This window comes from Lichenicola sp. GTC18331 (genome assembly GCF_055386855.1).
The window spans coordinates 733,853-847,913 of sequence record NZ_AP045015.1 but is presented as its reverse complement, the minus strand read 5'-3'; the positions used below and the strand labels follow the sequence as shown (position 1 = coordinate 847,913).

Sequence of the window (114,061 nt, the reverse complement as noted above, 5' to 3'; positions counted from 1 at the left end):
CCCAACCTCATCATCGCACCAGGAGATGCACCATGGCGATCGAGCGTACTCTGTCGATTCTGAAGCCGGACGCGACCCGTCGCAACCTCACCGGCAAGATCAACGCCCTGTTCGAAGACGCGGGCCTCCGCATCGTCGCCCAGAAGCGCATCCAGCTCACCGAAGCGACCGCCGGCCAGTTCTATGCCGTGCACAAGGAGCGCCCGTTCTACGGCAGCCTCGTCGCGTCGATGATCTCCGCGCCGGTGGTGGTGCAGGTTCTCGAAGGCGAGAACGCCGTTCTGGCGCATCGCGGCGTGATGGGCGCGACCGACCCGAAGAAGGCCGAGCCGCACACCGTGCGCGCGCAGTTCGCGGAAAGCATCGAGGCGAACTCGGTGCACGGGTCGGACAGCCTGGAGAATGCCGCGACCGAGATCGCGTTCTTCTTCGCCGGCACCGAGATCCTGCCCTGATCCCGGAGGCGCCCGCATCCGGTCTCGCGGCCGATGCGGGCGCCGTTCCCCGTTTGGGGGCCACCTCAGTCGCCGCCGCCGTGTTCGGCAACCTGCTGGAGGTGTTCGACTTCATCGCCTACGGCACCTTCGCCGTGGCGATCGGACGATGCTTCTTTCCGTCCAAAGACGCCTATCTCAGCCTGCTCCTGTCCGTCGCCACATTCGGCGTCGGCTTCGTCACCAGACCGCTTGGCGCGCTGCTGATCGGCATCCTGGCCGATCGCCAAGGCCGGCGCGCAGGCATGATCGCATCGCTCGGCCTGATGGGCCTGGGCAGCCTCACCATCGCCGTCCTTCCGGGCTACGCCACGCTGGGCGTCGCAGCCCCCGTGCTGCTGCTGATCGCGCGCATGATCCAGGGCATCGCATGGGGCGCGGAAGCCGGCCCCGCCACCGCCTTCCTGATGGAAAACGCTCCACCGGACCGGCGCGGCTACTACGCCTCCTGGCAGTCCGCCAGCCAGATGCTGGCGGTGCTGCTCGCCGGTTCGATCGGCTTCCTCAGCATCCTTCTGGGCGGCGAAGCCACCATGAACGACTGGGGCTGGCGCATTCCGTTCGCCCTGGGCGTCCTGGTGGTCCCGGTCGGCATGATGCTGCGTCGTGGCATGGAGGAAGCGCCGCATCCGCCGGAAACCGCTTTGTCCGACGCATCCCTGTTCCAGTCCGGCGGACTCGCGCTCGCCTGCGCCACCATGCTGGTGATCGCCGGAACCGTCAGCCAGTATTTTATCAACTACGTCACCACCTACGCCCTCACGTCGCTGCACCTGCCGGAAACCATCTCCTTTCTCGGCACGGTGATCGCGGGCGTGGTCGGCACCGCAGCAGCCCTCGGCGGAGGCGCGCTGTCGGACAGGATCGGCCTGTTCCCGATCGTCGTGCTGCCGCGAATCCTGCTCGGCCTGCTGATCGCGCCGATGCTGGCGCTGCTGCAATTCGCTCCCGCCTGGTGGAGCTTTGCTCTGGTCACGGCGACGATCACGCTGCTTCAGGTCGGCAGCTTCGCGGCAAGCCTGCGCCTGCTGCTGGAACTGTTCCCGGCCCAGAAACGCAGCACAGGGTTCGGCCTCCTCTACGCGCTGGGCATCTCCGTGTTCGGCGGCACGGCGCAGATCGTGTTCACCTTCCTGATCCACTGGACCGGCGATCCGGCTTCGCCGTCCTGGTATCTGGCCTTGGTGAATCTCCTCTGTGCCGCCGCGGGCATGGTGTTGATCAGGGCGCGACGGTAATCTTGGCGTCCGGCCGCCTGCGTTTATGACGATGCGCGGGACAGAGGAGGGGGCTCAGCGATGATCGCTCAGCGGCGGGTCGCCGTCGTGCTGCCGGCCTACAACGCCGCGCTGACCCTGGAACGCACATGCGCCGAAATCCCGCGCGACGTCGTCGACGACGTGATCCTGTGCGACGACGCCAGCCGCGACGACACGGTGCGCATCGCCGAAACCCTCGGCCTGCATGTCATCCGTCACGACCATAATCGCGGCTACGGCGGCAACCAGAAGACCTGCTACGCAGCCGCTCTCGATCGCGGCGCCGATATCGTCGTCATGCTGCATCCAGACTACCAGTATACGCCGACCCTAGTGCCGGCGATGGCCGCGATGCTGTCATCCGGACAGTACGACGGCGTTCTCGCCTCGCGCATCCTGGGCAAGGGCGCGCTGGCCGGCGGAATGCCGCGCTACAAATACGTCGCGAACCGCGCTTTGACCCTCACGCAGAACCTGCTGATGGGCGCCAAGCTCTCCGAATATCACACCGGCTATCGCGCCTGGAGCCGCACGGTGCTCGAACGCCTGCCGCTCGATCGTTGTTCGGATGATTTCGTGTTCGACAACCAGATGCTGGCCCAGGCCCTCGCCCTCGGCTTCCGGATCGGCGAAATCTCGTGCCCAACAAAATACTTTCCGGAAGCGTCCTCGATCGATCTTAAGCGATCGGTTGTCTATGGATTTGGAGTTTTGCAGACATCGATCAATTACCGCCTGCATGCGTCGAGATTGCGGTCGGTACGGCTATTCAGTGATGAATGTTCATGAACAATGTGTCGTCACGTAGTCAGGGCAGGATCGTGGCCCGACCAAACAGGCAATTGCGGTTCTCCTCATGAGACAGTCAGCACTGCCAGTATTCCAATGATCGACCTCCTTTCTGGCTTGCAGAGTCGGCTGCTTTTGTCTCCGCGTCGCCTTGCAACGGTGTTTGCCTTGCAGGCGTCGCTTGTGGTCCTGCTGTTGGCGATTCTGGTTCCTCCTTTCGAGAACTCGGACGAGTACAACCATTTCGAACGCGCCGATCAGATTTCCCGGTTTGGATTGATTGCCACCCGTTTCGCAGGTCCATCATCGTCCGGCGGTATGACCGATCCGGGTATTAATGCGGTCGATGACATCATCGGCGCCGTGCGCTTCCATCCGGAACGCAAAGTCAGTGAAACCATGCTCCGCGATGCGAACGCGATCGCATGGCATGGTGGCGAACGGCTGAACTTTCTCAACACAGCGGTCTATGCGCCCCTGCTTTATCTGCCGTCGGTCATCGGGATTTGGACCGGAAAGCTGCTACACCTTTCGATCGTCCGAACGTTGGTGCTGTCGCGCATGGCGACAGGTATGTCTTGCGTCCTGCTCGGTAGCCTCGCCATTGCGGCAGCCGGCGAGACGGCCCTGTTCCTGTTGCTGGTCCTCAGCCTGCCGATGGTGCTGTCCCTTTTCGCGTCGGTGTCGCAGGATGGTTGGATGCTGACGGCAGCAGCCGGTTGCGTCGGTCTGGTGAACCGGATCGGTGCAATGTCCGAGCGTGCAAAGCGAGTCGCGTTCGTCTGTTTCTGTTTGTGCCTACTGATGCTGGGTCTCGGCCGCCCGGCCTATGCGCCCTTCGCGGTGTTGCCGCTGCTGTTGCCCGGGTTTTCGCGTCGTGCGCGGGCGGCAGGCAGCCTGTTCATCCTCTGTGGGATCGGCGGCTGGTCGCTGCTCACCATGATGGTCACCATAACCAATGGTTCGGCAGCGCGCGGCGTAGCGCCGGGTACGCAACTGGCCGCGCTGCTCACCCACCCGGGCCGCCTCGCACCGCTCGCATGGAACACCTTCGCCGGGCGTCAGGGCATGGAAGGAGAGAGCTATCTGCATGAGATGATCGGCGTGCTGGGCTGGATCGATACCCGCATGCCGCCCTGGTTCTACGCGCTTTCGACCACCATGCTCGTTTCGGCGCTCGTCGTGACGTCGGCGGTTACGCGCCCGTTGCTGCGCCCGAGAGCCCAGGGGATCGTCGCGCTCGCGGCATCAATCGCGGTTATTCTGATTTTTCTGCTACTATATCTAACTTGGACGCCGGTCGGCTTCCCATTCGTGGACGGCGTGCAGGGCCGGTATTTCCTGCCAATCCTGATCTTGGTGCCCTTGTTTCTTCCCCGTATCGGCTCGCATCGCCTGGACGCGTGCCTTCAACCGCTCCGGCTTCTGCTGCTGGCCTATCCGACGGTATCGATGGTGCTGACGATCGTGGCCGTGGTGCGGCGCTACTACGTCTGACCCCCAATGAACCCGATCAGCCGAGGCCGTATCGGATGACAATGGCCCTCGCCGTGAGAGCGACCGTCAGGCAGGGATAAAGCGCTATGCCGGCCAGAGCGATACGGGGCGTTTTCCATCCGACGGCAGGCAAAACGAACACGAGAAACGGGGCAAGGGGCAGGAAGTACCGCCCCTGTACCCCGTCGATGAAGGCGCTGCCGATGCCGCTCCAGCTCAGGTATTGCGCGGCGTAGATGCAGACGATGCTGCCAAGAACGATCAGGGCCGCGCCGGTTGCGGTCCAGACATTGCGACGGGTCCCGGACACTGCGGCCGCAACGAGCAGAACGCACCCGGTCAGCGCGTAGTACGGGTTGGGAAAGGTCGTATCGAGCCACCCCAGCACGCCGATGAACTCGCGCCCGGATGGAAAACCCTCCACCAGTTCCCTGTTCAGGCTGGTATGGGCCAGCAGGATGGGCAGATGCGGATCGGCGCGGATCGCCGCGATCTGCGCCGCGATATGGTGCGACGCAGGGAGCGGCATCACCCACGCTCTCATCATCATCGCCCAAATCGCCGCAGCGCCTGCGATCATGCCGCCGCCAAGCGCCCGCAGCCACCAACGCTGCCCGGTCGCGAATAACGGGACGAGGCAGAGCGGCAGATAAGCCGGCCGCGCCATCGCCACCAGCGCAACAAGCACGGAGCCTGTCCAGAAGGTTCGAACGGTTCCGGGGCGGCGGCTCAGTATGACGCTGCCCAGAGCGGCGGATGCGATCATCGGTCCGTCCTGCGAGACGGCGGCGAACAACGCCAGGCTCATTGGCAGGCAGGATAAGGTGAACAGCAACGGAGCGAACCGGCCGGAAAGGACGATCGCGATCCCCACCAGCAGCACGCTGGCCAACCCGTTCGTGAGACGTCCCAGGATCAACGCGTGCCACACGGACAGGTGCAGCCATCGACCGGCTGAAAGGCCCACGCTAGCGGGAAGATAGAAAAACGGTGGGTAGATCGCCGTGTTGGAAAATTCCCGCAGCGAAAGGCCGCCCCACGGCGTGGCCAGGGCGGCGTTCATGGCCGCCGTCACCTTGGTTCTTGGATGAAACCGAACCGGATCGAACGGCGCGGACAACAGGCTCGGACCGACATGAACCGGACCGCCTGCGGACACGCCGTCCGCGCTCCGTTTGGCGATGAGGGTCCCGAGCGCGACTTGGTCGGCGCGTTCGGCATGGTTCAGCTCGTCGGCCGCCTGGAAGGGTGGCATCAACACGGCGATCAGCGGTATCGCAACGGATGCGTAGACCAGAAACAGAAGCGCCAGGATCCCCGGCACGGTGATCGCACGGGACCGAAGTAGACCAACGTCCTCGCCGAACATGAATATCAGGGCCCGGTCGTCGGGATCAGCGGCAGACCGCGAAACCGGCCGGCTGTCGGGCCATCGCCGACCGGGCCGACACCAAACGCACAATATCGTTTGACATCAAACGGCCTCCGGCCGCGCACCCATCACATGCCGCGCCAGCATCGCCGGATACAGCCGATGCTCCTCCGCCAGCACACGCGCGGCCAGAATCTCCGGCGTGTCGCCGTCCAGCACCGGCACCGCCGCCTGTCCCAGTATCGGCCCCTCGTCCATCACCTCCGTCACCAGATGCACGGTGCAGCCATGCTGCGTCTCGCCCGCTTTCAGCACGCGCTCATGCGTGTGCAGCCCGGGATAGGCCGGCAGCAGGCTCGGATGGATGTTCAGCATCCGCCCGGCCCAGCGTCCGCACAGGAACGGCGTCAGCAGGCGCATGTAGCCGGCAAGGCAGACGCATTCGATCCCGGCCGCTTCCAGCACCGCATCGATCGCCCGCTCATGCGCCTCGCGGTTGCCCCTGAATGGCCGGTGGTCGATCGCCGCTGTCGCGATCCCGGCCGCGCGTGCCGTTTCCAGCCCCGCCGCATCCGGCTTGTTGCTCAACACCAGGGCGATCTCGGCCGGAAACGCCGGATCGCGCGCGGCCTCGATCAGGGCTTCCATGTTGGAGCCGCGGCCGCTGATCAGCACCGCGACCCGCATCCGGGTACTCATGCCGGGTTCAGCCGCGAAAGCGCGGCTGCTTCGTGAAGCGCAGGGCAGGGGCCGCCTCCGGATCGCTCGCCGCCTCGATCCGCCCGATCAAGGAGAACGGAATCCCCAGCTCGCTCAACAAGGACGAGCTGGTCTGCACATCCGACACCACCAGACACATGCCGACGCCGCAATTGAACACGCGCAGCATCTCCTCGTCCGCAACGTTGCCGGTCTCCGCCAGCCAGCGGAACACGGGCGGCAGGGTCCAGCTCTCGCCGTCCAGCACCGCCACCACGCCCTGCGGCAGAACGCGCGGCAGATTGCCCGGCAGACCGCCGCCGGTGATGTGGGCAGCACCGCGCAGCAGCCCGGCACGATGCAGCTCCAGCGTTTCCTTCACGTAGAGCCGCGTCGGCTCCATCAGCGCTTCGCCCAGCGTGCAACCGGTTGCAAAAGGCGCCGGCGCCGACCAGTCCAGCCCGGACGCCGACACGATCGCCCGCACCAAGGAGAAGCCGTTGGAATGCACGCCGCTCGACGGCAGAGCGAGGATCGAATCGCCCGCCGAGATCCGTCCCGGCAGCAGCGCGTCGCGTTCGGCCGCACCCACGGAGAAGCCGGCCAGATCGTAATGCCCCGGCGCATACATGCCAGGCATCTCCGCCGTCTCGCCGCCCACCAGGGCGCAACCGGACAGGCGGCAACCCTCGGCGATGCCGGCCACCACCTTGGCGGCGTCGGCCACGGCCAGCTTCCCGGTCGCGAAATAATCCAGAAAGAACAAAGGCTCCGCGCCCTGCACCACCAGATCGTTCACGCACATCGCCACGAGGTCGATGCCCACCGTCGCGTGCTGCCCGGTCTCGATCGCCAGCATCAGCTTGGTGCCGACGCCGTCGGTGCAGGACACCAGCACAGGATCGCGGAACCCGGCCGCCTTCAGGTCGAACAGCGCGCCGAATCCGCCCAGCCCGCCCATGGTGCCGGGCCGGTTGGTCGCCTTCGCCGCAGGCTTGATCGCATCCACCAGCGCATCGCCCGCCTCGATGTCGACGCCCGCGTCGCGATAGGAAACGCCCGGCTTGGATTCGGTGGTCATGACGAGCTCCCGCAACGATTGGAACGGCTGGGCGGAAGGGGATCGAAGCGCCGGCCCGTATCCGCTAATAGTCAGCGCTCACTTAAGGCAGACGGGGCGGCGCGCAAAGCGGTGCGGCGGCGGGACGAACAGCACGGCGCACAACAAGGCGGCTCACAGGCCTCCGTTTGCGGCAGCCACAGAAGCGGGCAGGGAGCCCAGGGGGACCGTTCGGGCACGCGTCCGGCCGGGCGCCAGCTCGCGCTGCCGTTCGCGCATAAACCGCGATTCGAACGCGCCGACTTCCTGCGCGCACCCTCCAACGCCGCCGCCCTGGCCTGGCTCGACCCCGCCGGCGCCACGGGCTGGCCGCAGAACCGGCTGGCACTCTGGGGCGAAGCCGGCAGCGGCAAGACCCATCTGCTCCATGTCTGGGCGGCCGAACACGACGCACTGCTTTTGCCCGGCACCGCCCTGCGCGGCCTGGCGCTTCCGTCCCGGACCGCGCGCCCGCGACGCTGGCGCGCGATAGCGGTCGACGATGCCGACGAGGCCACGGACGAGGCCGCGCTGCTGCATCTGCTGAACGCCGCCACGGAAGCCGGGCTGCCGGTACTGCTGACCGCGCGCGCGGCCCCCTCGCGCTGGAGCACCGGGCTGGCCGACCTCGCCAGCCGGCTGCGCGCCATCCATTCGGTGCCGATTGGCCAGCCGGACGAGGCCATGCTGCGCATCCTGCTGCTGCGCTTGCTGGTGGAGCGGCAATTGGTGGTGGCACCCTCGGTGGTGGACTGGCTGCTGGCGCGCCTGCCGCGCACTGCGGGCGCCATGCGCGACGCCGCCCGCGCGCTGGACGAGGCCGCGCTCGCTTCCGGCCGGCGCGTGACGCGCGCGCTGGCCGCCGCCGTGCTGGAGGATCCGCCGGACTGGTTCTCGGAAGACGATAATCCGCAGGATCGGGACGTGCAGAACGGGGCGCGCCTGCTCTAGCCGAAATGCGCCGCGCCGCGTCGCTCGGTGCCGAAACGGAATGGCTTCATGAAGCTTATGTGTAACCTTCCGTTGCGTGATTGACGCATCGTCGGCGCGCGACCCATAGGTGCTCCCGTGCAATTCAAGCGGCATCGTTGATGATCCGACGGCCCGGCGGCACGCCATCGTGCAGCAAGCCGTGCGCCGATCATCCGGCCAGACAGGAACGGGTGTAGCCATGAAACGAGCTAGTTGGCGTCAGCATCTTTTGCGGAACACCGCGGCAATCGGCATGCTGGCGGCGGCGATCGCGCCCGCCGCTGCCGCGCCGGTCCCGGCGGATCAGGCGTCCACCGCGACGCCGATCAAGCATATCGTCGTGATCTACGGCGAGAATGTCTCGTTCGACCATTATTTCGCCACCTATCCGAACGCCGCGAATCCGCACGGCGAACCGGAGTTCAACGCGTGGCCGGTTCCGGCCGTCAATACGCTCGCCACCGCGGGACTCCTCGACAACAACCCGAACCTGGACCCGCGCAACGGCACGGGGGCATCCCTGCCGTTCCGGCTCGACCGTACCCAGGCTGCCACCGCCGACCAGAATCATGCCTACACCGCCGAGCAACAGGCCTACGACGCCGGCAAGATGGATCTGTTTCCGCGCTACACCGGTCGCGGCAGTCCGGGCGGTGCCGGGTCGTTCGGCACCAACGGCCAGGTGATGGGCTACTACGACGGCAACACCGTCACCGCGCTATGGCACTACGCCCAGCTCTACGCCATGAGCGACAATGCCTACACCGATACGTTCGGTCCCTCGACACCCGGTGCGCTGGAAATCGCGTCCGGCCAGAACAACGGCATGAAACTGGTGCATTCGAGCAAGAGCTCGTACTACGTTCCCGACAGTGCCGGCGGGCTGACGATGATCAACGATGTCGATCCGGCCGGCGATGTCTGCTCGTCAACGACAGACGCCGTCTACATGTCGGGCCAGAACATCGGCGATCTTCTGAACGGCCACCACATCAGCTGGGGCGGGTTCATGGGCGGCTTCGATCTCACCGCCACCAACGGCAACGGCACCACAGGCTGCAAGCGCAGCACGCTGTCCAACGTGGTCGGTGGCACGATCACCGACTATATTCCTCACCATAACTGGTTCCAGTATTACCCCTCCACCGCCAATCCGAGCCATGCGCGTCCGAGCTCGATCGCGGCAATCGGTTCCAGCGTGGAGGCCGATGGCCGCACGACCGAGCCGGCCAATCACGAGTACGACCTGAACGACTTCTACGCCGCGCTGCAGGCCGGCAACTTCCCCTCCGTGTCGTATATCAAGATGCCGGCCTACCAGGACGGGCACGCCGGCTATTCCAATCCGCTCGACGAGCAGCAGGGCGTCGTCGCCCTGATCAATACCATCGAGCAGAGCCCGGAATGGCCGAGCACGGCGATCATCGTCACCTATGACGATTCCGACGGCTGGTACGACCACCAGTACGCCACCCCCACTTCCGCATCCTATTCCAGCGCCGACCAGCTGAACGGCTGGGGTAACTGCGCCTCTGCCAACGGTCGCCCGCTCGGCGTCGAGGGCCGTCAGGTGGATGGACGCTGCGGTCCGGGCACGCGTATCCCATTCCTGGTGATCTCGCCCTGGGCGCGTAACGACTACGTCGACCATACCCGGATCACGCAGGCTTCCGTGGTGAAGTTCATCGAGGACAACTGGCTCGGCGGCGAGCGGATCAAGGGCGGTTCGTTCGACGACAGCGCTGGATCCATCAACAGCCTGTTCGACTTCGACAGCTCCCATCACCTTCCGGCGCTCGATTTCCCCCTCGATCCGGTCACCGGCGAATGGGCCAAGCCGTCCTGGCTGAACAGTTTCCCGCAGACGGAGCCGGCCTGGGTGGAGCCGCTCGTGGCGCAATGGAAATATACCGGCCTGCCGCCCCTGTCCCATTTCGTGACGGCGCTGCCGTCACAGTCCCAGTGGCCGAACTGGCTGCCGCCGGTTCAGGTCTGGCCGCGCTGGTTCACCAACGTGTTCGTCAACAATTGAAACGGTCCGGCGCGGTGAATAGCCTGAGACCCACACGCGCCGCTGTCGGCACCGCCATGGTTTCCATGGCGGTGCTGCTGCTTGCCGGGACACCCGCGTGGGCGGGAGTGCCCGTTCCGGACGCCGATGGCGCCAATCCGGCGCCCGTACACCTGGTTCGCGCTCCGGCCGCGCCGCTCTCCGCGGTGGCGGAGGTGGGCCGGGCGATCTTTTTCGACAAGAGCCTGTCCGTTTCCGGAACCATGTCCTGCGCGAGTTGCCACGATCCGGCGCACGCGTTTGCCCCGACCGGAACCATGGCGGTGATGAAGGGCGGCGCGCACGGCGACCTGTTCGGCGTCCGTGCGGTTCCGTCGCTGATGTATCTGGAACGGCAGCCGAACTTCTCGGTCGGGCCGGACCAGGGCGAGGCCGAAGGCCCTCCGGCGCAGATGCTGGCGCAGAGCATCGCCGCCAGCGCCAGCGCCAGCCGCTCCACCAAGATCGCGGGCAGCTCTGCCGCCACCACCAACATGGTGCCGCAGGGCGGGCTGTTCTGGGACGGGCGCGCGGACACGCTGCAGATCCAGGCGATGGGCCCGCTCACCAACCGGCTCGAGATGGCCAACGAGAATGCCGATGCGGTGACGGAGCGGCTGAAGCGCGCGCCGTATGCGCAGCAGCTGGTGCAGATCTTCGGCCCCACCGTGATGAAACAGCCCGGACTTCTCGCGGCTGAGGCGATGTTCGCCGTGGCCCGCTACCAGATCGAGGAGCCGGCGTTCCACCCTTACTCCAGCAAGTTCGACGCCTGGCTCGAAGGCCGCGCCCGCTTCACCCCTGCGGAAGCGCGCGGCTGGCGGTTGTTCAACGATTCGGCCAGGGCCAATTGCGCCGGCTGCCATGTGGATCAGGTGCAGGACAATCGGCCGCCGGTGTTCACCGATCACCAGTTCGAGGCCCTGGGCGCGCCGCGCAACCCGGACATCGTGTTCAACCGCGATCCGGCCTATTTCGATCTCGGCGTGTGCGGCCCGATCCGCACCGACATGCGCGACCAGAAGCAGTATTGCGGCATGTTCCTGACGCCGACGCTTCGCAATGTCGCAACCCGTTCCGTGTTCTTCCACAACGGCGTGTTCCGTTCGCTGCGCCAGGTGATGGATTTCTACAACTACCGCGACGTGGCGCCGGCGCGTGCGTTCCCGCATGCGCCCGACGGCAAGCCGGTCGGGTCGAACGACATTCCGGCCGCTTATCGCGCCAACATCGACGTACAGGACCCGCCCTTCGACCGGCATCCGGGGGACCTGCCGGCCATGAGCGACCAGGACGAAGCGGATATCATCACTTTCCTTGGCACGCTGACCGACGGCTATAAGCCAGCTTCCAGGACGCCCTGATCCGATCGAAGAAGAAAGGGGGGGCGAACCAGGGCGCCCCCCTTCTCAGTCCTCGTCGTTTTCCACGACGGTCATCCCGCGCCCCTGCGCGAATGTGCCGTCGCGCAGCGCCTGCTCGATCTCCTCGAGCGACCGGTTGCCGGTTTCCGGCACGAAACGGCGCACGAAGGCCCAGGCCAGCAGGTTCACCGCCCCGAACAGGCAGAACGTCCCCGCCGTGCCCAGCGCCTCGACGATATGCAGCGTGGTCAGCGACACCAGCAGATCGCACACCCAGACGGTGACGCTCGCCAGACCCATGCCGGTGCCGCGCACCGCCATCGGAAACACCTCGGACGCGATCAGCCACACCGTCACCGAGAGCGAGCCGCAGTTGAACACGATGTAGCCCATCAGCCCGGCCAGCATCAGCCACATGCGCAAGCCGGACGGATCGCCGCCGAGCAGGCACAGCCCAGACACCGCCAGACAGACGGCCGCCACCGGAAGCATCAACAGCAGCAGACGACGCCGCCCGGTGCGATCCACCATCGCCATGCCCGCGGCCGTGCCGAGCGCCGAGGCCACGCCCACGCCCACCGTCGCCAGCAGCGCGCCGCCATGGCCGAGCCCGGCATGGGACAGGATGATCGGGGCGTAGTAGATCACCACGTTCGGCCCGGTGAGCTGCGACAGGGCCGCCACGCCGAGACCGGCGATCAGCGCCGGACGGCACCAGCGGCTCTTCAGCTCGCTCCAGCCGCTTTCCTGCTGCGACACCGCCTTGCGGATGCGCTTCATCTCGCGCTGCGCCGAAGCCCGGTTCGGCCTAACCCGCTCCAGCGCCGCCAGCGCCTCGTCGCCGCGTCCGCGCAGAAACAGCCAGCGCGGGCTTTCCGGCAGGGCGATCATCCCGAAACCCAGCAGAACCGCCGGGATCACGCCGATCAGGAACATGGTGCGCCACGCCTCGTGCGACCCGGACACGCCGTAGCCGACCAGGAACGCCAGCAGGATCCCGCCCACCACGGCGAGCTGGAACAACACCACCAGTACGCCGCGATGCCGCGACGGCGCCAGCTCGGCCACATACACGGGAATGATCTGCGTCGCCGCACCCACCGATACGCCCAGCAGCAGACGTGCCAGCAGAAGCCCGGTCAGGCTCGGCGTCATCCCGCTCCCGGCCGCGCCGAGCGCGAACAGGACCGCGCCGATCATGATCGTCCGGCGCCGCCCGATCCGGTCCGAGATCGGCCCGCTCAGCGCCGCACCCGCCACGGCGCCAAGATTCAGCGCCGCCACCACCAGCTCCTGTCCGCCGGTGCTCAGCGTGTAGCTCTTGGTGATGCTCAACAGGGCCGCGGAGATGATCCCGGTGTCGTAGCCGAACAGAAGCCCGCCCAACGCGCCCACGGCCGCGCACAGGATGACGAACCCGCCCATCCTGTCGCTGCCGGGCGCCGTCTGCGCGGTGCTCGCCCGCGCATCCGCCACCATCATTCCGGGATCGCTCCCAGCACGCCCTTTTCGCGGATGCGCGTCTGCGCATCGCGGATCGCCTGTTTGAACTCAGGCGTCGTCGCCTTCTGCCATCCGGCGAATGGCGCGATCTGCAGCGCCGCGTCCAGATCGTCGCCGGTCGCCGCCGCGCGATCGGCCTCGCTCAGCGTCGGCTCCTCGAACGGGATCGGCTCGCCTTTCTGATCCCGGCCGCGCAGCGCCTCCAGATAGGCGGCGATCAGGAAGGCCGGCCGGCTCATGTCGTAGCCGTGTTCCAGCAACAGCCGGATCGTCGTGGTCATGAACACCGGGATCTTGGAGGCCCCGTCGCTGCCCACGCGCAGCAGCCCGTCCATCATCGCCGCGTTGGAGAAGCGCGCCAGCACCTCGCGGCGATAGGCGTCGAGATCGACCCCTTCCGGCGGCGTCAGCAGCGGAATCACGTCCTTGCTCATGAACGCGTCCAGCAGCCCGGCAATCTTCGTGTCCGTCATCGCGTCGTGCACGAAACGGAACCCGGCCAGCAGGCCCGGATAGACCAGCATCATGTGCGAGGCGTTCAGCATCCGCTGCTTCACCGCTTCCCACTCGTGCACGGCGTCGGAGAACTGCACGCCCTCACGCTCCCAGCCTGGCCGGCCGGCGCAGAATCTGTCCTCGACCACCCATTGCGAGAACGCTTCCGCCAGAACCGGGCTGCGATCGTCGATGCCGCTCTGCGCGTTCAGATCAGCGGCCAACTCCTTGCTCACGGTCGGCGCGATGCGGTCCACCATCGCGTTGGGGAAGGAGACGTTCGCCTCCATCCAGTCCGCCAGCGCCGGGTCGCGCAGACGGGCGAAGCCGGTGAACGCCGCGCGCGCCGCATCGCCGTTGGAGCGCAGATTGTCGCAGGACAGAACGGTGAACGGACCGGCCCCGGTGTCGCAACGGCGGCGCAGCGCCTCCGCCACGAAGCCGAACACGGTGCGCGGCTGTTCCGGATGGGCGAGATCGTGCTGCACGTCGGGATGGTCGGCGTCGAACCGGTTCTCCTCGTCCAGCAGATAGCCGCCTTCGGTGATGGTCATGCTGACGATGCGGATGGCGGGATCGGCCATGCGCCGCAGCACCGCTTCCGGATCGGCCGGCGCAAGCAGGCTGTCGATCATCGCGCCGATCACCCGCACCGAGCGGGTACCGTCCGGCGCCATCTCCGTCAGCGAGTACAGCCCATCCTGGTCGCGGAACAAAGCCGCCTTGGCTTCCGAACGCGCGCCGCCGGACAGGCCGACGCCGACGATGCCCCAATGCTGCTGCCCGGAATGCGACAGGCAGCGTTCCGTGTAGGCGGCAAGATGAGAACGGAAGAAATTGCCGATGCCGAAATGAACGATGCCTGCGCTGATCGAGCGCCTGCCGTAATCGAGGGCCGGAACATCAAAGGATTGGCTTTCGAGTGCGGCATTGTTCAAAGGCAAGCAACTTCTCCTATCGCTGTGGTCCTCTTTGGTGACCACAATTCAGCCATGATTGCAAACTGAAACGACGAACGCCTTGGCGGCATTGTCGTTTTATTTGTCGGACTTCACCGCAATGACAGCTCCGCACACAGGCGTTCCGTCCGACGCGTTCGTTTCGTTGACATCATGTCGGTGCCCATGACGCCCCAGCCCGGCCAGGGTTGCTCCGGACGGCCCGCCCGGCAGGCGGACATGATTTGCCACACGCGGCCCGCGCCGGCGGACGCGGGAGTCGCCGCCATACCGTCAACAAACCTTCCCCGGTTGGCCGGTTCCGGTGGCGGGGGTTTCGCTCTAGGCTCCCCCACCGTCATTCTGAGGAGAGATACGGTGGACGAGGCGGGCGCAGGCGTGACACGGAAGAGCGACGGCGCGAGGCAGCCGGCCCGTCGGCCGCGCACGGCGGCCAGAGCCGTTTCGGCGACGCCCGTCCGGCGCACACGCGCGGTTCCGGGCGAACACGCCCAGCCCGCGGCGCCGTCCCCCGCCGCGATCGACGGCACCGCGCCGGAACGATTCATCAACCGCGAACTCTCCTGGCTCGACTTCAACCAGCGCGTGGTCGAGGAGGCCGACAACAAACGCAATCCGCTGCTGGAGCGGGTGCGCTTCCTGTCGATCTCGGCCGGCAATCTGGACGAATTCTATTCCGTGCGCGTCGCGGGCCTGGTCGGACAGGTGCGCGAGGCCCTCACGCAGCGCTCGCCGGACGGGCGCACGCCCGCGCAGCAGCTCGCCGCGGTCGGCGAACGCGCCCGGATCCTGCTGGCCGAACAGCAGCGCATCTGGAAGGAGCTGTGCCACGCGCTCGACGAGAACGGCATCACCGTGCTCGAACCCGCCGCGCTGGAAGACGAGGACCACGCCTGGCTCGAGAACCTGTTCATGGACCGGGTGTTCCCGATCCTGACCCCGCTGGCGATCGACCCCGCGCACCCGTTCCCGTTCATCCCCAACATGGGCCTCGGCCTCGTGTTCCGCTTGTTCGGGGACGAAGACAGACGCCACGCCATGAGCGGACTGATCATGCTGCCGGGGCAGGTGGAGCGCTTCATCCGACTGCCGGCGCGCGCCGGCGAGAAAGGGCCGCCCCGCACACGGTTCCTGATCCTCGAAGACCTGATCGGCATGTTTCTCAACCGCCTGTTTCCCGGATTCCATGCCGAGGGCAAGGGCGTGTTCCGCGTGATCCGCGACACCGACGTCGAATTCGAGGACGAGGCCGAGGATCTGGTCCGCTCCTACGAGACCGCGCTGAAGCGCCGTCGCCGCGGCGTGGTGATCCATCTCGACATCGACGGCTCCATGCCCGCCGAACTCGCCGAGCTGGTCGCCGACGAGTTCGAGGTCGAGGCCTCCGAGGTGCAGCGCCATGACGGCCTCGTCGGCGTCGTCGACGTGAAGCAGATCATCGTCGACGATCGCGCCGATCTGCTGTTCGTGCCCTACGTGCCCCGCTTCCCCGAGCGCATCCGCGATTTCGGCGGCGATTGCTTCGCCGCGATCCGCGCCAAGGACATCGTGGTGCATCACCCGTTCGAGAGTTTCGACGTGGTGGTGCAGTTCCTCCGTCAGGCCGCGCTTGATCCGGCCGTGGTCGCCATCAAGCAGACCCTGTATCGCACCTCGCGCGACAGCCCGATCGTCAAGGCGCTGATCGAGGCCGCCGAAGCCGGCAAATCCGTCACCGCCATGGTGGAGCTGCGCGCGCGCTTCGACGAGGAGGCCAATATCCGCCTGGCCCGCACGCTGGAAGCGGCCGGCGTGCAGGTGGTGTTCGGCTTCGCCGAGCTGAAGACCCATGCCAAGCTTAGCCTGGTGGTGCGCCGCGAAGGCGGCACGGTGCGCTCCTACGCGCATTTCGGCACGGGCAACTACCACCCGATCACCGCGCGCATCTACACCGACCTCTCCTTCTTCACCGCGGACCCGGCGCTGACGCGGGATTCCGCGCGCCTGTTCAACTACATGACCGGCTACGCCAAGCCGGACTCCATGGACGCGATCGCCTTCAGCCCGCTCACCATACGCAGCACCCTGGTCTCCCTGATCGAGAAGGAGATCGCGCTTGCCGAGGCCGGTCGCCCGGCACAGATCTGGCTCAAGATGAACTCCATGGTCGATCACGAGCTGATCGACCATCTCTACCGCGCCTCCCAGGCCGGGGTGCGGGTGCTCGTCGTCGTGCGCGGCATCTGCTGCCTGCGTCCCGGCGTGCCGGGCCTGTCGGAGAACATCCAGGTCAAGTCGATCGTCGGACGTTTCCTGGAACACAGCCGCATCTTCGTGTTCGGCAACGGCAACCGCATCCCGTCCCGCGACGCGCTGGTCTATATCAGCAGCGCGGACTGGATGGCGCGCAACATGGACTGGCGCGTGGAAAGCATGGTGCCGATCCGCAACGCCACCGTGCACGCCCAGGTGCTCGACCAGATCATGGTCATGGAGCTGAAGGACAATCTGCAATCCTGGACGCTGGGCGCGGACGGAACCTGGACCCGTCTCGATCCGGGCGCCAAGCCGTTCTCGGCGCACGAATACTTCATGACCAACCCCTCTCTTTCCGGACGCGGTTCGGCAGGGCAGAAAGTGGCGCTTCCGGTGCTGCGGCCGCTGCCGCGCCGGCCCGACCGCATCCTGGAGGACTGAGTCCTGTCTGTTTCACACACGCCCGGCCCGCAGGAACGCGCCAAACGCGCCGCCGTGATCGACCTCGGATCGAACTCGATCCGTCTGGTCGTGTTCGAAGGCACGGCGCGCAACCCGGTCACCATCTTCAACGAGAAGGCGGTGGTCAGGCTCGGGCGCGGGTTGGACAGCTCGGGCAAGCTCAACGCCGACGGCATGCGTCAGGCCCTGCTCGCCATGCAGCGCTTCCACGCCGTCGCGCGCTCGCTCGGCGCCGATCCGTTCGAGGTGCTGGCCACGGCGGCGGTGCGCGACGCCTCCAACGGCCCGGCCTTCGTGGAGGAACTGCACGCCCTCATGCCCGGCGTGCCGATCCGCATCCTGTCCGGCGAGGAAGAAGCCGATTACGCCGCGACCGGCGTGCGCTGCGGCCTGCCGCGCGCCGACGGCATCGTCGCCGATATTGGCGGCGGCTCGCTGGAGCTGGTCAGGCTGGACGCGGGCGAGAAGCGCTCGGCCCTCACGCTCCGCCTCGGCGTGATCCGTCTGTCGGACCGCGCCGGCGGCGATCTCGACCGCGCGCGCAGCATCGTCGAACAGGATCTCGCTTCGGTGGAGTGGCTGCGCGACGTTCCGGGCCCCACCCTGTTCCTGGTCGGCGGCGCCTTCCGCGCCCTGGCGCGCCTCCAGATCGCGCGCACCTTCTACCCGCTCAACATCGTCCACCAGTATGAGATGCGTCTCGACGAGGCGCGCGAGATGACCGGCTGGATCATCGGCTCCTCCAAGCGCACGCTGGAACGCCTGCCGGGCGCGCCGCGCAAGCGCCTCGACGATCTTCCTTACGCCGCCATCGTTCTCCGCCGCCTGCTTCGCCGCATCGCGCCGTCGCGCGTGGTGTTCTGCGTCGATGGCGTGCGCGAAGGCTGGTATATGCGCCATGTCGCGGCGGAATCGCTCGACGAGGAGCCGATGCTGGCCGCGGCGCAGGGTCTGTGCCGCAGGCTCGGACGCAACCAGCTTCTGCCGCCCGCCCTGCTGAAATGGACCGACGCCGCCTTCGCCGGGCCGGACGGCGTTCTCGGCGGTGAAACCGAACAGGATCGCCGTCTGCGCGAGGCCGCCTGCTGGATGTCCGATACCGGCGCGTTCGATCACCCGGAATACCGCTCCGAGCAAACCTTCCTGCGCGTGCTGCGACAGCAGGGCGTCGCCTTCGACCACCCCACACGCGCCTTTCTCGGCCTGACCCTGGCGATCCGCTACGAGGCGGAGCCCGATCTGCCGTTCTTGCAACCGGCACGCCGTCTGCTCGACGTGGACGGGTTCCGCCGCGCCGAGGTGCTGGGCCTCGCCCTGCGTCTCGCCTACGCACTGTGTGCGGGCGTCCCGGAATTGCTCGAAGGCACCAGCCTCGCCCCGGAAAACGGCGCGCTGGTGCTGCGTCTCGGCGCCGAGCGCGGCATGTTCAACGGCGAAAGCGTCAGCCGCCGTCTGGATCGTTTGGCACAGGCGCTCGGCATGCAGCCGGAACTGGTCACGGCGTGAGCTGGACGAAGAAGGGGAGGCGGTCGCGCCTCCCACTGACCGGCCTCGTTCTCGCGCTGCTGTTCCCGCTCGGCATCACCCAGGCCACGGCAGCTGATCCGGACGCGCTCTGGAAGATCGTCAGCGAGCGCTGCGTGCCGGGCGAACGCGACCGTCACGATCCCGCCCCCTGCGTGTCGGTGGACGAGACCGGCGGCGATGCGGTGCTCAAGGACATCACCGGCCGCACCCAGTATCTGCTGATCCCAACGGCAAAGATCACCGGCATCGAATCCCCCGCCATTCTCGCCGAGGGCGCGCCGAACTTCTTCGCCGAAGCCTGGGCCGTCACGAAGCTGTCTCGCGACCGCTCCGGTCACGCTCTCACGCGTCGCGATTTCGCCCTGGCGATCAACTCTGAGCGCGGCCGCAGCCAGAACCAGTTGCATATCCATGTGGACTGCATCCGTCCCGATATCCGCGCAGCGCTTGATCGCATGTCGTCGCGCCTCTCCCGCCACTGGCAACCGCTCGGCGAACGCCTCCGCCTGCATCGCTATTGCGCCCTCTGGATCGACGGCGACACGTTGGGCGACACCAATCCGTTCCGCCTGCTATCAGCATCCTTGAAGATTCCATCCGAAGAGATGGGCCGTCACACCCTGGTCCTGGTCGGCGACACCAGACACGGCCGCCCCGGCTTCATCCTGCTCGACGGCAAATCCGGCGTGCTTACCACCACGCTCACGGACGCGCGCGACATCACGCGACTGCGTCTTGGTCCTGGCTCCGGCGAGGAACTCGAAGATCATTCCTGCGCCATCGCCGATCGCGAACCGCTCCTGCCGGAAACGCACTGATCGCGGCAAGGCGGCGTCGGAACGAACCGGTCGAACGGTCCGTCCCGACACGATCCGCGACGATCAGCCCGCTTTGTGCGGCTCCGCGGTCGCCGCCGCCGGCTGCGTCGTGCTGGCCGAATTCTTCGGCGTCCCGTTGAAGCTCGCCACGTCGAAGCGCGCGCCATCCTCCAGCGACTTCAGTGTCTGGTTGGCCTCGTAGTAGTGACCGTCCTTCAGCAGGTTCAGCGCATCCTGCGTCTTGCCGATCGAGCGCTCCAGCGGCACCACCTCCATGTCGAACGTCACGTTGATCCCGGCCAGACGCAGCGTGTCCATCGCGCCCTTCCTGTCGCCGGCCTTGATCTGGTGATCGGCCTTGGACAGGCTCGCCTGCTTGTCCGGCGTCGCGGTGTAGTTCTCGTCCAGCGTCATCGCGCCATCCACCGGCAGCCATTTCACCTTGCCGGTCAGGCCGTCATCCCCGCCCGTCTTCTGCGTCACGCCCGGCGGCGGAGTCAGGTCGGATTCCGCCTCGTTATAGGCGGCGACATCGGATCTGGCCTTCTGGAAGGCGGTCTCGGCGCTGCTCACGAGCTGCCGCGCCACGCCGGTCTTTCCATCGAAAATGGCGAGCCGGGCCAGGCGCACGTCGTGGAACGCGACCGCACCTTGCGTCGACAACATGCCGAAATCCTCGTTCGCCGCCGACTGCGCGGGCGACACGACCGGCGTCTGTTCGGCCGCGAAGGAAGCGGACGCCGTCAGGCACAAGGCAGCGGCAATCAACGCGATACGTTTCTGAGAGAGCATTGTCTCGTCCTTTCATGTGAAGAACGAACAATCAACGTGTCGATACGCCGCCGGTTACATTAAAACGGCCTCACGAGCAGGCAACGGAACAGTCATCGTATCGTGGAGACTGTATCCGTCCCTGACCGGTGCTCCTGTGATCCCGCCCGGCGACCACGGAATACACCCGTTATCGTGGTGTCCGTTCGTCGGATGGGCAGGCCTCTCAATCCGGACGGTCGGCCGCGAACAGCCCGGTCAGCTCGTCGTTCATCTGCTTCGCCGTCTGGATCAGCCGCTTCTCATCGTCATGGTAGGGCAGCGTCTCGCGCAGCGCCCGCTCGTCGTGCTCGCGGAAGGTCTCGACGATCTGCTTGCGCGCATTCTCGCCGATGCCCAGCTCCTCCAGCACGGTGTCCGTCATCAACAGCGCGGAATGGAACGTCTCGCGCACCAGAGGCACGTTCCGCTTCATCAGCAGATGCGCGTGCTTGCGGTTGCGCGCCCGCGCCAGGATGCGCAGCCCGGGAAAATGCCGCTGCGCCACGTCCACCACGCGCAGAACGTCGTCCGGCTCGGCCAGCGTCACCACCAGCAGCTTCGCCGTCTCCGCCCCAGCGGCACGCAGCATCTCCGGACGCGCCGGGTCGCCATAGAACACACGGGCACCGAACCGGCGCACCACCTCCACCTGGCTCGCATCCTGGTCCAGTGCGGTGAACGGGATGTTCTGCGTGCGCAGGATGCGGCCGACGATCTGCCCCATGCGGCCGAACCCGCAAATGATCACCGGCGCGTTCTGCAACGGCACCTCGTCGTAGACCGGCGCCTGACGCGCGGCGGCATCGAGGCGCGGCATCAGGAAACGCTCGCTGGCAGCGAACAGGATCGGCGTCGCGGCCATCGACAGCGCCACCGCCAGCGTCGCCTCCGCCGCCACGCTGCCGGGCAGGGTGCCCGCCGCCACGGCCGCCCCGAACAGAACGAACGAGAACTCGCTCCCCTGCGGCAGCGCCAGAGCGAACCGCACGGCATTCCGGTTGTCCTGCCGCCCGATCCGGGCCAGCACGAAACAGATCAGGATCTTGATGCCGAGCAGCAGCAGAACGTCGCGCCCGATCCGCAGCGGATCGGCCACCAGCAGCCCCAGATGCGCGCTCATGCCCACCGACATGAAGAAGAAACCGAGCAGAAGCCCCTCGAACGGCGCGATGTCGGCCTCCAGTTCGTGCCGGTATTCCGAGTTCGACAGCAGAACACCGGCCAGAAACGCCCCCAGCGACATCGAAAGGCCCGCCGCCTCCGCCAGCCACGCCGTCAACGCCACCGTCAGCAGCGCCACGGCGGTGAAGGATTCCGGCGTCCGCGCCCCGCCGATCAACCGGAACAGGCGCGGCAGAAGCACCAGCCCGCCGAGCAGGATCGCCCCGATCGCGGCGATCCCGGTCCCGACCGCACGCCAGGGCAGGGCGCTCGCTTCCAGCGCATGCAGATCATGCGGATGCGACAATCCGAGCAGCGGCACCAGCGCCACCAGCGGAATGAAGCTCAGATCCTGGAACAGAAGCACGGCGAACCCGTCCCGCCCGGCCCGCCCTTCCAGCAATTGCCGCTCGCCCAGCATCGGCAGAACGATGGCGGTGGACGATAAGGCGAGCCCGAGCCCCAGCGCGATCGCGGCCGGCCAGCCCAGGGTGAGGTCGGACACGCTGGCCGCGGACCCGGCATGGATCGCCACCGCCAGCGCGGCGGCACAGCCGAACACCTGCGCGGCGCCCAGACCGAACACCGAACGCCGCAGCGTCCAGAGCCGGATCGGGCGCAGCTCCAGACCGATCAGGAACAAGAGCATCACCACGCCGAGTTCCGATACGGCCTGGATCTGGTCGATCCCAGACACCAGCCCCAGCACGTTCGGCCCGATCAGCGCCCCGCCCACCAGATAACCGAGCACGCTGCCGAAACCGAGCCGGCGCGAGACCGGCACGGCGATCACGGAAGCCAGCAGAAGGGCGACCAGGGTGGACAGCATTCGGCTCGGTGCTCCGTGGCGATTCCGGACGCCCTTTGCGCCGCCCCTCAGGATCACACACGATGCCGGAATGATGAACCCATCGCCGTCGATCGTGGCCGTGCTCGCCCTGCTGGCCGCCAGTCCCGTCTGCGCGCAAGGGATCCCGGGCGAACCGGACCCGAAACAGGTCGAAGCGCTCTGCCAGCGTTATGCCGACACGGAACCTCCGGCGGCGGACCTGCCGACGCCGGCGCAGCAGGCATCCCTCGCGCATTGCGACAGCGAGACCCTGCTCTACGGCATCGGGCGTCCCGCCGATCCGGCGCGGGCCCGGCTGTGCGCGTTCGTGGAAGCGGACAGCCTGGAGCAGGGTCACGAAGCCCCCTTGTTCGGCGGAACGTCGATCCTGACGACGATCTACGCCAACGGCATGGGCGTGCCCCGCAACAAGGCGCTCGCGGTGAAATACGCCTGCATGTCCCAAGACTCCATCGCCGCGCGGCAATCGCGTGTCATGCACGTGGCCGGTCTCCTGCATGAGAGCTGGTATAAGCCGACCTTCTCGCCCTGCGACGACGCCACCAGCGGCGAAGCGGGCGGCGAATGCGCCGAACACGACGCCCGCTTCAAGGCGGTCGCTTTCGAAGCCGTGGTCGCGGCGTTCGCATCCAGGGTGCCGCCACGGGCACAGGCCGCTTTCGCCGGTCTCCGTGCTGCGCAGAAGCACTGGGCCGAGCTGCGTTCACAAAACGAGATCGACCTCAGCGGCACCCTGCGCAACGCCTTCGTGACCGAGGAGGAGCAACTCCAGAACGCCGATTTCGCCGCCATGTTCGAGCGTCTCGAGCGCGGCGCCCCGCCGAAGCTCGGCCGCGCCCAGCGCGATGCGGCGCAGAAACGGATCGACGCCGCCCTGCGCAAACTCCCTGCCGGCAAGGACGCCAAGCTCGGCGACACGACGATCGCCGCGAGCGATGTTCAGGCGACGCAGGCAGGCTGGATCGCCTATCGCGATGCCTGGGGCCGCTTCGCCGCTGCGGCCTACCCCGGCTGGGGCGCGGACGGCGCGGAGGCCTGGGTTTCCATCAAGCGGGCCGACATGCTGGAGCACCTGTTGGCGCAATGATCGATCGCAGGCGTCGCCCGGCCTGGCTGCGCGAGAACGGCTCGGCTGCCTTTGCCGGCATGCGCCCCAAGACGCTCCTGTCGTCGACCCTCCGATCGTCCCGGTCCGGCCTCAAAGCCCTGGCTGCCACGCCATGACGCCGCCGCCCCCGGCCCGTTTCACGGCATAGGATGCGGCGTCCGCATCGCGCAGCATCGCATCGACATCCGCATTCTCCGCCCGGTCCACGGCAAAACCGAGACTGCAGCCGATGCTGACCGTTTCCCGGCCGAGAACGAAGGGGTGCGACAGGGCCTCCACGATCCGGTCGGCGAGGCCGGAGGCATCCTCCGTTCGGCGCAGTCCGGTCTGCAGGACCGCGAATTCGTCTCCGCCCAACCGGCCGACGACGATGCCGTCCGCCAGCGTCTGGATCCGGCACGCGACCTGAACGAGAAGGTCGTCGCCCGCGGCATGTCCGAGCCGATCGTTCACGGCCTTGAAACCATCGAGATCGAGACAGTGGATCACCAGCAGGCCGGAGCTCCGGCTGGACCGCGAGCGCAGCGCTTCGCGAAAGCCCAGACGATTGAACAGGCCCGTCAGCGCGTCCTTTCGCGCCAACGTCGCCATGTCCAGCTCGGTCGTGATGTGCCGGACCGCACGCCGGTGCAGATGACGGACGGTTTCGAAACTGCCCATGACGAAAACGACGAAGATCCCCGACGACAGACGATGGGCAGTGTCGTCGTACATCGCACAGGCGACGATACCCGGAACGCTCGCCAGGATCAGGGCCGGAATGGCCAGGGTCGGAAGAATGCTCAGCCGCCCGACCACACCCGAGCCGTAGGCGAACAGGAGCGTGGCCGCCAGCATGTGCCATTCTGTCGAAAGATGCAGGAATATCCAGGCCGATGTCCCGGCGACGCAGGCGGCGGTCAGAAACGTCGCGATGCGATGCTGGACGGCGAACCTGCGTGCCAGCGCGAAGGTGATCGTGTCGTCCCGCATCAGGCGCCGCTGCCACGCCATCAGAACGAGTTTGCCCGTCATGCCGGCGGCAGAGCCGCAGGCGGTGACGAGAAGAAACCGGTTGCCGTTCATGCCGCCTGCGACGAGGCAGACGAGAACCAGCGTCGCGCCCATGATCGTGGTGGGAACCGTGCTGAAGGCGAGATCGCCGACCAGGACCTTGTAGATGTCCGAGCTGACCCGAAGCCCTTGTCTGGGTGAAGCGACCGTCATGAGAAGCGATCCGAAGGCGGCTGGAAAGCCGATAATGAGATTGGGCTCGTTAAGAAAACGTGATTGTCTAATGTCTGCCGCTTTCGAATGCGGACGAGGCTGTCGGACATGGCCAGCGCCGCCGCCGCGCGATCGTCGCGCGCCGGTCAGACCGGCTGCCGCACCGGAAACTCTCGTCTCCACGACAGAGAAGATCATAAGACATCCGACAGGCCGCTCCTAGCCGTTCCATCGGTCGCTGCGAACGATGTGAGCCGGCGCGAACGGTCGTCATTCCCGGCTGCAACCGCCGGATACGGCCTGTGTCCATGCCGGTCCGGGTTGGTCGTTTCGGCAGGACACCGATACAACGCTTTGCACGATGACCGGCAAAAGCAGGGAGCGACGGAACGGTGCAAACACGGCGATCGACGGAACGGCTGGACAGATCCGACATCCGCACCCTGGCGCTCGCGTCGCTCGGCGGTGCGCTCGAGTTCTACGATTTCGTCGTCTTCGTGTTCTTCGCCGCCACCATCGGCCATCTGTTCTTTCCCGCCGGCCTGCCCGAGTGGCTGCGTCAGACGCAGACCTTCGGCCTGTTCGCCGCCGGCTATCTGGCGCGGCCGCTCGGCGGGATCGTCATGGCGCATCACGGCGACAAGAGCGGCCGCAAGCGCATGTTCACCTTGTCCGTGCTGCTGATGGCGGTCCCGACGCTGTTGATCGGCCTCCTGCCGACCTATGCGGCGATCGGCCCCCTCGCGCCGCTGCTTCTGCTCGCCATGCGCATCATGCAGGGGGCGGCGATCGGCGGCGAAGCGCCCGGCGGCTGGGTGTTCGTGGCCGAACACGCGCCGCCAGGCCGCTCCGGTCTGGCGATCGGGCTGCTGACGGGCGGCCTGACCGGCGGCATCCTGCTCGGCTCCCTGGTCGCGACGCTCCTCGACCTCGCGGTGCCGCCCGAGCGGATCGCGGCCGGCTTCTGGCGGCTGCCTTTCCTGCTCGGCGGGGCGTTCGGCTTCGGCGCCATGGTGCTGCGACGCTGGCTGCGGGAAACCCCCGTGTTCCTGCGCCTGCGCGCCGAGCGTGACGCCGCGGCGCTGCCCGCCGCCGCCGTGCTGCGTCACCACCGCCCGGCGGTGCTCGCCTCCATGGCCAGCACCTGGATGCTCACCGCCGCCATCGTCGTGGTGATCCTGATGGCGCCGACCCTGCTGCAGAAGCAGTTCGGAATCGCGCCGGCGCGGGCGCAGGCGGCCAATCTGCTCGCCACCGTCACGCTGACGATCGGCGCCGTCCTGGTGGGCATCGCGACCGACCGGTTCGGCTTCCGGCGCACGGCGATCGCCTCCATCCTGCTGCTGGCCGCCTCCGCCCTGCTGCTGTTCGTGGGCGCCGCTTCCGATCCGGCGGCGATCGTGCCGCTCTACGCCCTGGCCGGGCTGGGTGCCGGCGTCGTCGCCATTCCCCCGGTTCTGATGGTGCGGGCCTTCCCGCCGGAGGTCGCGTTCACCGGCCTGTCCCTGTCCTACAACGTCGCCTACGCGTTGTTCGGCGGGCTGACGCCCCTGCTGGTCGCGGTGCTGGCGCACGAGAACCGTTTGGCGCCCGGTTTCTATGTGGCCGCCGTCGCCGCGATCGGCCTCCTCGCCGCCCTGCTGGCCCCGGTCGCCCCGTCTCGACCGGCCACCGGCGGCATGGCAGAACCCGCCGCATAAGAAAACGGGAGAACGCCGAACGATGTCCGCCACGATCCAGCACGGCCGCGCCGACACGGCGTCCATCGTGTCCTTCGGCAGCATCAATGCCGATCTCGCCGCCTATTGCCGCAGCCTGCCGCGTCCGGGCGAGACCATCCATGCCGAACGCTATGTGATCGGCCTGGGCGGCAAGGGCGCCAATCAGGCCGCCTGCGCCGCGCGCCTGGCGGGGTCGCTCGGCATAGGCGTGTCCATGGTCGGGCGCGTCGGCAACGATCCGTTCGGCGTGCTGGTGCGCGACCGTCTGGCCGGGTTCGGCGCCTCGCTCGAACACGTGCGCACGGACGAGCGCAACCCCACAGGCATCGCCCTGATCGGCATAGAGAACAGCGGCGAGAACAGCATCACCGTGGTCGGCGCCGCCAACATGGCGATCGACGCCGGCGACGTGGAGCAGGCCAGGCCGCTTCTCTCGGCGGCGCGCGTGCTGCTGCTGCAGCTCGAAACGCCGGTCGCCGCCAGCCTCGACGCCGCGCGTCTGGCCCGTGCCGGCGGCGGCATCGTGATCCTCGATCCGGCTCCGGCCCCCGAGCACGGCCTGCCGGACGAATTCTGGGCGCTGGCCGACCTGCTCACGCCCAACGAGACCGAGGCCGAAGCCCTGGTCGGCGTCCGGCCGGTGGACCCGGTCTCCGCCTCGGCCTGCGCCGATCGCATGCAGGAGCGCGGGTTGAAGCGCTGCATCGTCAAGCTGGGCGCGCGCGGCGTGTATTTCCGCGACGAGACCGGCGACGGCTTCGTGCCGCCCTTCGCGGTGAAGGCGATCGACAGCGTGGCCGCGGGCGATTGCTTCAATGCCGGTCTGGCGGTGGCGCTGGCACAGGGCAAGGCGCTCGGCGAGGCGGCCCGGTTCGCGGCCGCCTGCGGCGCCCTCGCCACCACCCGCGCGGGGGCGGCGGAAGCCGCGCCGAGCCTGGACGAGGTGCTGGCCCTGCTCGGCTGATCCTGCCGGGCGGCACGAAACGCAGGCCGCGGACCCGGCAAGTCCTGCCGGGTCGGACGCGGCATCGTTTCCGGTTTGCTTGCCGGAACAAGCCCTTACGCCGGGTCGCGTTCCTGGCCCGGCGATTGCAACGTCCCGATCACCGTTCAAACCAGGTGATCGAGATGGCCGATATTTCCTCCCTGTCCTCGCTCCAGGGCGCCGGCAGCGGCGTCAAGGCGCATAAACATGCCCACCATGCCGCCGCCGGGCAGTTCCAGAGCCTGATGTCCAACCTGACCGGCACGGGCGCGCAGAGCAGCGCCGCCAGCACGTCCTCGGTCGGCACCCAGTCCGCCGTCACGGCCAAATCCTCGTCGACCGCATCGGTGTCCGGCGCGCTCGGCGGGTTGCAGCACGTGCTCGATCTGCTGCAAGGCGTGTCCGCCTGAGCCGTTCCGGCCGGGCCGGCAGCGGACAGGGGTGACGATGGGCGGTGTGCGACGGGCGTTCGGTCTGGGGCTCGCCGTTCTGTTCTCGCTTCCGTCGCTGCAGGCCGTCGGCGCGACCGTTCCGGCGCCGCATCCGGTTCTGGTGCGGACCGCCGAAGGGCCGGTGCGCGGCACGACGGTTCCGGGCGGGTCGATCCGCGTCTTTCGCGGCATTCCCTACGCCGCGCCGCCGGTCGGTCCCCTGCGCTGGCGCGCGCCGCAACCGGTGACGCCCTGGACGGCCGCGCTCGATGCCACCCGGTTCGGGCCGCCCTGCATGCAGCGCGTACCGGCCGACCAGCTCGTGCAGCCGAGCGAGGACTGCCTCACACTGAACGTCTGGGCGCCCCCACGGCGCGGCAAGGCGCCACCCCTGCCGGTGATGGTGTTCATCCATGGCGGCGGCTTCGTGTTCGGCGCGGGCTCGGAGCCGGTCTATGACGGCGCCGCCCTGGCCGCGCATGGCGTGGTGGTGGTGACGCTGAACTACCGGTTGGGCGTGTTCGGCTTTCTGGCCCATCCGGGCCTGACCGCCGAAGGCTCGCCGTCCGGCAATGCCGGTCTGCTGGACCAGATCGCGGCGCTGCATTGGGTCCAGCGCAATGCCGCGGCGTTCGGCGGCGACGCGTCGCGCGTGACCCTGTTCGGAGAATCTGCGGGCGGCACCTCGGTGATGGCGCTGCTGGCCTCGCCCGAGGCGCGCGGGCTGTTCTCGCGCGCCATTCTGCAAAGCGCCGCGATGGGCTGGAAGCTGCGCACGCGCGCCGAGGCGGAACGCACCGGCCTGGTTCTGGGCGACGATCTCGCCAGACTGCGCGCGACCCCGGCGCGCGACCTGCTCGGCAACGCCACCCGGATCCAGGCGCTCGCCCCGCTGATGGCCCCGGTGCCGCTGCCGTTCCCGGTCGTGGGGGATGCGGTGCTGCCCGACCAGCCCTTCACCGCCCCGCTGCCGCCGATCCCCATCCTGATCGGCGACAACCAGGCGGAGGGCATGAGCTTCGCCACCCCCTGGTCGCTCTACGACAGGCAAGGCTATCTGCGCGCGCTCCACACCGTGTTCGGGCCGCTCTGGAAGGAGGCCGCGCGCGTCTATCCGGTGAACACGGACGCCGATATTCCCGCCGCCAGCGCGGCCCTGGTGGGGGACGGCATGTTCTTTGCCGGAGCCAGGACCTTCGCGCGCCGCGCCGCGGCGAACGGCTCGCCCGTCTTCGCCTATCTGTTCGACGAGCCGGTCAACGATCACCCGCCGCGCCACGCCGCGGAACTGCGCAGCGTGTTCGGCACCCTACCGCCGAAGGCGACGCCGCAGCAGAATGCCCTGTCGGAACTGATGATGACCGCCTGGACCCGCTTCGCCGCGACGGGCGATCCGAACGGCCCCGGCGTGCCGGAATGGCCGCGCTTCGCCGGGCCGGACGACCCGTACCTGACGCTGGGGCTGGTGGTCGATCCGGCGACCCGGTTCCATGCCGCGCGGCTGGATTTCATGCAGCGGGCGCTCGACGCCGGTCCGTAGGCGAGCGACCGGGGGCGATTATCATGCACGATGCATGTTAATCGCCTCCGCGCCGGTCAGAACGCGCGCAGCAGCCGGTCCAGATAGTCCAGCTCGCCTTGCGGACGGGTGCGGTCGCTGTCCCGCCGGCGGATCTCGTTCTCGATCTGCCGCGACCGCGCGGCGCTGTCGCCGTCCGGCACATGGGTCTCGCTGCCGTCGCCGGCGCGGCCATTGTTGTCGCCGGTCGGGCGTCCGAGCGGATCGCGCGGACCCTTGCTGTCGTCGCTGCCCAGCTCCGCCGCCTCGCCGGGCGTGCCGTCGCCGTCCTGGCCGGATTCCGCCTGTCCGCTCTCGTCGCCGGGCTCGTCCGCGCCGTCCCCGCTGCCGTTGCCGGGCAGCAGCGCCAGACCGCTGCCGCCGGAGCGGCCGCCGCGCATGGCGGCGCTCATCTGGTTGCGGCCTTTCTGCAGGGCGGCCAGCGCCTTGGCTTCCGCCTGGGCGGCGGCGGCGTCGTCCTTGTTGCCGAGCGCGTCGCGGGCGGCGCGCATGTTCTTCTCGGCGTCGGCGAGACCGTCGGCTTTCTTGCCGGTGAGGCCTGTGAATTCCTGTTGAAGCTCGCCCAGGGCGCGGGCCAGCACGTTCTGGGCGTGGCCGTCGCGCGTGCGCGCCGCATCCTGGTCCGGCGGCGGCGCGGCCTGTTTCTGCGCACCGGAAGGCGGCGTCGGCGCATCCTGTGCGGGCGAACCGGAAGCGCCGTTATCGTCCAGCGGAATGCCGAGCTGTTGCAGCAGCGCGCGTGTGGCGGCGTCCGGCGCGCCGCCCTGTTCGGCGCCGGCATCCTCGCCGTCCGTCTCGAGACGGCGCTGCTGATCCTGCCGGGCGCGGTCGGCGGCGCCCTGCCGGTTCTGGGTGCTGTCGAGCAGGGCCGTCTGGCGCTTCACGAGGTCCTGCACCGCCTGCATCTGGTCGCGCGCCTCGGCGGTCGCCTGCGCCTGTTCTGCGGCGCTGCGCAGGTCCTGCGGCGTGGCCAGGCGCATATGGTCCAGCATCTGCTGCATGCGTGACAGGTCCTGCATGGCCTGATCGCCATGGCCGTTCGCGGCCTGCTCCTGCATCTGCTTCAGCATGCGGTCGAGCGCGTCTCCGCCGGACGTCATGCTGTCGGGCAGGGCCGGCATCGGCCTGTGCTCGCGTGCGGCCTGCTGCGCCAGCGCCTGCATCTTGCGCCGGATCGCCTGGGCCAGCTCGGCGATGCGCTTGTGCAGCTCGTCCTGCTCGCCGGCGTTCTGTCCGGCCTGTCCGAGCTGGCGCATGTGCTCGATCTGCGCCGACAAACGCTCCTGCGCGCGCCGGATCTCGGCGGTGGCGCGGGCGCCGGCACGGTCGTTGTGCAGCCCGTCTTCCAGCGCGAGGGCCAGGTTCCAGAGGCGGTCGGAGGCTTCGGCGACGGTGCCGGGCTGATCGCCGTAACGCTGGAGGAGCGAGGCGATCGCGCTGAGGTTCAGGAACAGGCCGCTATCCTGAGCGATCTGGCCGGGCGTGTCGCCCAGCGCGGCGAGATCGCCGCCCGCGTCGGCGGGGGTTTCGGCGCCCGTGCCGAGGCGCCGGCGCAGGTCGAGCACGGCGCGGGCCAGCGGGTTGCGGAACGGGCGCGCGGGCAGGGTGAAGGCAGCGTCGGCGCTGCTGGCGGTTTGTCCGGCGGTGTCGGTGGCGACCAGACGGGCGACCACCTTGGCGCCGGCCCAGGGATCGGCGCTCAGATCCTCCAGCGCCACGCCTTTCGCCTTGTCGGGCGTGCCGCCGAGCGGGATCTGCACATGCAGCACGCGGCCGGTCTTGTTGTCCGCCAGCCGGATCTCGGCCTGGAGCGACCGGATGCCGTAGCGCTGCGACGCGGACCAGGGCAGGCGCAGACGCCAGGGCACGGTCTTGTCCGCGCCCGGCGGGGCGGTCCAGGCGACCACCGGGGCGCCGGCCGGCTGCGAGACGATGTGCCACGCGGCGAGCCTGTAGCCGGACTCGCGCACATGCACCGTGATTCCGTCCGCATCGCTGGCGGGAACAGCGCCGCTGAACGACCAGGAGCGTTCGGAAAGCTTGGCGAACCGGCCCGATACGCCGTCCAGGGAGGGCATGGCGGGGGAGCCGGACAGCGAGACGGTGAGGGTGGAGCCGGCCGGGACCGCATAGCGCCCGTGCGGGTCGGACAGGAACACGGGCGCGCCGCCGGCGAAGGGGGGCGGGGTGATCCAGGCCTGCAGCACGGGTCGCGGGCCGAGCGGCAGGGCGATGCCCGGCCAGAAACCGCTGGCGAGGCGGAGCGGCGCATCGGCGCCGGAAAGAAGGGCGGCCACCAGCAGGCCCGCCAGCAGAGCCGCGCCGAAGCCGCGCCGGTCATGCGCGCGGAAGGGCAGGTGCGGGCGTCCGGCGTGGAGCGTGCGGAGTTCGGCGCGCGTGCGCTCCAGATGCGCGGCCCAGAGTCCGTCCGCGCCCGGAGCGGACGCGACCGGCCGATCCAGCAGGGTGCTCAACGGGCGGTGGGACAGGCGGGAGGCGCGCTCGATGCGGCGGTCGCGCTCCTCGACCGTGGGGGTGCGGAGACCGCGGAGGGCGGCGCGGACCAGGGCGCCGGCGCCGGCCAGGACGGCCAGGACCGCGAGCCCGTGCAGGATGGGAGGCAGGCGCTGCGGGATCGTCAGCAGGCTCAGCAGCGCGAAGCAGCCGAGCAGAAACAAGGCGGGCAGCAGCGACGGCCAGAGCCGCTCGATCGAGAGCGCCAGACCGGCCTTGCGCCGGGTCCGGTGCAGCAGATCGGTGCGGTCGGTCATTCCGTGGGTGCGACCGGGGCGACCGGGGCGGCGTGGCCGATCCAGCCCGGCACGCGCTCGTCGCGCCACAGCGCTTCGACGGGCTGGCGTTCGCGGATCAGCGCCCAGCGCTCGCCATCCACCATCACCTGCGCCGCCAAAGGACGGGCGTTGTAGGTCGAGCTCATCACCGCACCGTAGGCGCCCGTATCGAGGATCGCCACGGTGGCGCCGTCGCCCAGGGCCGGCAGGAGGCGGTCGCGGGCCAGGGTGTCGCCGGTCTCGCAGACCGGGCCGACCAGATGGGCCGGCGCCAGCGGGGCGGCGGCATCGTCGGCGGCGAGCGGCACCACGCCGTGCCACGCTTCGTAGAGGCTGGGGCGGATGAGGTCGTTCATGGCGCTGTCGAGCACCACGAAAGGCGGCGCATCGCCGTCCCGTTTCACCCGGATCACCCGCGCCAGCAGCACGCCGGCCGGTCCGACCAGCCAGCGGCCGGGTTCGATCGCCAGCTCCAGATCGAGCCCGCCGAGCGTGGCGGCGATGGCGCCGGCAAAGGCGCGCGGAGAGCCTTCCGCCTCGTCGCGATAGGTGATGCCGAGGCCGCCGCCGCAATCCACCATCCGCACGGCATGGCCGGCCGCGCGCACCTGCGCGACCAGGGCGGCGATGCGCTCGAACGCGGCGCGGAACGGGGCCGGCGTGGCGATCTGGCTGCCGATATGCACCGCGAAGCCGAGCGGCACGATGCCGGGCAGGGCGGCGGCGCGCGCGTAAAGGGCGGCGGCCTCCGCATAGGCGACGCCGAACTTGTCGCCGGCCTTGCCGGTGCTGATCTTGGCGTGGGTGAGGGCGTCGACGTCCGGGTTCACGCGCAGGGCGATGCGGGCTTCCGCGCCCATCCCGGCGGCGACGGCGGAGAGCAGCGCGAGTTCTTCCGCGCTTTCCAGATTGAGCTGGCCGATGCCGAGACGCAAAGCGAGACGCATCTCGTCGGCCGTCTTGCCGACGCCGGAGAACACGATCCGCTCCGGGGCGATGCCGGCCTCGACCGCGCGCAGCAACTCGCCGCCGCTGACCACGTCGGCGCCGGCCCCTTCGGCGGCGAGGACGCGCAGCACGGCGAGATGGTCGTTGGCCTTGATCGCGTAGTGGATGCGCGCGCCAATCCCGGACTCGCGCATCGCCTCGGCCAGACGGCGATAGCGCGCGCGCAGCGTGCCGGCGCCCGTGACCCAGACCGGGGTTCCGACGTCTTGTGCGATCAGCCGCAGCGGAACGCCTTCGAACAGCAGCCCGTCGAACGCGTCCATGCGCAGATGCGGGCGCGCCGCGAGCAGCGAGGCGGTGTCGGGGTCGATCGTGTCGCGATGAAGCAGGGCGGGCTGGTCGGGCATGAGAACAGAGTAGAGAAGCGGGACGTTCCCTCCAAGCGTTCCGGTCCCTTCTGGCGTTCCGTTCCGCTCAAGTGTTCTGGGCGGAATGCTCTTCGCATCGGCGCTGCGACCTGGGATACGGGCGGCGGTCCACGACAAGCGGGAGAAGCGGGATGGCGGATGCGATGATCGAGGCGGCGCTGAAGGCGCGAGAGAACAGCTACGCCGCCTATTCCCGGTTCCGCGTCGGCGCCGCGATCCGTTGCGAGCGCGGCGTGGTGCATCCGGGCTGCAACGTCGAGAACGCGGCCTATCCGGAAGGCGTGTGCGCGGAAGCCGGCGCGATCTCGGCGATGGTCCTGTCCGGCAGCCGCCGCATCGAGGAGGTGGTGGTCGCTGGGGGCGGCAGCACGCCGTGCATGCCGTGCGGGGGGTGCCGCCAGAAGCTGCGCGAATTCGCCGGGCCGGATGTGGCGATCCGGGTGGTGGACGAGCATGGCACGCTGTTGCTGGTGCGGACGCTGGCGGAGTTGCTGCCGGATTCGTTCGGGCCGGAATCGTTGGTGTAGAAGGAAGACCTTCTTTTTCTAAAGAAAAAGAAGCAAAAAGACTTCTGTCCGTTTGGGTTCGCGGACCCTGCATGGCCCAGTGCCAAACGGACAGAAGTTCTTTGGTTCTTTCTGGATGAACGTCGGCGGCTATTTACGACCAATGCCGAGCGACGAAGTCCGCCACCTTGTCCAGGGCTCGACCTGCGGTGTCCAGGTGCCCAACATCCCGTTGAAAGACATGGTGCATACCGTCGAACAGTTGCAGTTCGACCTTGCCTCCCTGGACTGCGGCGCCATCCGCGTAGCGACGGGCGTCGTCCAAGAGGACCTCGTCCGTTCCGACCTGTAGCAGGAGCGGCGGGGGGGCTTCCGGGATACCGTACAGGGGCGATGCGCGCGGATCGCGTGGGTCGGCGCCATTCAGGTAGGATTTGGCCAGACCCGCCAAAACCTCCGGCTTGAACACCGGGTCGAACGTCGATGGGTCGTTAAAGGATCGTCCCGATAGTGCGAGGTCGGTCCAGGGCGAGAACACCGCCACGCACGCGGGACGACAGGCCGTGCGGACGTCGGCAAGAAGAGCGAGCGCCAGCCCTCCGCCCGCCGAGTCCCCCATCAGGGCGTAGGCTGCGACATCTCTCGTCGTGAACCATTCGAAGGCGCGCTGAACGGCATCATAGGCCGACGGAAAGCGCTGCTCCGGGGCGAGCGGATAGTCGACGGCGAAGACCGCACACCCCATGCGAGCCGCGATCTGGCTCGCGAAACCGCGGTAGGAGGTTGCGTCGCCGAGGTGGTAGCCGCCGCCATGCACGAAGAAGATGGCATGCGAGCGATCCGCAGTGGGTGGCGTGACCCACCATCCGTCGATGCCTTGCTCGGAAACACGCGCGAGGTCGATCCCGTTAGCCAACGGCGTCAGCGAACACATCGCAGAATAGTTGCCGCGACGATCGTCACCGAACTGGGCGACGAGCGCGCTGTTTCGTTCGAAGATCGCGCGCTGTTGCGCGCGATCGGCATCGGAGGAGGCAAAAGTGGCTACGCGAGGGGTTCGCGTTGTGGTCCCATGGTTCGGCATGGCAAACTCCTTGCGGCTTGTCGTCAATGGTCGAGACCGCTTCTTACGTTGCTGAAGCCTGTCGGCTGCCCGTGGTTCGGGTGATCTGCTCGATCTCCCGAACCAGATCGTGCAGGCTTCGGACAGCGCGAAACTGCGATTGATCGGCGCGACGATCTCGCCTCCGGCTTCGATCGGGGACATCGAAGTGCCGGAGGACGTCAGGTTCGTCTGGGTGGTCATAAACGCCTGCCTGCATGTCCGTCTCCGACGTTTGAGAACAGTGACGTGCTGCGCGCAGACGGGCATGGATGCCTGATGGTCGGCACGCGCCTCGAGCCAGCATGTCTGCCGCAGACGAAGACGAGACATCACTTGCAAGCCTTGGACAGAACGCTCTGTCGTCGTTTCCCGATCACACCGGAACGACGGCCGGTGCCATGTTCGGAAACCGCGCGAGGGCGGCGGGATCGATGTTGAGATGCTGCTGCACGAGCTGCGGCGGAAGGTGTGTCAGCCAGTCGGACAACGACACGTCCATGTAGGTGTCCGTCTTGAAGATTTCGAGAAATTGCAGCTCGGTATTACCGGTATTCTCGATGTAGTGACCGAGGCTCTTCTTGATGTAGCCGACATCGCCGGGGCGGAAATCGGCGGTGGCGGCCTTCGGCCCGGTGTTGAACACCGTCATGCGGGCCTGGCCCTTGATGTAGTATTGCCACTCGTCCGCGTTCGGATGCCAGTGCAGTTCGCGCATGCCGCCGGGTTCCACCGTCACCAAGGCCGCAGCCACATTCTTGGCGATCGGGAAGTTGCGGCTGTCCTGAATCTGCACCTGTCCGCCACGGGTCTTCTTGGTGGGCTTCATCGCGCCCAGGCGGAAGATCACCGGTTCCGTGTTCGGCACGCAGTTCATCGCGCGGCGATCGTCTTCGAGCGGACCGGGCTCCTTGCCTTCGAAGATCCACAGATTGTTCAGCGGGATGTTCTTGAAAGTGTCGGCGGGAACGTTGAAGTTCTTGGACAGCACCTCCGGCGGCGTGTGCGCCATCCAGTCGGTCAGCATCAGCGTGTTGAATTCCGATGCGCGTCCGTTGTCGAAGGCGAGCAGGAATTCGGCACCGTCCGGTCCGAGTCCTTGCAGCGAATGCGGCAGGCCGGGCGGGAAATACCAGAGATCGCCGGGGCCCACGTCGTCCACGCTGGGTCGGCCCTGCGCGTCGAGCGTGGTGATGCGGCACTTTCCGGTGAGCATGAAGGCCCATTCCGCCTGCTGGTGCCAGTGAAGTTCGCGAATGCCGCCGGCGGCGAGACGCATGTTCACGCCGGAGATGGTTTCGGAGATCGCGAAGTCGTCCTGCGTGACCTCGCGCGCCCAGCCGCCGTTCTGGATCCGTTTGTGGGCGTTGTTGAACGACGCCCAGAACAGCGGCATCCCGTTCACGTCCGTCGCCGGCGGATCCTGGAAGGACGGGAACTGCGCCATCAGGGCCGGGTTCTGCGGGCCGGGATCGGTCAGGCCGGTCGGCGTGCCGCGCGCGTTGATCGCGCCTTCTGCCGGATCGTCCGGGTTGCCGAAGCTGGGGGCGGCACGGGCGATGCCGGCGGCGCCGAGGGAGCCTGCGGCGGCGAGCAGGCCGCGGCGATGGAACGGTTTCATGGCGTGTTCCTTTGTCGGAGTTTCGTTGCGCGCACCCTGACTCCCACCGGGATAGATGCAAAGACATGACAAATTAATTCAAGTTGATAAATTGCGATTCATGATGAATGAGCTCGAGCCGGTGCTGTTGCGCTCCTTTCTCGCCGTTCTCGACACGCTCAGCGTGACGGAGGCGGCGGACCGTCTTGGGCTGGGCCAGCCGACGGTGAGCCAGCATCTCCGCCGCCTGGAGAACGCGGTGGGGCGCACCCTGCTCCGGCGCACCACGCGCTCGGTGCGGCCCACGGCGGACGGGACGGCGATGGCGGTGTTCGCGCGCGACATCCTGGCGGCCCAGGCGCGGGCGCTGAACCATTTCGCGCCGGGGCGTCTGCGCGGCACGCTGCGTCTGGGCGTGACGGAGGATCTGACCCTGACGCGTCTACCGGAGATCCTGCGCCGCTTCCGCGCGGCCCATCCAGACGTCGAATTGCGGTTGGAGGTCGGGTTGTCATCGCCGCTGAACAACCGTTTGAACGCGGGCGAGCTGGATTTCCTGTTCGCCAAGCGGCTGGAGCGGCATGCGCCGGGCATCGCGGTGTGGAGCGAGACGCTGGTTTGGCTCGCGAGCCCGGATTGGCGCCCGGTTCAGGGCGAGCCGGTGCCGCTGGTGTGTTTCCCAAACGCGTCCATCACCCGCGATGCGGCGGTGTCGGCGCTGGAGAATGCGGCCATGCCGTGGCGGCAGAGCGTGGCCAGCCCGAGCCTGCCCGCGCTTCTGGCGGCGTTGCGGGCCGGGTTCGGCGTGTCGGCCCAGGTGGCGCTTCTGGTGGGGGAGGGGTTGGCGATCGTGCCGGATGCGGCCGGGCTGCCGGCCCTGCCGCCGGTGGATTTCGTTCTGCTGGAGCGGCCCGGCACGATCGCGTCTGAGCCGGCGAAACGGCTGATGCGGATGATCCTGGATGCACAAGACGGGATCGCGGCCCGGCCGGGTCCGGGCTGAAAGGGTGGAACCACCGCTCGGGCGGGTTCGTTCCAGTGGTTATCACTGGTTCGGGAGCTCTCTCATGGCCTTTCTGCGCACCGCCGATGGCGTCGAGCTGTTCTACAAGGACTGGGGCAGCGGCAAGCCCGTGGTGTTCGTGCATGGCTGGCCGCTGAACGCCGACATGTGGGACTACCAGATGGAGCCGCTGTCGCGCGAAGGGCTGCGGACGATCGCCTACGACCGGCGCGGCTTCGGGCGTTCGGGTCAGCCGGGCGGGCGCTACGATTACGACGTGCTGGCCGACGATCTGGCGGCGCTGCTGGACGAACTCGATCTGCGCGACGTGACGCTGGTGGGGTTTTCCATGGGCGGCGGCGAGGTGGCGCGCTACGTGGCGCGCCACGGCACCGGACGGGTCGCCCGCATTGCCCTGGTGGCGGCGGTGACGCCCTTTCTGTTGAAGACGGCGGACAATCCGAACGGCGTGGATCGCTCCGTGTTCGATGGCATGGTGGCGCCGATCGAGCAGGACCGGCCCGCCTTTCTGGCCGAGTTCGGCAAGGCGTTCTACGGCACCGGCCTTCTGCACCATACCGTCTCGGCGCCGTTCCTGGACTGGTCGCTCGGGCTGGCGCTGCAGGGCTCGCACAAGGCGACGCTGGACTGCATCCGGTTATTCTCGGAGACCGATTTCCGCGCCGATCTGGCCCGGTTCGATCGGCCGACCCTGGTGATCCATGGCACGGCCGACTCGACGGTTCCGGTCGAGGTGTCCGGCGCGAAGGCGGCGCGTCTGATCCCGGGTGCGTCCCTGCACGAGATCGAGGGCGCGCCGCATGGGCTGTTCTATACCCATCGCGACGCGCTGAACGCCGCCTTGCTGGCTTTTATCCTGTCCTGAGCGGGGTTCAGTCGGCGGTTTCGATCAGCACGGCTTCCTGGAGACGCCAGCTCTGACCGGCCCGGCGCAGCGCTTCGATCTCGGCCGGATCCTCGACGAAGGCGGCTTCCGGATACTGGCCGAACGCATGCTGCACGATCACGCCGTGGCGTTCATGAGTAGGTGTTTGAGCCATCGCGGGGCGATCCTCCCTGAACCGGAAACATCCGGTCGTATAGCCTGTCCTTCGCGGCCTGCGACCGATAGGCCGTGTCGCCGCGGCGGACCGTTTCGCGCAGAGCAAGGCTTGTGGGCAACGCACAATCGACAAGCGCCGACGCGTCCCTGCCGGGCATGCGGTGCATGGCGAAATTCCTTGCGTCCATGGAACATGTTCCCTTTCTGCCGTTCGGGAGTGTTTTTCCGGACCGTGGCGGCTTCATGGCATTTGGTTGCCCGAAACAGCATTGTTGGCGGTTATGCGTGAAAGATTCGTAAACAAACTGCTGATCTGCGCGGTTTTGCTGACCGGCGTTGCACAAGCGCCACTACCGGGCGTCGGTGCGGGCGACCATCGCGTCGCCGTTCCGCTCGATACGGTGCCGTTTCGTTCTCTGCTGCGCGTGCAGACCGAGCTGGGTGCGCGCTGCACCGGTTTTCTGGTCGCGCCGGGTCTGGTGATGACGGCGGCGCATTGCCTGTATCTGCCCAAGGTTGGCCGTTTCCTACAGCCGTCTTCGGTGCACGTGCTGCTCGGCTATCGGGCCGGCGAATTCCGCGCCCATGCGCGCGCCAGGGCGTTCCGGATCGCGCCCGGCTACGATCCGGGGAACGAATCGGCCACGGCGGGCGCGGACCGGGCGATCCTGGTGCTGGACCGGCCTGTGGGCGGCGCGTCGGATCTGTTGTCATTGGCGCCTGTGCCGGTGGCCATGCCTGTGCCGGCGATGCTCGCCGGCTACGGCCAGGATCGGGACGAGATCGCCGTGGCCGCGCCGGGTTGCGCGGTCACCGGGTTGGCGGCGGACGGTCGAGGACGGCCGCTGCTGGTGCATGATTGCCAGGCGACGGCGGGAACCAGCGGCGCGCCCTTGCTGGTGCGTCGCGCGGACGGACGCTGGGCAGCCGCGGGGGTGCAGATCGAGGCGCGCGTCGGTCTGGCGGGCGGTCTGGCCGCGCCGGCTCTCGACCCTGGGCCCGCTTCGCGCTGACAGGCGCTGCGCCGCCTCAGTTCGGCGGGTAGCTCTGCGGGTAGATGATCTTGTCGGCAGGGCCGGGGGCGGCGGGTGCGCCCTTGCGGCCGCAATCGGCGAGGGACAGCGCTAGCAGCGCGCCCAGGCCGAGCAGAACGAGGCGGCTCATGCCGGTTTTCCTTCGGACAGGTCAGCGAGCCAGCGTCGTGCTTCCGCCGACACGTTGGCGGGCGCGGTGCCGCCTTCGCTGGTGCGGGATGCGACCGAGTTCTCGACCGTCAGCACGTCGAAGATCTCGGCGGTGATGCCGGGATGCTCGGCCTGCATCTCCTCGAGCGACAGGTCGGACAGGGCGGCCCCGCGCGCTTCCGCCGTTCCGACCAGACGGCCGGTGACGTGGTGCGCGTCGCGGAACGGCAGCTTCAGCACGCGCACGAGCCAGTCGGCGAGATCGGTGGCGGTGGAGAAGCCCGAGCCGGCCAGCGCGTGCATCCGGTCGGTGCGCGCTTCCAGGTCGCGCACCATGCCGTCGGTTGCGGCGAGGCAGAGGGCGGCGGCGTCGGTGGCGGCGAAGACCGGTTCCTTGTCCTCCTGCATGTCCTTGGCATAGGCCAGCGGCAGGCCCTTCATCACCGTCAGCAGCCCGACCAGCGCGCCGGTGACGCGTCCGGTCTTGGCGCGCGTGAGTTCGGCCGCGTCCGGATTGCGCTTCTGCGGCATGATCGACGAGCCGGTGGTGAAGGCGTCGCTTAGGCGCACGAAGCCGAACGGCGCCGAGCACCAGGTGATGATCTCCTCGGCCAGGCGCGACAGATGCATCGCCAGGATCGACAGGGCGGAGAGGTATTCCAGCGCGAAGTCGCGATCCGACACCGCATCGAGCGAATTGCGGGTCGGCCGGTCGAAGCCGAGGGCCGAGGCGGTCATGCGACGGTCGATGGGGAAGGAGGTGCCGGCGAGGGCGGCGGAGCCGAGCGGGCATTCGTTCAGGCGGCGGCGCGCATCGGCGAGGCGGCCGCGGTCGCGATGCAGCATCTCGACATAGGCCAGCAAATGGTGGCCGAAGGTGACCGGCTGCGCGGTCTGCAGATGGGTGAAGCCCGGCATCACGTCGGCGGCGTGCTGCAGCGCGCGCGTGGCGAGGCTGCGCATGAGCGCTGCCGCCTGCGCGTCGATGCCGTCGATCGCGTCGCGCACCCAGAGACGGAAATCGGTGGCCACCTGATCGTTGCGCGAACGGGCGGTGTGCAGGCGCTTGCCGGCCTCGCCGATGCGTTCCGACAGGCGGGCCTCGATGTTCATGTGGATGTCTTCGAGCGCCGGCTCGAAGTTGAAGCGCCCGGCCTCGATCTCGGCCTCGATCGCCCCGAGCCCGGCTTCGATCGCGTCGTGATCCTCCGCGGTGAGGATGCCGACCTTGTGCAGCATGGCGGCGTGGGCGCGCGAGCCGCGGATGTCCTGTCGCCACAGCGCCTTGTCGAAGCCGATGGAAACGTTGATCTCTTGCATGATCGCGGACGGGCCGCCGGCGAAACGCCCGCCCCATTGCGCGTTGGCCGCACCCGGACCGGGAACGGAGTGTTCGGTTTTCTCGTCCTGGTTTAGGAGCATTCGATGTCCGGGATCATGCGCGAAACACACCGCCGCACCGTGCTTGCGGGCGGTTGGACCCTACTGTTCGGCGGCGTTGCGCGCAAATGCGTGCCCGAAGCGCGGGCCGAGGCGGCGCATCCGCCGGTGCAGCCGTTCCGCATCGTCAAGCCGCATGCGCCGTCGATTCTGCCGCCGATCCGCTTCCAGCGCGGCGACGGCGGTGCGGCCGCCTTGTCGGATTATCTCGGCCGGGGCGTGGTGCTGAATCTGTGGGCGACCTGGTGCGTGCCCTGCGTGGCGGAGCTGCCGTCGCTGGATGCGCTGGCGCGGGCCCTGGCGCCGAAGCGGGTCGCGGTGCTGCCGGTGTCGATCGACCATGACGGGGCCGCACGTGTCCCGTCTTTCTTCAAGACGCATGGCATCTTCTCGCTGCCCGTGCTGCTCGATCCGCATGGCGCGATTCTGCAGGCGATCGGCCAGGAGGGGATTCCGATGACGTTGCTGATCGATGCGGCCGGGCGCGAGGTGGCGCGGGTGGAAGGCTCTGTGGACTGGGCCGATCCCGGGGCGGCGGACACGGTGGCGCGTCTGGTCGGGTAGGGCGGCACGACGCTGGAACGGCGTTTGCAGCCGGAGCAGCCCATGCAGGACGACGCACCGATTCTGGCGGACAGCCATTGCCATCTCGATTTTCCCGAACTCCAGCCGGATTTCGCCGCGGTGATGGCGCGTGCGCGCGGCGCTGGGATCGGGCGTTTCATCACCATCGCCACCGAGGTGCGCCGGCATGACGCGCTGATCGCGCTGGCCGAGGCGCATGAGGACGTGTTCGCCACTGTGGGCACGCATCCGCATTGGGCCGGGGTGGAGCGCGGCGTGCCTGCCGATCGTCTCGCCGCGTTGGCGGCGCATCCGAAGATCGTCGGCATCGGCGAGGTGGGGCTGGACCGTCTGCTGACCGATGCGCCCTGGGATGCGCAGGGGGAGAATCTGGCCGCGCATGTCGAGGCGGCCAGACGCACCGGTCTGCCGCTGGTGATCCATTCGGTCGGCGAGGACGAGGAGATGGGGCGCGTCCTGGTCCGCGCCCATGCGGAGGGGCCGATCCGCGTGGTGATGCACTGCTTTTCCGGCGGCGACGCGCTGGCGGAGATCAATCTGTCGCGCGGGCATTTCCTGTCGTTCTCGGGGATGCTGACCTTCGAGGGGCGCGATGCGGTAAGGGCGATCGCGGCGCGCGTGCCGGCGGATCAACTGCTGATCGAGACCGACTCGCCGTCTCTGGCGCCGGTGCCGCATCTCGATCGGCGCAACGAGCCCGCGTATCTGTGCTACGTGCTGCGCGAGCTGGCGCGTCTGCGTGGCGAGGATGAGGCCGTGCTGGCGCGGCAGCTTTGGCGCAATCTGCACGCCGCATTCCCGAAACTGCCTCGTTGACGATCAGGGCTGCTTGTTTCGCAAGCAATCCATGTCTGAAACGGCAAATCAGACGCGGATCGCGTCCAGTTTCCATCTTGCCCGAAATGTAACGAGCACCGAAACGTATACGCCGGAGGGCCGAACGGGTCCGATCGAATGGATGGACGAGGAACCGGATGACGGGTGGTCGTGGTGTTGCGCGCAGGGCTCTCCTGTCCGCCGTTCTGGTGTCCGCCGTTGCCGAACCCGCTTTGGCCGATCCGGTTTCCGCGACCACGCCCGCGCGTGCGAAGGCGGCGGCCAACCCGAAGCCCGCGCAGCAGGAGGAGGTGACGGTCACCGCCCGCCGCCGCAAGGAGCGCGCCACGGACGTTCCTGCCGCGGTCTACACCTTGTCGAAAAAGGAGATCGACGCGATCACCGTGGCCGGCGACGATATCCGCGCCTTGTCGGCACGCACGCCGAGCCTGTCGATCGAATCGTCGTTCGGCCGCACCTTCCCGCGCACCTATATCCGCGGACTGGGCAATTCGAACTACGACACCAACTCCGCACAGCCGGTCGCGCTGTATTACGACGACGTGGTTCTGGACAATCCGGTGCTGCGTTCGTTTCCGTTGTTCGATCTGGCCAACACGGAAGTTCTGCCGGGGCCGCAGGGGACGTTGTTCGGGCGCAACACGCCGGCCGGCGTGATCAACATCCATTCGCAAACGCCGGTCGACAAGAACACGGGCTATCTCAGCCAGAGTTACGGCACCTACAACAGTCTCGTCACCCAGGCGGTGGGCAATGCGGTGGTGGTGCCGAACAAGCTCGACGTGCGCCTGTCGGTGATCAACCAGCGACGCGACAACTGGGTGGACAACACCTATGGCGGTTATCGCTGGCGCACGAGCCTGAACGGATACGAGGATATCGCGGCGCGGCTGCAGGCGCTCTACACCATCGATCCGACCGCCAACATCCTGGCGGAGGTGGATGCGCGGCATCTGGAAGGCACCGCGCAGCTGTTCCGTGCCAATCTGTATCGCCATGGCAGCCCGAACATCGTGCCGGGCTACGACATCGACACCGTCTCGCAATCGGGCGACAACGCGCAGAACCTCACCACGGCGGGCGGCCATATCAAGGCCACCAAGACCATGGGCCATGTGGGCGTGCAGGCGATCGCCTCCTGGGTGGAAGGCTCGCTCGACTCGATCGGCTCCATCGACGGCGGCAACCCCGCCACCGTGCCGTTCAGCGTGGAGACCGGAACCTCCGCGCCCAAGATCAGCCAGGAAACGGCGGAGCTGCGCGCCTATACGATCAACACCGGACGCGTGTTCGACCAGGGCGGTCTGTATTTCTTCAACGAATGGCTGAACGACTACGATTCCAACTACAACATGCGCACCATGGCGACGACGGCGCTCGCCAACCAGCGCCAGAACGAGAACTCGGTCGGCATCTTCGACTCCCTGACCTACACCCTGGCACGCGGCCTCAGCGTCACCGGCGGCGTCCGGTATACGTACGACTTCAAGCGGTTCGATGCCACGCGCGTGTTCGGCGCGCCGGGGCCGCTGTCGCTCGGCGACAGCACGTCGAGCAACAACGTGAGCTGGGATGCGGCGATCAACTACAAGATCGTGCCGAACGTCAGCGTGTATTTCCGCGCCGCGACCGGCTTCCTGGCGCCGAGCTATCAGGGGCGTCTGACCTCCAACAGCTACATCTCCAAGGCGTCGGCGGAAAAGAACACCTCGTTCGAGCTGGGGGCGAAGGCCAATCTTCTGCATGGCCGCGTGCAGCTGTCCGGCGATGTCTACAGCTGGGACACCAGCAACATGCAGCTCACCGCCGCGGGCGGCACCGGCAACAACATCGAGCTGCTGAACGCCAAGGATGCGATCGGCCGCGGCGTGGAATGGAGCGCGCAGTTCTATCCGATCGAGAATCTCTCCATCGGCACCAACATGAGCTACAACTACACCGAGATTCAGTCGCCCGGCCTCGAGACCGCCTATTGCGGCATCGGCTGTTCGCTGCTGAACCCGGTCGATCCGAAAACCGGCTACGCGCTGATCGACGGCAATCCGCTGCCCTACGCGCCGCGCTGGATCGCCAACCTGAACGCGTCCTACGCCATTCCGGTGAACGACCAGCAGCGTTTCGTGCTGGCGACCGACTGGTCCTGGCGCAGCCAGCAGCTCTTCACGCTCTACAAGTCGGTGGAGTTCAACGGCAAGGCGTTGCTGCAGGGGGGCGCCAGCCTGTCGTTCATCGACGACAAGCGCCATTACGAGGCGCAGGTCTTCGTGCGCAACATCACCGACAAGGTGGTCGGCATCGGCTCGATCGATTTCAACAACTATACCGGCTACATCAACGATCCGCGCATCGTCGGCGGTCTGCTGCGCTTCACCTTCTGATGCGCACGATGGCGATCCGTTCTTTCGTCCGCTGGGCCGCCCTGTTTCTCCTGTGCGGTCTGGCGCCGGCGCGGGCGGAAACGCTGGTGTTTCTGGACAACGATTTTTCCGGGCCGGGCGAGACCAACATCCAGTCCCTGATTCCGGCCCTGTTCGATCCGGACGTGACGCTGCTGGGCATCGGCGTGGTCACGGGCGATGCCTGGCGCGACGAGGGAGCGGCGCATCTGCTGGCGTTCCTCGATCAGGTCGGATGCGGTGCGCTGCCGGTCTACCCGGGCGCGGAGCTGCCGTTCCGGCGCCGGCCGGGTGAGATCGCACGCTGGCAGGCGGAGTACGGGAAGCTGCGCTGGACCGGCGCGTTCCAGCCGGCCGATGCGCGTCATCCGGACCAGCATCCCGGCCGTCCGTCCTTCGTGCCGCCTTTGCCGGAAGGCGCGCCCACCACGACGATGCGCCCGGAATCGGCGGCTGCGGCGATGATCGCCGCCGTTCATGCCCATCCGCACCAGGTGGTGATCGTCGCCGCCGGGCCGTTGACCGATCTGGCGCTGGCGATCCGCGAGGATCCGCATTTCGCCGAGCTTGCGCGCGAGCTGGTGTTCATGGGCGGGCTGCTCGATACCGACCTGCCGCAGATCGCGGTGGAGCAGAGCAAGGCGATCGATTTCTTCACCGACTTCAACATGATCTTCGATCCCGAGGCCGCGCATACGGTGCTGACGGCGCCCTGGGCGCGGATCGTGAATGTCGGCAACGTCACGCTCGGCGTGCCTTTGACCGAGACCCTGCTCGACAAAGCGCCCGACACCCCGCAAGGACGCTATCTTCGGCGCTATGCGAAGGCGGGGATACCGATGTGGGATGAGCTGACCATGGCGATCGCGATCCATCCGGATCTGGTGACCGCCTCGGTGGAGGCCACGCTCGACGTGGATACGGGCGGCGGCCTGCTCTACGGACGGGCGCATGCGCGTGTGCCGGCCCTGGCACCGTCCGGCGCGCCGCCGGTGGAGATCGTCACCCAGGTGGACAAGGCGCGATTCTACGCCGGGTTCGCCGCCGATCTGAACCGCGCGCCGGCCTGCCGCCCGTGACCGTCGCGGTGCTTCCGGCCTGGATGCGGGCTCTGTCCGTGCGTCCCGTGCCGGGCGATGCCAGCCTGTGGCGCGAGGTTCTGGCCGGCGCCACCACCTTCGGCGCCATGGGCTATATCGTGGTGGTGAACCCGCTGATCCTGGCCGGTACCGGCATGGACCGGCATGTGCTGATCGTGGTGACGGCGCTGGCGGCGATGCTGGGCTCGCTGCTGATGGGGGTGATGGGCCGTCTGCCGATCGCGCTGGCGCCCGGCATGGGCTCCAACGTGGTGTTCGCGCAGGTGGCGGCGGCGAGCGGCGGCGTGTCCTACGGTGCGGCGCTGACCATGGTGCTGCTGGGCGGCATGCTGTTCACCGTGTTCTCCGCCACCCGTCTGCGCGAGCGGCTGGTGACCGGATTTCCCGACGCGGTCAGGATCGGCCTCCAGGGCGGCATCGGGCTGTTCATCGCCACCATCGGCCTCCGCAACGGCGGATTGCTGTCGGCGTCGGGGCATCTGGGCGATCTGCGGCAGCCGGCGGTGCTGCTCAGCGGCGCTGCGCTGCTGCTGACCCCGTTGTTGATGCTGCGACGCGTGCCGGCGGCGCTGCTTCTGTCCATCCTGGCCGTCACGCTGCTCGGGCTGGTCGTGCCGGGTCCGGACGGCCATCCATTGACCCGTCTGCCCGCACATCCGGTGCAATGGCCGCCGTCGACCACGAGGCTGCTGTTCGCCTTCGACATCCACGATCTGCTGGCCAATCTGGCTTTGGCGCTGCCTTTGGCCGGGTACTTCTTTCTGAGCGATTTCTTTTCCGCCACCGCCACGCTGATCGGCGTGACGCGCCGCGCCGGTCTGATGGACGCGCAGGGCAATCTGCCGAATGCGCGCCGCGCCTATCTGGCCGACGGACTCGCCTCCATCGTCGGCGCCTGCATCGGCAGCCCCACCGTGGCCGCCTATGTGGAATCCGCGACCGGGGTGGAGAGCGGCGGGCGCACCGGGCTCACCGCCGTCATCGCCGGGCTTCTGTTCGCCGGCACCATCTTCTTCTGGCCGGTGATCGGCGCGATCCCGCCGCAGGCGACCGCGCCGGCCCTGGTGATGGTCGGCGTGCTGATGATGGACGGCCTGCGCTATCTGCGCTTCGACCGTCTGCCGGACATCGCCTCTGCGGTTCTGATCCTGCTGCTCACCGTCACCACCGGCAATCTGATCGCCGGCCTGTCCATGGGCTGTTTCGCCTGGACGCTGATGGCGTTGGCGGAGAGGACGCGCGTGCCGCCGGTGATGTGGCTGACCGATGCTTTGCTGGCGCTTGATCTGGGCCTGAGCGCCGTGATCCAGCACTGATTTTGGGGGAAGGGCGCCATGTCCGCACACCAGCCGGATCTCGACGGGAAGGCGCTCCGCGACCGCGCCGTGCGCGCGGCCCGCGGCGAGGCGCCGTTCGACGTGCTGCTGCGCGGCGGCCGTGTCGCGGACGTCGCCACGGGCGAAGTGCGCGCGGCGGATGTGGGTCTGGTGGGACCGTTGATCGCCAGCGTGCATCCGTCCGGGTCGCGCGAGGATGCCGCGCGGATCGTCGAGCTCGAAGGCCGCATCGTCGCGCCGGGTTTGATCGACACCCATCTGCATATCGAGAGTTCGATGATCACGCCGCGCTCCTACGCGTCGGTGGTGGTGCCGCAGGGGACCACGACGATCTGCTGGGACCCGCACGAGGTCGGCAATGTCGGCGGGCTGGATGCGGTGCGCTGGGCGGTGACGGCATCGCGCGATCTGCCGCTGCGCATTCTGGTGCAGGCGCCGTCCTGCGTGCCCTCGGCGCCCGGTCTGGAGCGGGCCGGGGCGGTGTTCGGCCCGGACGCGATGCGGGAGATGCTGTCCTGGCCCGAGATCACCGGCGTGGCCGAGGTGATGGACATGCGCGGCGTGATCGAGCGCTCGCCGAACATGGTCGGCATCGTCCAGGCCGGGCTCGACAGCGGCAAGACCGTGTTCGGCCATGCGCGCGGCTTGCGCGACGCGGCGTTGCAGGCCTTCGTCGCGGCGGGCGTGGCGTCGGACCATGAGCTGACCGGGCGTGAGGACGTTCTGAGCAAGCTGCGCGCCGGTTTGACGCTGGAGATCAGGGCCTCGCATCCCGACATGGCGGCGGAAGCGGCGCGGGCCTTCGCCGCGCTGGGCCATGTGCCGCAGACCGTGACCTTGTGCACCGACGACATCTTCCCGGACGATCTGGTCGGCAAAGGCGGCATCATCCAGATCCTGCGCATGCTGGTGCAGCACGGGGTCGATCCGGTTGCCGCCCTGCGCTGCGGGACGCTGAACGCGGCGATGTGGCTCGGCCGTCGCGATCTGGGGCTGGTGGCGCCGGGTCGGCGCGCGGATCTGGTGGTGTTCGACGATCTGAGCTCGTTCCGGGCGCGTCGCGTGTTCGTGTCCGGCGTGGAGGCGGCGTCGGACGGGCGGCTGCTCGATGCCGCGCGCGCCGATGCGGGGCAGGCGCCCTCCGGCACCATGGCGATCGCGCCGGTTTCGCCGTCCGATTTCCTGATCCGCGCGGAGGGCGACCGGGCGACGCTGAACACCGTCCATACGCCGCGCATGACGCGCTGGGCGACGCGTGAGGCGGCGGTGGAGAACGGCGCGGTGGTGCTGCCGGAGGATTGCATCCTGATGGCGGTGTTCAACCGCTACGGCATCGCCGAACCGCCGGGTCTGGGAGTGATGGAGGGCTGGGGGCGCTGGAGCGGCGCGTTCGCCACCACCATCCTGCACGACAGCCACAATCTGGCGGTGTTCGGGCGCGATCCGGCGCTGATGGCCGCCGCGGCGAACGCGTTGATCGCGGCCGGGGGCGGCATGGCGGCGGTGCAGGCGGATGGCGCGTCGGAGACGCTGGCGCTGCCGGTCTGCGGTTTGTTGTCCGAGGACGAGCCGGGCCTGGTGGCGGAACGGTTCGCGGCGCTGCGCCGTGCGTCCGAAGCGGTGGCGGAGGGGCTGTCGGCGCCGCTGGTGAAGCTGGTGATCGGCGCCAGCCTCGCCTGCAATCCCGGCCCGCACGTGACCGATCTCGGCATCACGGACGGGATGACCGGGCGGATCGAGAAGCCGGTCCTGGCGTGACGGCCGCGGCCCGACGACCGCCGTCGTCGGGTCGGAAGGTGGTCAGTGCCGGGTGGCCGGCGTCGCGTCGAGCGTGTCGAACAGCGCCTTGAAGGCGCTTGCGGCCATGCCGGGCTGGGGGACCGTCTTCAGCGCGGCTTCGTTGTGGCGATCGCCGACCATCACCAGGCCGACCATGCCGATGGCGTAATGCGGCGCGCATTTGAAGCCGTACAGGCCGGGCTTGGTGAAGGTGACGGTGAGATCCTGGCTCATGTCGCTCGCGAAGGGCGTGGCGCCGGCGGGGATCATGGTCGGGATCGCGTCGACGCTGTGGCCCTTGTCGACGGCGACGAAATGGATGCTGTCGCCGGGGGCGATGCGGATCAGGTCCGGCGCGAAGCCGGGACCGCCCTCCGGGCTGTTGTCGAGCATCTTCACCTCGACGGTCCTGGCGAGTGCGGCGGCCGGCGCCAGCAGCAGGGCGGCGCACAGGATGATGGCGGTCTTCATGGGGAAACTCCTCCGGACGTCCCCGGCCGATGAAGCCGGGGACGCCGTCGTGTCGGATCAGCGCTGCAGGTCGAAGCGGTCCAGGTTCATGACCTTGGTCCAGGTCTTCACGAAATCCGCGTAGAATTTCGGAGCGGAATCGCTGGAGGCGTAGGCTTCGGCGGTGGCCCGCAATTCGGCGTTGGCGCCGAACACGAGATCGACGGCGGTGGCGGTCCAGTGCGGCTTGCCAGTCTTGCGGTCGTAACCCTGGTAGAGCCCGTCCTGGTTCGGCACCTTCTCCCAGCGCGTATCCATGCTGAGCACGTTGACGAGCATGTCGTTGCTGAGCACGCCGGGCCGGTCGGTCAGCACGCCGTTTTCCGAATGGCCGGAATTGACGTCGAGCGACCGCATGCCGCCGAGCAGCACGGTCATTTCGGGGATGGTGAGGTCCAGCGTGCTCGCGCGATCCACCAGCGCGTCGGTGGGCGATTTCTCGTCCGGAACGGCGCGGTAGTAGTTGCGGAAGGCGTCGGCGGTCGGCTCGAGGGCATCGAACGATTTGACGTCGGTCTCGGCCTGGGTCGCGTCCACGCGGCCGGGTGCGAACGGAACGTGGATCGTCACGCCGGCCTTGTGCGCCGCCTGTTCGAGCCCGACATTGCCGGCGAGCACGATCAGATCGGCCAGCGAGACCTTGCGGTTGCCGTGCTGTCCGGCGTTGAAGCGGTCGCGGATGGCTGTGAGTTCGGCCAGAACGGGCTTCAGTTCCGCCGGATCGTTGACCGCCCAATGGTCCTGCGGGTCGAGCGCGATGCGGGCGCCGTTGACGCCGCCGCGATGGTCCGTGGTGCGGTGGGACGCCGCCGCTGCCCAGGCGGTCTTGATCATGTCGCGATCGGTGAGGCCGGATTTGGCGATCGCGGCCTTGAGCGTGGCGATATCGGCCTGATCGATCGTGCCGTACTGCGCCACCGGCAACGGGTCCTGCCACAGGAAGCTCTGCTTCGGCACTTCGGCGCCGAAATAGCGCGAGGTCGGTCCCATGTCGCGTACCACCAGCTTGAACCAGGCGCGGGAGAAGGCGTCGGCGAATTCGTCCGGATGCTTGACCCAGCGCTCGATGATGGCGCGATAGGCCGGATCGGTCTTCAGCGCGATGTCGGTGGTGAACATCATCAGCGGATGCAGCTTGGCGCGGTTGGTCGGCTCGGACGCATCCGGCACGACATTGGCGGCGTCCTTCGGGATCCATTGCGTGGCGCCGGCCGGGCTCTTGGTCTGCACCCAGTCATGTCCGAGCAGATTGTCGAGATACTGGGTGGTGAAATGGATCGGGTCGGACGACCACGCGCCTTCCAGGCCGCTGGTGACGGCATCGGTCGCCTTCGGCTTGTCGCCCGCGCAGCTGTTCTTCCAGCCGAGGCCCTGCTGCTCCACCGGGGCCGCTTCCGGCACCGCGCCGACGCATTTGGCCGGCGCCGCGCCATGCGCCTTGCCGAAGGTGTGGCCGCCGGCGATCAGCGCCACGGTTTCCTCGTCGTCCATGGCCATGCGGCCGAAGGCGAGGCGGATCATCTTGGCCGATTCGGCCGGGTCCGGCACGCCGCCAGGGCCTTCCGGATTGACGTAGATCAGGCCCTTGTTGGTGGCTGCCAGCGGCTTTTCGAGATGTACGCCGCCGTTGGGGTCGGTCTTGCCCTGGAATTGCGGACCGCTGGTGCTGTCGATCTTGCCCTGGATCGCGCTCTTGGCCGGGAAGAAGGTGGTGCCGGGTCCCCAGTAGACGTTCTCGGACTGCCAGTCGTCGGGACGGCCGCCGACGAAGCCGAGCGTCTTGAAGCCCATGGAATTGAGCGCGACGTCGCCGGTGAGGATGATGAGGTCGCCCCAGGAGAGCTTCTCGCCGTATTTCTGCTTGATCGGCCAGAGCAGGCGGCGCGCCTTGTCCAGGCTCGCATTGTCCGGCCAGCTGTTCAGCTCGGCGAAGCGCTGCTGTGCGCCTTCCTCGCCGCCGCGTCCGTCGAGCATGCGGTAGGTGCCGGCATTGTGCCAGGCGAGACGGATGAAGAACGGGCCGTAATTGCCGTAATCGGCCGGCCACCAATCCTGTGACGTGGTCAGCGTCTTCAGGATGTCGGCGCGGACCGCCTTGAGGTCCAGCATCAGGAACTTGCGGTGATACTCCGCGGCATAACCGGCGCCGTAGGGGTCCGATTCGGCGTCATGGGCGCGCAGGGGATCGAGATTGAGCCGTGTCGGCCAATAGAACTGGTCGGTCTGCTCGATGCCGTCCGCCAGGGCGGGGGGCATCGCCGCGCCCATCATCGTTCCGGCGAGAAGGAGGGCGGCCAGTGCTCGTTTCTGCATGGTCGATCGCTTTGCTGATCATGCGGCGAACGAAGGATCGTTCTGCCGTCTTCGGATTTCGGAAATGCCCGCGGAACGACACCCGCGGCGTCGGGCCGCGTGTCGTTCGGATGTTCGGTGGGGCGTGTCTGGAGGGGATGGGCGATCGGATACGCGGCGCCGTTCAGCGCGAACGCGTCGAGGACCGGATCGCCATCGCGGGGTGGGCTACGGGACGATGTCCGGCAGCGTGTCGCCCGTGCGGGCGACCGGGGAACGGCTCACGGAGGCCGAAACCGGCGCGTGGGTCGGATTGGTCATGAAACAAGAAATCCCAATTGTTCTGTCCAACGATCGGGACTTACGCGACCCGGGCGGATCGCAAAAATCGTTCTTTCCTGGGTGTGCGATAGGGAGAACCGATCGGCCGTCGCGCTTGGCGCGCGGCGGCCGGGCTGGTTCAGCCGCCGGTCTGTTCGTAGGTGGTGACTTCGAAGCCGGCCAGCCAGGCGCTGCCGAAGGCGGTGGAGATCGCCACGTCGGTCGCGTCGCGACCGCGCGCCATCAGGATGCGCCCGATGCGCGGCTTGTTGTGGCGCGCATCGAAGGTGTACCAGCGGCCGCCGAGATAGACGTCGAACCACGCGGAGAAATCCATCGGATCGTCCACCGGCGGCACGCCGATATCGCCGAGATAGCCCGTGCAGTAGCGCGCCGGAATGTTCATGCAGCGGCACAGCGTCACGGCGAGATGAGCATAATCACGGCAGACGCCGCGGCGCTCGGAGAACGCCTCGTAGGCGGTGCGTGTTGAACGGGCGAATTCGTATCCGAAGGTGATGCGGTCATGCACATAGCTGACGATCGCCTGCACGCGCTGCCAGCCGGTCGGAACATGTCCGAACAGCGACCAGGCGGTATCCGACAGGCGGTCGGTCTCGCAGTATCGGCTGCCCAGCAGGTAGACCAGTACCTCGTCCGGCAAATCCTCGACCGCGAGCTGTTGCGCGTCCGGCGCGTATTCGTCGTGCAGCCCGCTATCGGCGATAGTGAACTCGTTGGTGATGCGCAACAGCCCACCCGGTGCGACCACGCGCGTGCAGACGTTGCCGAACCCGTCGCGGTAGTGATGCGCAGGCACGGGCGGATCGAAACTCATCTGCTGCGGCGTCTGAAGATCCGGCTCGCGCTCGGGATGGATGCTCAGCATCAGCAGCAGAGGGGTCGGGTTCGGCGCGTTGAAGGCGATGTCGTAGCCGGCGCGGATCAGCATTCGGTTCCACTTTCGTAACAGGCTATCCGCAGAATACGGGCTGGCCGGGGCGCGTCCGGTCAGACCGCATCCGCGGTTGAACGATCCGCGTCGCTGCGGGTTGCAACATCCGCGCCGGTTCGATCGCGTTTCGTGAGCGCGACCGTTCCGGCGCGCTCCGCGATGGCGGCGGGCGGAACCGGTTTCGCCGCCGCTGCCGCCCGCGCGGGCTCCTCTCGAGCCTCGTCGCGACGCTGGGAGACGGCCACCGACACGCTCATGCCGAGGCTGTCGGCCGGAAATCCGGTCCATGTGCCGGACAGGGGCACGGCCTGGTGCCAGTCGCGCACGGACGCCACGCGGATCAGGTCGCGCGTGCCGATGATCGCGTTGGTGGGATCGAACTCGGTCCAGCCGAGGCCGGGCAGGAACACCTCCACCCAGGCATGGGTCGATCCGCCGCCGATATGAGCGGTGCCGTCCGCGCCCGGCGAATACACGTATCCGCTGACGAAGCGCGCCGCGAGGCCGAGCGCGCGCACGGCTTCCATCATCAGCACCGCGTAGTCGCGGCAGGTGCCGTTGCGCAATGCGAGCGTGCGCGCGGGTTCCTGCACGCCTTCCTCGTAGCGCGGCGAATAGGTGAAGGAGCGGCGGATTTCCCGCGTCATGTCGGTTAGCAGGTCGAGCGTGCTGCCGTTGGCGTGTTTATGCAGGAAGCCGCGCGCCCAGGCATCCACCACGTGGTCGCGGTCGCTGTAGTGCCGCTCTCGCATGCGTCCGAGATCGGCGGCGTCGTCCTGGCTGTAGGTGAAGGGCCAGATGCGCGCATAGGGCGCCAGCTGGTCGTGCTTCGGCTCGACCGGCGTGTGGTCGATCACCAGCCGGTTGACGAAGCTGAGTTCGCGCGCGCGCCCGGCGAAGCGGGCGGTCGAGACGATGTTGCCGAACGGGTCCGATACCGAACGCAGCTCGACCGGCTTCGGCGTGATGGCGAGCGACCAGTCCAGCACGCGCTGGTCCACGGAATCACGCGGACGGAACATCATGCGATGCTCGCCGAAGCCGACCACGCGGCGATAGCTGTATGTGGTGACGTGTTCGACGATCAGAACCGGCATCGGACGGTTCCTTCCCTGGTTCCCGGACGGGAAGAATGGCGCGCGGAGGTGAACAAATCCTTCATCAAGGAGCAGCGTCCCGTTTTTCCGGGCTGGACGCAACAAAACGCTGGGAACATAGCTGTCCGGTGACCGAAAAAAACACCGACCTCATGCCCGAACCGTTTCCGCTGCTGTTTCCGGCCGATCCCGAGCCCGTCGAATGGCTCAGGCGGGACGGCAAATCGCCCTGGCTTCTGGTGGTGGATCATGCCGGGCGCGCCGTGCCGGAAACGCTTGGCCGGCTGGGCCTGCCCGACTCGGAATTCGAGCGTCACATCGCCTGGGATATCGGCGTGCGCGGCGTATCGGAGGGCCTCGCGGCGGCGCTGGACGCGACGGCGATCGCGCAGCGTTATTCCCGTCTGGTGATCGACTGCAACCGCACGCCCGGCCATCCGACATCCATCGCGCCTGTGAGCGATCAAACGGCGATCGAGCGCAACCGGATCGCCACCGAGGCGGAGCGCGCGGCGCGGCGCGACCTGATCTTCGCGCCCTATCAGGACGCGATCGCCGCGGAGATCGCGCGTCGTGCGGCGGCCGGGCAGGACACGGTGCTGGTGGCGGTGCACAGCTTCACCCCGCGCATGAACGGGTTCGACCGGCCCTGGCATTTCGGCGTGCTGTTCAACCATGAGCGCCGCCTGGGCGAGGCGCTTCTGCGCCAGGCCGAGGCGGAAGGCGATCTGGTGGTGGGCGAGAACGAGCCCTACGCGCTGTCGGACGTGGACGACTACACCGTTCCGGTGCAGGGCGAGCGTCGCGGTCTGCTCTGCGTCGAGCTGGAAATCCGTCAGGATCTGATCGCCGACGCGGCCGGACAGCGGGAATGGGCCCGGCGCCTGTCGCGTCTGCTGCCCGCCGCCCTCGACGCGGCGCGAACCGGGGGCTGAGATGCGTCTCACCGGTCGCACCCGTCTGGCCGGGCTGATCGGCTGGCCCGTCGCCGCCTCGCGTTCGCCTTTGATCCATAACGAATGGATCAGGCGGGCCGGGATCGACGGCGCCTATGTGCCGTTGCCCGTCGCGCCGGGGCATCTGCGCACCGCTGTCGACGGGTTGCGCGCCGCCGGGTTCGCCGGGGTCAACGTGACGGTGCCGCACAAGGAGGACGCGTTCCGGCTGTGCGACACGCTGACCGATGCTGCGCGCGCCTGCGGGTCGGTCAACACGCTCGTTTTCACCGAGGACGGCCTCGTTCATGGTGACAGTAGCGACGGGGAAGGGTTCCTGTGCAGCTTGCAGGCGGCCGGCATGCGGCCCGGGGCAGGTCCGGCTCTGCTGCTCGGCGCGGGCGGGGCGGCGCGCGCGATCGCGGCCTCGCTTCTGGCGGAAGGCGCGCCGGTTTCCGTCGCCAACCGCAGTCGCGACCGCGCGGAGGCGCTCAGCGCCGATCTGCGCGCGGCCGGTGCTGGTTCGGTCGCGGTGCTGGACTGGGAGTCGCGTGCGGCGGCTCTGCCGGACCACGCCTTGCTGGTGAACACCACCAGCATGGGCATGGCGGGCGACCCGGAAACGGCCTGTCCGCTGGACCACGCCCCCGTGGCGATGGCGGTGGCCGATATCGTCTACGTGCCGCGCGAAACGCCTCTGCTGGCGGATGCGCGGGCGCGCGGCCTGCGCACGGTGGAGGGGCTCGGCATGCTGCTGCACCAGGCCGGGGTCGGTTTCAGGGCCTGGTTCGGCGTCGTGCCCGAGGTGGATGCGGCGCTGGAGCGGCTGGTGCGCGAGGATCTGGCCGCGCGATGATGGGGACGCGCCGGTGAGGGTCATCGGGCTGACCGGCGGCATCGGCATGGGCAAGTCCACGGTGGCGGCCGCACTCCGGCGCGCGGGCATGCCGGTGTTCGATGCCGATCGCGAGGTGCATCGCCTGCAGGCGGTGGGCGGTGCCGCGGTGGGGCCGATCGCGGAGCTGGTGCCCGACGCGGTGCGCGACGGGCGCATCCATCGCGCGGCGCTGCGTCGTGCGGTGATCGGTCGTCCGGAGATGATGCGGGCGCTGGAGCGCATCATCCATCCGCTGGTGCGTGCGGCGGAAGCGCGGTTCCTGCAACGCGCGCGCGCGGCCGGACATGCCTGGGCGGTGCTCGACATTCCCCTGCTGCTCGAGAACGATGGCGACCGCCGCTGCGACCATGTGATCGTCGTGTCGGCGCCGGCTTCGCTGCAGCGCGCGCGCATCGCGCGGCGTCGCGGCATGAGCGCCGAACAGGCCGACCGCATCATCGCCGCCCAGATGCCGGACCGCGAAAAGCGCCGGCGCGCCGACACGGTGATCCGGACCGGACTTTCGCGCTATCATTCGCTCCGGCAGCTGCGCCGTCTTCTGGCGCGTCTGCGACGGGAGGGGACCGGATCATGAAGCGCGCCGTGCTGTTCGATACCGAGACGACAGGATTCGATCCGGCCACAGGCGACCGCGTGATCGAGATCGCGGCGCTGGAGCTGATCGGCGACCTGCCCACCGGGCGGCACTACCATGTGCTGATCGACCCGGAGCGCGACGTGCCGGAGGAAGCCTCGAAGGTGCACGGCTACACGCGTGCCGATCTGGAGGGGAAACCGAAATTCGAGGCCGTGGCTGCGGAGTTCCTCAATTTCATCGGCGACGATCCGTTGATCGCGCATAATGCGCCATTCGATTTCCGCTTCATCGACGCGGAGCTGAAGCGTCTGCAACGGCCGGCTTTGGCGCCGGAGCGGATGATCGACACGCTGGAGATCGCGCGCGCGCGGTTTCCCGGCCTGCCCAACAGTCTCGACGCGTTGTGCCGCCGTTTCGCGATCGATCTGAGCGAGCGGACCACCCATAACGCGCTGCTCGATTGTCGTCTGCTGGCCGAAGTCTATGTCGAGCTGACTGGCGGACGGCAGCGCGGGCTCGAACTGGCGATGGAGGAGGGCGGCGGGGCGGCCGTCTATACCCTGTCCGGAACGCGCCAGCCGCGTTTCGTGCAGCCGACCGACGACGAGTTGGCGGCGCATGCGGCGTTCGTCGCGAAACTGAAGGATCCGGTCTGGGCCGTGGCCTGAGAAAGGCGGGGCCTTCAGAAAAACGGGTCCGGGGCGAACCCCGGACCCGGACGGGTTTCAGTGCCCGTAGAGCGACTTCAGCGTCAGCAGCGCATTGGCGAGCTTGGTGGCGTTCAGCACGCCAATACCGGCCGCGTTATCATAGCCGGTCTTGGCCTTGTAGCCCCAGTTGTCGCCGGCCGCGATGTCGTCGGTGGCGACACTGCCCAGGCCGTAGGCGATGTTGTTCATCAGGCCGACGCGTCCGCCCGTGCCCTGCACCGCGAGCGCGGTGATGCCGTTCAGCTGCGGGGCGACGAAGCTGGTGCCGCCTTCGAACGTCGTGACGCTGCCTTCCTCGATGAACTGGTAGCCGCTTTCCGGATCGGCGTTGGTCGAGATGTCCGGCAGGTTGCGGCCTGCGAAGTTCGCCGGCAGTTCCACGAGAGTCTGCGCACCGGTGCCGGTATCCTCCGTAAAGGTCTGACCCGGCTTGGATTTGGTGATGCCGGAGATACCGACCTGATAATAGGGCTTCTTGAAGTAGGTGCTCACGCCGCCGCCGTCGCCGGTCGAGAACAGGTCGGACAAGGCGATCGGATGACCCTGGGCGGCGGTCTGCTGGTAGATCCAGTTCCAGCTCCAGGCCTGTTCCTGCTTCACCGAGATGACCGCGCCGCTGCGCAGGTTCAGCGTCACGGGAACGGTGGTGCCGCCGGCGCCGGTCACGGCCGGATCGTTGGCGGGCGAGTCGACCGAATACGGCGCGTTGCAGACCGGATTCTTGGCAGACGGCGTGCCGGAGTTCGGGCAGCCGCGCACGGTGTCATAGGCGCCGGAATCGCCGGTGGCGACATAGACCGACTGGCCCTGGATGCCCATCTCGAGGAACACGTCGTGGAACGCGTCCATCACGAAGGTGGAGGAGGCGATGCCCTGCGAGGGTTCGGCGTAGTAGTCGAGTTCCGGCTGGCCCCAGCTGATGGAGACCGTGTCGGCGATGTTCTCGGAGGCAACGGCCTCGGCGCCGTCGATGAAGTTCGCGTTGGTCTGGTTCGGCGAGATGTAGACGCGCAGCTTCGCGTCCGGTGCGAGACCGCCGGATTCCTCCACGTCGATATCCGTCTCGCCTTCGCCCAGCTTGTCGCTCGGCGCGATCGCGGTGCCGCCATCGACGTTCACCTTGGTGATGCGATCCTGGTCGACGTTCAGCCCGATCGCCTTCCAGAACTGGTAGGCGTCGGAGGTGTTGAAATTCGCCAGGGTGATGATGCCGATGGTGGTGCCGCGGCCCTTGAAGCCGTTGGCGTAGATCGGATTGACGTTGTACCGGTCTGCGAAATCCTGCGGCAGATAGTGGCCCGGCGTGCCGCCGGTGAGCGTGGCGTTCGCCGCGATCTTGGTGGTGGTGGCCTGTCCGGTGATGGCGGAGGTCGCCTTCATCGGATGCGGCAGATGCAGCGTGTTCAGGCCGCCGATGCCGCGTACGAGGTCACGGATGGAGGCGGGAACGGTCGGGGTTCCGGTCGGCACCATGCCGGTGCGGCCGTTCACCGTCATGCGCTTGAGCTTCACGCCCAGCGCCGCCTGGGCGGTGCCGGCCGAGGACGTCACCTGGATGGCGAGGTGGTTCGGGAACACGCTGTCGATGGTGTAGCCGAGCTGGGTCAGCGCGCTTTCCACCTTGGCGATATCGGCATCGGTCGGGGCGAAGCGCTTCACGAACTCTTCGCGGGACAGGAATTTGTGGAATTGCGGGCCGGGCGTCTGCACTGCGCGGGCATAGGCTTCGGCGCCGGCCTCGTTGCGCAGAGACAGATAGACCGTCTGCGCCAGCGGATTGCCGATGTTGACGTCGTCGGCCTGGATCGCTCCGGGGGAAACGGCGGCGGCATGGGCGGCGACCGGCGCGGCGAGCGCCATGGCGAGGGCCGTTGTGGCGGACAGCAGACGGCGTCTTGTTCTGGAAGCAGCGATCACCTGAGGCATCCGTTTCTGGGGCGCCAAGCGCCCGGCTGAGACATCATGTCGGGAACGGATGGCAGCCATGTTATGACGAAGTGTCAACCCGGCGTCTCAAATTATATCTAAATTATGACGACTCTGACACGATATTTGTCAAAGAATGTCTCGATTCAGATACAGATGCTGCATCTGCGGGCGTGTTTTCGCTCTGACTGGAGTGGAATCGCGGTGGACGCACGCTTCGTGGGCATGATCGGAGGGCCCGGTGCCGGGCCATCGCCGACGCTGAGGACGGGGTTGCCTCCGGTCATGCGGCCCCGCAGCGACGCTCCCCGTTGGGGAGACGAAAAGGTGGATCGCCGCCCGTCATGGCGAAGGAGAGGTGGAACCGGGTCCGGGACGCTTGGGCGCTCCGGACCCGGGTCTGCGTCAGTGCCCGTAGAGCGACTTCAGCGTCAGCAGCGCATTGGCGAGCTTGGTGGCGTTGAGCACGCCGAGACCGGCTGCGTTGTCGTAGCCGGTCTTGCCGGTATAGCCCCAGTTGTCGCCGCCGGTGATGTCGTCGGTGGCGGCATTGCCCAGCCCGTAGGCGATGTTGTTCATCAGGCCGACGCGTCCGCCTGTGCCCTGCACGGCGAGTGCGGTGACGCCGTTCAGCAGCGGCGCCACGAAGCTGGTGCCGCCCCAGTAGGTGAGGACGTTGCCTTCCTCGATATACTGGTAGCCGCTGTCCGGATCGGCGTTGGCCGAGATGTCCGGCATGTTGCGGCCTGCGAAGTTGGCCGGCAGCGTGAGGAGTTCGACGGGGCCGTTGCCCACGTCCTGGGTCAGGTACTGGTCGGTCTTGGTCCTGGTCATGCCGGCGACACCGACCTGATAATAGGGCTTCTTGAAATAGGCGCTGACGCCTCCGCCTCCGCCCTCGGCGAACAGTCGCGACAAGGCGATCGGGTGACCGAGCTCCGCGGCCTGGGTGTAGATCCAGTTCCAGCTCCAGGCCTGCTCCTGCTTCACCGAGATGACTCCGCCGGCGCGCAGCGTCTCGCTGACGGGGGTGGTTGTGCCGCCCGCTGCCGTCACCGCGGGATCGTTGGCCGGCATGTCCACGGAATAGGGCGCGTTGCAGACCGGCTTCTTGACGGACGGCGTGCCGGAATTCGGGCAGCCGCGCACGGTGTCGTAGGAGCCGGAATCGCCGCTCGCCACATAGACCGACTGCCCCTGGATGCCCATTTCCAGGAAGGCGTCATGGAAGGCGTCGAGCAGGTAGGTGTCCGCCGCGATGTTCTGTGACGGCTCGGCGAAGAAGTTCAGCTCCGGCTGACCCCAGCTGATGGAGACCGTGTCGGCGATGTTTTCCGAGGCGGCCGCCTCGACGCCGTCGATGAAGTTGGCCGCGTTGTTGTTCTGGGAGACGTAGACGCGCAGCCTGGCGTCCGGCGCGATGCCGCCCGATTCCTGCACGTCGAGATCGGATTCGCCTTCGCCGAGCTGGTCGCTCGGCGCGATATCGGTGCCGCCATCGACGCTCACGGTGGTGATGCGGTTCTGGTCGACGTTGAGTCCGATCGCCTTCCAGAACTGGTAGGCATCGGCGGGGTAGAAATTCGCCAGGGTGACGATGCCGATGGTGGTGCCGCGGCCCTTGAAGCCGTTGGCGTAGATCGGATCGACATTGTAGCGGGTGGCGAAATCCTGCGGCAGATAGAAGCCCGGCGTGCCGCCGGTGAGGGTCGTGCCGGCGGCGAAAGGCGTGCTGGCGGATCGGCCGGCGACGGTCGAATGTGTCCGCATCGGGTGGGAGCGATGCAACGTGTTCAGGCCGCCGATGCCGCGCACCAGGCTGCGGATGGAGGCGGGAACGGTCGGGGTGCCGGTCGGCACCATGCCGGTGCGGCCGTCCAGCGTCATGCGCTTGAGCTTCACGCCCAGCGCCGCTTCGGCCGTGCCGGCCGAGGATGTCACCTGGATCGCCAGATGGTTCGGAAACACGGTGCCGATCGTGTAACCGAGCTGGGTCAGCGCGCTTTCCACCTTGGCGATATCGGCATCGGTCGGGGCGAAGCGCTTCACGAATGCGTCGCGGGACAGGAAGTGGTGGAACTGGGGTCCGGGGGTCTGGACGGCGCGGGCGTAGGCCTCCGCGCCGCTTTCGTTACGGAGCGCGAGATAAACCGTCTGCGCGATGGGACTGCCGATCTCGACATCGCCGACCGCGACCGCGCCGGGCGCCGAGGCGTGCGCCGCGACCGGGATTGCGAGGGCCATGGCGAGGGCCGTCGTCAGCGACAACGAGCGTCGTTTTGAGCGGAAAAGAGCGATCACCAGGAGCATCCGTTTTTGGGGCGCAGGCGCGCCGGCTGCGACATCATGTCCGAAACGAATGCCAGTCCGGTCATGACAGAATGTCAAGCTGCGTCTCAAAAGATGTCCGGATCGCGCGGGAAGGCGGCTGGTCCGGAAGAGCCGGAGGCAGCGTCGGAACGCGTCCGGAACCGAGCTGCGCCTGCCGGTATCGGCCGGGCGCGAGAACGGGTGGCGACTGCCGGAAACGGAACAGGCCGCGACGGTTGTCGCGGCCTGCGAGGACGTTCGAAAGGGCGGCGGAGCGTTATTCGAAGAATTCGACGCTGCCGTCGTCCAGGTCGTAGCGCGCGCCGATGATGCGCAGACGGCCCTGGGCCTGCGGCTCCTGAAGCAGCGTTTCGGTGTTGCGCAGGCGGTCCACCACGCGATGCACGTTGCAGCGCACCGAGCGATCCAGCAGGTCATGCGTGCCGTCGCGGCGGGCGCGCAGCACGGCCGGCAGGATCGGCTCGATCATCTTGCCGATGCTGCCGGGGAAGGTCGCGTCTTCTTCCACAACGTTCACCGCAGCCTGCACCGCGCCGCAGCGCTCATGGCCCAGCACGACGACCAGCGGCGCGCCCAGAACCGCCACGCCGTATTCGATCGAACCGATCGCCGCGGTATCGACCACGTTGCCGGCGTTGCGGACGATGAACAAATCGCCGAGGCCGCAGCCGAACAGCACTTCCGGCGGCACGCGGCTGTCGGAGCAGCCGACCAGGACGCAGAACGGGGCCTGCTTTTCCGCGAGAGAGGCGCGACGCTCGGCGCCGGTCTGGTGCTTCTGGATCACCTCGCCGGAGAGATGGCGGTGATTGCCTTCCTTCAAACGGGCGAGGGCCTGATCCGGGGTGATGGTGTTGCTCAAACTAGGCTCCTTGATTGCGGGAGGGGCAGGGTCGCCCCGAGGCGGATCAGCGTGCCGACATGGTGTCCGGCGCGGGGGCTCCCATCCAGTTCGGATGCTTGCGTTCGACCCAGGCCAGGCAGCGTCCGGTGAGGCGGCGCAGCGACGGAACGTCGTCCGACAGCAGAACCACCCCCAGCGGCAGCATCCAAAGCCCGAACACGGGCAGGATGGCAAGAACGCTGCCGCAGATCAAAAGAATACCGGCGGGGATGCGGACCCATTTCGCTTCGGGTCTGCGCAGCCACGTCACGGCGTCGCGTATGCGTTGCGGCAGCCGAGTCAGCAGGCGCTGCAAGCGTTCTTCGCGTTTGAGGTCGGTCTCGTCCTGCATGATCGCTCTCCTGCCCGATCAACGGAAAGCGGTTTGGAGGCGTTGCGTTTCAAAGCATGTGTTGGACGATGTGGAGAGGATTTCATCGTCTGAGTGCGTCCAGGGCGGGCAGGCGAGAGCGATAAGGGAAGAGATGTTCTTTCTTGGAAGAAAGAACCAAAGAACTTTTGTTTTATTGGTGTTGTGCTTTGTCGGTAGCGATAAGCCAAACGGACAAGAGTCCTTTTGCTTCTTTTTCTTCAGAAAAAGAAAACTCTCCTCGCTCTCAGCCTTGCGACGTATCGGGTTCCGCGGTGGTCGGGGCAGGCGGCAAGCCGGCGAGTTCGCGCCAGCCGGCTTCGTCCAGCGTGTCGATGCCGAGCTCGGCGGCCTTCTTCGCTTTTGAACCGGCATCCGCACCCAGGATCACCAGATCGGTCTTCTTGGACACGCTGTCGGTCACCTTGGCGCCCATGCGTTCGGCGATCGCCTTGGCTTCCGGCCGGGTCATGGTCAGGAGCGAGCCGGTGAACACCATGGTCTTGCCGGACAAAGAGCCGTCTTCGGTCGCTTCCTCCGGCTGGATCTCGCGCAACACCGAGCGCAGATCGTCCACCGCGTCGCGATTGTGTTTCTCGCTGAAGAAGGTGGCGAGTTCGTCGGCGATCGCGGTGCCGACGCCGAGAATGCTGCCCAGGGCCAGACGCTCGTCGGAGCCGATGGTGGTGGCGGCCTGCATCTGCGCGCGCCAGTTGTCGTATGTGCCGTAATGCCGGGCGAGCAGGCGGGCATTGGTCTCGCCGATGCGGCGTATGCCGAGGCCGAACAGGAAGCGGGCGAGGGGAATGTCGCGCCGCGCGTCGATCGCCCGCATCAGCTTGGTGATGGAGGTGGTCTTCCAGCCTTCGCGGCCTTCGAGCTGCTCCGGCTCGAGGCGGAAGATGTCGGCGGGCGTGGCGATCAGCCCGGCCTCGTGGAACTCGCGGATCGATTTCTCGCCGAGCCCGTCGATATCGAAGGCGTTGCGCGACACGAAATGGATCAGCCGCTCCACCGTCTGCGCCGGACAAACGAGCCCGCCGGTGCAGCGCACCACCACCTCGCCGTCGGGGCGCACCGCCTTGGAGCCGCAGACCGGGCAGTGGTCGGGAAACACGTAGGCCGGGCCGCGCTCGACGCCGGGTTCGTCCACCCGGCCGAGGATCTGCGGAATCACGTCGCCGGCGCGTTGCAGTGTGACACGGTCGCCCGGGCGGACATCCTTGCGGGCGATCTCGTCGGCGTTGTGCAGGGTGGCGTTGGTGACCAGCACGCCGCCCACGTTCACCGGCTCCAGACGTGCGACCGGCGTGAGGGCGCCGGTGCGCCCGACCTGGATGTCGATGCGCTCCAGACGCGTGACCGCCTGCTCGGCCGGGAATTTCCAGGCCACCGCCCAGCGCGGCGCGCGACCGGCGAAGCCGAGCCGGTCCTGCAGGGCCAGGTCGTCGATCTTGTAGACCACGCCGTCGATGTCGTAGGCGAGGTCGGCGCGCTTGATCGTCAGATCGTTCTGGAACGCTTCCGCCGACGCCTCGTCGGCCAGGACGCGGCCGAGTGGGTTCACGGTGAAGCCCCAGCGTTCGAGCTGTTCCAGATAGCCCTTATGTGTGGTTGCGACCGGGGCGCTCGAGCGGCCCTGCGCATAGGCGAACAGGGACAGGGGACGCGACGCTGTGATCGCCGGATCGAGCTGGCGCAGCGAACCGGCGGCGGCGTTGCGCGGGTTGGCGAACAGCCTGTGGCCGTTCTCTTCCTGCGCCTTGTTGAGCCGGAGGAAATCGTCCTTGGTGAGGTAGACTTCGCCACGGATCTCGATCAGCGCCGGGGCATCGCCCTTGAGCTGCATCGGCAGGCCGCGCAGCGTGCGCAGGTTGGCCGAGACGTCCTCGCCGACGATGCCGTCGCCGCGCGTTGTGCCGCGCACGAACTGGCCGTTCTCGTAGGTCAGGCTGATCGACAGCCCGTCGATCTTGGGCTCGGCCACGACCGGCAGCGGCTCGTCCTTCAGGCCGAGAAAACGCCTGGCGCGGGCGATGAAACCTTCGAATTCGGTGCGGTCGAACACGTTGTCGAGCGACAGCATCGGCACGAGGTGCCTGTGCTTGCCGAAGCCGCCATCGGGCGCAGCGCCCACCGTTTCGCTGGGCGAATCCGCGCGTTTCAGGTGCGGGAAGCGTTCTTCGATCGCCGCGTTGCGACGGCGGAGCGCGTCGTATTCGGCGTCGGTCGCTTCCGGCGCGTCCTCCGTGTGGTAGGCCTCGTCGAGACGGGCGAGCAGAGTGGCGAGACGGGCGAGTTCGGCGGCGGCTCCGGTCTCGTCCAGCGCCTCCGGGGCAACGGTTTCGGGTTTGCTCACAGCAGACGCTCCGCGCCGGTGGCCAGCAGGCTGTCGGCGGCGGCGCGTGCGGCCTCTGTGATCTGTTCGCCGGCCAGCATGCGGGCGATCTCCTCGCGTCGTTCGGTGCCGTTCAACGGCTCGGCGCGTGTTTCGGTGCGGCCGGCGCGCACCTGCTTGGCGATGCGCAGATGATGGTTGCCGCGGGCCGCCACCTGCGGGCTATGCGTGACCACCAGAACCTGCACCGCATCCGACACCCGGGCGAGACGCTCGCCGATCGAGGCCGCCGTGGCGCCGCCGACGCCGGAATCGACCTCGTCGAACACCAGGGTCGGGATCGCGGAACGGCCGGCCAGCACAACCTTCAGTGCCAGCATCAAACGCGACAACTCACCGCCGGAAGCGACCTTGGCCAACGGGCCGGGCGGCTGGCCCGGATTGGCGGCGATCAGGAACTGCGCCTGTTCTGTGCCGCGCGCGGTCCAGCTTTCGGGCGGCAGGGGTTCGATCTGCACGATGAAGCGGGCCCGTTCCAGGCGCAGCGGCTTGAGTTCGGCCATCACCGCGGCTTCGAGCTTCTTCGCGGCGGTGGTGCGTGTGGCGGTGAGGGTGCTGCACTCGGCGACGAAGGCGGCGCGTGCTTCCGCCACCGCCTGTTCCAGCGCGCCGATGCGCGCCTGCCCGCTGTCCAGCGCCTCGAGCCGGCCGCGCAGCTCGGCCAGCAGCGCCGGCAGCTCCAATACCGCGACGCCATGCTTGCGGGCGGCAGCGCGCAGGGCGAACAGCCGTTCCTCGGTCTGCTCCAGCAGCTTGGGGTCGCCGTCCTGGTCGGAGGCGAGACGCGACAGGAGCGCTTCCGCCTCGCCGAGGGCGGCTTCGGCCTGATCCAGCGCGTCCAGCGCCGCCTGGGCGCGGGCGGCGGCGCTGTCGCTGGCGGGCTGATCGTCCGCCTCCGCGCCGGGGGCGGGCAGCAGGCGTTGCAAGGCGCGCGTGGCGGCGCGGAGGGCGGCGCCGGGGCCGGAATTGCGACGGTCGCGCGGGGTCAGCTCGGCCAGGGCGGCGGCGATGGCCTCCGCGCGTCGTTCGCCCTGTTGCAGCCCCTGGCGCGTGGCGGCGAGCTGGTTTTCCTCGTCCGGCTGCGGGGCGAGTTCGCCCAGATCCTGCACCGATTGCCGCAGCCATTCCTCTTCGCGGGCGGCTTCCTCGACCTTGGAGCGGGCGTCGTCCAGCGCCTTTCGGGCCGCGACCCAATCGGCGTGTTTGGCTCGGACGCGCTTGCGCAGGGCGGGGGGCACGCCGAACGCGTCCAGCAGATCGAGATGGATCGCCGGATCGGCCAGGCCCATCTGCTCGTGCTGTCCCTGGATCTCCACCAGAAGCGCGCCGACGCGCTTCAGCAGGCCGACGCTGGCCGGCTGGTCGTTCACCGTGGCGCGCGACCGTCCGTCGCGCGTGACCACGCGCCGGAGCACTACCGACTCGCCGTCCTCATGGCCGATGCCGTGCTCACGCAGCAGATCGTGCAGCGGGTGATCGGCGGAGAGATCGAAGCAGGCGGTGACGCCGGCCTGTTCGGCGCCGGCGCGGACCACGCCGGAAACGGCGCGTTCGCCCAGGGCCAGACCAAGGCTGTCGAGCAGGATCGACTTGCCGGCGCCGGTCTCGCCCGTGAGCACGGTGAGGCCGGGATGGAACGGCAGGTCGAGCCGCTCGATCAGCACCATGTCGCGGATCGAGAGTTGGGTCAGCATGGCGGACAGATAGGGCGCGCGGCCCGGATCAGAACACCGAGTGGACCATGCGGCCGAAGAATCCGCGCTTCTGCTTCACCGGGACCGGGGCGGCGGCGGGAGTCGCGTCGGCGGCCGGCGGGGCGGATCCGTCCGCGACCGGCGCGGCCGTTCCGGAGATCGGCTGACCGGGCGGGACGTCGCTCGGCTGCAACGCGTTCGAGCGGCGCAGATTGCTGTAGGCGTCCTGATACCAGGGGCTGCCGGGGTAGTTGTAGCCGAGCACGGAAGCGTTGCGCCGTGCCTGATCGGTCAGGCCGAGTTTGAGATCGACCTCGACCAGACGGGCGAGCGCTTCCGCGGCATGGTTGGTGGTCTGGAAATCCTGCACCACGCGCTGGTAGCGGTTGATGGCCGCCGCATAATCGTGCTGCCGCTCGTAGTAGCGGCCCACCAGCATTTCCTTGCCGGCGAGATGGTCGCGGCAGAGATCGATCTTGAGGCGGGCATCGCGGGCATAGGCGGTGTCGGGGAAACGCGTCACCACGTCCTGGAGCGCGTTCATCGCCTGAACCGTGCCCTGCTGGTCGCGCTGGATGTCGGCGATCTGCTCGTAATAGCAGAGGGCGCGCAGGTAATACGCATAGGCTGCGTCGTCGCTGGTCGGATGCAGCTGCAGGAAGCGGTCGATCTGCTGCACCGCGTCCGGATAGCTCTGCTGCAGATAGTAGGCATAGCCTTCCATCAGCTGAGCGTTGGCGGTGTAGCCCGAATACGGGAAGTTCTGCTGGATGGTCTCGAACTGGGAAACGGCGAGCTTGTAGCGCTTGGTGTGCAGCGCATCGATGCCGTTGTTGTAGAGACCTTCAGGTGTCGGCGGGCCGGCGGGCTCTCCGACGGGCGCCTTGGAAGCGGAAAACGGGTTGATGCTGTCGAGCGTCTCGCAGCCCGCGAGCGGGACCGCCATCAGGCCGAGCAGAAGGGAAGCCGGGGCAAGGCGCGAAAGGTGCCAAGAAGTAAGCGACATCGACCTGCCGGCGTTGATGGAAAGGGATCGCCTTATATCACGCGACGGTCTGGCGGGAAGCCGTTGCGATCCGGCACGATTTGCCGGAGTCACGCCGAGGCGGTCAGGCGGCGCGGGCGCGGCCGTTCCAGCCCGCGAGGCGCCATGCGTCGCGATCGGCCATCAGCGCGCGCAGCAGACGGTTGTTCAGGCCGTGCCCGGAGCGGTGGCCGATGAACGCGCCCTGGAGCGGGTGACCGGCCAGGGCCAGATCGCCCACCGCATCCAGCATCTTGTGTCGCACGAACTCGTTCGGGCGGCGCAGCCCGGCCGGGTTCATCACCTGGGCGCCATCCACCACCACGGCATTGTCGAGCGAGCCGCCACGGGCGAGCCCGGCCGCACGCATCGCCTCGATCTCAGAGCGGAGCGTGAAGGTGCGGCAATCTGCCAGCTCGCTGCGGAAGCCCTGTTCGGACAGGCGCATGGTGTAGGCCTGACGGCCGATCGCGGCGGCGTCGAAGGCGATGGAAAGGGCCAGGCTCAACCCCGGCGCGCGGCTGGGGCGCAGTTCGGCAAAGGCGTCCTTGTCCTCGACGCGCACGGTCTTCAGCACCTCGATCACCGTGCGCGGCGTGTCCTGCGCGACGCGTCCGGCGCAATCCAGCAGAAACAGGAAGGGCTCGCTGGAGCCGTCCAGGACCGGCATTTCCGGTCCGTCGACATCCACCCGGACGTTGTCGATGCCCGCGGCGATCAGCGCGGCCATTACGTGCTCGACGGTGGCGACGCGCGCATCCGGCCGACCCTCGGGCGCCAGAACGGTGCAGAGGCGGGTGTCGATCACACCGTCGAACCGGGCCTGGACCTCGGTGCCGAGATCGGTGCGGCGAAACACGATTCCGGTGCCGACAGCTGCCGGGCGGAAGGTGAGGGTGACGGGCAGCCCGCCATGCAGGCCGATTCCGGCGCAGGAGATCGGGTTGCGGATTGTCTGCTGGGTGCCGGCATCGGTGGACCGGAACGAGAGGGCGGTCTCGCGCACGGAGTGTGCGGGGACGTGCAGATCGCCGATCGTTCCCACCTGCATACCGTCCATTCCGTGTCCTCCGTTCGCCCGCATTGGTGCTGCGGATCGTGGCAAGACTGAGGGATAGACGGGCCGGTGGTTAACCGCCAGTCAATGATTATTGCCGGTTGTTTCGGTATAAAGACTTGAAATCATTGGAAAAGACCGGGATAGATTTCGCTTCGCGGCCGGAGCGGTTCGCAGTCGGGACAGGGGGGGCGGTGATTCGCGCCAGCGCCGGCGGCCGGGGAAGCGGGCGGGTCACCGGACCGCGAGCGTGCCGTGACGTGCAACGTCCCTGGTCGGATTCGTGCCCGTGGCGACGCCGTATTCGAAACGAAAACGCCGCCGGTGGAGAACCACCGGCGGCGCCGTTTCGGGGCCCAAAGCGGCCAGAGCGATTATTGAGCGATCACACCGCGCTCAGTTGCTCTGGCGGCGCAGGAAGGCCGGAATGTCGAGGCCGACTTCGTCCGTGGCGGCCGGACGCACGGTGGCGGACGGTTCCTGCTCGTGGATGGTCGGCTCGGCGCGCGTCACCGAGGCCTGCGGAGCGGGGGCCTGCGGTGCCGCTGCCGGACGGCCGCGCAGGGCGCCGGTGACGATGCCGAACAAGGAGCGCGGCGCGGCCACCGGGGCCGGCTCGGCCTGACGCGGCGGCTCGGAGAACAGACCGCCGCGCTGCACCGCCGGACGGGCATTCGGCAGCTGATGCGGCAGGGCGTGCGCCGGAGGAGCGCTGGCGCCGGCTTCGGCCTGATAATGCGGCATGGCCGGCCGCAGCGCGCCGATCGAGGTCGGCGTGGCGTGGGCCGGAGCAGCGGCATGCGGCGCGGCGGTATGCGCCGGAGCCGGCGGGGCGGCCGGCTCGGCATGAGCGGGCTGTGACGCCAGCACCGGTGCGCCGATCGGGCCGGTATGGGTCGGCGCCGCGGCCGGGGCGGGCTCGGCCGCGGCGCCGCCCACGGCGACGAGGCGCGGACGGTCGGCATGCTGGATCGGGGTGTCGATGCCGGTGGCGACCACGGACACGCGGACGCGTCCGGCGAGGTTCTCGTCGATTGCCGAACCGAAGATGATGTTGGCGTCCTCGGCCACTTCCTCGCGGATGCGGTTGGCGGCCTGATCCACCTCGAACAGCGTCATGTCCTCGCCGCCGGTGATGTTGATCAGCAGGCCGCGCGCGCCGGCCATGGAGGTGTCTTCCAGCAGCGGGTTGGAGATCGCCGCTTCCGCCGCGCGGATGGCGCGGTTGTCGCCGTCCGCCTCACCGGTGCCCATCATCGCCTTGCCCATCTCCGCCATCACGGTGCGGATGTCGGCGAAGTCGAGATTGACGAGGCCGGGGGCGACCATCAGGTCGGTCACGCCGCGCACGCCCATGTAGAGCACGTGGTCGGCCATCTTGAACGCTTCCTTCCAGCCGGTGCGCTCATTGGCCAGACGGAACAGGTTCTGGTTCGGGATCACGATCAGCGTGTCCACGAACTGCTGCAGTTCGGCGATGCCGGCATCGGCGGCCTTGGCGCGTCGCACGCCTTCGAAGGTGAACGGCTTGGTGACCACGCCCACCGTCAGGATGCCGCGCTCGCGCGCCATGCGGGCGATCACCGGGGCTGCACCCGTGCCGGTGCCACCGCCCATGCCGGCGGTGATGAACACCATGTGCGCGCCGTCCATGTGACGCGCCAGCTCGTCCGCCGCTTCTTCCGCCGCCGCCCGGCCGATTTCCGGCTTGGCGCCGGCGCCCAGGCCTTGCGTCAGATGCGGGCCGAGCTGGATGCGCCGGTCGGCACGGCTATGGGTGAGCTGCTGCGCGTCGGTGTTGGCGACCACGAACTCCACGCCTGCCAGCTGGAGCTGGATCATGTTGTCGACCGCATTGGTGCCGCCGCCGCCGACGCCGATCACGGTGATGCGCGGCGTGAAGTCGGAATAGGTCTGGGTCGGGATGGTCAGGTTCAGGGTCATGGACGGTCTCCCGTGAGGGGCAAAAACTTATGGTCTTGGGCGGGGCGGTATCGGGGCGGGGGCGACGTTCTGTCGTCCGGACAGGGGAGAGGGGGGCGCCATCGTCTCATCTCAGACGCGCTCCCTGAGGAATTCGACCAGACGGCGCATGAAGCCGGGCGGTCTCGGTTCGGACAGGTCGATATCGGCGAGGGTGCGTCCGGCACCTGCCGCCCAGGCCAGCAGGCCGACTGCGGTTGCGAAGCCGGGGCCGGTGGCGTTGTCCGGCAGGCCGCGCACGCCGATCGGGCGGCCGAGCCGTACCTGACGGTCCAGGATCCGGGCGGCCATCGGGCCGATCCCGTCGAGCTGGGAGGCGCCGCCGGTCAGGATCACACGTCCGCCGCCGGGGCCGCCGCTATGCTTGCCGAGACCGGCGCTGTCGAGACGGTCGCGCACCAGCTCGAAGGTTTCCTCGATGCGGGGACGGATCACGCTCACGATGCGGGCGCGCGGCACGCGCGTGAACTGGTGCTCGTCCTCGCCGATCTGCTGCACGTTCACCAGCTCGCGCTCGTCGTCGGACGAGCTTTCGGCGTTGCCGTAGATCACCTTCAACCGTTCGGCCGAGCCGAGCGGGGTGGAGATCATGCCGGCGATGTCCTTGGTGACGTGCAGGCCGCCCACGGGGAGCTGCGCCGTGTGCAGGATCTGCCCGTCGGCGAACACGGCGAGCGAGGTGGTGCCGCCGCCCATGTCCACCACGGTGGCGCCGAGTTCGCGCTCGTCCTCCACCAGGACCGACAGACCGGAGGCGAGCGGGGCCGCCACCAGCTCGGCGATGTCGAGATCGCAGCGGGCCAGAACGGCGGTGAGGTTGCGCAGCGCCATGGAGGCCGCATCGACCACGTGGAGGCGGGCGGCGAGCTGGTCGCAATGATGGCCGCGCGGATCTTCCACCCCGGTGGTCTCGTCCACCGAGAAGGCCAGCGGCAGGGCATGGATCACGTCGCGCCCGTCGGTCACGGCGCGGTTGCGGCCCTCGTTCACCACGCGGCGGATATCGGCATCGCCGACCATGCGGCCGCCCACCGGCCAGCGCACGTTGAACAGCCGGCTTTCCGGCTGGCCGCAGGAGAGGTTCACCGTGACGGAGCGCAGATGGTGGTCGGCCTGGCTCTCGGCCTGACCGACCGCGGCGCGTATGGCGCGCTCAGCCTCGGCCAGATCGGTGATTCCGCCCAGACGGACGCCGCGCGAGCGCTGCCAGCCGCAGCCAGTGACGCGCAACGTGCCGTCCGGCTCGCCGCGTCCGATCAGGCAGGTGATCTTGGTGGTGCCGATATCCAGCACGCCGAACGTGCCGGGGCGGTAGGGGCGCTTGCGCGGCTGGCCGGACTCGGCCGGCGGCAGCGCCAGCATGCGCGATTGTTCGGGCGCCGGGGCGGTGATCACCGGGGGCAGCTTGGATTCGGCGGCCGGACGGCGGGCGCGGGAGCGCTTGGCGCGGGGCGGCGGGTCGCTCGGCGGGATCAGCGTCAGGTCGCTCACGCGGGCCTCCTGCCCGAATCAGGGGCCTGATCGGCGCCTCCGTCGGGGAGCGAATCGGCACCGGTGTCGCCATTATCGCCGTGCTGCGGGCCCGAACCAACCGCCGAATGGGGGTTCGGCGCCGGCCTCGCCTTCCGTGTGACGGTCGACGCGGGGCGTGCGGTCGCTGGATGGTCGGCGCCCGTATCCGCGGCCTGCGCGTCGGTCGCGGTTCCATCGGCGGCATCGGGGTCCGGCGCCGGAGCCGGGCGCGGACGGATCACCAGGCGGTCCGGCAGGCGCATGTCGATCGCTTCCAGTGGGCGGACCAGAAGCTGGTGGTCGTGCTGGAGTTGGGCCAGACGGGCCAGGGCCTGCGTCTCGGCGCCCTCGGGCAACAGAACGTCGCAGCCATTGCGCAAAGTGAGGTTCCAGCGTCGCATGCCGACGCGCACCGCGGCCACGACATGGGTGCGCACGTCGGGCTGTGCCGCCAGCGCCTCGATCAGCCCTTCCGCCGCCTGCGGCGCACCGGCGCCCACCACCAGCGGCAACTGGGCGAAGGCTTCCGCGTCCTTGCCGTTCATGCCCTGGTCGGCGACCACCTGGCCGTTGCGGTCGATCAGGACGAAGCGGCCCTGGTTCTGCCAGACGGCATAGGGGCGGCGCTCCTGCAGATGCACCACGATGGTGCCGGGCAGGCGGCGCTCCACGGTGGAATGTTCCACGAAGGTGAGTGCGTCGAGGCGCTTGCGGGCTTCCTCCACCGAGAACCCGAGAATGTCGTCGCCGACCGACACGCCCAGGGCCTGCAGCACGGACGATTCCGGCGTCATGTCGCGACCGTAGATCTCGATCTTGGCGACGTGCAGCGCCGCCTTGGCGCCGAGTTCGGCGCGGAGCGGCGCGAACCGGGCCTCGTCGTTCATCAGATGCGCGAACCAGACGCCGCCGCCCACCAGCCCCAGCAGCACGCAGCCGCCCAGCGCCGGCCGCAGCAGGCGTTTCTGGCGACGCAGGAAGATGACCGCCGGCGACGGGCGGTCCATCAGCCCGCCGGTGGGCCGTGTGCGGGGGTTCACACGCGGCATCGGGCGTTCTCCACCATCCAGCCGCACAATTCGGCGAACGGGATGCCGCGAAAGGCCGCCTGCTCGGGCAGAAGCGAGGTCGGCGTCAGGCCCGGCTGTGTGTTCACTTCCAGCAGCACCAGACGGCCCGGTTGCTTGTCGCCGTGCACCGTGTCGTCGTAGCGGAAATCCGACCGGGTCGCGCCGCGGCAGCCGAGTGCGCGATGCGCCAGCAGGGCCAGACGCATCGCCTCCGCGAAGGCCTCGGGGTGGATCGTCGCCGGAAGCACGTGCTTGGAGCCGCCCGAGGCGTATTTGGCGTCGTAATCGTAGAAGCCGTGCGCCACTTCGGGGTTCGGCGTGATGTCGGTGACGGTGAGCGGACCGATATCGCCGTCCTCGCCGCCCAGAACGCCCACGGTGATCTCGCGCCCGGGGATGAACTCCTCGACCAAAGCGGTGGGGCCGTAGGACCAGGCCGAGACGATCTCCGCGCGCCGGTTGCTGCCGGCACGAACGATGTCGACGCCGACCGAGGAGCCCTCGTTCAGCGGCTTGATGACGTAGGGGCAGGGCAGCGGATCGGCTTCGGCGAAATGCGTAATCTCCACCACGCGGCCGCGCGCGATCGGCAGGCCGGCCGCGGCGAAGGCGGCGCGCGCGGCGTCCTTGTCCATCGCCACGGCGGAGGCGCGCACGCCGGAATGGGTGTAGGGAATGTTCATCCAGTCCAGCACGCCCTGGATCACCCCGTCTTCGCCGAAGCGTCCGTGCAGGGCGTTGAACACCACGTCCGGGCGATCGGCGGACAGATCGCCGACCAGCGCGCCCAGATCGGCGCCCGGATCAATGCCGCGTGCCGGATAGCCCGCTTCCAGCAGCGCGCTCAGCACGCCCTGGCCGGAGGAGAGGCTGACGGCGCGCTCGGAGGACAATCCGCCCATCAGAACGGCGACGCTGGGTTTCGTCTTCATGCCGCGTCGCTCCCCGGCACGCCGGGCAGGCCCAGCCGCTTGATTTCCCAGTGCAGGTCGACACCGGACTGTTCCCGCACGCGACGGCGCACCTGCTCGCCCAGACCCTCGATATCGGCGGCGGTGGCGTCGCCGGTATTGAGCAGGAAGTTGCAGTGTTTTTCGCTCACCTGCGCGCCGCCGAGGCGCAGGCCACGGCAGCCGGCCTCGTCGATCAGCTGCCAGGCCTTGGAGGCACTTTCCTTGGCGGTCGGGTTTCGGAAGGTCGAGCCGCCGGTGCGGGCGCGCACCGGCTGCGACGCCTCGCGCGCGGCCTTGATCTCGGCGATCCGCGCCCGTGCCGCCGCCGGGTCGCCCGGAATGCCGCGCAGACGCGCCCGCACCACCACCGCGCTTTTCGGCAGCGAGGAGCGGCGATAGCCGAAGCCGAGCGCTTCCACCGGCAGGCGCAGGAACTGACCGTTGCGGTTCACGATCTCGGCCCAGTCGAGCACGTCGGTGATCTCGGCCCCGTAGGCGCCGGCATTCATCGCCACCGCCCCGCCGATCGAGCCCGGGATACCGGCCAGGAATTCGAGCCCGCGCAGACCGGCGGCGGCGGCATGTTCCGCCACCGTCATGTCGAGGCAGGCCGCGCCGCAGACGATGCCGTCGCCATCCACCGCGACGTCGGAAAAGCCGCGCGCGAGCTTGATCACCACGCCCTGAATGCCGCCGTCGCGGATGATCAGGTTGGAGGCCTTGCCGATGCACAGCACCGGCAGTTCCGGCGGCAGCACGCCCAGGAACGCGGACAGATCCTCCGCATCGGCCGGACGCAGCAACAGCTCCGCCGCCCCGCCGACGCCGAACCAGCTTTGCGCGCCGAGCGGCGCGTTCTGGTCCAGACGGCCGCGCACCGCGGGCATGGCGCCCAGGCTGGTGGCGAGACCTTCTGTCACGGGGCGGGGAGACGCGTTCATGCCGCGTGTCCGCCGCGATTCTTCTGTAGCGCCGCGAGCTGTTCCGGCAGCGCCTGCGCCCAAGTGGTGATGTTGCCGGCGCCGAGGCAGATCACGAAATCGCCTGGACGGGCGATGGCGTGCACCATCTCGGCGAGATGCTCCGGCCCCGGCAGCGGCACCACCGAGCGATGCCCGGACGCGCGCAGGCCGTCCACCAGCGCGTCGCGGTCCATGCCCTCGATCGGCGCTTCGCCCGCGGCGTAGACGTCGGCGATGATGACGGTGCCGGCGTCGTTCATGCAGGTGCAGAACTCGGAGAACAGCGTCTGCAGACGCGAATAGCGATGCGGCTGCACGATCGCCACCACGTCGCGCGCGCCGGCCTGACGCGCCGCCTTCAGCACGGCCGCGATCTCGACCGGATGATGGCCGTAATCGTCGACCACGGTGATGCCGCCCGCCTCGCCGGTGCGGGTGAAGCGGCGCTTCACGCCGCGGAAATCGGCGAGCGCGGAGCGGATCGTGCCCTCGTCGATCTCCATTTCCACTGCAACCGCGATCGCCGCGAGCGCGTTCTGGACGTTATGCTGGCCTAGCATCGGCAGACGGAACGGGCCGAGCTTGCGCGTGCGACTGCGCGCGCGATCCGTCACCATCACCTCGAACGTGGCGCCGCGCTTGTCGGCGACGAGACGCTCGGCGCGCACATCGGCCTGCGGCGAGAATCCGTAGGTGATGACTCGATGATCGGACAAGCGCGGAATCATCTGCTGCACGTTGGGATGATCCACGCACAGAACCGCGAAGCCGTAGAACGGGATGTTGCTGACGAACTGGTCGTAGGCCTGCATCATCGCCTCGGGCGTGCCCCAATGGTCGAGATGCTCCGGGTCCATGTTGGTGACCACGGCGATCACGGCCGGCAGGCGCAGGAAGGAGCCGTCGCTCTCATCCGCCTCCACCACCATCCAGTCGCCTTCGCCCATGCGCGTGTTGGAGCCGTACGCTTCGATGATGCCGCCGTTGATCACGGTCGGATCGAGCTTGGCCGCATCCAGCATCGCGGCGACCAGCGAGGTGGTGGTGGTCTTGCCGTGCGTGCCGCCGATCGCCACCGACCAGCGCAGACGCATCAGCTCGGCCAGCATCTCGGCGCGGCGCACCACCGGGATCAGCTTGGCGCGGGCGGCCACCACTTCCGGATTGTCGCGCTTCACGGCGGTGGAGGTCACCACCACGCGGGCATCGCCGAGATTGTCCTCGTGATGGCCGACCGAAACCTTGATCCCGGTGGCGCGCAGGCGCTGCACGTTGGCGCTCTCGCTGATGTCGCTGCCCTGCACGACGTAGCCCAGATTGTGCAGCACCTGGGCGATGCCGGACATGCCGATGCCGCCGATCCCCACGAAATGGATGGTGCCGATGGAAAGGGGAAGGGCTCTCATACGCGCATCGTCCCGGACGCTTGGGGTTGACCTCGCGGTGGGATGGAACGGTCCGGTTCCGAGCGCAAGCCGTCGGCGCCGGTCGTTCCGCAGGCGTGCGCGATGCGGCGCTCCACCAGATCGGCCAGGGCGGAAGCCGCATCCGGCCGTCCGAGTCCCGCCGCCGCGCGTGCGGCCGTCTCCAGCGCGGCGGGCTGGGCCAGCAATTCGCGCAGCAATTCGCCCAGGGCTTCGGGCGTAAAGCCGGACTGGCGCAGCATCCAGCCGCCGCCCGCCTGCACCAGCGCATCGGCATTGGCCGATTGCTCGTCCGAGGCCGCGATCGGCAGCGGCACCATGATGGACGCGCGTCCCACCATCGCCAGTTCGGCCACCGACGAACCGCCCGCCCGGCCGATCACCAGATGTGCCGCCGAAAGACGCTGCGCGACGCGATCGAAGAACGGCGCCACTTCGGCCTCGATGCCGGCCTGCGCATAGGCGGCGCGCACGCGCTCCAGATCCTCCTTGCGCGCCTGCTGCGTGACGCGCAGACGCGCCCGCAACGCGTCCGGCAGGGCGGCCAGGGTCTGCGGCACCACATCGGCGAACACGCGCGCGCCGAGCGATCCGCCCCAGACCAGCAAACGGATTTCTTCGCTCGCATCCGGGAACGGCGCGCGTGCGGCGGCGGCGATCTCGGTGCGCACCGGCATGCCGGTCAGCATGGTCTCGGTGCCGGGCGGCACCTTGGCGACATGGGCGAAAGAGGTGGCGATCGCATCGGCGAAACGCGCCAGCAGCGCATTGGCCTGTCCCAGCACCGCATTGCCTTCGTGCAGCACGATCTGCGGACGCTTGCGGCCGAGCAGTCGCGCGCCCAGCAGTGGCGGCACGGACGGGTAGCCGCCGAACCCGACCACGGCGGCGGGCCGGATGCCGCGCAGGATCGACCGCGCGCGCAACGCGCCGCGTCCGAGCGAGACGAGGCCGCGCAGCTTGCGCACCACGCCGCCGCCGGCGACTCCGCTGCCCGGCAGCACGTGCTGCGCGCAGTCCGCGAACACGCCGTGCTCGCGGCGGCCGGCGCGCGTGTCGGTCATCAGCACCAGCGTGTGCCCGCGCGCGGCGAGTTCGGTCGCCAGCGCCTCGGCCGGAAAGAAATGTCCGCCGGTGCCGCCTGCGGCGATGACGATCGGGGCGTTCATGCCGCACCCCGGCCGGACACGCGCGAGCGGCGCGCCGGCATGTCGCCGAAGCGGCTCATCTGCGTTCGCCGTCGCGTGAGCGCCAGTACCATGCCGATGGTCAGCGCCACCGACATCGCAGACGAGCCGCCATAGGAGATGAACGGCAGCGTCATGCCCTTGGTCGGGATCAGATGGAGTGAGGAGGCCATGTTGACGAAGGCCTGCAAACCGAAACCGCAGACGAGACCGGCGGTCGCCAGCACTACGAAGGGATCGTCCTCGGCCAGCAGCTTCAACAGCGTGCGCACGACGATGAAGCAGAACACGCCGATGATGAACAGGCAGACCAGCAAACCGAACTCTTCGCCCGCGACGGCGAACACGAAATCGGCGTGCGCGTCCGGCAGCAGATCCTTCACCCGGCCTTCGCCGGGACCGCGCCCCAGCAGCCCGCCATTGCCGAAGGCCTGCAACGCCGTGTCGATCTGGTAGTGGTCGCCCTGTTCGGGATGCAGGAAGCGCGTGACGCGCGACCGCACATGGGCAAACGCGATATAGGCGCCGGCGAAGGCGGCCATCATGCCGGCGACGCCGCATCCGACGAAGAACAGGTTCAGGCCGCCGATGAAGAGCTGCGCCATGAACACGCAGGTGATCACCGACAACATGCCGATATCGGGCTGCGATTTCAGCAGCAGCAGGATCACCGCGAAGATGCCGGCACTCAGCAGCATGCCCGGAAAGGCGCGCGACTTCTTGCCTTCCGCCAGCAGCCAGCCGGTCACCACCGCGAAGCAGGGTTTCAGGAATTCCGAAGGCTGCACCGACATCATCGGCAAGGCGATCCAGCGGCGCGCGCCCTTGATCTCCATGCCGTGCACCAGGGTCATCGCCGTGAGCCCGAGCGCCACGATGCCGCCCAGCAGCGCCAATCGGCGCACGCCTTTCGGCGTGAGCATCGAGGTCGCCAGCACGATCACCCCGGCGATGGACAGGAACACCACCTGCTTGAAGATAAACATGTCGCGCGTGGCACCGATGCGCGCGGCGACCGAGGGGGATGCGGCCAGCATCAGCACGTAGCCGAAGCCGATCAGCAGCCCGACGCAGCCGAGCGTCCAGCGATCCACCGTCCACCACCAGCGGCCGAGGGTGGAATTATCCGCGCGGGAGAATTGGGCCATCAGGCGGCCTCCCCGGATCGAGTGGACAACTGGCCGACAAGGGCGGCGAAAACCTGTCCGCGCGCCTCGAACGAGGCGAACTGGTCGAACGAAGCGCAGGCCGGCGACAGCAGCACCACGGGAACGTGCTCCCGTGTGGCCGTCGCGAAGGCCTCCGGCACCGCGCGCTCCAGCGTGTCGACGATGCGATGCGGCACCGCATGCGCCGAGAGCGTCGCGGCCAGCAGCGGCGCATCGCGGCCGATCAGGAGAGCTTCCGCCATGCGCGGGAAGAACGGAACCAGATCGTCGATTCCGCCCGACTTGGCGATCCCGCCCGCGATCCAGACCAGCCGCTCGTAGCAGCCGAGCGCGCGCGACGCGGCATCGGCGTTGGTCGCCTTGCTGTCGTCGACGAAGCGAACGCCGCCGACCGAACCGACGATGCGCTGGCGGTGCGGCAGACCGGCGAAGCTCTCGATGCCGGCTTCGATCTGCGCCTGGATCAGACCCAGATGCGCGGCCATCGCCGCCGCGGCGAGCGCGTTCTGGGCGTTGTGCGCGCCGGGCAGGGCGATCGCCCGCGACAGGGCGCCGGACAGCGATCCGGGTTCCTCGCCCGACACCGTGACCAGATGCGCCGCCGTACCCGCTTCGGCCAGGCGCCGGCTGTCGGGATCGTCCAATCCGATCACCGCCAGATCGTCCGGCGTCTGACGGGCGAAGATCTCCAGCTTGGCGCGCTCGTAGCCGCGCATGTCGCCGTGACGGTCGAGATGGTCCGGCGACAGGTTCAGCAGGCAGGCGGCGTCGAAGCGCAGCGTGTCGAGCCGTTCCAGCATGTAGCTGGACATTTCCAGCACATAAACGCCGTCATCCGGCAGCAGCGGCAGAGACAGGGAGGCCGGGCCGAGATTGCCGCCTGCCGCGACCGGCACGCCGGCCTGTTCCAGCATATGCGCCAGCAGCGCCGTGGTGGTGGACTTGCCGTTGGTGCCGGTGATGCCGGCGAAACGCGCCCGGCTGCCGGCGGCGCGCACGGCGCGGAACAGCAGCTCGGCATCGGACAGGACAGGCACGCCGGACGCGATCGCCATCGCCGCCACCGGATGCGGCTTCGGCAGGATGTGCGGAATGCCCGGCGACAGCACCAGCGCGTCGAACCCGTCCAGGCGCTCGATCGGCGCCATCGTCACCCGCTCGGGCAACGGCTCCAGAGCCGCACGGCTCGTCTCGCCATCGTCCCAGCATTGCACCGCAGCCCCCATCCCGCTCAGCGCGCGCACCACCGGGCCGCCATTGCGGCCGAGACCCAGCACGGCGAAACGCCGGCCCGCGAACAACGAAGGGGGAAAGCGCCCGTTCATCTGATCTTCAGCGTCGCCAGACCGGCGAGGCCCAGCACCATGGAGACGATCCAGAAGCGGATTACGATCTTCGGTTCCTGCCAGCCCATCTTCTCGAAATGATGGTGCAGCGGCGCCATCAGGAACACGCGCTTGCCGGTGCGCTTGTACCAGCCGACCTGGATGATCACCGACAGCGTCTCGACCACGAACAAGCCGCCGACGATGCAGAGCACCAGCTCGTGCTTCACCGCGACCGCGACCGCACCCAGAGCGCCGCCCAGGGACAGCGAGCCTGTATCGCCCATGAACACGGCGGCGGGCGGCGCGTTGAACCACAGGAAGCCGAGCCCGGCACCGATCAGCGCCGCCAGGAACACGCCCAACTCGCCCGTGCCCGGAACCGCATGAAGCTGGAGGTAGTCGGCGAAGATGCGGTTGCCGACGAGGTAGGAGATCAGGGCGAACACCACCGCGGCGATGATCACCGGCACGATCGCCAGACCGTCGAGCCCGTCGGTGAAGTTCACCGCATTGCCGAATCCGGTGATCACCAGCATGGCGAAGATCGGGAAGGCGTAGGAGAGCGGCAACAGCGCTTCCTTGACGAAGGGAAACGCCAGTGCGTCGGACAACGGCGCCGGCATCAGGCTTTCGATCCACCAGCCCGCGATCAGCGACGATGCGAATTCGACGCCGAGACGCCAGCGCTTGGAGACGCCCTTGGTGTTGCGTCGCGAGAGCTTGAGATAATCGTCCGCGAAACCCACCGCACCGAACGCGGCGGTCGCGAACATCACCGCCCAGACGAAGCCGTTGGACAGATCGGCCCAGAGCAGCGTCGAGAGCAGCCACGTGGACAGGATCAGGATGCCGCCCATGGTGGGCGTGCCGGCCTTCTCGACGATGTGTCGCTCGGGGCCGAGCGCGCGGATCGGCTGGCCTTCGCGCTGGATGCGTCGCAGGCGGGCGATCACGCGCGGGCCCATCACGAGGCTCAGCACGAACGCCGTCAGGCACGCCGCGCCGGAACGGAACGTGATGTAGTGAAACAGATTGAACGGAGCGAACTGTTCCGTCAGCAGGTGGGAAAGATTGTAGAGCATCTCAGTTCGCGTTCGCCGAAATCGTGGGCGTCAAATTCTGGGGTGACAGATCCTGGGGTGAAGAGGCCGTGAGCGCGGACACCACGTCGCGCATCCTGCTGCCGAAACTTCCTTTCACCAGAACCACGTCGCCGTCGCGCAAAGCGTCGCGCACGACCGGCGCCAGGCTGGCGGCATCGGCAGCATGCGCGCCGCGGAGCGAGCCCGGCAGCGTCTCGAACAGGTGTTTCATCATCGAGCCGGAGCAATAAACGATGTCCGCCGATTCGCGCACGTGAGGATTGAGATCCTCGTGCTCGTTTCGCGCGAATTCGCCCAGCTCCAGCATGTCGCCGAGAACCACCACGCGCCGTCTGGCCGGCAGCAGCTTCAGAACCGCCAGGGAGGCGCGGACCGAGGCGCCCGACGCGTTGTAGCTTTCGTCCAGCAGCATCACGCCGCCGCCCAGGATCGGCTTCAGCGCGCCGCGTCCGGCGCCCGGCGCGAACGCCGCCAGGGCCTGCGCCGCGACCGCCGGATCGGCGCCCAGCGCGCGCACCGCCGCGAGGCAACTCAGCGCGTTCTCCGCCATATGCCGTCCGGGCGCTTGGAGATGCAGGCGCAGGCGGAGCTCGCCCAGAACGGCGACCGCATTGGTGCCGTCCGCGCGCAGGACGAGATCGTCCAGCCATGCATCCTCGCCGATCCGCAACACCGTCGCACCGCGATCCCGTGCCCGGGCATCCAGCCGGTCCGCATGCGGCGCGGATGCGGGGAAGATCGCGGTGCCGTCCGGTTCCAGCGCGCCGAAGATCGACGCCTTCTCCTCCGCGATCGCCAGCAGGGAGCCCATATGGCCGATATGCGTCGCCGCCACCGTGGACACGATCGCCGCGTGCGGCCGCGCCAGCGCAGCCAGGGGCGCGATCTCGCCCGGATGGTTCATGCCGATCTCGATCACCGCGAAGGCGGCGTCCGCCGGCATGCGCGCCAGGGTCAGCGGCACGCCCCAATGATTGTTGAACGAGGCCTGCGCCGCGCTGGTCGGGCCGATCGCGCCCAGCGCCACGCGCAGCATCTCCTTGGTGGTGGTCTTGCCGACGCTGCCGGTCACCGCCACCACGCGGCCGCTGAACCGGTCGCGCCCGGCGCGCCCCAGACGGTGTAGGGCCGCGAAGGTGTCGTCCACCAGCAGCAGGGGCGCATCGCCCGCGACGCCGTCCGGCACGCGATGCACCAGCGCGGCCGCGGCACCCTTCTCTAGCGCCGCCGCGACATGAGCGTGACCGTCGCCGTTCTCGCCCACCAGCGCCACGAACAGCTCGCCCGGCTGGAGGGTGCGGGTGTCGATGGAGATGCCGGTGATGCCGTCGGGCGTGCCGGTTTGGAAACGGCCCGAGACCGCCTCGGCCAGCGTCGCTCCGGTCCAGAGAAGCGGACTCATGCCGCGATTCCCGCCAGGTCGCGGATCACCGAGGCGTCGTCGAACGGCAGCACCTGTCCGGCGACGATCTGGCCCTGCTCATGGCCCTTGCCGGCCACGACCAGCACGTCGCCAGGGCGCAAGGCGGCCAGACCGGCGGCGATCGCTTCCCGACGGTCGCCGATCTCGGTGGCGCCCGGAGCCGCGTCCAGAATGGCGCGACGGATCGAACCGGGCTCTTCCGAGCGCGGATTGTCGTCGGTGACGATGGCGATGTCCGCGAGACGGGCGGCGATCTCGCCCATCAGCGGACGCTTGCCGCGATCGCGGTCGCCGCCGGCGCCGAACACCGCCACCAGCCTTCCGCCCGCATCCGAGACGTGCGGACGCAGCGAGCGCAGCAGACGCTCCAGAGCGTCCGGCGTGTGTGCGTAATCGACATAGGCGCCGGCGCCGTTGGGTAGCGTCGCCGCCAGCTCCATGCGCCCGCGCACGCCGGTCAGTCGCTCGGCGCGTTGCAGCAGGGCCGGAATCTCGCCCTCGTCGGAGGCGGCGAGAAGAACCGCCAGCAGCACGTTGTCGGCCTGGAACCGGCCGGGCAGGGGAAGCCGGATGTCCTGCGTGGTGCCGTCGACCGAGAGCGACAGAACCTGCCCGTCCGGACGCGGCGTCGCCTCCAGCAGACGGATCGTCTCTCCCGCCAGCCCGGCCGAGCGCCAGGACAGGCGACGCGCCTCGGCGATGCCGCGCAGACGGGCCAGCGTCTCCGCGTCTATGTCGGCATTGACGCAGCAGGCCCCGCCCGTCGGCAGCAGGCGCTCGAACAAACCCAGCTTGGCGTCGCGATAGCGGTCCAGAGTGCCGTGATAATCCAGATGGTCGCGGCTCAGATTGCTGAAGCCGGCCGCCGTGATCGCCACCCCGTCCAGGCGGTGCTGTTCGAGCCCGTGCGAACTGGCCTCGATCGCCACCCCGTCGGTGCCGCCGCGTTCGAGCGCCGCCAGCAGCGTCGCCAGGCCGACGCTGTCCGGCGTGGTCAGGACCGGGCCGATATCGGGCAGCGTGTCCAGCTCGGACACCACGCCGAGCGTGCCGATGCTGGCGGACCGGAGCCCGCCCAGTTGCCAGAGCTGACGGACGAAATCGGCGGTGCTGGTCTTGCCGTTGGTGCCGGTGACGGCGGCGATGCGTGCGGGCTGCGGACCTGCCGCGCGCGCGGCGATGCGGGCGACGGCGCCGGCCGGATCGGCGCTGCGCAGCACGGGGATCGCTGCTGCCCCATCCGGCACTGCCGCGTCCGCCGGCAGCAGCACCGCGACCGCGCCGCATGCCACGGCATCGGAAACGAAGCGCGCGCCGTCCAGCGCGGAACCGGGCAGGGCGGCGAACAGGAAGCCGGGCCGGACGCGGCGGCTATCGAGCGCCACGCCCGCGATCGGCAACGAGTCCGCGCCGGGCGGCACGGAAACGATCCCGTCCGCCAGCGATCCCAGGGTCGGGCGCATCAGTTGCCCGGCCTGACGTAGGAGACGGATTGGCGGACGGCGGCGCCGGCCGGATGCGGATCGACGCCCCTGGTCTTGGGACTGGCGGCGGCGCGGGCGGCTTCCTTGGCCTGTTTCGCGGCGAGCTTGTCGCGCGCGGCCTGTTCCTTGGCCTCACGGGCGAGCTTGGCCGGATCGCCCGGATCGTTGCCCGGACCCAGTGCGCGATAACCGGTGCCGACCGGCGGCGACATCGGGATGCTCAGGGACGCCTCGATCTGGTCCACGCCGGTGGTGACCGGGAACAGCCCCATCATCGGCGCGATCCGCGCGACGATCTTGCGCCAGGTCGGCACCGCGTTCCAGCCGGAGGTGTACCAGCCATGGGTTTCCGGCAGCGCCTGCGGGCTGTCGAGCATCACGTAGACCGCGTAGCGCGGTGCATTCAGCGGCAGGATGCCGGTGAAGGCGGTGATGTTGACGTGCTTCAGATAGCCGCCGTTGGGGCCGACCTTTTCCGCCGTTCCGGTCTTGCCGCCGACGAAGTAGCCGGGGATCTCCGCCTGCTTGCCGGTGCGCTGCTGGTCCGGGCCGGCCACCACCATGCGCAGGATGCGTCGCAGCAGCCCCGACGTGTTTTCCGACAGGACGCGCTTGCCCTGCGGCACCACATTGTCCGACGAGGCCGCGTCGCCGCCATCCTGGTCGGTGTCGGGGTTGTTCGGGGTGGCGCCGTCGAGCGCCCTCGTGTCCGCGACCGGCTGCAGAAGGGGCTTCGCCGCCGTGGCTGCGGCGGTGAGATCGGTCTGGTCGCTCGCCACCTGCTGCTCGGCGCGGGCGAGCAAAGTCGGCTTGATCAGGATGCCGCCATTGGCGGTGGCCGCGGTGCCGCGCACGATCGCCAGAGGCGGCACGGCGACGCCATGGCCGAACGCCACCGTCATCACCGCGGAGAGGCCCCAATTGCTCAAACGCGGCAGCAACGGCCGCGCGGCTTCCGGCAGCTCCACCGGCACGCGGTCGAAGAAGCCCATGTTGCGCAGCCAGTCCTGCTGCCGCTTGGCCCCGGCATCGAGCGCCATATGGGCCGCGGCCGGGTTGGACGACAGCGCCAGGGCTTCCGGCATCGCCAGCCAGGGGGCGAAGTGGTCGGTCTTCATGTCGGAGATGGTGAAGCGTCCGACATGGATCGGCACGGTGGAGAACTTATCCCACACATGCGCGATGCCGTCTTCCAGCACCATCGCCGCCGTCTGCAGCTTGAAGGTCGAGCCCGGCTCGTACATGCCGGTGACGGCGCGGTTGAAGCGCTCGTCGTCGGTGGCCTTGTTGTAGAGGTTGGCGTCGTAGTCCGGCAGGCTGACCATGGAGATGATCTCGCCGGAGCGCACGTCCATCACGATGGCGCAGGCGCCGATCGCCTTGAAGTGCAGCCGCGCCGCTTCCAGCTCCTCGCGCACCACGCCCTGCACGCGCACGTCGATCGACAGGCGCAGCGGCGTCTTGTCCGACGACAGGCGCTTGTCGAAGAAACGCTCCACGCCGCCGACGCCGTGATCGTCCACGTCCACGGCGCCCAGGATCTGCGCGGCGGTGCGGCCGAGCGGGTAATGCCGCTTCTCGCCCGGTTCGAAATAGATGCCAGGAATGCCGAGATCGTTGATCGCCAGTTCCTGTTCGGGCGTGACGTCGCGGGCGATGTAAACGAACTGCTTCTTGCTCGACAGGCGCTGGATCGTTTCCGCCACGTCGAGCTTCGGCAGCACCTTCTTCAGCTTGTCCGCCGCATCCGCCGGGTCGATCAGCTCCATCGGATTGGCGAACACGGCCGCCATCGGCAGGGAGATCGCCAGGATCTGGCCGTTGCGGTCGGTGATGGTGGCGCGATGCACCGGCAGGCCGACATCGTCGGCCAGAAGCCCGTGCGGGTCGGTGCTGATCTTGGGGATCTGCGGCACCAGCGGCGCGATCTGCCGCTTGGCCGGCGCCATCGGCATCAGCACCGTGGCCAGAGCGAGCTTGAACGACACCGCGCCGAACAGACAGCCGAATCCGGCCGCCGCCACCAGGAGGCGGACGCGCATCCGCTCCATCACCGCGCGCTGAACGAGGTCGCGCCCGGTGACGCTGACCACCGTCTCGTGGTCGGTCAGCGGATCAGGCTGTTCCGGGCGAGTGCCCCGCATGGATCAGTTGCCGTCCGAGACCGGCACCGGCGCCGGCAGGGACGAGCGCGACGAACCGAGCGAGGAGCCGAGAGCCGAGCCGATCGACGGCGTTGCCGGGGCGGAATAGGTCGCCGGGCGCGCCGACGGCCAGCTCTGGTGCGACGGATGCCATGCCGCGGCGGCGATCACCGGCGGGTGGCCATAGCTCGGCGCGGCGTTCACTGCCGGGCGGGTCGCGGTGCCCGACGCCAGACGAACCGGCGCTGCGATATGCGGGGCGCGGACCGGGGCATGCGCGACGGCGCGGTGCTGCGCCGGATCGGCCGTTGTCGTGTCGGTCGCCTCGTCGGCCTCGGCGATCTGCACGTCGCGACGCTGCGCCTTCGGCTTGATCTGTGCCGCGCGGGTAACGGCCGCGTGCGGCGCCGGGAGCGGCTGGGCCGACGCGACCTGCATCGCCTCCGGGGCAGCGGCGGGAACGGCGGGGCGCTTCGGTTCGACGCGGGCGATCGCGGCGCCCTCGGCGTCCGGTAGGGGTTCCGCGGCCGGGGCGGCTGGCGCCGGCTTCGCGCCCACCAGGGAGGGGGCGGTTTCCGGCGTGGCGATCGGGTGCGGCGGGGTTTCCGGGCCCACGGGGGGCAGCCGGGAGTCGAGCGACGCCATCTGCACGAACTGGGTCGGCGCCATCGCGCCGAGCTGCGGCAGGAAGCGGGTCGAGAGCTGCTGCAGACGATCCGGCTGGTTCAGCAGCGCCCATTCCGCGCGCAGCATCGCGGTGCGCTCGCGGATCTGCTGCGTGTCGGCGACGATGTGCGAGATCTTCTGGTCCAGCAGCGTGGTGCGGTGCTTTTCCGAATACAGGTAGAGCCCGGACGCCCCGGCGAGCAGCGCGCACACGCAGGTGAAGGATCGGATCATCGTGCCTCTCCGGGCGACAAGGGGGGCATATCGGTGGCGGGCAAACGTTCCAGCGTGCGCAGCTTGGCGCTGCGCGCGCGGGGGTTGTGACGGGTTTCGGTGTCGGCCGGGCGCAGGGCCTTGCCGGAGACCAGACGGAACGGGGCGGGGGCGTCGGGGCGCATCTGCGCGCGCGGATCGTGCCGCGACGGCGCCGGACCGCGCCCGGCGGCGGCGGCCATGAAGCGCTTCACGATGCGGTCTTCCAGCGAATGAAACGACACCACCACCAGACGGCCGCCGGGACGCAGCAGCGATGCCGCCTGTTCCAGGCCGCGCTCGATCTGACCCAGCTCGTCGTTGACGCGGATGCGCAGAGCCTGGAACGAGCGCGTGGCCGGGTCGATGCCGGAACGGTCCGCCGGCACCACGCGACGGATCACCGAGGCGAGCTGCAGCGTCGTCTCGAACGGCGCTTCCACACGGGCGGCGACGATGGCGCGGGCGATGCGTCGCGACAGGCGCTCCTCGCCGTACTGGTAGATCACGTCGGCCAGCTCGGTCTCGGGCAGGGTGTTCACCAGATCGGCGGCCGTCGGGCCGCTGCGGCTCATGCGCATGTCGAGCGGGCCGTCGGCGCGGAACGAGAAGCCGCGCTCGGCCTGATCGATCTGAAACGAGGACACGCCGAGATCGAGCACCACGCCGTCGAGCGCGGACACGCCTTCCGCAGCGAGCAGCGCCCGCATGTCGCCGAAGCCGCCCTCCACCATCCGCAAACGGTCGGCGCCGGTCTCGGCGCGCAGATCGGCGGCGAGCGTCCGGCCGCGGGCGATCGCGTCCGGATCCCGGTCGATGGCGTAGAGGGTGCAGTCGGCGGCGGCGAGAATGGCGCGGGCATAGCCTCCGCCGCCGAACGTGCCGTCGAGATAGGTGCCGCCATCGGCCGGGCGCAGATGCTCGACGATCTCGCGCAGCATCACCGGGGCGTGGCCGCTCTCGATCCGCGACAGGGCGGACATGGCGTTCATGCCTCACCCGCCGCGCCGGGCCTGGCCGGCAGGGTCAGGCCGCGGGCCCGCGTACGCGCGTCCGAACGACGACGTTCGGCGGCCGCCGGCTCCCAGATCTGAAAATAGCGGCCTAAGCCCATGAAAATTACCGAATCGGTCAGCGAGGCGTGAGACGACAGAAGCTCGGGTAGCGTGATTCGGCCTTCCTTGTCAGGGTCGATCGGATAGGCGTCCGCATAAAGCGAAAGCGCCATGTCTTCCTGGTCGTCACTGAACAGATCGAGCGTGTCGATATTGGGGCCGAGCGCCAGAAAAGCGGCGGAGGGCCAGGCTTCGATGCACGGATGCTTGGCCGACGGGCGCAGAACCAGCAGGGCGTCGTCGGCGGACGCGTGTTCCTGCCGGGCGCGCAGGACGCTGCGGAACGGAGCAGGGATCGAAACGCGGCCCTTGGCGTCGATGCGGTTCTGGTGGGTGCCGAGGAAGACGCTCAATCCTTCCTCCCCACCTGCATGCGCGACACCGCGCGACGCCGCATTCCAATGACGCCGGGTATCGAACCGTCACCGTCGTGCTGCGGCGGGCAGGCGATGCCGAGCAGGCGCGATGCCCGGTGAACCTTGGGCAATCATGGGATACCATGGGATTTCATGGGCGGTCAAACAAAAGCGAGCGAAAAACCAAACGGAATCATTGTGTTTGGCGAGTCTTTTGGAGTGGCGACATCACGGAAACTGTGACGGAAACGCAACGTGTTCCTGTTCCGTTCGCGACTGTTGTATCACAGCACGAGACGCGGCGACGAAATGTGCGCGCCGTGCCGCCACGGGGTTCTGATCGGGTGGGAAAATGCCAGACGGCCTGTAAGCCGGGTTCTGTACGACGGGCTTTCGCCCATGCGACGGTCATTCCTCTGGGACGCGCATCGCTGCGCGCCTCGCGCGACCAACCCGGACGACGGGGTGGGAGAACCCCCGGAGCGCGAACGCTCCTGCCGCCCCTATTCGGTCTTGCTCCCGGTGGGGTTTGCCCTGCCGCCGCCGTTGCCGGAAGCGCGGTGCGCTCTTGCCGCACCGTTTCGCCCTTACCCGCAAAATGCCGAACCTCGTCGCCTTGGTCCTGCACGCCGTACGGGCGGTTTGTTTTCTGTGGCACTGTCCCTGGGGTCGCCCCCGCCGGCCGTTAGCCGGCACCGTTCTCCCATGGAGCCCGGACTTTCCTCCATCCTCCATCCGCCGAAGCGGATGAAGAACAGCGACCGTCCGGCCGTCTGGCGGGGCGGACCCTGATCGCGCCGGCCGGCCGCGTCAAGGGGCCCGGATAGGGGCTCAGAGCTGCTGCACGTCGTCCAGGCTGTAGCCCGGCTCGCTGCCGTTCTCGCCGATACGCAGCTTGGTGGCGCCCAGCATGGAATAGGGCGGCACGGGCAGATTGTAGAGCGCGGGCGAACCCGAGAGCACGCGCCCGGCCAGATCGAAGCGCGAGCCGTGGCAGGGGCAGGCATAGCCGCCGGGGAAACCTGCGCCCGCATCCGGCACCGGCCGGAATTTCGGCACGCAGCCGAGATGGGTGCAGATTCCGAGCAGCACGCCGTATTCCGGCGCGATCGAGCGGTGCCAGTTGGCGGCATAGCGCGGCTGCTGCAGCGCGTGCGAGTCGGGGTCGCGCAGGCGCCGATCCAGAGCCGGGTCCTGCAGGCGCTGCAAGGCCTCGGCGTCGCGTCGCACGACGAAGACGGGCTTGCCGCCCCAGACCACCACGACCTGCTGGCCCGGCTGGAGGGGCGAAAGATCCACGTCCACGGGGGCGGCGACGGCGCCGGGATCGGTGCGGCTCAAACTGTCCAGGAACGGCCAAACGAAGCCCGCGCCGGCCACGCCGGTCGCGGCCAGGGTCACCAGCGTCAGGAAATCGCGGCGCTTCGGCTCCGTGACCGCTTCGTCCGCATGTGCGGTTCCGCTCGCTTCAACCATCGCCGCGCCGTGTCCTTCAGGGCAGATCGTGGAACTGGCCGGGCGTGCCGGCGTCGGTGCGCACCGTATGCGCGCCGCGATTCACTTCCAGGGTGAACAATTGCGGCAGGGTCTTCTTGTCGCCGGGGCAGGAGCCGGAATGCTTCTCCAGCACCCGCATCCGCACCGCGTCCGGCGGATCGTTGCCGTTGACGATGAACAGCAGGCACTCGGCGGAATCCTTGGTCAGTCCGCGATCGATCACCAGCTGCCGCAGATGCTGGATCAGTGGGTAGTCGTTGTTCCAGTCTACCTGAGAGGGCAGCACGGTGCGTCCGGTGAGCTTGTCCAGAAAGCCGAGCTTCTCCAGACCCACTAGACACAAACCGGCCAGCAACGCCACCAGGACGCGCGTCGCCAGGCGGCGGCCGGACGAACGGGTCGGCGGTTGCGGCCTGATGGGGGTGCCGGCGGTGCGGGGGCGGGAGCGGGAGATCGGCATGACGAACCCGTTCTAGCAGCCGATGCCGCCGATCGCACAACGGCTTGCCCCGGACGGCGGTCGTTCCGATCTATGACAGCGCTTCGCCAGCGCCCTTCCGGCCGGAAGGGATCGGCGCTTATCTGTTGCGACCGGATCCGGCGAAACCGGCGCCGCCCGTTTGAAGGAGATCACCGACGATGCGCCTTGCTTCCGTTCTGGTTCTGGCATCCGTTCTGGCCGGCACCGCCGCGCACGCCGAGGCCGTGCCGGTTCCCGCCAACCTGCCCACCACGCAGCCGGTGCCGAACGCGCATCCCTATCCGGAGGTGGATGCCGATCCGCATCCGGCGCTGGACGCCGCTTTCGCCGAAGCCAAGCGCAGCAACCGCAACGTGCTGATCGATCTGGGGGCGAACTGGTGCCCCGATTGCCGCATCCTCAGCGGCGTCATGAACATGGCCGAGGTGAAGCCCTGGGTAGAAAGCCGCTTCGTCGAGGTGCCGGTCAACGTCGACCATTTCAACCGCAACTTGGACGTGCCGCAGAAATACGGCGTCCACGTCACCCAGATCCCGACGGTCCTGGTGGTCACGCCGGATGGCAAGCTGTTGAATCCCGACGGTGCCAAGACCCTCGGCAATGCCCGCACCATGACGCCGCAGGCCGATGTGGACCTTCTGGCGAGCTGGGACGCCCGTCACGGCTGAATTCTGCCGTTCGGGTTCGTTTTCGCGGCCGGTCCGTGGCAGGATCGGCCGCCACAGAAGGGTTGTTCCGCCGATGCGTTCCAGGTTTTCGCTCGCCGCTCTCGTTCTCCTGGCCCTGCCGCTCGGCTATGCCGCGTCGGCGCAGGAGGAGAGTGGCGCCAAGCGGAAGCTCGACGCGGCGCTGGGGGTTCTGCGCATCCATCAGGACGCGGCGGGCAAGAGCTGTCTCGAGGCGATGACGCGTGTGCACCAGACCGAGGATCAGGTGGCCGGCGTGACCCGCCAGTCCGCGAGTGGCGACCACGCCGATACCAACGCGGACATCGCCCGCGACGTGCTGGACTCCGATTACGAGAATGCGGAGAGCGCTTGCGCCCCGGATGCGCAGAAGGCCTGTCAGGCCGGCGCGCAGGAGCTGGCCTGTGCCAAGTTCAATGCGACCTCGGGCAATTAGGCTGCTGACCGCGGCGTGAGGCCGGGGCGCCAAGGGGCCCTACGCAGGCACCTGTTCTCTTTGCCGTCAGCGGTCTTGAACGGGCGATCCGGTGGCGAATAACGGCTGAGCCATAATGCTGCGCAGTCCAGTTCATCTCCCCATGCGCCGGCACCGGATGGCTCGAGATCGGTACCGATAGCCTCTCTGTCGCCGGGCGTGAAAGGGGCCGAACCCGGCCCCTCTTTTTTAAGCCTGCGCCAGGGCTTCCGGCTTGTGCTGCTCGCGCAGATGCGGCCGTGCGCGATCCCAGACCTGGAGCCCCCTGACGGCGAGGCCGGCCATCGCCGGCAACAGCCGAGGTTGCATCAGCGCGGGGTCGAACTCGCTCATCCGGCGCGCATTCTCGCGATAGCAATCCTCGACGAAATTGCGGAACGAGAACCCGTCCAGGAACAGATTGGCCTGGGTCACGGCAAAATCCTTGCCGTCATTCGCTTCCTGCCCGCGACTCACCATCCCCAGCAGTCGCTTGCCGGCGCGTCCGTAGAAGCGGGTGGACTTGATCGCGCGTCGCGCAGCACCCAGGCCGCGCTTCTTCTCGCGCCAGGCCATGTAGTTGATGAAGAACACGATGTGCCGCGTTTCCTCGAACATCAGCACGTCAAAGATGTCGAACATGCCTTTCGGGAGAAATTCGCTTTCGCGCGCCGTCTTGAAGGCGCCGAAGCCGAGAAACGCGTCCAGGCACTCGCCGAAGCCGAAATCGATGAACGCCGTTTCCAGATCCACCGGAAACTGCTCCATCGGCTGTTCCTCGGCATCGAGCCCGTAACGCTTGATCATGACGCGCAGAAGGTCGGCGTGGCGCTTTTCCTCGCGTCCCTGCAGGGCGACCGCTTCCCGCACCACGGGATCGGTGATCTGGGGCGTGAACGCATCGACGATCGCGGCGGCGCGGCGCTCGGTGTGGAACACCTCCTGCCAGAACGGCACGCCCCGCAATCTTGCCAACTCTTCCTCGGTCAGCTCCGGCCAGGGCAGCGTTTCGGGATCGTAGTCCTGATAGGTGGCGATGAACTGGGCGCAGAAATGCTCCTTGTGCTGCTCGGAGCCGGCGACGATGCGATCCTGCACCGGCGCCGGATTCCGGGCGCGCCGGGCCGCCTTGCGCTCCGCCATGCGCGCCTTGTGCCGTGCACGCCGGGCTTCCGCCCGCTCGGGCGACCCCTTGAGCTCCTTCGCGACGCGGATCGCGCCGAGCGCCGCGCGAGTCAGGCCGGGCATGGTGGTCGGGCGCAGCAGACGCTCGTCATAGCCCGCGAACCGGCGATCGTTCTCGCTCAGGCAGAGCTCCATCAGCTCGGGCAGGCTGAGATCCACGTCCGACACCGCCTTGGTGCCGTTCACGGTGAAGTTGTTGTCCTGCACGACCTCCTCGCCATTGGCGTCCATGGAACGGGCGAGCCCCATGCGCTCCCAGCCCAGGAACGCCCAGACGGCAGCCACGCGAAGCTCGAACCAGGGGCGGCGCCAGGCCGGCATGGTGCGGCGATGCCAGGCAAGCCAGTTCGCGAACAGCAGGATGTGACGACATTCTTCCTGCATCACCGGCTCGAAGGTGTCGATCAGGGCTGCGGGGAAGAAGCCGGAGCGATCGGCCATGGCGAACAGGCCGAAGGCGAAGAAGCTGTCGACGCATTCGGAAAACCCGGTGACCAGATAGGCCCATTCCGGATCGCGCGGTTCGAGATATTCCGGCTCCGGCGCCAGTTCGATGCCGTAGAACGCGACCATGCGCGACAGAACCTCCTTGTGGCGGTTCTCTTCCCAGCCGTTGCGCGCGATCGCTTCGCGGATCACAGGGTCGGCGATCGTCGCGGCATAGGCGGCCATGCGCAGCCGCGCCTTGCCCTCGGTCTGCACCGCGATGTCCCAGATCGGCAGGGAGGTGATGCGCTTCAGCGTCTCCTGGTCCAGAACCGGCCAGTCGATCACCGCAGGCTTGTACGGATTGAAGGTTTCGCTGAACATGCGGGCCATGGCGTTGCGATGCCCGACGCTGCCGGGCTCGATCGGGCCGGGCACGTTGCTGTGCCAATGGCGGGCGATGTGGTCGGCGTGCTGGATCGTCGCCGCGTCGACGCCGGCCGGAGGAATGGCCTGGGGTTCGGACGGATCGGACGGAAAGATGTCGGGCATGGTCGTGCTCCTGCGGCCGGATCGTCGGAGCCGATGCGGCCGGAAGGGTTTGGGCTGAGGGTCGGAACGTGGCAGGTGGCGAGCGGCGGTCCGCGCGAAGGCAGCAGCGGTCCGGTCCGTCCCTCCGGACGAGAACGGAAGAGGTCTTCTTTTCCTGGAGATGACGAAGCGAAAAGATTTTCGTTTGTTCGGGTCAGCCGTGCGCGGCTGGCACCGAGCCTCACGACCGGACGCTCTGCGGAGAAGGAACGTCTTTCCCGCCCGCGCATCCGCAAACGTGACAGGGACGAACAGTCGGCGAACAGCCCGGACGGTCCCTTGGCTGCCGGATATGGCATTGATGTGAACAAGCTGCCGACACTGGCAGAGCGGTCGAGCAAGGGAAACCCCTCTGCGCCGCACGACGGACAGCACAGGGCAGGCGCGGCAGAAACAGGGCGGCGCCGGGACGGAACCCGGCGCCATTTCAGCTTTCAGCCGTGACAGGTGCAGCCGGCATGGTGGCAGCCGACCTCGTCCTGGTGGTGGGTGGCGCAGGCATCGCTGCAATAGGCGCGGCCTTCGCGCTCGACGGCCTTGCCGACATTCACGATGCACACGCAATCGGTGCAGGCGCACTTCACCTGGTCGACGGTCACACTCACGGCTCTTCTCCTTCGGGCGAGTCCGCATGATGCGGCTCGATCATGTGGTCGATCATGTTGGACAGCATGGTGCGGACATGCCCGTCGGCGATCTCGTAGAAGACCTGCTTGCCGGACCGCATCGCCCGCAGAAGCCGCGCGCCGCGCAGCAGGCGAAGATGATGCGACACCAGCGACTGGCCGAGTCCCGCCGCCTCGGCGAGATCGCCGACGCCGCGCGGACCGTCCAGACAGGCGATCACGAGAAACAGGCGGTTCGGCTCGCCGAGCAGGCCGAAGATCTCCGCCAGACGACGGCTCTGATCCGTATCGAGCATGGCTCCAACATATCGATATATGTTCATATATTCGCGACGCTCTGGCGCGGGCAAGCGTTTTCCACTGGCCCGCGTCGTTTTCCAGCCGGGTGATCAGGCCAACAGCGCCTCGGCGCGACGCACGACGGCTTCCAGCGCGCCCGGCTCGAACGGCGACACCAGACCGGCGGAGCGCACGAGTTCGGTGAACGGTGCCGAACCGCCGAGCGCGGCCAGATCGACGTAGCGGCGCACCGCATCCGCCCGGTCGGTCTCGCCGGCGATCCAGAACTGCATCGCGCAGCACTGCGCCAGGGCGTAGTCGATATAATAGAAGGGCAGGCGGTAGATATGCAGCTGCGACTGCCAGCGGCCGCCGCCGGCCGGATGCGCCAGATCGCCGTAATCGCGCCAGGGCAGGTAGATCGCCTCCAGACGTTTCCAGGTGGCGTTGCGCTCGGCCGGGCTCATTTCCGGATGAGCGTAGACCTCGTGCTGGAAATGATCGACGCAGACGCCGTAAGGAAAGAACGCGAGCGAGCCGATCATGTGCATGCGCCGGAAGCGGTCGGCCGCATCCGCGCCCACCATCAGATCCATCTGCGGATAGGACAGGAACTCGAGCGCCATGGAGTTGATCTCGGCCGCTTCCATGGTCGGCCACAGCACGTCCACGCCCGGCAGGTCGCGGCTCATCCAGTTCTGGAACGCGTGCCCCATCTCATGGGTGAACACGTTGATGTCGCCATGCGTGCCGTTGAAGTTCGCGAAGATGAACGGCATGCCCGCGGTGGGGAAGGAGGTGCAGAACCCGCCGCCCGCCTTGCCCTCGCGATTGCGCAGATCCATGAATCCGCCCTCGCGCATGGCGCGGTAGAAGCTGCCCATCTGCGGGTCCATGCGGTCGAACATGGTCTGCGCCTGTTCCACCAGAACGTCGTGGTCGCCGATCGGCTTCGGATTGCCGGCCGGGTCGATCAGGTTCTCGTCCCAGGAATGGAGCCTGTCCCAGCCCTGCGTGGCGCGTCGCTTTTCCAGCAGACGCCCCACCAGCGGCACCACATGGCGCACCACCTCCTCGCGGAAGCGGGCCACGTCCTCCGGGCCGTAATCGACGCGGCGCATCTTCTTGTAGGCGAGCGGGGTGTAGCTCTTGTAGCCGAGCTTCAGCGCCATGCCGTGACGCAGCTTCACCAGCCGGTCGTAGAGCGAGTCCAGCTCCTCCGCATGGAACGCGAAGAAGCCCCATTGCGCCTGCGCCGCCTCGTGACGCAGATCGCGATCCAGCGATTCCCCGAACGGCGCCAGACCCGACAGATTGGTGGTGGTGCCTGCCACCGTCACGCGCGCCGAAGCGAGCAACTCGGTGTAGCGCGCGCAGAGCCTCGCTTCCTCTTCCAGATCGGCCTCGATCGCCGGGTCGAAGGTGGCGATGTCGCCCTCCCAGAGACGCAGCACATGCGCGCCGACGATGGCCTCCACCGCCGCGCGGTCCGGCCACGCCAGCAGGCGACGGCGCATCGCCGTTTCGAACCGCGACACCAGAGGCGAGAGCGCGTCGGCGTAATCTCGGTCCGCCTTCGCTTTCTCGCTGGTTGTGTCACGCGAGAAGGCGAGATGCACCAGCGCCGACCAGCTCTCGTAGCGCCGCCGCTCCTCGTCCCAGTCGCGCAGCGCCTGCGCGAGATCGTTCTGGTCCAGGAGGGCGTCGAGCGCGTGATAGCGGGCCTCGATTCCCTCCCGTGTCGGGGTCTCGGCATGGATTTCGGAGAAGCGCGGCATATGGGTCATGAGACGCATGTGACCATGCCGGGCGCCGGATTGAACAGGGGCAGGGGCGTGTCGTGCCGCGATCAGCCCGTCCGCTTCTCGGGCATCGCCTGTTCGAAGAACCGCACGACCGCCGCATCGAACGCCCGGTGGAAGGCGGCCCGGTCGAAACCGGGCGCCGGGCGGCAGATGACCGGCATGATCGACGGATCGGCGCAGGTATCGAGAAAGTCGAAATGATCGGCGTCGGGAACGCTGTGGAATTCCGGCGGCAGGGGAAGGGCGTCGCGTACCGCGTTCGCGTAGAACCGCGGCGGCAGGAGATGGTCGTTCGCGGCGCTCCAGAGCTGCACGGGGATACGAACCGGAGAAAGCCCGCCGCGATCGAACGCGAAGCCGAGCGCGGGTGCGGCAACGACGATGGCGCGCAGGCGAGCGTCTGCCCGCACGGTCCAGGGAACGGTCTGGACCGGATGGGCGCGCAGCAGGCGGCAGTCGAAGAAATCCGGATGCGTCCGGCAATGCGCCGTCATCGCGCCGAGATCCGGACGACCGCCGGCCAGAGCCAGCACCGTGAAGCCGCCTGCGGAAAAGCCGAACGCGCCGATCCGTGCCGGATCGATGATCGCCCTGTGCGGCCAGGTCTCGATCATGAAGTCGATCAGCCTGCCGAGCGCCACCGGCCGGTCGGCCACGGCGGTGGCATGCGACTGGTCGCGCCAGTTGTCGCCGGGATGCGTCAGGGCCGCGACCACGAAGCCGTTCGCGGCGAGGGCTTCCGCCGTGTCGGCATGTCCTGCGAACGAGCCGCCCTGTCCGTGCGACATCACGATCAGCGGCATCGCCGTCCCGACAGGCTTTCCGTTCAGGACGGCACTCTGTGTGTAGAGACCGAGGCGCTGCGTCGTTTCCAGCCCACGCGAGGGATACCAGATGCCGATCTCGGTGCCGTCCGGCATGGAGGTATGTTCGAACCCGACGATGCCGGGCGCGGCCCGTGCGCCGAGCGGTGGCAGAAGCCATAGAAGGGCGGACAAGCTCAGCAGAAGCAGGCGATGCATGAAGGAGATCCCGTTGGTGCCACCCGTCCGTGAGGCCGCCGCCGCTCGCGTTCCAGCGCCTTTTCGTGAATGGGCGAACGGGCGCGCCGGCGGGCGAACGGCCAGGCTCGGGCCGCGACCGACCGGTGTCCCCTGGCGGACGGCGTCGGCGATCACCCTGGCCGGTATCGTCCTGGGTGTGCTCGGCCCTTTCGGCAGTTTCCTGAACGGCGGGTGGCCGATCCGCTGCGCCTACTGGGTGCTGACCATGTGGGCCGGGGCGCTGCTGCTTGGAGGTGCGCTTCGGGTCGCGCTCCGTCGCGCGCCTGCGCGTGGAGGATGGCGCCTCGCGTTCGTCGCCCTTGCGATCCTGGCGGCGAGTCTGCCGGAAGCGGTACTGTCGCACAGCCTTGCCATGGCGCTCTGGCCGGGCTTGTCCCATGCCGGAATCGGCTGGGATGGGTGGTATCTCGAGACCGTTGTGATCAGCACGATCGCGACCGTTGCGGCACTCGTCCGCCCCGACCGGCATGAACCAGTGGCGGCGGTCCCTCCGCCGGTCGAACCGCGTGTGGAGGATCGGGTGCCTGCGACGCTGCCACCCGGCACCGTCGCGTTGCAGATGGAAGACCACTACGTGCGCGCCCACACCGGAACGGGCTCCGTGTTGCTGCACATGACCATGACCGATGCGATCGCCGCCCAGGCGCATGTCGATGGATTGCGGACGCATCGCTCCTGGTGGGTCGCGCGTGACGTCGTGCAGGCGATCGAAGGAACGCCGCGTGCGATGCGGCTGCGGCTTCGCGGCGGATTGACCGCCCCCGTTTCTCGCGGCGCGGTCGCGTCTCTTCGCGAAGCGGGCTGGCTCGATCAGGGTGCGGAAGCGCGGCGACCGGATTAGATGTTCTTTCTTGAAAGAAAGAACCAAAAGAATTCCTGCTTGTTTGCCTTCGAGCAGTCGCGTTCTACGCAATCCAAACGGATGAAAGTCTTTTTGCTTCTTTTTCTTCAGAAAAAGAAGACTCTTCCTGCCTTTACCCGTCCGGCAGCATACCGTTCCATAGAACTCAGCCCTCGGCGTTCCAGAAGAAGGTCAGCTCGTGCTTGTTGTGCGACAGGTGCAGCAGCCGGCCGCCGGGGATCGCCGCGAAGGCGTCGGCGGCGTCGTGGTCGGTCGGGTCCTGGAACTTCACGGTCCAGACGATGCGTCGCGCCCGGCCGGAGTCGATCCAGCGCCGCACCAGCCCGAGCAGACGCGCCGGATAGGCGATGATGTCGCTGAACACCCAATCGAGCGGCGGTCCGTCCGGCGGTGCCAGCATCTCCGGTGCCAGGCCGAAGGCGCTTTCCTGCCGGAAGGCGACGCCCGGCATCGCCAGGACGCGCGGATCGAGCGGCGCGCGGTCCACCGCCATCACCGAGGCGCCGAGCTGCGCGATCGCCCAGCTCCAGCCGCCCGGCGTGGCACCCAGGTCGGCGCAGCGATCGCCGGGCTGCGGCCAGACGCCGACGCGCGCGCAGGCTTCCCAGAGCTTGAGATAGGCGCGCGACGGCGGCCCTTCGCGATCCTCCACGAAACGGGCCTGCCCGTCCGGAAACGGGCTGGTCTTGCGCGTGCTGAGCAGCAGCGTGTCGGGCGCCAGCAGCGTCCAGGCGCCGAGCGGTGCGGTCGGGGCTGCCTGCGGAAAGCGGAGGGCGGCGCCTTTCACCGGCGGAAGCCGCTCCACGATCAGCTTCGACCGGCCGGTCCAGTCCACCGCGTAGTTCGACCAGTTGCGCTGCCGGTCGCGCAGAGCCCGGGCCGCATCGGCGATCGAGCCGATCGGAACGGTTTCCGGCGCGAGCCAGCTATCCAGCGACCAGAGCGCATCGGCGGGCGGTGCGGACGACAGAGCCAGCCGACCGTGCCAGCGCTCCACGGGCGCGCCGCGACGGACCAACTCCTCGGCGAGGACCGCCTCGTTGCCCTCGCTGGCGAGATAGGCGCTTCGGATCATCGGCGCACGCAGCCCAGAAACAGGAGAAACCATCCCAGCATCAGCACCGATCCGCCGAAAGGCGCCAGATGCGCGAGCGTCGCCGAGCCCCAGAAGCCGAGCGCGGACAAACCCGCACAGAAGCAGCAAAGGCCGAGCACGAAGCACCACCCGGCCGAACGCAGCAGCACGAGGCCGCGCCCCGCGCGCCGTTCGATCAGCAGACCCGTCGCCAGCAGCGCTGCCATGTGCCATCCCTGCATCTCGACCTGGGTGCGCAGGAACGCCCGGCCGCCCGGCGCGAACGCCATGTCCGGCAGATGCGCGGCCAGTGCCCCCAGCAGCACGGTGAGCAGCCCGAACAGCGCGCCGGCACACAGGAACAACCGCGATTCGCGCGAAGCCGGCGGCGAGGGGGCGGGGGTGTGCATCGGTCTCGATGTAGCCCGAACCGTCCCTGACGCGAAGCCGGGCGCGCATCCGCGCGGGCTGGCGGCACGACCCGCCGCTTGTATAGTGCCGCCATGCCACGCGGCGACCTGTTTCCCGAGATCGAGCCTTACGCCGCCGGCTTTCTGCCTCTCGAGGACGGCAAGCCGACCGCCCCGTCGGAACCGCGATTCGAGCCGCACCTGATGTACTGGGAGCAGGTCGGCAATCCGCGCGGCCAGCCGATCCTGTTTCTCCATGGCGGTCCCGGCGCCGGAGCCGGGACCGTGCATCGCCGTTTCTTCGATCCGGCGCATTGGCGGGTGGTGATCTACGATCAGCGCGGCTCGGGCCGCTCGCGGCCGCAGGCCAGCCTGCGTGACAACGACACCCACCGCCTGATCGACGACATCGAGGCCCTGCGCCGTTTCCACGGCATCGAAAGCTGGACCCTGTTCGGCGGTTCCTGGGGCTCCACGCTTGCTCTCTGCTACGCGCAGGCCCATCCCGATCGCGTCGCCGGGCTCGTTCTGCGCGGTGTGTTTCTGGGGCGGGACCAGGAGCTGGACTGGTTTCTCTACGGGTTGCGGACCGTGTTCCCCGACGCGCACGCCGCCTTCGCCAACCACGTGCCGTCGGAAGAGCGTGGCGATCTGCTTTCGGCCTACGAAAAGCGCCTGCTCGACCCCGATCCCGCGATCCATCTGCCGGCGTCGCGGGCCTGGTCGTTCTACGAGGGCACCTGCTCGACCCTGCTGCCGGTGGAAGCGCAGGTGTCGAGCTTCGCGCGCGATCGTGCCGCGCTGGGGCTGGCACGGATCGAAATGCATTATTTCCGCAACCGGCTGTTTCTGCCGCCCGAAGGTCTGCTCGGCCGGATGCACGCGATCACGCATCTGCCGGCCGAGATCGTCCAGGGCCGCTACGACATGGTGTGTCCGACGGTCAGCGCATTCGATCTGGCGGCGCAATGGCCCGGCGCTCGTCTCACGGTCGTGCCGGATGCCGGACATTCCGCGCTCGAACCCGGCACCAGACGCGCCTTGATCGACGCGGTAGACCGCATGCGCGCCTGACAGGGTTGCAATAATATCCGAACGGCTGCCGAACGATTGTCATGATCCGGCGTTACACGGCCCGAACCCGGGGAGTTCTCGGGACGGAACAACTTCCGCCCTGTCCCCGTCGCCAAGGATTCTCCATGAACCGTTATGCTCGCTGGGCTTTCGCCCTCGCCGTCCTGCCCGTCGCCGCGTGTGCCGACAACACCCCGGCCACCCCGCCGGCTCCGCCCGCGCCGCCGCCGCTGGCCGCCGCCGATGCGAGCTTCATCACCTCCGCCGCGCAGGGCGGCATGACCGAGATCCAGGAAGCGCAGTTCGCCCTCAGCATGGCGCGTAACCCGAAGATCAAGGCCTACGCGAACAAGATGGTGGCCGACCACACCACCGCCGACGATCAGCTGAAGCAGATCGCGACCGCGAAGAACGTGACCCTCCCGGCCGACATCAGCGACGTGCAGATGAAGCAAGAGAACGATCTGAAGGCGCTGAAGGGCCGGATGTTCGATCGCCAGTATGTCGCCGCCCAGATCGCCGACCACCAGGAGATGGTGACCCTGTTCCAGAACGAGGCCACCAACGGCACCGATCCGGACCTGAAGAAGTTCGCCGCCGACACGCTGCCGACCGTGCAGCAGCATCTGGCCGACGCGCAGGCGCTCGTGGCTCATGCGCAGCACCGCATGCACCATGCCGCGCGTCATCACGCCGAGCCGAGCAGCAACTAAGCGGCTTCACCTGTCCTCGTGACGGGTGGATGATCGGCGCCGTCCCCGTTCGCGCGGGGGCGGCGTTTCCGTTTCCGGGCCCTGGAGCATCTGCATGTATATCGCCATGAACCGGTTCCGTGTCCTGCCGGATGCGACGGAGGAATTCGAACGCATGTGGCTCGATCGCGAAGTGTTCCTGCGCGGCGTGCCCGGCTTCGAAGTGTTTCACCTTCTGCGCGGCCCGGTGGCGGAGGACCACGTGCTGTATTCCTCGCACACGGTCTGGAGCAGCAGGGCCGATTTCGAGGGCTGGACCCGCTCCGAGCAGTTTCGTGCCGCCCATAGTCGCGCCGGCAACCCGGAGCGTCGCTCGCTCTATCTCGGCGGTCCGCAGTTCGAGGGCTTCGAGGTCCTGCAGACGATCGAGAACTGAGCCGTGCCGATCCGCATCGATCAGGTGGTCACGCGCGGCGGCGATTCCGGCCAGACCAGCCTCGGCGACGGCACCCGGACCGCCAAGGACGCCGCGCGCGTGGAAGCCTATGGCACGGTGGACGAGGCCAATTCCGCGCTGGGCGTGCTGCGCGCCCATCTCGGGGACCGCCCCGAGTTGGAAGCCGCTTTGCGGCGCATCCAGAACGGGCTGTTCGACCTCGGCGGCGATCTCTGCATTCCCGGCACCGATGGCCGGTTTCGCCTGGGCGGCGACCTGCTCGCCTTTCTCGACGCCGAGATCGCCCGCATGGCGCAGACGCAGGCTCCGTTGGACAGCTTCGTACTTCCGGGCGGCAGCCTTGCCGCGGCGCACGCGCATCTCGTCCGTGCGATCGTTCGCCGGGCCGAGCGGCGGGTGGTGACGCTTGCGGCGACCGAAACGATCAATCCGCTGGTGGTGCAGACCCTGAACCGGTTGTCGGATTACGGCTTCGTTCTGGCCCGCCATCTGAACGAGGACGGGCGGACCGACCTGCTCTGGGAACGCGCGGCGCGATAGGCGGCGGGGTTCAGAGCCCGGCCATCGCCTCCGCCTGCGCCGCCAGTCCCAACAGCGCATCCCGCGCAGACACGATCCGGCCGATCACGATCAGTGCCGGCGTCGGCAGGCGCACCTGTTCCAACAGGCCCGGCAGCGTGTCGAGCGTTCCCACCACAAGACGCTGATCCGGCGTCGCCGCGCGAGAGATCGCCGCCGCCGGCATGGCACGATCCATCCCGGCGCCCATCAACCGCTGCGCGATCGCGCCCAGATTCCGCACGGCCATGTAGAGCACCACGGGCTGGTCCAGCCGGGCGATCGCCTCCCAGTCGAGCCCGGAAACGGGATCGGCTTCGCCCTCCGCGCTATGCCCGGTCGCGAGCAGGATCGCCTGGTTCACGCCGCGCATGGTGGCCGGAATTCCGGCAGCGGCCAGACCTGCGAGGCCAGCGGTGAGCCCGGGCACGATCCGGAACGGCACGTTCTCCCGCGCCAGGATCAGCGCCTCCTCCGCCCCGCGCCCGAACACGTAGGGATCGCCGCCCTTCAACCGCAGCACCCGCTTTCCGTCCCGGGCCAGCGCGACGAGGCGCGCGGAGATGTCGCTCTGGTGCATCGACGGCCGCCCGCCGCGCTTGCCGGCGAATTCCCGCACCGCTTCCGGCCGCGCCAAGTCCAGCACGCCCGGATCGACCAGGGCGTCGAACACGATCACATCGGCCTGGATCAGTCCGCACAAGGCGTGCAGCGTCAAATGGCCGCGATCGCCGGGTCCGGCACCGGCCAGCCAGACATGGCCCGGCTCCAGAACCGGACAGCTCGCCCCCAGCAGCCGGCTGACGGCGAGGCGGGGATCGAGCGGGGCAGGGGGTTGCGGCGACTCGCTCATCGGGCCGACCGTGCCGCAGGGCTGGACGCTGTCATGAAACCTTTATGCTGGCGGGAGCGCGCAGGCTCACCTATGTGATGCGGCGTTGCAGCATGGCGGCGGAACGACCGGCCATACGCCGGAGCCGGGCCCGAACCGGCACCGGCGGCGAAGAAGTGGAGCATGAACGGAATGTCCGACACGGTACTCGATCACGCAACGTCCGTGCTGGCGCCGCCCACCAAAACCTACGGTCATCTGAACGCCGAGACGGTGCTCACCGTCACGCGCTGGACCGACCGCCTGTTCTCCTTCACCACCACGCGCGACGCGTCGCTCCGCTTCGAGAACGGCCAGTTCGCGATGATCGGCCTGGAGCTGGACGGCAAGCCGCTGCTGCGCGCCTACTCGATCGCCTCGGCCAATTACGAGGAACAGCTCGAGTTCCTCAGCATCATGGTGCCGGACGGCCCGCTCACCTCGCAGCTCTGCAAGATCGTGCCCGGCGACATTGTGCTGGTGGGCCGCAAGCCGGTCGGCACGCTGCTGGTCGACAATCTGCGCACCGGCCGCAACCTGTATCTGCTGGCCACCGGCACCGGCCTCGCGCCGTTCATGGCGCTGATCAAGGATCCGGCGGTGTATGAGCGCTTCGACCGCGTGATCCTGGCGCACGGCGTCCGCACCTCCGGCGAGCTGGCCTATGCCAACCACATCCGCCACGAACTGCCGCAGCACGAGTTCCTCGGCGAGGACGTCGCGGCCAAGCTGCTCTACTACCCGACCGTGACCCGCGAGGAATTCCAGACCACCGGACGCCTCACCGACCTGATCAAGAGCGGCAAGATGTTCACGGATCTGAACATCGATCCGATCGACCCCGAGCACGACCGCGTCATGATCTGCGGCAGCGAGGCCATGCTGGCCGATCTGAAGCACATGCTGGAAGAGCGCGGCTTCGACGAAGGCAATAATTCCCGCCCCGGCGCCTATGTGGTCGAGAAGGCGTTCGCCGAGAAATAGGCTTTTCCGATGCAGTATGATTTCGATCTGTTCGTCATCGGCGGCGGCTCCGGCGGCGTGCGCTGCGCCCGCATCGCCGGCGGCCACGGCGCCCGCGTCGGCATTGCCGAGGGCCGCTACTGGGGCGGCACCTGCGTCAATGTCGGCTGCGTGCCGAAGAAGCTGCTCGTCCAGGTCGGCGAATACGGCGATCAGATCGAGGATGCGCGGGCGTTCGGCTGGCATGCGGAGCGTGGCGAGCACGATTGGCGCAAGCTGATCGAGGCCAAGGACCGCGAGATCAGCCGGTTGAACGGCGCCTACGAGCGCACGCTCGGCAATGCCGGGGTCACCATGTTCGAGGCCTTCGCCCGGTTCGAGGATGCGCATACGCTGGTGCTCGAACCCGGCCCGCTCGATCCCGATTTCGAGCCCAGGCGCGTCACTGCCGAACGAATTGTCATCGCCACGGGCGGAAAGGCGATGAAGCAGCCGCATATCGAAGGCGACGATCTCGGCATCACCTCCGATCAGGCCTTCTTCCTTCCCGAACGTCCGAAGCGCGTCACCATCGTCGGCGGCGGCTATATCGGCGTCGAGTTCGCCGGCATCTTCGCCGGGCTCGGCTCCGAGGTGGACCTGATCTACCGTCAGGCCCTGCCTCTGCGCGGCTTCGACGAGGATCTGCGCGAAGCGCTCGCGGAGGCGATCGACGCGCGCGGCATCCGCATCCATTGCGGCAAGACCCTGCACAAGATCGAGGAAGCCGGCGACGCCAAGCGTGTCACGCTGAACGACGAGACCGGCTGGGAGACCGATCTGGTGTTCTTCGCCGTCGGTCGCGCGCCCAACACCGACGGGCTCGGTCTGGACAAGGCCGGGGTTGAGACCGACGAGCAGGGCCGGATCAAGGTCGGGCCGGACAGCCAGACCAGCATCCGCGGGCTTTATGCCGTCGGCGACGTGTCCAACAAGCTCAACCTCACCCCGGTGGCGATCGCCGAAGGCCATATCCTGGCCGAGCGCTTGTTCGGCGACGGCAAGCGCGACTGGAGCTTCGACACCACGCCGAAGGCGGTGTTTTTCTCCCCGCCTTTGGCCAGCGTGGGCCTCACCGAAGGCGAGGCGGTCGCCAAAGGCCCTGCCGACATCTACATCTCCCGCTTCACTCCCATGCGGCACACCCTGTCGGGCCGCGCTCGAAAGACGGTGATGAAGCTGGTGGTGGATCGGGACAGCCAGCGCGTGGTCGGCGCGCACATGCTGGGCGACGACACGCCGGAGATGATGCAGGGCATCGCCGTGGCCGTCACGGCGGGCCTGACCAAGCGCGATTTCGACCGCACCATCGGCCTGCATCCGACCTCGGCCGAGGAGTTCGTCACCATGCGCACCGTGACCCGCACCGTGCCATAGCGTCTGCGCCGGGGGCGAACGTGCCCCCGTTGCGCCGGGAGACGATGTGCTCCCGTTCGCGGCGTCGGTTCCTCCGATGCCGCGCGGTGGCGCTCGTGCGCCGCCTTCGCCGATGAGGCACTCCATGCTCCGTTCGCTTCGCACCGAGATTCTCGCCGGCATGGTCGGCACCTTTGCGCTCATCCCGGAGGTGATCGCGTTTTCCTTCGTCGCAGGTGTCGATCCGGAGGTGGGGCTGTTCGCCTCCTTCGTGATCGGCGTGGTGATCGCCGTCACCGGCGGCCGCCCGGCGATGATCTCCGGTGCGGCGGGTTCTGTCGCCCTGGTCGCTGCCGCCCTGATGCGCGCGCACGGGCTCGATTACCTGCTCGCCGCCACGCTGCTCGCCGGGCTGTTCCAGGTCGTGTTCGGGCTGCTCAAGCTGCAGGTGCTGATGCGCTACGTGTCGCGCTCGGTCCGCACCGGCTTCGTCAACGCGCTGGCGATCCTGATCTTCTCCGCCCAGCTGCCGCAGATCGTCGGCCCGCATTGGGGCTTCGGCCCCGGTTTCGGCTGGCAGAACCTCGCCATGATCGCCGGCGGCCTCGTGCTGATCTACGGCATGCCCCGGATCACCACGGCGATCCCGTCGCCGCTGATCTGCATCGCCGTGCTGACGATCGTGTCGCTGCTGGTGCCGATGGATCTGCGCACGGTCGCCGATCTCGGCCGCCTGCCATCCTCTCTGCCCGGTCTGCACTGGCCGCATCTGCCGCTCGATGGACAGACGCTCGCCATCGTCGCCCCCTATGCGCTGGCGATGGCCGTTGTCGGACTGCTGGAATCGATGATGACCGCCAGCGTGGTAGACGAACTGACCGAAACCCGCTCCGACAAGCGCCGCGAATGCACCGGCCTCGGCCTCGCCAATATCGCCGCCGGCCTGTTCGGCGGCATCGCCGGCTGCGGCATGATCGGCCAGACCGTCGGCAATGTGCGCTATGGCGGCCGCGGCCGCGTATCCACCTTCGTCGCCGGCGCGTTCCTGCTGCTGCTCACGGTGATCCTGCGGCCCTGGCTGGCGCAGGTCCCGGTCGCCGCCCTGGTCGCGATCATGATCATGGTCAGCGCCTCCACCTTCTCCTGGAGTTCGCTGCGCGACCTGGTGCAGCACCCGCGCACGTCGAGCATGGTGATGCTCGTCACCGTCGCCGTGGTCGTCGCCACCTCCGATCTCGCCATCGGCGTGGTGGTCGGCGTGCTGCTCAGCGGTGTGTTCTTCGCCTTCAAGGTGACGCGCATGATGGAGGTGGACAGCCGCTTCGACGAAGCCGCCGATACGCGCTTCTATGTCGTGCGCGGGCAGGTCTTCTTCGCCTCGGCCGACCAGTTCGCCGAGCAGTTCCGCACGGACGAGACGGCGAAACACGTTCGGATCGATCTTTCCGACGCCCATCTTTGGGACATCACCGCCGTCGGCGCGCTGGAAGGCGTGGTCGCGGGCCTCCGCAAGCGCGGCGTCGATGTCGTGATTTACGGCCTCAACCCCACCAGTACCACGCTGGTGGAGCGCCACGCTGAGGCGTCGCTGCTAGCGTAAGGTTGGAACTCCGCTTGCGTTACCAGCATGCCGATCTCGGCGCTTGGCGCGTTCTCCATGTTTGCCACCGTTTGAACGGAGGATAATAGGATGAAAGACAAGGTCGTTTTGCACGGCGCCTGCCATTGCGGCGCAGTACGGTTCGAAGCCACGCTGCTAGACGGTTTCGCGGGCCTACGTCGCTGCACCTGCTCTTATTGCCGGATGAGGGGCGCGGTCGTCGTCCCGACTCCACCCGGCGGCGTCCGGATCACGCAAGGCCTCGAATACCTGAGCGCCTATCGCTTCAACAGCATGGTGGCGGAGCATTTCTTCTGCGCGCGCTGCGGCATTCATACCCATCTGCGCCGGCGATCCGACCCGGGAGCGTTCGCGGTGAACGTCGCCTGCCTGGAGGGATGCAGCCCGTTCGACTTCGCCGACATTCCGGTGATGGATGGGATCAACCACCCGAACGACGTCGGGGGCGCCCCTCGTCTCGCAGGGACGCTGCGATACGACTCCGCGGATTGAGACGCGATGACGGTCCGCCCTAGTGGGGTGCACCGCCACGGGACAGAAGCTGGATCACCAGGACCCCCGCCAGGATCAGCCCGATCCCGGCCAGGGCCGGCATGTCCAGCGTCTGGCCGAACAAGATCCGTCCGAACACGCTCACCAGAACGATGCCGACGCCGGACCAGATCGCATAGGCGATCCCGACCGGGACCGAACGCAAGGTGAGCGACAGGAGAAAGAACGCAATCGCATAGCCCGCGACCGACAGCGCCGACGGCCCCAGGCGGGAGAACCCGTTCGATGCCTTGAGCGACAGGGTGGCGATGGTTTCGGCGAGGATCGCGCCGAGCAGCAGCAGAAACGGCATCGGTGCAGCATAGAGCCTCGCGGCGCATGATGACACCGCGCTGCGATGGGGCAGGGGAGCCGCCAAACCTTCCGCAAGATGAGCAAGCCGGTCTGTCTCGCTTCGGATACGGTTTCGGCCGGAAACATGTCTGCGGCGGTTGTCCGCTTCTGGCGACCGGAGTTCGAAGGCGGCAGAAATCTTACCCGACGCGTCCGAAGGGCGCCGTCAGGCTACAGAAAAATGCCGCCGCAACGACGGACGGCAGGGAGAGGATAATGACCGACCGCATCGCCGCAGCGCATCTCCGGTCCAAGATCATGTCCGCGGAGGACGCAGCCGCCCTCATTCAGAATGGCATGACCTTGGGCATGAGCGGCTTCACCGGCGCCGGCTATCCCAAGGCCGTGCCGACCGCGCTCGCTGTCCGGATGGAGTCCGAGCGGGCCGCCGGACGGCCGATGCGGGTCAAGGTCTGGACCGGTGCCTCCACCGGTCCGGAGCTGGACGGCGTGCTGGCCAACGCGGACGGGATCGAGCTGCGCCTGCCCTATAACGGCGATCCGATCGCGCGGTCGCGCATCAACCGCGGCGAGATGGACTATCTCGACATGCATCTCAGCCAGGTCGCGCCGATGGCCTGGCGCGGCGCGCTGGGCCCGCTCGACGTCGCGGTGGTGGAGATCTCCGGCATCCGCGCGGATGGTTCGCTGATCCCGTCCTCCTCCGTCGGCAACAACAAGACCTGGCTCGATTGCGCGGGCAAGGTCATCCTCGAGGTGAATCGCTGGCAGAACGCAGCGCTGGAAGGGATGCACGACATCTATTACGGCACCCGCCTGCCGCCGCATCGCGTGCCGATCCCGCTGATCCGCCCGGACGACCGCATCGGCCAGCCCTTCCTGAACTGCGATCCGGACAAGATCGTCGCCATCGTCGAGACCGACGCCCCCGACCGCAACCTGCCGTTCTCTCCGCCGGACGAGACGGCCCGCGCCATCGCCGGGCATCTGCTCGAATTCCTGGGTCATGAAGTCGCGAAGGGCCGCCTGCCGGAATCGCTGCTGCCGCTGCAATCCGGCGTCGGCAACATCGCCAACGCCGTTCTGAATGGCCTCGTGGACGGGCCGTTCCACAATCTCACCGCCTATACGGAGGTGATCCAGGACGGCTTGCTCGACCTGATCGACAGCGGCCGTCTGCGCGTCGCCTCCGCCACCGCCTTCTCGCTCAGCCCGGCGGCGGCGGCGCGGATCAACGAGCACATGCCGCGTTATCGCGACAAGATCATCTTGCGCCCGCAGGAGATCAGCAACCATCCCGAGCTGGTGCGCCGCCTGGGCTGCATCGCCACCAACGGGCTGATTGAGGCCGACATCTACGGCAACGTCAATTCCACCTGCGTGATGGGCTCGGCGATCCAGAACGGCATCGGCGGCTCGGGCGATTTCGCGCGCAATGCCTCCATCTCCATCTTCGTGACCCCCTCCACCGCCAAGGGCGGCGCCATCTCCGCCATCGTCCCGCAGGTCGCGCATGTGGACCACATCATGCAGGATGTCGCGGTGCTGGTGACCGAGCAGGGCCTCGCCGATCTGCGCGGTCTGGCGCCGCGCCGTCGCGCCGAGCTGGTGATCGAACGCTGCGCTCATCCGACCTATCGCGATGCGTTGCGCGATTACTACGCCCGCGCCCTCGCCAGCAGCTATGGCAAGCACGCGCCATCGCTGCCGGACGAGGCCTTGTCCTGGCATTCGCGCTTCATCAAGACCGGCAGCATGCTCGGCTGAAACCGGTTCCGGCCCGGTTTGTCCGGGCGGGACCGTCGAAAGGGGGGCAGCATGGATCTGTTCGATGCGTTGCCCCCGGACGATGCCCCGGTCTCACTCGCGCCCGGCGCGTTTCTTTTGCCCGGTTTCGCCCGCGACGCGGCGGCGGCTCTGGTTACCGACGCGCTGGCGGTCGCCGACGCATCGCCGTTCCGTCACCTGCACACCCCGAACGGCGCGGTCATGTCTGTCGCCATGACCAATGCTGGCACCGTCGGTTGGCACAGCGACCGCGCCGGCTACCGTTATGTCGGTACCGATCCGCTGACCGGCCATCCCTGGCCGCCGATGCCGGCTTCATTCCGGCACGCGGCCGTCGCGGCAGCGGGCGTGGCCGGCTTTCCCGGCTTCGATCCCGAATGCGTCCTGGTGAACCGCTACCAGCCCGATGCGCGCCTGTCCCTGCATCAGGACCATGACGAGGGCGATCTGACCGCTCCGATCGTCTCGATCTCCCTCGGCCTGCCCGCCACCTTCCTGTTCGGCGGTCTCCGCCGCAACGATCCGGTGCGTCGGTTCCGCCTCGCCCATGGCGACGTCGCTGTCTGGGGCGGCCCCTCCCGGCTTGCCTTTCACGGAATTGCTCCGCTCAAACCCGGCGCCCATCCCGCCACCGGCCCGTTCCGCCTGAACCTCACCTTCCGCCGCGTTTCACGGCTGCCCTGACTCCGCGCCGCTTCCCGTTCGGAAGCTTTGCGTGGATAACGAGGCCGTAAGCCGCCGTTAATCAGAGAAGACACACCATGAGCGCCGTTCTTTCCGAGACAGGTTCCGCCCTTCCGGCCTGGACCCCGGCCGGCTGGCGCGCCTGCCCGGTGCGGCAGATGCCGTCCTATCCCGACCAAGCCGCCCTCGAGCGCGTCGAGGCACGTCTGCGCGCTTATCCGCCGCTGGTGTTCGCCGGGGAGGCGCGCCGCCTGAAGCAGCAGCTCGCCCTCGCCGCAGAAGGCCGCGCCTTCGTGCTCCAGGGCGGCGCCTGCGCCGAAAGCTTCGGCGAATTCACCGCAGACGTGATCCGCGACACCTTCCGCGTGCTGCTGCAGATGGCCGTCGTGCTCACCTTCGGCGCCAAGGTGCCGGTGGTGAAGCTCGGGCGCATGGCCGGGCAGTTCGCCAAGCCGCGTTCCTCCGACAACGAAACCGTGGACGGCGTCAGCCTGCCCTCCTATCGCGGCGACATTATCAACGGCTCCGCGTTCGACGAGACCTCGCGCGTGCCCGATCCGGTGCGCATGGAAACCGGTTATTTCCAGTCGGCCGGCACGCTCAACCTGCTGCGCGCCTTCGCCGGCGGCGGCTATGCCAACCTGCATCAGGTGCATCGCTGGAATCTCGGCTTCGTCGAGCGCTCGCCGCTCGCCGCGCGTTACCAGGACCTTGCCCAGCGCATCGACGAGACGCTCGACTTCATGGGCGCCTGTGGCATGGGGCAGGCGCGGCAGATGACCGAGACCGAGTTCTACACCTCGCACGAGGCACTGCTGCTGCCCTACGAGCAGGCTCTCACACGCGTCGATTCCACCACCGGTGATTGGTACGACTGCTCCGCGCATTTCCTGTGGATCGGCGACCGCACCCGTCAGCCGGAGGGCGCCCATGTCGAGTTTCTGCGCGGCGTGCGCAACCCGCTCGGCCTCAAGGTCGGCCCTACCACTCAGGTCGACGACCTGCTGCGCCTGATCGACATCCTCAACCCCGAGGATGAGGCCGGCCGCCTCACGCTGATCAGCCGCATGGGTGCCGAGGGCGTCTCCAGGCATCTGCCGCCGCTGCTCAAGGCCGTGCAGCGTTCGGGCCGCAAGGTGGTCTGGCTGTGCGACCCGATGCACGGCAACACGATCAGCACCGCCAGCAAGATCAAGACGCGCTCCTTCGACGCCATCCTGGCCGAGCTGCGCGGCTTCTTCGACGCGTTCGCGGCGGAAGGCGCGATCCCGGGCGGCATCCATGTGGAGATGACCGGCCAGGACGTGACCGAATGCGTCGGCGGCGCGCATCGTCTCACCGAGGCCGATCTCGGCGACCGCTACGAGACCTTCTGCGACCCCCGCCTGAACGCGGAGCAGTCGCTGGAGATGGCCTTCTTGGTGGCGGAAGAGCTCACCGCGCGCCGTCGGAACTCCGCTTCGTGATCTCCGGCGGCACCGACGATCGCGACATCGCCGCGCGCACGGACGCGTATTTCAACCGCACCAAGGCGATCGTCACCCGATTCGGCGACGCGCGTGTGACCTACGCATTGTTCCTGCGCCGTCCGGTGATCGCGGCGCACGGGCTGATGCTCGACTGGCTGCGCGCCGTCGCCGAAGAGCGCGGTCTGCAGATCGACTGCGAATGTCGCTTCGAAGAAGGCGACTGGGTCGGCGCCGGCGAGCCGCTGCTCTACGTGACCGGCTCCTTCGCCGGTCTGGCCGATCTCGAAACGCTGCTGCTGCAGCGTCTCGGCTCGGCCTGCGTCGCCGCGCACAACGCCTATCAGATGTGCCTGGCGCTGCCCGGCACACGGTTTCTGGCCATGGAAGCCCGGCACTGCGCCGGGTTCGACATGCAGGAAATGATGGCCTACGCCGCTTCGGTCGGCTCGAAGGCGGCGAAACGCGAAGGCGCGCTCGGCTTCATCGGCTGCGCCAACGATGCGACGGCGCATTTCTACGGCGCCGCCGCCGGTTTCGGCACCATG

Annotated in this window: 97 protein-coding genes, 1 other RNA gene and 1 pseudogene (1 of these 99 only partly in view); 44 read left to right on the top strand and 55 right to left on the bottom strand. The window is 68.2% G+C overall.

Annotation, left to right across the window (positions count from 1 at the left end; translation table 11 throughout):
• Nucleotides 1-32: 32 nt before the first annotated feature.
• From ndk to ACZ5BM_RS03920, 4 genes are all read left to right on the top strand, one after another.
• Nucleotides 33-455, top strand: coding sequence for a nucleoside-diphosphate kinase (ndk, locus tag ACZ5BM_RS03935; RefSeq protein WP_498910065.1), 423 nt, complete (start codon nt 33-35; stop codon nt 453-455).
• Between the two features lie 53 nt (nt 456-508).
• Entirely contained in the window at nt 509-1,732 is a 1,224-nt protein-coding gene (locus ACZ5BM_RS03930; RefSeq protein ID WP_498910064.1) for an MFS transporter, read from the top strand.
• 60 nt (nt 1,733-1,792) lie between these two features.
• Nucleotides 1,793-2,542 (top strand): glycosyltransferase family 2 protein, encoded by a 750-nt coding sequence (locus ACZ5BM_RS03925; RefSeq protein WP_498910063.1) that lies wholly within the window; start codon nt 1,793-1,795, stop codon nt 2,540-2,542.
• 96 nt (nt 2,543-2,638) lie between these two features.
• Nucleotides 2,639-4,039 (top strand): DUF2142 domain-containing protein, encoded by a 1,401-nt coding sequence (locus ACZ5BM_RS03920; protein ID WP_498910062.1) that lies wholly within the window; start codon nt 2,639-2,641, stop codon nt 4,037-4,039.
• Nucleotides 4,040-4,055: 16 nt separating this feature from the next.
• Here the strand turns inward: ACZ5BM_RS03920 and ACZ5BM_RS03915 are convergent, their stop codons facing one another.
• From ACZ5BM_RS03915 to purM, 3 genes are all read right to left on the bottom strand, one after another.
• On the bottom strand, nt 4,056-5,363 hold the full coding sequence (locus tag ACZ5BM_RS03915; RefSeq protein WP_498910061.1) for a DUF2142 domain-containing protein: 1,308 nt from the start codon (nt 5,361-5,363) through the stop codon (nt 4,056-4,058).
• Between the two features lie 150 nt (nt 5,364-5,513).
• The gene (purN, locus tag ACZ5BM_RS03910; RefSeq protein WP_498910060.1) at nt 5,514-6,110 is read right to left on the bottom strand and encodes a phosphoribosylglycinamide formyltransferase; all 597 of its coding nucleotides are present in this window, start codon (nt 6,108-6,110) and stop codon (nt 5,514-5,516) included.
• A 7-nt stretch (nt 6,111-6,117) separates the two neighbouring features.
• The gene (gene purM / locus ACZ5BM_RS03905; RefSeq protein WP_498910059.1) at nt 6,118-7,191 is read right to left on the bottom strand and encodes a phosphoribosylformylglycinamidine cyclo-ligase; all 1,074 of its coding nucleotides are present in this window, start codon (nt 7,189-7,191) and stop codon (nt 6,118-6,120) included.
• 111 nt (nt 7,192-7,302) lie between these two features.
• Here purM and ACZ5BM_RS03900 point away from each other — a divergent pair, with 111 nt between their 5' ends.
• From ACZ5BM_RS03900 to ACZ5BM_RS03890, 3 genes are all read left to right on the top strand, one after another.
• Nucleotides 7,303-8,160: a P-loop NTPase family protein gene (locus ACZ5BM_RS03900; RefSeq protein ID WP_498910058.1), complete on the top strand. Its 858-nt coding sequence runs from the start codon at nt 7,303-7,305 to the stop codon at nt 8,158-8,160.
• A 220-nt stretch (nt 8,161-8,380) separates the two neighbouring features.
• A complete protein-coding gene (locus tag ACZ5BM_RS03895) occupies nt 8,381-10,213 on the top strand; it encodes a phospholipase C (protein ID WP_498910057.1) in 1,833 nt (610 codons plus the stop codon).
• A 14-nt stretch (nt 10,214-10,227) separates the two neighbouring features.
• Nucleotides 10,228-11,595 (top strand): cytochrome-c peroxidase, encoded by a 1,368-nt coding sequence (locus ACZ5BM_RS03890; protein WP_498910056.1) that lies wholly within the window; start codon nt 10,228-10,230, stop codon nt 11,593-11,595.
• Between the two features lie 45 nt (nt 11,596-11,640).
• On the opposite strand, the gene ACZ5BM_RS03885 is transcribed toward ACZ5BM_RS03890, so the two are convergent.
• Both ACZ5BM_RS03885 and ACZ5BM_RS03880 read right to left on the bottom strand, forming a co-directional pair.
• Entirely contained in the window at nt 11,641-13,077 is a 1,437-nt protein-coding gene (locus tag ACZ5BM_RS03885) for an MFS transporter (RefSeq protein ID WP_498910055.1), read from the bottom strand.
• Nucleotides 13,074-14,531 (bottom strand): mannitol dehydrogenase family protein, encoded by a 1,458-nt coding sequence (locus ACZ5BM_RS03880; RefSeq protein WP_498911474.1) that lies wholly within the window; start codon nt 14,529-14,531, stop codon nt 13,074-13,076. Before ACZ5BM_RS03880 ends, ACZ5BM_RS03885 begins: the two co-directional genes overlap by 4 nt.
• Nucleotides 14,532-14,909: 378 nt before the next feature.
• On the opposite strand from ACZ5BM_RS03880, the gene ACZ5BM_RS03875 reads away from it, so the two are divergent.
• From ACZ5BM_RS03875 to ACZ5BM_RS03865, 3 genes are read left to right on the top strand one after another with little or no spacing between them, the layout of a single operon-like run.
• Complete coding sequence (locus ACZ5BM_RS03875; protein WP_498910054.1) at nt 14,910-17,228, top strand: polyphosphate kinase; 2,319 nt, start codon at nt 14,910-14,912, stop codon at nt 17,226-17,228.
• A 3-nt stretch (nt 17,229-17,231) separates the two neighbouring features.
• A complete protein-coding gene (locus tag ACZ5BM_RS03870; protein WP_498911473.1) occupies nt 17,232-18,755 on the top strand; it encodes a Ppx/GppA phosphatase family protein in 1,524 nt (507 codons plus the stop codon).
• Nucleotides 18,752-19,594, top strand: a complete 843-nt coding sequence (locus ACZ5BM_RS03865) for a CDP-diacylglycerol pyrophosphatase (RefSeq protein ID WP_498910053.1) — start codon at nt 18,752-18,754, stop codon at nt 19,592-19,594. The genes ACZ5BM_RS03870 and ACZ5BM_RS03865 overlap by 4 nt, the downstream gene beginning before the upstream one ends.
• A gap of 63 nt (nt 19,595-19,657) precedes the next feature.
• Here ACZ5BM_RS03865 and ACZ5BM_RS03860 read toward each other — a convergent pair whose 3' ends face one another.
• Nucleotides 19,658-20,386: a YfdX family protein gene (locus ACZ5BM_RS03860; RefSeq protein ID WP_498910052.1), complete on the bottom strand. Its 729-nt coding sequence runs from the start codon at nt 20,384-20,386 to the stop codon at nt 19,658-19,660.
• Between the two features lie 205 nt (nt 20,387-20,591).
• The gene (locus ACZ5BM_RS03855; protein ID WP_498910051.1) at nt 20,592-22,397 is read right to left on the bottom strand and encodes a monovalent cation:proton antiporter-2 (CPA2) family protein; all 1,806 of its coding nucleotides are present in this window, start codon (nt 22,395-22,397) and stop codon (nt 20,592-20,594) included.
• A gap of 70 nt (nt 22,398-22,467) precedes the next feature.
• On the opposite strand from ACZ5BM_RS03855, the gene ACZ5BM_RS03850 reads away from it, so the two are divergent.
• On the top strand, nt 22,468-23,505 hold the full coding sequence (locus tag ACZ5BM_RS03850) for a hypothetical protein (RefSeq protein ID WP_498910049.1): 1,038 nt from the start codon (nt 22,468-22,470) through the stop codon (nt 23,503-23,505).
• A 111-nt stretch (nt 23,506-23,616) separates the two neighbouring features.
• Here ACZ5BM_RS03850 and ACZ5BM_RS03845 read toward each other — a convergent pair whose 3' ends face one another.
• Nucleotides 23,617-24,930 (bottom strand): diguanylate cyclase domain-containing protein, encoded by a 1,314-nt coding sequence (locus tag ACZ5BM_RS03845; RefSeq protein ID WP_498910047.1) that lies wholly within the window; start codon nt 24,928-24,930, stop codon nt 23,617-23,619.
• A 194-nt stretch (nt 24,931-25,124) separates the two neighbouring features.
• Here ACZ5BM_RS03845 and ACZ5BM_RS03840 point away from each other — a divergent pair, with 194 nt between their 5' ends.
• The 4 genes from ACZ5BM_RS03840 to ACZ5BM_RS03825 all read left to right on the top strand — a co-directional run bounded on the left by ACZ5BM_RS03840 (nt 25,125) and on the right by ACZ5BM_RS03825 (nt 29,409).
• Complete coding sequence (locus ACZ5BM_RS03840; protein WP_498910046.1) at nt 25,125-26,432, top strand: MFS transporter; 1,308 nt, start codon at nt 25,125-25,127, stop codon at nt 26,430-26,432.
• 22 nt (nt 26,433-26,454) lie between these two features.
• On the top strand, nt 26,455-27,417 hold the full coding sequence (locus ACZ5BM_RS03835) for a carbohydrate kinase family protein (RefSeq protein ID WP_498910045.1): 963 nt from the start codon (nt 26,455-26,457) through the stop codon (nt 27,415-27,417).
• A 164-nt stretch (nt 27,418-27,581) separates the two neighbouring features.
• A complete protein-coding gene (locus tag ACZ5BM_RS03830) occupies nt 27,582-27,848 on the top strand; it encodes a hypothetical protein (protein ID WP_498910044.1) in 267 nt (88 codons plus the stop codon).
• A 37-nt stretch (nt 27,849-27,885) separates the two neighbouring features.
• A complete protein-coding gene (locus ACZ5BM_RS03825; RefSeq protein ID WP_498910043.1) occupies nt 27,886-29,409 on the top strand; it encodes a carboxylesterase/lipase family protein in 1,524 nt (507 codons plus the stop codon).
• A 56-nt stretch (nt 29,410-29,465) separates the two neighbouring features.
• On the opposite strand, the gene ACZ5BM_RS03820 is transcribed toward ACZ5BM_RS03825, so the two are convergent.
• Both ACZ5BM_RS03820 and lysA read right to left on the bottom strand, forming a co-directional pair.
• Entirely contained in the window at nt 29,466-32,219 is a 2,754-nt protein-coding gene (locus ACZ5BM_RS03820) for a DUF4175 domain-containing protein (protein WP_498910042.1), read from the bottom strand.
• Complete coding sequence (gene lysA / locus ACZ5BM_RS03815; protein ID WP_498910041.1) at nt 32,216-33,595, bottom strand: diaminopimelate decarboxylase family protein; 1,380 nt, start codon at nt 33,593-33,595, stop codon at nt 32,216-32,218. Before lysA ends, ACZ5BM_RS03820 begins: the two co-directional genes overlap by 4 nt.
• 152 nt (nt 33,596-33,747) lie before the next feature.
• On the opposite strand from lysA, the gene ACZ5BM_RS03810 reads away from it, so the two are divergent.
• Complete coding sequence (locus tag ACZ5BM_RS03810; RefSeq protein ID WP_498910039.1) at nt 33,748-34,143, top strand: cytidine deaminase family protein; 396 nt, start codon at nt 33,748-33,750, stop codon at nt 34,141-34,143.
• Between the two features lie 133 nt (nt 34,144-34,276).
• Here the strand turns inward: ACZ5BM_RS03810 and ACZ5BM_RS03805 are convergent, their stop codons facing one another.
• Nucleotides 34,277-35,428 (bottom strand): alpha/beta hydrolase fold domain-containing protein, encoded by a 1,152-nt coding sequence (locus ACZ5BM_RS03805; protein WP_498910038.1) that lies wholly within the window; start codon nt 35,426-35,428, stop codon nt 34,277-34,279.
• A 172-nt stretch (nt 35,429-35,600) separates the two neighbouring features.
• Entirely contained in the window at nt 35,601-36,845 is a 1,245-nt protein-coding gene (locus tag ACZ5BM_RS03800) for an oxalate decarboxylase family bicupin (RefSeq protein ID WP_498910037.1), read from the bottom strand.
• 100 nt (nt 36,846-36,945) lie between these two features.
• Here ACZ5BM_RS03800 and ACZ5BM_RS03795 point away from each other — a divergent pair, with 100 nt between their 5' ends.
• Nucleotides 36,946-37,827, top strand: coding sequence for a LysR family transcriptional regulator (locus tag ACZ5BM_RS03795; RefSeq protein ID WP_498910036.1), 882 nt, complete (start codon nt 36,946-36,948; stop codon nt 37,825-37,827).
• A 64-nt stretch (nt 37,828-37,891) separates the two neighbouring features.
• Nucleotides 37,892-38,713: an alpha/beta fold hydrolase gene (locus ACZ5BM_RS03790; protein ID WP_498910035.1), complete on the top strand. Its 822-nt coding sequence runs from the start codon at nt 37,892-37,894 to the stop codon at nt 38,711-38,713.
• A 7-nt stretch (nt 38,714-38,720) separates the two neighbouring features.
• On the opposite strand, the gene ACZ5BM_RS03785 is transcribed toward ACZ5BM_RS03790, so the two are convergent.
• On the bottom strand, nt 38,721-38,888 hold the full coding sequence (locus ACZ5BM_RS03785) for a hypothetical protein (RefSeq protein WP_498910034.1): 168 nt from the start codon (nt 38,886-38,888) through the stop codon (nt 38,721-38,723).
• 283 nt (nt 38,889-39,171) lie between these two features.
• Between ACZ5BM_RS03785 and ACZ5BM_RS03780 the strand changes: the two genes are divergently transcribed.
• Entirely contained in the window at nt 39,172-39,903 is a 732-nt protein-coding gene (locus tag ACZ5BM_RS03780; protein WP_498910033.1) for a trypsin-like serine peptidase, read from the top strand.
• A gap of 16 nt (nt 39,904-39,919) precedes the next feature.
• Here the strand turns inward: ACZ5BM_RS03780 and ACZ5BM_RS03775 are convergent, their stop codons facing one another.
• Entirely contained in the window at nt 39,920-40,054 is a 135-nt protein-coding gene (locus ACZ5BM_RS03775) for a hypothetical protein (RefSeq protein ID WP_498910032.1), read from the bottom strand.
• Nucleotides 40,051-41,496: an argininosuccinate lyase gene (gene argH, locus ACZ5BM_RS03770; RefSeq protein ID WP_498910031.1), complete on the bottom strand. Its 1,446-nt coding sequence runs from the start codon at nt 41,494-41,496 to the stop codon at nt 40,051-40,053. Before argH ends, ACZ5BM_RS03775 begins: the two co-directional genes overlap by 4 nt.
• 3 nt (nt 41,497-41,499) lie before the next feature.
• On the opposite strand from argH, the gene ACZ5BM_RS03765 reads away from it, so the two are divergent.
• The 6 genes from ACZ5BM_RS03765 (at nt 41,500) to ACZ5BM_RS03740 (ending at nt 49,527) form a co-directional block, all read left to right on the top strand.
• Nucleotides 41,500-42,078, top strand: a complete 579-nt coding sequence (locus ACZ5BM_RS03765; RefSeq protein ID WP_498910030.1) for a TlpA disulfide reductase family protein — start codon at nt 41,500-41,502, stop codon at nt 42,076-42,078.
• Between the two features lie 42 nt (nt 42,079-42,120).
• The gene (locus tag ACZ5BM_RS03760; protein ID WP_498910029.1) at nt 42,121-42,915 is read left to right on the top strand and encodes a TatD family hydrolase; all 795 of its coding nucleotides are present in this window, start codon (nt 42,121-42,123) and stop codon (nt 42,913-42,915) included.
• Between the two features lie 158 nt (nt 42,916-43,073).
• Entirely contained in the window at nt 43,074-45,314 is a 2,241-nt protein-coding gene (locus tag ACZ5BM_RS03755; protein WP_498910028.1) for a TonB-dependent receptor, read from the top strand.
• 8 nt (nt 45,315-45,322) lie between these two features.
• Nucleotides 45,323-46,411: a nucleoside hydrolase gene (locus ACZ5BM_RS03750; RefSeq protein WP_498910027.1), complete on the top strand. Its 1,089-nt coding sequence runs from the start codon at nt 45,323-45,325 to the stop codon at nt 46,409-46,411.
• Nucleotides 46,408-47,748 carry an NCS2 family permease gene (locus ACZ5BM_RS03745; RefSeq protein ID WP_498910026.1) on the top strand — a complete coding sequence of 447 codons (1,341 nt, stop codon included), beginning with the start codon at nt 46,408-46,410 and terminating at the stop codon, nt 47,746-47,748. The genes ACZ5BM_RS03750 and ACZ5BM_RS03745 overlap by 4 nt, the downstream gene beginning before the upstream one ends.
• 18 nt (nt 47,749-47,766) lie before the next feature.
• A complete protein-coding gene (locus ACZ5BM_RS03740) occupies nt 47,767-49,527 on the top strand; it encodes an adenine deaminase (protein ID WP_498910025.1) in 1,761 nt (586 codons plus the stop codon).
• Between the two features lie 42 nt (nt 49,528-49,569).
• Here ACZ5BM_RS03740 and ACZ5BM_RS03735 read toward each other — a convergent pair whose 3' ends face one another.
• The 4 genes from ACZ5BM_RS03735 to ACZ5BM_RS03720 form a co-directional block, all read right to left on the bottom strand.
• Entirely contained in the window at nt 49,570-50,019 is a 450-nt protein-coding gene (locus ACZ5BM_RS03735) for a pseudoazurin (RefSeq protein ID WP_498910024.1), read from the bottom strand.
• A 57-nt stretch (nt 50,020-50,076) separates the two neighbouring features.
• Nucleotides 50,077-52,371, bottom strand: a complete 2,295-nt coding sequence (katG, locus tag ACZ5BM_RS03730) for a catalase/peroxidase (RefSeq protein WP_498910022.1) — start codon at nt 52,369-52,371, stop codon at nt 50,077-50,079.
• Between the two features lie 439 nt (nt 52,372-52,810).
• A complete protein-coding gene (locus ACZ5BM_RS03725; protein WP_498910021.1) occupies nt 52,811-53,623 on the bottom strand; it encodes a transglutaminase-like domain-containing protein in 813 nt (270 codons plus the stop codon).
• 59 nt (nt 53,624-53,682) lie between these two features.
• The gene (locus ACZ5BM_RS03720) at nt 53,683-54,723 is read right to left on the bottom strand and encodes a transglutaminase family protein (protein WP_498910020.1); all 1,041 of its coding nucleotides are present in this window, start codon (nt 54,721-54,723) and stop codon (nt 53,683-53,685) included.
• Between the two features lie 152 nt (nt 54,724-54,875).
• On the opposite strand from ACZ5BM_RS03720, the gene ACZ5BM_RS03715 reads away from it, so the two are divergent.
• Genes ACZ5BM_RS03715 through dnaQ form a run of 4 tightly spaced genes read left to right on the top strand, consistent with a single transcriptional unit; the run spans nt 54,876 to nt 57,801 of the window.
• Entirely contained in the window at nt 54,876-55,658 is a 783-nt protein-coding gene (locus tag ACZ5BM_RS03715) for an N-formylglutamate amidohydrolase (protein WP_498911471.1), read from the top strand.
• 1 nt (nt 55,659) lies between these two features.
• On the top strand, nt 55,660-56,514 hold the full coding sequence (locus ACZ5BM_RS03710; protein ID WP_498910018.1) for a shikimate dehydrogenase family protein: 855 nt from the start codon (nt 55,660-55,662) through the stop codon (nt 56,512-56,514).
• A gap of 13 nt (nt 56,515-56,527) precedes the next feature.
• The gene (gene coaE / locus ACZ5BM_RS03705; RefSeq protein WP_498910017.1) at nt 56,528-57,130 is read left to right on the top strand and encodes a dephospho-CoA kinase; all 603 of its coding nucleotides are present in this window, start codon (nt 56,528-56,530) and stop codon (nt 57,128-57,130) included.
• The gene (dnaQ, locus tag ACZ5BM_RS03700; RefSeq protein WP_498910016.1) at nt 57,127-57,801 is read left to right on the top strand and encodes a DNA polymerase III subunit epsilon; all 675 of its coding nucleotides are present in this window, start codon (nt 57,127-57,129) and stop codon (nt 57,799-57,801) included. The genes coaE and dnaQ overlap by 4 nt, the downstream gene beginning before the upstream one ends.
• A 57-nt stretch (nt 57,802-57,858) precedes the next feature.
• On the opposite strand, the gene ACZ5BM_RS03695 is transcribed toward dnaQ, so the two are convergent.
• The 27 genes from ACZ5BM_RS03695 to ACZ5BM_RS03565 form a co-directional block, all read right to left on the bottom strand.
• Nucleotides 57,859-59,760: a S53 family peptidase gene (locus tag ACZ5BM_RS03695; RefSeq protein ID WP_498910015.1), complete on the bottom strand. Its 1,902-nt coding sequence runs from the start codon at nt 59,758-59,760 to the stop codon at nt 57,859-57,861.
• A gap of 414 nt (nt 59,761-60,174) precedes the next feature.
• Entirely contained in the window at nt 60,175-62,013 is a 1,839-nt protein-coding gene (locus tag ACZ5BM_RS03690) for a S53 family peptidase (RefSeq protein WP_498910014.1), read from the bottom strand.
• A gap of 343 nt (nt 62,014-62,356) precedes the next feature.
• A complete protein-coding gene (locus ACZ5BM_RS03685; RefSeq protein WP_498910013.1) occupies nt 62,357-62,962 on the bottom strand; it encodes a carbonic anhydrase in 606 nt (201 codons plus the stop codon).
• A gap of 46 nt (nt 62,963-63,008) precedes the next feature.
• Nucleotides 63,009-63,335: a hypothetical protein gene (locus ACZ5BM_RS03680; protein ID WP_498910012.1), complete on the bottom strand. Its 327-nt coding sequence runs from the start codon at nt 63,333-63,335 to the stop codon at nt 63,009-63,011.
• A 265-nt stretch (nt 63,336-63,600) separates the two neighbouring features.
• On the bottom strand, nt 63,601-65,712 hold the full coding sequence (gene ligA, locus ACZ5BM_RS03675) for an NAD-dependent DNA ligase LigA (protein ID WP_498910011.1): 2,112 nt from the start codon (nt 65,710-65,712) through the stop codon (nt 63,601-63,603).
• Nucleotides 65,709-67,445, bottom strand: a complete 1,737-nt coding sequence (gene recN, locus ACZ5BM_RS03670; protein WP_498910010.1) for a DNA repair protein RecN — start codon at nt 67,443-67,445, stop codon at nt 65,709-65,711. Before recN ends, ligA begins: the two co-directional genes overlap by 4 nt.
• A gap of 28 nt (nt 67,446-67,473) precedes the next feature.
• Nucleotides 67,474-68,451, bottom strand: a complete 978-nt coding sequence (locus ACZ5BM_RS03665) for an outer membrane protein assembly factor BamD (RefSeq protein ID WP_498910009.1) — start codon at nt 68,449-68,451, stop codon at nt 67,474-67,476.
• 103 nt (nt 68,452-68,554) lie between these two features.
• Nucleotides 68,555-69,529 carry a UDP-3-O-acyl-N-acetylglucosamine deacetylase gene (gene lpxC, locus ACZ5BM_RS03660; protein ID WP_498910008.1) on the bottom strand — a complete coding sequence of 325 codons (975 nt, stop codon included), beginning with the start codon at nt 69,527-69,529 and terminating at the stop codon, nt 68,555-68,557.
• A gap of 393 nt (nt 69,530-69,922) precedes the next feature.
• Nucleotides 69,923-71,470: a cell division protein FtsZ gene (gene ftsZ / locus ACZ5BM_RS03655; RefSeq protein WP_498910007.1), complete on the bottom strand. Its 1,548-nt coding sequence runs from the start codon at nt 71,468-71,470 to the stop codon at nt 69,923-69,925.
• A 111-nt stretch (nt 71,471-71,581) separates the two neighbouring features.
• Nucleotides 71,582-72,871: a cell division protein FtsA gene (gene ftsA / locus ACZ5BM_RS03650; RefSeq protein ID WP_498911469.1), complete on the bottom strand. Its 1,290-nt coding sequence runs from the start codon at nt 72,869-72,871 to the stop codon at nt 71,582-71,584.
• Between the two features lie 125 nt (nt 72,872-72,996).
• The gene (locus ACZ5BM_RS03645; RefSeq protein ID WP_498910006.1) at nt 72,997-74,070 is read right to left on the bottom strand and encodes a cell division protein FtsQ/DivIB; all 1,074 of its coding nucleotides are present in this window, start codon (nt 74,068-74,070) and stop codon (nt 72,997-72,999) included.
• Nucleotides 74,058-75,023, bottom strand: a complete 966-nt coding sequence (locus ACZ5BM_RS03640; protein ID WP_498910005.1) for a D-alanine--D-alanine ligase — start codon at nt 75,021-75,023, stop codon at nt 74,058-74,060. Before ACZ5BM_RS03640 ends, ACZ5BM_RS03645 begins: the two co-directional genes overlap by 13 nt.
• On the bottom strand, nt 75,020-75,985 hold the full coding sequence (gene murB / locus ACZ5BM_RS03635) for a UDP-N-acetylmuramate dehydrogenase (protein WP_498910004.1): 966 nt from the start codon (nt 75,983-75,985) through the stop codon (nt 75,020-75,022). The genes ACZ5BM_RS03640 and murB overlap by 4 nt, the downstream gene beginning before the upstream one ends.
• On the bottom strand, nt 75,982-77,412 hold the full coding sequence (gene murC, locus ACZ5BM_RS03630; protein ID WP_498910003.1) for a UDP-N-acetylmuramate--L-alanine ligase: 1,431 nt from the start codon (nt 77,410-77,412) through the stop codon (nt 75,982-75,984). Before murC ends, murB begins: the two co-directional genes overlap by 4 nt.
• On the bottom strand, nt 77,409-78,599 hold the full coding sequence (gene murG / locus ACZ5BM_RS03625; RefSeq protein WP_498910002.1) for a UDP-N-acetylglucosamine--N-acetylmuramyl-(pentapeptide) pyrophosphoryl-undecaprenol N-acetylglucosamine transferase: 1,191 nt from the start codon (nt 78,597-78,599) through the stop codon (nt 77,409-77,411). The genes murC and murG overlap by 4 nt, the downstream gene beginning before the upstream one ends.
• On the bottom strand, nt 78,596-79,765 hold the full coding sequence (locus tag ACZ5BM_RS03620) for an FtsW/RodA/SpoVE family cell cycle protein (protein WP_498910001.1): 1,170 nt from the start codon (nt 79,763-79,765) through the stop codon (nt 78,596-78,598). Before ACZ5BM_RS03620 ends, murG begins: the two co-directional genes overlap by 4 nt.
• Nucleotides 79,765-81,111, bottom strand: coding sequence for a Mur ligase family protein (gene murD, locus ACZ5BM_RS03615; protein WP_498910000.1), 1,347 nt, complete (start codon nt 81,109-81,111; stop codon nt 79,765-79,767). Before murD ends, ACZ5BM_RS03620 begins: the two co-directional genes overlap by 1 nt.
• Nucleotides 81,108-82,196 carry a phospho-N-acetylmuramoyl-pentapeptide-transferase gene (mraY, locus tag ACZ5BM_RS03610; RefSeq protein ID WP_498909998.1) on the bottom strand — a complete coding sequence of 363 codons (1,089 nt, stop codon included), beginning with the start codon at nt 82,194-82,196 and terminating at the stop codon, nt 81,108-81,110. The genes murD and mraY overlap by 4 nt, the downstream gene beginning before the upstream one ends.
• A gap of 1 nt (nt 82,197) precedes the next feature.
• The gene (locus ACZ5BM_RS03605) at nt 82,198-83,619 is read right to left on the bottom strand and encodes a UDP-N-acetylmuramoyl-tripeptide--D-alanyl-D-alanine ligase (RefSeq protein ID WP_498909997.1); all 1,422 of its coding nucleotides are present in this window, start codon (nt 83,617-83,619) and stop codon (nt 82,198-82,200) included.
• Entirely contained in the window at nt 83,616-85,103 is a 1,488-nt protein-coding gene (locus ACZ5BM_RS03600; RefSeq protein WP_498909996.1) for a Mur ligase family protein, read from the bottom strand. Before ACZ5BM_RS03600 ends, ACZ5BM_RS03605 begins: the two co-directional genes overlap by 4 nt.
• Nucleotides 85,103-87,268, bottom strand: coding sequence for a peptidoglycan D,D-transpeptidase FtsI family protein (locus ACZ5BM_RS03595; protein ID WP_498909995.1), 2,166 nt, complete (start codon nt 87,266-87,268; stop codon nt 85,103-85,105). Before ACZ5BM_RS03595 ends, ACZ5BM_RS03600 begins: the two co-directional genes overlap by 1 nt.
• 3 nt (nt 87,269-87,271) lie before the next feature.
• Nucleotides 87,272-88,168: a Cell division protein FtsL gene (gene ftsL / locus ACZ5BM_RS03590; RefSeq protein WP_498909994.1), complete on the bottom strand. Its 897-nt coding sequence runs from the start codon at nt 88,166-88,168 to the stop codon at nt 87,272-87,274.
• Nucleotides 88,165-89,178: a 16S rRNA (cytosine(1402)-N(4))-methyltransferase gene (rsmH, locus tag ACZ5BM_RS03585; RefSeq protein ID WP_498909993.1), complete on the bottom strand. Its 1,014-nt coding sequence runs from the start codon at nt 89,176-89,178 to the stop codon at nt 88,165-88,167. The genes ftsL and rsmH overlap by 4 nt, the downstream gene beginning before the upstream one ends.
• Complete coding sequence (gene mraZ, locus ACZ5BM_RS03580) at nt 89,175-89,654, bottom strand: division/cell wall cluster transcriptional repressor MraZ (RefSeq protein WP_498909992.1); 480 nt, start codon at nt 89,652-89,654, stop codon at nt 89,175-89,177. Before mraZ ends, rsmH begins: the two co-directional genes overlap by 4 nt.
• Before the next feature lie 354 nt (nt 89,655-90,008).
• Nucleotides 90,009-90,434, bottom strand: an RNA gene (gene rnpB / locus ACZ5BM_RS03575) — RNase P RNA component class A.
• 54 nt (nt 90,435-90,488) lie between these two features.
• Entirely contained in the window at nt 90,489-91,133 is a 645-nt protein-coding gene (gene petA / locus ACZ5BM_RS03570; RefSeq protein WP_498909991.1) for a ubiquinol-cytochrome c reductase iron-sulfur subunit, read from the bottom strand.
• Nucleotides 91,134-91,149: 16 nt separating this feature from the next.
• On the bottom strand, nt 91,150-91,614 hold the full coding sequence (locus ACZ5BM_RS03565) for a hypothetical protein (protein ID WP_498909990.1): 465 nt from the start codon (nt 91,612-91,614) through the stop codon (nt 91,150-91,152).
• Nucleotides 91,615-91,793: 179 nt separating this feature from the next.
• Between ACZ5BM_RS03565 and ACZ5BM_RS03560 the strand changes: the two genes are divergently transcribed.
• Together ACZ5BM_RS03560 and ACZ5BM_RS03555 are read left to right on the top strand one after the other, a co-directional pair.
• A complete protein-coding gene (locus ACZ5BM_RS03560) occupies nt 91,794-92,303 on the top strand; it encodes a thioredoxin domain-containing protein (protein ID WP_498909989.1) in 510 nt (169 codons plus the stop codon).
• Between the two features lie 73 nt (nt 92,304-92,376).
• Entirely contained in the window at nt 92,377-92,757 is a 381-nt protein-coding gene (locus ACZ5BM_RS03555; protein WP_498909988.1) for a hypothetical protein, read from the top strand.
• Nucleotides 92,758-94,005: 1,248 nt separating this feature from the next.
• On the opposite strand, the pseudogene ACZ5BM_RS03550 reads toward ACZ5BM_RS03555, so the two are convergent.
• From ACZ5BM_RS03550 to ACZ5BM_RS03530, 5 genes and pseudogenes are all read right to left on the bottom strand, one after another.
• Nucleotides 94,006-94,938 (bottom strand): annotated as a pseudogene (locus tag ACZ5BM_RS03550) (ferritin-like domain-containing protein); the annotation flags it as partial.
• A gap of 473 nt (nt 94,939-95,411) precedes the next feature.
• A complete protein-coding gene (locus ACZ5BM_RS03545) occupies nt 95,412-95,582 on the bottom strand; it encodes a metallothionein (protein ID WP_498909987.1) in 171 nt (56 codons plus the stop codon).
• Complete coding sequence (locus ACZ5BM_RS03540; RefSeq protein ID WP_498909986.1) at nt 95,579-95,899, bottom strand: ArsR/SmtB family transcription factor; 321 nt, start codon at nt 95,897-95,899, stop codon at nt 95,579-95,581. The genes ACZ5BM_RS03545 and ACZ5BM_RS03540 overlap by 4 nt, the downstream gene beginning before the upstream one ends.
• 93 nt (nt 95,900-95,992) lie before the next feature.
• Nucleotides 95,993-97,678, bottom strand: coding sequence for a M3 family oligoendopeptidase (locus tag ACZ5BM_RS03535; RefSeq protein ID WP_498909985.1), 1,686 nt, complete (start codon nt 97,676-97,678; stop codon nt 95,993-95,995).
• 53 nt (nt 97,679-97,731) lie between these two features.
• The gene (locus tag ACZ5BM_RS03530; protein WP_498909984.1) at nt 97,732-98,709 is read right to left on the bottom strand and encodes an alpha/beta hydrolase family protein; all 978 of its coding nucleotides are present in this window, start codon (nt 98,707-98,709) and stop codon (nt 97,732-97,734) included.
• A gap of 16 nt (nt 98,710-98,725) precedes the next feature.
• On the opposite strand from ACZ5BM_RS03530, the gene ACZ5BM_RS03525 reads away from it, so the two are divergent.
• Nucleotides 98,726-99,592, top strand: a complete 867-nt coding sequence (locus ACZ5BM_RS03525) for a LytTR family DNA-binding domain-containing protein (RefSeq protein ID WP_498909983.1) — start codon at nt 98,726-98,728, stop codon at nt 99,590-99,592.
• A gap of 166 nt (nt 99,593-99,758) precedes the next feature.
• Here ACZ5BM_RS03525 and ACZ5BM_RS03520 read toward each other — a convergent pair whose 3' ends face one another.
• Complete coding sequence (locus ACZ5BM_RS03520; protein WP_498909982.1) at nt 99,759-100,688, bottom strand: class I SAM-dependent methyltransferase; 930 nt, start codon at nt 100,686-100,688, stop codon at nt 99,759-99,761.
• Complete coding sequence (locus tag ACZ5BM_RS03515; protein WP_498909981.1) at nt 100,685-101,098, bottom strand: DUF423 domain-containing protein; 414 nt, start codon at nt 101,096-101,098, stop codon at nt 100,685-100,687. The genes ACZ5BM_RS03520 and ACZ5BM_RS03515 overlap by 4 nt, the downstream gene beginning before the upstream one ends.
• Before the next feature lie 93 nt (nt 101,099-101,191).
• On the opposite strand from ACZ5BM_RS03515, the gene pip reads away from it, so the two are divergent.
• From pip to ACZ5BM_RS03495, 4 genes are all read left to right on the top strand, one after another.
• Nucleotides 101,192-102,172 (top strand): alpha/beta hydrolase family protein, encoded by a 981-nt coding sequence (pip, locus tag ACZ5BM_RS03510; protein ID WP_498911467.1) that lies wholly within the window; start codon nt 101,192-101,194, stop codon nt 102,170-102,172.
• 125 nt (nt 102,173-102,297) lie between these two features.
• Nucleotides 102,298-102,885, top strand: a complete 588-nt coding sequence (locus tag ACZ5BM_RS03505) for a DUF4142 domain-containing protein (RefSeq protein WP_498909980.1) — start codon at nt 102,298-102,300, stop codon at nt 102,883-102,885.
• Nucleotides 102,886-102,979: 94 nt separating this feature from the next.
• Nucleotides 102,980-103,300 carry an antibiotic biosynthesis monooxygenase family protein gene (hmuQ, locus tag ACZ5BM_RS03500; RefSeq protein ID WP_498909979.1) on the top strand — a complete coding sequence of 107 codons (321 nt, stop codon included), beginning with the start codon at nt 102,980-102,982 and terminating at the stop codon, nt 103,298-103,300.
• 3 nt (nt 103,301-103,303) lie between these two features.
• A complete protein-coding gene (locus tag ACZ5BM_RS03495; RefSeq protein ID WP_498909978.1) occupies nt 103,304-103,861 on the top strand; it encodes an ATP:cob(I)alamin adenosyltransferase in 558 nt (185 codons plus the stop codon).
• 10 nt (nt 103,862-103,871) lie between these two features.
• On the opposite strand, the gene cobA is transcribed toward ACZ5BM_RS03495, so the two are convergent.
• Nucleotides 103,872-104,732, bottom strand: a complete 861-nt coding sequence (gene cobA / locus ACZ5BM_RS03490; RefSeq protein WP_498909977.1) for a uroporphyrinogen-III C-methyltransferase — start codon at nt 104,730-104,732, stop codon at nt 103,872-103,874.
• A 162-nt stretch (nt 104,733-104,894) separates the two neighbouring features.
• Between cobA and ACZ5BM_RS03485 the strand changes: the two genes are divergently transcribed.
• The 4 genes from ACZ5BM_RS03485 to ACZ5BM_RS03470 all read left to right on the top strand — a co-directional run bounded on the left by ACZ5BM_RS03485 (nt 104,895) and on the right by ACZ5BM_RS03470 (nt 109,221).
• Complete coding sequence (locus tag ACZ5BM_RS03485) at nt 104,895-105,734, top strand: ferredoxin--NADP reductase (protein ID WP_498909976.1); 840 nt, start codon at nt 104,895-104,897, stop codon at nt 105,732-105,734.
• Nucleotides 105,735-105,743: 9 nt separating this feature from the next.
• Complete coding sequence (gene gorA / locus ACZ5BM_RS03480) at nt 105,744-107,129, top strand: NAD(P)/FAD-dependent oxidoreductase (RefSeq protein WP_498909975.1); 1,386 nt, start codon at nt 105,744-105,746, stop codon at nt 107,127-107,129.
• A 124-nt stretch (nt 107,130-107,253) separates the two neighbouring features.
• Nucleotides 107,254-108,708 carry a SulP family inorganic anion transporter gene (locus tag ACZ5BM_RS03475; RefSeq protein ID WP_498909974.1) on the top strand — a complete coding sequence of 485 codons (1,455 nt, stop codon included), beginning with the start codon at nt 107,254-107,256 and terminating at the stop codon, nt 108,706-108,708.
• Nucleotides 108,709-108,798: 90 nt separating this feature from the next.
• Nucleotides 108,799-109,221: a GFA family protein gene (locus ACZ5BM_RS03470; protein ID WP_498909973.1), complete on the top strand. Its 423-nt coding sequence runs from the start codon at nt 108,799-108,801 to the stop codon at nt 109,219-109,221.
• A gap of 19 nt (nt 109,222-109,240) precedes the next feature.
• Here the strand turns inward: ACZ5BM_RS03470 and ACZ5BM_RS03465 are convergent, their stop codons facing one another.
• Entirely contained in the window at nt 109,241-109,573 is a 333-nt protein-coding gene (locus tag ACZ5BM_RS03465; RefSeq protein WP_498909972.1) for a DMT family transporter, read from the bottom strand.
• Between the two features lie 257 nt (nt 109,574-109,830).
• Here ACZ5BM_RS03465 and scpC point away from each other — a divergent pair, with 257 nt between their 5' ends.
• The 4 genes from scpC to ACZ5BM_RS03445 form a co-directional block, all read left to right on the top strand.
• Nucleotides 109,831-111,342: an acetyl-CoA hydrolase/transferase family protein gene (scpC, locus tag ACZ5BM_RS03460; RefSeq protein WP_498909971.1), complete on the top strand. Its 1,512-nt coding sequence runs from the start codon at nt 109,831-109,833 to the stop codon at nt 111,340-111,342.
• 51 nt (nt 111,343-111,393) lie between these two features.
• Complete coding sequence (alkB, locus tag ACZ5BM_RS03455; RefSeq protein ID WP_498909970.1) at nt 111,394-112,047, top strand: 2OG-Fe(II) oxygenase family protein; 654 nt, start codon at nt 111,394-111,396, stop codon at nt 112,045-112,047.
• A gap of 77 nt (nt 112,048-112,124) precedes the next feature.
• Complete coding sequence (locus tag ACZ5BM_RS03450) at nt 112,125-113,513, top strand: 3-deoxy-7-phosphoheptulonate synthase class II (RefSeq protein WP_498909969.1); 1,389 nt, start codon at nt 112,125-112,127, stop codon at nt 113,511-113,513.
• Nucleotides 113,510-114,061 carry the start of a beta/alpha barrel domain-containing protein gene (locus ACZ5BM_RS03445; protein WP_498909968.1) on the top strand. Its footprint extends 591 nt past the window's final position, so only the first 552 of its 1,143 coding nucleotides appear in the window; its start codon is at nt 113,510-113,512; its stop codon lies beyond the right edge, outside the window. Before ACZ5BM_RS03450 ends, ACZ5BM_RS03445 begins: the two co-directional genes overlap by 4 nt.

What these genes read in the sequence shown, in the direction of transcription:
- ACZ5BM_RS03925 (WP_498910063.1), top strand. Translation starts at nt 1,793, where the DNA reads ATGATCGCTCAGCGGCGGGTCGCCGTCGTGCTGCCGGCCTACAACGCC.
- murD (WP_498910000.1), bottom strand. Translation starts at nt 81,111, where the DNA reads ATGAACGGGCGCTTTCCCCCTTCGTTGTTCGCGGGCCGGCGTTTCGCC.
- ACZ5BM_RS03530 (WP_498909984.1), bottom strand. Translation starts at nt 98,709, where the DNA reads ATGCATCGCCTGCTTCTGCTGAGCTTGTCCGCCCTTCTATGGCTTCTG.
- ACZ5BM_RS03535 (WP_498909985.1), bottom strand. Translation starts at nt 97,678, where the DNA reads ATGCGTCTCATGACCCATATGCCGCGCTTCTCCGAAATCCATGCCGAG.
- ACZ5BM_RS03620 (WP_498910001.1), bottom strand. Translation starts at nt 79,765, where the DNA reads ATGGCCCAATTCTCCCGCGCGGATAATTCCACCCTCGGCCGCTGGTGG.
- scpC (WP_498909971.1), top strand. Translation starts at nt 109,831, where the DNA reads ATGACCGACCGCATCGCCGCAGCGCATCTCCGGTCCAAGATCATGTCC.
- ACZ5BM_RS03895 (WP_498910057.1), top strand. Translation starts at nt 8,381, where the DNA reads ATGAAACGAGCTAGTTGGCGTCAGCATCTTTTGCGGAACACCGCGGCA.
- ACZ5BM_RS03715 (WP_498911471.1), top strand. Translation starts at nt 54,876, where the DNA reads ATGCCCGAACCGTTTCCGCTGCTGTTTCCGGCCGATCCCGAGCCCGTC.
- dnaQ (WP_498910016.1), top strand. Translation starts at nt 57,127, where the DNA reads ATGAAGCGCGCCGTGCTGTTCGATACCGAGACGACAGGATTCGATCCG.
- ACZ5BM_RS03825 (WP_498910043.1), top strand. Translation starts at nt 27,886, where the DNA reads ATGGGCGGTGTGCGACGGGCGTTCGGTCTGGGGCTCGCCGTTCTGTTC.
- ACZ5BM_RS03855 (WP_498910051.1), bottom strand. Translation starts at nt 22,397, where the DNA reads ATGCTGTCCACCCTGGTCGCCCTTCTGCTGGCTTCCGTGATCGCCGTG.
- ACZ5BM_RS03555 (WP_498909988.1), top strand. Translation starts at nt 92,377, where the DNA reads ATGCGTTCCAGGTTTTCGCTCGCCGCTCTCGTTCTCCTGGCCCTGCCG.
- ACZ5BM_RS03450 (WP_498909969.1), top strand. Translation starts at nt 112,125, where the DNA reads ATGAGCGCCGTTCTTTCCGAGACAGGTTCCGCCCTTCCGGCCTGGACC.
- mraY (WP_498909998.1), bottom strand. Translation starts at nt 82,196, where the DNA reads ATGCTCTACAATCTTTCCCACCTGCTGACGGAACAGTTCGCTCCGTTC.
- ACZ5BM_RS03485 (WP_498909976.1), top strand. Translation starts at nt 104,895, where the DNA reads ATGAACGGAATGTCCGACACGGTACTCGATCACGCAACGTCCGTGCTG.
- ACZ5BM_RS03765 (WP_498910030.1), top strand. Translation starts at nt 41,500, where the DNA reads ATGTCCGGGATCATGCGCGAAACACACCGCCGCACCGTGCTTGCGGGC.
- ACZ5BM_RS03885 (WP_498910055.1), bottom strand. Translation starts at nt 13,077, where the DNA reads ATGATGGTGGCGGATGCGCGGGCGAGCACCGCGCAGACGGCGCCCGGC.
- ACZ5BM_RS03780 (WP_498910033.1), top strand. Translation starts at nt 39,172, where the DNA reads ATGCGTGAAAGATTCGTAAACAAACTGCTGATCTGCGCGGTTTTGCTG.
- ACZ5BM_RS03755 (WP_498910028.1), top strand. Translation starts at nt 43,074, where the DNA reads ATGACGGGTGGTCGTGGTGTTGCGCGCAGGGCTCTCCTGTCCGCCGTT.
- ACZ5BM_RS03790 (WP_498910035.1), top strand. Translation starts at nt 37,892, where the DNA reads ATGGCCTTTCTGCGCACCGCCGATGGCGTCGAGCTGTTCTACAAGGAC.
- ACZ5BM_RS03520 (WP_498909982.1), bottom strand. Translation starts at nt 100,688, where the DNA reads ATGATCCGAAGCGCCTATCTCGCCAGCGAGGGCAACGAGGCGGTCCTC.
- ACZ5BM_RS03710 (WP_498910018.1), top strand. Translation starts at nt 55,660, where the DNA reads ATGCGTCTCACCGGTCGCACCCGTCTGGCCGGGCTGATCGGCTGGCCC.
- ndk (WP_498910065.1), top strand. Translation starts at nt 33, where the DNA reads ATGGCGATCGAGCGTACTCTGTCGATTCTGAAGCCGGACGCGACCCGT.
- ACZ5BM_RS03725 (WP_498910021.1), bottom strand. Translation starts at nt 53,623, where the DNA reads ATGCTGATCCGCGCCGGCTACGACATCGCCTTCAACGCGCCGAACCCG.
- ACZ5BM_RS03560 (WP_498909989.1), top strand. Translation starts at nt 91,794, where the DNA reads ATGCGCCTTGCTTCCGTTCTGGTTCTGGCATCCGTTCTGGCCGGCACC.
- pip (WP_498911467.1), top strand. Translation starts at nt 101,192, where the DNA reads ATGCCACGCGGCGACCTGTTTCCCGAGATCGAGCCTTACGCCGCCGGC.
- ACZ5BM_RS03760 (WP_498910029.1), top strand. Translation starts at nt 42,121, where the DNA reads ATGCAGGACGACGCACCGATTCTGGCGGACAGCCATTGCCATCTCGAT.
- ACZ5BM_RS03600 (WP_498909996.1), bottom strand. Translation starts at nt 85,103, where the DNA reads ATGCGCCCGACCCTGGGATCGCTGGCGGACGGGATCGTTTCCGTGCCG.
- ACZ5BM_RS03565 (WP_498909990.1), bottom strand. Translation starts at nt 91,614, where the DNA reads ATGCCGATCTCCCGCTCCCGCCCCCGCACCGCCGGCACCCCCATCAGG.
- ACZ5BM_RS03470 (WP_498909973.1), top strand. Translation starts at nt 108,799, where the DNA reads ATGAAAGACAAGGTCGTTTTGCACGGCGCCTGCCATTGCGGCGCAGTA.
- ACZ5BM_RS03690 (WP_498910014.1), bottom strand. Translation starts at nt 62,013, where the DNA reads ATGGCCCTCGCAATCCCGGTCGCGGCGCACGCCTCGGCGCCCGGCGCG.
- ACZ5BM_RS03920 (WP_498910062.1), top strand. Translation starts at nt 2,639, where the DNA reads ATGATCGACCTCCTTTCTGGCTTGCAGAGTCGGCTGCTTTTGTCTCCG.
- ACZ5BM_RS03665 (WP_498910009.1), bottom strand. Translation starts at nt 68,451, where the DNA reads ATGTCGCTTACTTCTTGGCACCTTTCGCGCCTTGCCCCGGCTTCCCTT.
- ACZ5BM_RS03505 (WP_498909980.1), top strand. Translation starts at nt 102,298, where the DNA reads ATGAACCGTTATGCTCGCTGGGCTTTCGCCCTCGCCGTCCTGCCCGTC.
- ACZ5BM_RS03805 (WP_498910038.1), bottom strand. Translation starts at nt 35,428, where the DNA reads ATGACCACCCAGACGAACCTGACGTCCTCCGGCACTTCGATGTCCCCG.
- ACZ5BM_RS03795 (WP_498910036.1), top strand. Translation starts at nt 36,946, where the DNA reads ATGATGAATGAGCTCGAGCCGGTGCTGTTGCGCTCCTTTCTCGCCGTT.
- gorA (WP_498909975.1), top strand. Translation starts at nt 105,744, where the DNA reads ATGCAGTATGATTTCGATCTGTTCGTCATCGGCGGCGGCTCCGGCGGC.
- ACZ5BM_RS03465 (WP_498909972.1), bottom strand. Translation starts at nt 109,573, where the DNA reads ATGCCGTTTCTGCTGCTGCTCGGCGCGATCCTCGCCGAAACCATCGCC.
- ACZ5BM_RS03775 (WP_498910032.1), bottom strand. Translation starts at nt 40,054, where the DNA reads ATGAGCCGCCTCGTTCTGCTCGGCCTGGGCGCGCTGCTAGCGCTGTCC.
- rsmH (WP_498909993.1), bottom strand. Translation starts at nt 89,178, where the DNA reads ATGAACGCCATGTCCGCCCTGTCGCGGATCGAGAGCGGCCACGCCCCG.
- murB (WP_498910004.1), bottom strand. Translation starts at nt 75,985, where the DNA reads ATGAACGCGTCTCCCCGCCCCGTGACAGAAGGTCTCGCCACCAGCCTG.
- ACZ5BM_RS03740 (WP_498910025.1), top strand. Translation starts at nt 47,767, where the DNA reads ATGTCCGCACACCAGCCGGATCTCGACGGGAAGGCGCTCCGCGACCGC.
- argH (WP_498910031.1), bottom strand. Translation starts at nt 41,496, where the DNA reads ATGCTCCTAAACCAGGACGAGAAAACCGAACACTCCGTTCCCGGTCCG.
- ACZ5BM_RS03595 (WP_498909995.1), bottom strand. Translation starts at nt 87,268, where the DNA reads ATGCGGGGCACTCGCCCGGAACAGCCTGATCCGCTGACCGACCACGAG.
- ACZ5BM_RS03830 (WP_498910044.1), top strand. Translation starts at nt 27,582, where the DNA reads ATGGCCGATATTTCCTCCCTGTCCTCGCTCCAGGGCGCCGGCAGCGGC.
- ACZ5BM_RS03850 (WP_498910049.1), top strand. Translation starts at nt 22,468, where the DNA reads ATGATGAACCCATCGCCGTCGATCGTGGCCGTGCTCGCCCTGCTGGCC.
- ACZ5BM_RS03810 (WP_498910039.1), top strand. Translation starts at nt 33,748, where the DNA reads ATGGCGGATGCGATGATCGAGGCGGCGCTGAAGGCGCGAGAGAACAGC.
- ACZ5BM_RS03860 (WP_498910052.1), bottom strand. Translation starts at nt 20,386, where the DNA reads ATGCTCTCTCAGAAACGTATCGCGTTGATTGCCGCTGCCTTGTGCCTG.
- ACZ5BM_RS03680 (WP_498910012.1), bottom strand. Translation starts at nt 63,335, where the DNA reads ATGCAGGACGAGACCGACCTCAAACGCGAAGAACGCTTGCAGCGCCTG.
- cobA (WP_498909977.1), bottom strand. Translation starts at nt 104,732, where the DNA reads ATGAGCGAGTCGCCGCAACCCCCTGCCCCGCTCGATCCCCGCCTCGCC.
- murG (WP_498910002.1), bottom strand. Translation starts at nt 78,599, where the DNA reads ATGAACGCCCCGATCGTCATCGCCGCAGGCGGCACCGGCGGACATTTC.
- lysA (WP_498910041.1), bottom strand. Translation starts at nt 33,595, where the DNA reads ATGCCCGACCAGCCCGCCCTGCTTCATCGCGACACGATCGACCCCGAC.
- ftsL (WP_498909994.1), bottom strand. Translation starts at nt 88,168, where the DNA reads ATGATCCGATCCTTCACCTGCGTGTGCGCGCTGCTCGCCGGGGCGTCC.
- ACZ5BM_RS03735 (WP_498910024.1), bottom strand. Translation starts at nt 50,019, where the DNA reads ATGAAGACCGCCATCATCCTGTGCGCCGCCCTGCTGCTGGCGCCGGCC.
- lpxC (WP_498910008.1), bottom strand. Translation starts at nt 69,529, where the DNA reads ATGGACGGTATGCAGGTGGGAACGATCGGCGATCTGCACGTCCCCGCA.
- murC (WP_498910003.1), bottom strand. Translation starts at nt 77,412, where the DNA reads ATGAGAGCCCTTCCCCTTTCCATCGGCACCATCCATTTCGTGGGGATC.
- ACZ5BM_RS03720 (WP_498910020.1), bottom strand. Translation starts at nt 54,723, where the DNA reads ATGCCGGTTCTGATCGTCGAACACGTCACCACATACAGCTATCGCCGC.
- purM (WP_498910059.1), bottom strand. Translation starts at nt 7,191, where the DNA reads ATGACCACCGAATCCAAGCCGGGCGTTTCCTATCGCGACGCGGGCGTC.
- recN (WP_498910010.1), bottom strand. Translation starts at nt 67,445, where the DNA reads ATGCTGACCCAACTCTCGATCCGCGACATGGTGCTGATCGAGCGGCTC.
- katG (WP_498910022.1), bottom strand. Translation starts at nt 52,371, where the DNA reads ATGCAGAAACGAGCACTGGCCGCCCTCCTTCTCGCCGGAACGATGATG.
- purN (WP_498910060.1), bottom strand. Translation starts at nt 6,110, where the DNA reads ATGAGTACCCGGATGCGGGTCGCGGTGCTGATCAGCGGCCGCGGCTCC.
- ACZ5BM_RS03640 (WP_498910005.1), bottom strand. Translation starts at nt 75,023, where the DNA reads ATGAAGACGAAACCCAGCGTCGCCGTTCTGATGGGCGGATTGTCCTCC.
- ACZ5BM_RS03475 (WP_498909974.1), top strand. Translation starts at nt 107,254, where the DNA reads ATGCTCCGTTCGCTTCGCACCGAGATTCTCGCCGGCATGGTCGGCACC.
- alkB (WP_498909970.1), top strand. Translation starts at nt 111,394, where the DNA reads ATGGATCTGTTCGATGCGTTGCCCCCGGACGATGCCCCGGTCTCACTC.
- ACZ5BM_RS03605 (WP_498909997.1), bottom strand. Translation starts at nt 83,619, where the DNA reads ATGAGTCCGCTTCTCTGGACCGGAGCGACGCTGGCCGAGGCGGTCTCG.
- ACZ5BM_RS03540 (WP_498909986.1), bottom strand. Translation starts at nt 95,899, where the DNA reads ATGCTCGATACGGATCAGAGCCGTCGTCTGGCGGAGATCTTCGGCCTG.
- ftsA (WP_498911469.1), bottom strand. Translation starts at nt 72,871, where the DNA reads ATGCTGGCGCTGCCGCCGGCCGAGTCCGGCCAGCCGCGCAAGCGCCCC.
- hmuQ (WP_498909979.1), top strand. Translation starts at nt 102,980, where the DNA reads ATGTATATCGCCATGAACCGGTTCCGTGTCCTGCCGGATGCGACGGAG.
- ACZ5BM_RS03750 (WP_498910027.1), top strand. Translation starts at nt 45,323, where the DNA reads ATGGCGATCCGTTCTTTCGTCCGCTGGGCCGCCCTGTTTCTCCTGTGC.
- ACZ5BM_RS03645 (WP_498910006.1), bottom strand. Translation starts at nt 74,070, where the DNA reads ATGCCGCGTGTGAACCCCCGCACACGGCCCACCGGCGGGCTGATGGAC.
- ACZ5BM_RS03515 (WP_498909981.1), bottom strand. Translation starts at nt 101,098, where the DNA reads ATGCACACCCCCGCCCCCTCGCCGCCGGCTTCGCGCGAATCGCGGTTG.
- ACZ5BM_RS03835 (WP_498910045.1), top strand. Translation starts at nt 26,455, where the DNA reads ATGTCCGCCACGATCCAGCACGGCCGCGCCGACACGGCGTCCATCGTG.
- ACZ5BM_RS03820 (WP_498910042.1), bottom strand. Translation starts at nt 32,219, where the DNA reads ATGACCGACCGCACCGATCTGCTGCACCGGACCCGGCGCAAGGCCGGT.
- ACZ5BM_RS03800 (WP_498910037.1), bottom strand. Translation starts at nt 36,845, where the DNA reads ATGAAACCGTTCCATCGCCGCGGCCTGCTCGCCGCCGCAGGCTCCCTC.
- ACZ5BM_RS03785 (WP_498910034.1), bottom strand. Translation starts at nt 38,888, where the DNA reads ATGGCTCAAACACCTACTCATGAACGCCACGGCGTGATCGTGCAGCAT.
- ACZ5BM_RS03845 (WP_498910047.1), bottom strand. Translation starts at nt 24,930, where the DNA reads ATGATCTTCTCTGTCGTGGAGACGAGAGTTTCCGGTGCGGCAGCCGGT.
- ftsZ (WP_498910007.1), bottom strand. Translation starts at nt 71,470, where the DNA reads ATGACCCTGAACCTGACCATCCCGACCCAGACCTATTCCGACTTCACG.
- petA (WP_498909991.1), bottom strand. Translation starts at nt 91,133, where the DNA reads ATGGTTGAAGCGAGCGGAACCGCACATGCGGACGAAGCGGTCACGGAG.